We start from the raw sequence: 115,343 nt of genomic DNA, 5'->3' as shown, positions 1-115,343 counted from the left end.
AAGAAAATATTAAAAACTGGCAGTCACCATTAGACTTGGCAAACTTTACAAAAGTTGATACGGGTGAGCCATATCATGATTTGGTACCGGTATCACAGTCAGAGATGTGGCCAGAAATTCAAAGGTTATATAAAGAGCAACAAGCTTAGGAGTCTAGAGCTATGAATAAGCTATATACTAAAGATAATAATCCACTTTTTGAAAAACATCAGTTTATTAAATATAAACCACAAAATAGACGTAATAAAGTGGATGCAAAAAATATTGTAAAAACACTAAAAGAAGAAGGTATACAAATCCTTCCGGGAGAGCCTTTAGAAGATTTGCCAGATAAAGATGCAGCGATATTTTGTGATTTAGTTTATAACCCAGGCCTATGGGCTGCTATATTTAAGAGCTTTAATATAAACAAAACCAATATAAACCTAAAAGATGCTATAGCAAATATAAAACAAGAAAATGGGGGTAATTTAAATAAATATTTTGTAAAATCGAAAGATGCCGATGCCTTTGAATATCTTAGTGATTTATATAACCCTATACTTGAGAAGTACAAGCTAGTAGCTACTAGTGATAGTATTTCAAGTGATGATTTTATAAGGTCAAGTGTAGGAATTGATTTTACTGCCAAATATGATCTAAATTTTAAAAGTATTAACTACTTTGGTATAGCTATTGCTCATTTTAAAGATAGAAAAACACAAGGTATATATATAATTAATCGTGGTACTTCTGCAGATGACGAGGATGGATTTCTTAAAAAAGCAACATTTGGAATCGTTGGCTCTGGTAAAGACATTTTAGCAGATACTACTATGGCACTTACAAAACTTAAAGCCGGTGGCTATGTGATTAAGCATATGCTTGCTGGTGGTTTTTTTGCAGAGTTTCTGCTTAATAGAGATGTGCAAGGGCTTGATGTTATGGAATCAGATATTAAGCATATAGGCTTTAGTGGTCATAGCTTGGGTGGCTCTATTACACAGATTCAAGAGGTGTACTTTGCAGATGTGATGCAGAGAAATGCTGTCAATCTCTCAAGAGCTATTACATTCCAAGCTTTTGGTGTCAAAAATGTAGTCGATGGAATTATTATAGAAAGTTATGGTGCTTGGTATGCTTATACTAAAGGGGATGTGCTTTCATCTGTATATAAAGTTGATAAAAGTGTTGACTCATTTAGTCTTAAAGACATTCCTGCTGGTGTTTATGGTATTGACTTTACAGGTAAAGGCTATTGTAAAGAAGCTCTTCAAAGTAGGTCTGCACTACCTACAGGTAATGATGGTGTTGTATTTTTCTCTGAACATACTGAGGTTATGCAAGATCTAAATAAACTAAGAGCAGAGAATTCATCATTTGAAAATGCTGAAGCTTTGGTTTATAGAAATGGAGGTGTAGTAGCGGTAATCAAGGTCAAAGAAATATCTTCAAGTAATGGTAGATTAAGAGAAGTTAGAATACTCTCTGTTAGCAGTGATACTACTAATCCGATCTCTACTATCCCAATGCCATCAAAGAGTAATAATGAGGCTCAAGAGCTGTTACAAGAGAATCTTTTCTTTGAGAAAATGATAAAAGATATAGCTAAGTATATAAATGAATTCTCTGAATTTTTGGTTGCAGATAAAGATAAAAGTAAGTTCCATGAGCGCCTAGAAGTAAACTATAAAAACTATAAGACAGCATTAAATATTAAAAACTATGCAAGACAACAAGATATAGTAGCAAATATTGCAGAGCCTGTATGTGGTAAGACTGTAATTAAAGTTGATGGTGGCTTCTTTAGACTAAAAGGACGAGTAGCAGCACATTCGATGTCTAACTATAGATTCCAAGGCTATAACGGTGATAATAGCCTAATCGTAGATAAGGTTGATGTAGATTTTAGTGATGCTTATTATGATACTCTTGCAAAACCTGTAGGGTTATTGTTAAACACAGCATCAACTATTAAAGGGTCCGCTTATGACTCTACTACTTCAAGAGATGAAAGCGTAAGTGCATTTAGGAAAGCATGCAAAAATTATAAAATTGTATTTAGCGAGATGTCAAACTATAAACAAACTAAATTCGCTATTGGAGATTCAAAAAGTTAGTTTGCTAAAAGTAGTAACAGCTCAGGATAAAGAAAATTACTGGGGCTTGATAGCTTAAATCAACCCTATATTTTATAAATGCTATGGTACTATATAGTTTATGAAAACAGATTTAAGCAATTTACCAGCATCTAAGCAAAATCACCTATCTCAGATAGTCGCGGTTATACGCGATGAGTTTGAGCAGGTGACAGGCTTTTCGCATGGTAAAAGAAAAAACAGTAAGATCCTCAAAATTATCCTATTCGGTAGCTTTGCTACAGGTAAATGGGTTAATGATCCTGCACATGGTTATATTAGTGACTATGATATTTTGGTTATACTAGACCGTCAAGAGCTTGTAGAAGAGTATAAGATTTGGGATAACGTTGAATCTCGTATGGCTGTTAGAATTCGTCCAGAAGTAAATATAATTGTCCACTCTCTTAAAGAGGTAAATGAAGCTCTTGTAAAAGGGCAGTATTTTTTCTCTGATATAAAACGAGATGGAATAGTGCTATATGAGTCAGATCGTAGAGAGTTAGCTTTAGCTGGAAATCTAACTAAATCTGAATCAAAAGAAATTGCTGAAAAGCACTACGAACAATGGTTTGAGAGTGCTTGCGAGTTTTATGAGATGTATCGAGTAGCGACAAGTAAAGGTTTTCTTAAAACAGCAGCATTTGAGTTGCACCAAGCTACAGAGCGTTTTTATGCTTGTTTACTTTTAGTTTTTACAAACTATAAACCCAATACTCATAATTTGGTTAAACTTAACTCATTAGCAATTGAATTAGATGAGCAGATTGCAGAGATATTCCCACAAACTAGTAAGGTTGAGCGTCGCAGATTTCAGCTTTTAAAGAAAGCATATATCGAGGCTCGCTATTCAAAACATTATAAGATAACTGAAGAAGAGCTAACTTGGCTAGGTGAGAGAGTTAAACAGTTACAGCTTCTAACAGAGAAGCTTTGTAAAGATAAAATTGCGGAGTTTGGAGACTAAAATAATAGTACCAAATTCAGAAGTGTTGGTGCTTATTATTTGTTATAATATCCTCATTCAAATAGTATTTTTCTAATGGAATTTATATCTTGAAACACCAACTTAAATGGATGGCGTGGGAGACAACCAGACGCTGTAATCTCAAATGCGTACATTGTCGCTCATCTTCTGAATGTGAAGTGCTTGGACATCCTGATTTCTCTACCGAGGAAGGCTTTAGAATTATTGATAATATAGTAGAGTTTGCTAATCCTGTATTAGTACTCTCTGGTGGTGAGCCGCTTTTACGAGCAGATATTTTTGAGCTAGCTGAGTATGGTGCTAGCAAAGGTCTACGCATGGCTCTAGCTACTAATGGCTCTCTGGTTACAGATGAGATTTGCCAGAAAATCAAAAACTCCAGTATAAGCATAGTATCTCTAAGCATAGATGGTGCTACAGCTGAGACTCATGATGATTTTCGTAGCCAAAAAGGTGCCTTTGAAGCAACTGTAAATGCTGCAAAATTGTTTAAAAAACATGGTATACCATTCTTGATAAATTCATCATTTACCAAGCGTAATCAACATGAGATCAAAGATGTCTACAAACTAGCCAAATCTCTGGAAGCTACAGCGTGGTATCTGTTTATGATAGTACCAACAGGGCGTGGTGAAGAGCTGATGCAAGAGTTAATAGATGTTGATGATTATCAAGATATTCTAAATTGGCACTATGATATGGAAGCAGATGAGCAAGATATGCTTGTGCGTCCAACATGTGCACCACATTATTATCGTATTCGTTTTGAGCGTAATAAAGAGGATGGAGCAAAAGTTCGCTCACGTGCTCTTAGCTTTGGAACTGGTGGTGGTAAAGGCTGTATCGCTGGTCAAAGTATCTGTCTGCTAGATGTTGATGGTAATGTCTATCCATGTAGCTATCTGCCTGTTAGTGCTGGTAATGTCAAAGAGAAATCCTTTGCAGATATTTGGCAACATAGTGATGTAATGCACGATATGCGTGATTTTAGTGCTTATGAAGGTAAATGTGGTTCATGTGAATTTATCAAAATATGTGGTGGCTGTAGAGCTAGAGCTTATAATATTCACGGTAGCTATCTTGCAGAAGAGCCGTTCTGTAATCACATGCCAATTAGAATGAAACAAAAAGAAAATTAGGGTGTTTTTTGTTGGTCTTAGAGTTTTATCGTACTCCAGTCATTTCTAAAATATAAAGATATATAGCTTTTTGAACTTGTAATGTTGGATGTACTTCATCCCAAAAAAAGTAATGCTGTGGATCATCGCACATTTGTCCAGTATATGAAGCTTTGATAGTCGCCTGCATAACTGATGAATCTATTAGTTGTGCAAGAGTATCGTTATCAATTTCTTCATTAGTATTTGAATTTTGCATTATTAAATCTTTGTAATAATCATTATTTAGAGTTTCTGGTAGGTAGTAACCTCCGTGCCAACATGACTCTTGAGTTGTTCTAATTTCAGTATTATATTTTTTATTAAATTCATCTATATTAGCCATAGCATTATTAAAAATATTTGCTAAATCTATGAATTTAACTTTCTCTTGATTTTGTTCTGCAAACTCTGCAAGTTTTTCATTATATTTCTCAGTCATGTATTTAACAACTCTTTGATTATCGAGTCTTTTTGATTCTAATGTTACTGATAGATCTGGTAAACCAATTATTATATTTTTTTGTGTATCTATCTCTAAAATAGACGATATGATTTTATCAGTAACTTGCTTAATAGCTTCATCCATTTCTATAGTAGTAAGATTGCTATTTGATGTTAGTATATCGTTGGCACCAATTAGAAAGATTCCTAATCTTTTTTCATTTTTATTAAAAGTTAACTTGTCTATATTATAAGATGTTAGTTCAGCTTTTAGATTGTAAGGGAGCTTTACATCTGCCCACTCTGGTTTATATACTACAGTTGCACCACCTACAGCATAGTTGCTAGTTTTTATATTATTTTCTAAAAGCATATTTTTAAGTCTTAAAGACCAAATATCACCATTTGAAAACATACCTTTATCATAAGGAGTTGATTTTGGAAGCAAGCCTTTTGTTACGCTATATAAAGTTCCTGTATCAGTTAAACTATCACCAAAAATTATAACTCTATCTATATCGTTAAATTCACTTTGGCTTAGATCTAGATTATTGTTTATCGAGCAACTAGAGATTGTGAAAGTTGGTATAACATACTTAAGTGTGCTGGAATATGAGTGCCAAGATTTTTTATACTTTTTATGTAAATTATTTTTATCGACAAAAATATTACCAAGTTTTTTTTCAAACATAGCATGGTTTGAATTCCAACTATTACTAAGATGATACTTAACTAGACCCTTATCACTATTGCTTGTATATGATATTTCAAATTCTGAGGTTGTATCGAAAAACACTTTATCATTAATAAATTCACCTGCATTATGATAGCTATGTGGGCTTAGAGTAATATATGCGTCACTATCTAGATTATCACCACTTATTTTAAACTCTACAGGAACATTACACTCATTTTCTAAAACAATATTTGATCTTGCATCAGCATAGGTATTAGTCATATAGCATATAAGTACTATAAATAGAGGTAGTCTAAAAGTCATTATTTTAAATAGGTGGATCATATTCAGATTATTTTATTACAGGTAATACTTTCAATGCTATCATCTTTTTTTTGGGTTATATGTTTCAGATATGTAACGCTATGTAACAATTTTGTTACATAGATCTAATTAAAGAAGTTCGTGGAGAAAATGTATTAACATTTTTATCAAAACTCATGGGTTAAGATTTCTAGTCATAATTCAAAAATTTTATTAAAGTGTATAAAAATAAGTATATTTATAAAATTAGAATTGACTATATTTATCATACCACAGATAAAAGATTTCAAAATTCAGTCAAAACTATACGATAAAAGATTGGGTGAGCTGTAAGAAGATATATAGTAGCTATCTTGCAGAAGAGCCATTTTGTAATCACATGCCAATTAGAATGAAGCAAAAAGAAAATTAAATACGATATTTATCTTTTATTGTCTTTGTAAACCTACAACTTTAGACATCTCAATAATTTGCTTAATATCTTCTTTTGGAGTTGGTTTTTTTCCTCTACCTTGTACTTGTGGCGGAATATCTACAAAATTCATAGCTTTTAGATCATAAGTGACATAGCCTGTATCTACACTCATAGCATATACACCAACAGATCCAGTTCCCTGATATGCAGCATTATCTTTATAAGCGACTGTTAGATTTTTTAGATCTTTGACAGTAGTCCAAAGAGTCATAGATTTTTCATAAGGTGGTACAGAAACATTAGCTATAATAGATGTGGCATGATAAATAGCCTCTCTATTTGATTTTGGTTCAAGCATAAGTTCAGATAAGGTATAGGCTCTCACAAAGCGAGATGTAGAGCTAAAATCTCCTGGCATACCAATTAGTTGAGCAACCTCTGGACGCGAGCTTTTTACAGTTTCATTATAGTTTATAACTTTACCAGCAAAAGTTGGGTTAGAACCATCAAATGGTTTAAGTAGCGATTGATATTCTTTGATATTTTCTAAATGCCAATTATAACTAGGGGCATTGGTCAAGACATTATCAGCATTTTCATATATATGAATTTCACCATTAAGAAATTCAATCACAGCACTATTACCTAGAGAGTCTCTAAGTGAGATATGTAAAGGGATATTTTTGACAAAAACACCAGGCTTAAGTTTGATCGCACTATTAACAAGTTGATGTTTAGATACAAGTTTAAGAGCCTCTGGTACATCTTTAGCCATTGCTAACAAAAAATTACCAATATCATATATAGCAAGGACAGGACGCGTGTCTTTAGGATCATATTTAGGATATTGTGTTATATCAAGGTATAAAACACTAAATGATAATCCTTGTGTATTTAATCCATCAGCAATAGTTCTGTCAAAGCCAAATCTACCAAAATAGCCATATTTATTTTTCCAGTTCGCAAGTTGGCTTGTTGGGATTTTATCAGCATCAATAACTACATTTGTAGTATTCTCAACTCCTACGTAATCCCAACCGTTTTCAAAAGCAATATTAATTGGAAAATCCATAGATCTTGCTTCGATTTTATATTCATTTTTATTTATAAAAACATTTGTACACATAGCCTATCCTTTTTTGTATATGAGTTCATACTTCTAAGTGATATACTTTAGATTATCAAATATACAGTATTCAGAGTTATAAAAAAATGACAAACCAGTTTGATAATATAATTTTATACCGCATGGTAACTCCAGAAAAAACTTGTCCTTATGGTCTAAAAGCGAAAGCATTATTTGAAGAAAAAGGCTGGAATTTTGAAGATAATATTTTAAAAACTAGAGCAGAAACAGATGCTTTTAAAGAAAAATATAGCCTAGAAACAACTCCATTAATCTTTATAGATGGTAAGCAGATTGGTGGTTATAGTGATTTAGTAGAATTTCTAGGTGAAAAATGATGGATCAATTAAAGTATTTCATCTATGAGACAAAAGTTCTACCCAAACATATAGATCCAAATAATCATCTAAATAATATCGTATATTTACAGTGGATGCAGGATATTGCAATTGCTCATGTAAAGGCAAATGGTGTATTTGATGTTACAGAGAAGTATGGGCTTACATGGTTTGCAAAGAAGCATACTATAGAGTACTTAGCACAAGGATTCTTAGGCGATGATATTATTGTAGTAACTTGGGTAGAGAGCATCTCAAAGATCTCAACATTTAGAAAATACCATATCTATAGAAAGTCAGATAAAAAACTCTTATGTAAGGCAGATACTCTTTGGGTAATGGTAAATGCTCAAAAGGGTAGACCTGCAAAAATTCCCACAGAATTAGTTGAGATCTTTGATAAATATAATGATTTTGAGATTGATGATGTAGCTAAATTGATTTAAATTTGAGGAGCCATAAAATATGAGCATAGCAAATCAAATTATAGATCTTTTTTCTCAAGAAGATTATCCAAAAATAAGTAAATTAGAAAATGGTAATCTTATAAAATACTATAGTGATGGTATTGTTGCTATTTTTCCAGCTATTAAAACTTCACAAAAAGCTATGATAGTTTCAGCAGGTATACATGGCGATGAGACCGGAGCTGTAGAATTAGTATATAAACTTTTTAATAGCCTTCTAAATGGTACTGTAATTAGTCGCCCATTGATGATTATATTAGGAAATCTAGATGCGATTAAACAAGGAACTCGTCAGGTGGAAACTAATCTAAATAGATGCTTTGATGATGACGAGCTTAGCTTAAATAGTTCTATGGAGCATAAAAGAGCATTAGATATCATTACTGCTATAGATGAGTTTAAAGAAGAACTTGATGCTAAAGATATTTCAATAGAAATGCTACTTGATTTACATAGTTATGTTTATCCAGATTATTTCAGTCAATATCATGATGATAAGACACAGTTTGCAATTTGTGTTAAAGAACAACCATATAGTTTAAACCATGAGCAGATTTTATCTGCTTGTAATCTTGGTAAAGTTATAACTGATATTGATATGAAAGGGACTTTAGTTTCTTTTATTGTGAAGAGATACCCATATATTACAAGTATGGTATTTGAACTTGGACATGCTCATAAACTAGGTAAAAATAACCCTCTAGATTTAAAGAATATTGCTGATTATATTTATGCTCAAGTATCTGAAACATATAATAAAAATAAACAAATTAACCCTCAACAGATTGAGAGATATAAATTTTGTCCACCAGTAATTAAAAATAATGAAACATTTGAGCTAAATAGTAATATATGTCTAAGAAATTTTACTAAGTATGAGAAAGGAACTGTTCTCGCTTATGAGAATGGGGAAGTTATATATAGAATGCCTTCAAACAATCATACCGTACTTTTCCCATGGCCAACTAGACTGGTGGGAGCTGCAGGCACTTATATTTTAGAAAAAATATAAGAATTTTTTATCTTTTGTTATTTTTAATTACTTCTACAGGACCATGATCATCACAGTGATTGCCATGAGGATGGTGTAATCTACCATCTACAATATAGTCAACATGATCTCCATGTGGTACAGCTTCATGCCCACAATCTGGCCCATGTACATGATCACAACATTCATCTTTTATAGGATTGCAGTTATCAGGATTTTTTTCTGATACTTCTAAACTATGCTCATCATAATGTCCTTCATGTTCATGATGAAGATGTCCATCGTGAAGGTAATCATAATGGTCACCGTGCTTTATTTTTGTATGACCACAACCATCCTGATGTTGGTGATCATGATTCTCATGAGTTTTACACTTGCTCATAGTAATTTCCCCTTTTTACTGCTTTATTAGTTTTTGTCTTAAACCTTCAAATAAATATATAGTCGCTGCTTGAGCTACATTTAATGATTCTATATCACTGAGTGTTGGAATCATAGTTTTTTCACCAACTGAAAAATCCTGTATACCATTAGCTTCTTCACCAAATACCAAGATACTTTTTTCTAACTTAAATGATGAATCATAGCATGATACTCCTTCATGAGGAGTCGTTAGCCATACTTTATGATCTTTTAGTTTAGCAGAATCTTTAAGTTGTTTTAGGTTATCAAAATAATCAAAACTCAGGCTAAATTGAGCTCCCATACCAGCTCTGATTGCTTTTGGATTAAAAGGGTCTACTGTACCATTTATAAGAACTATTTCCTTTAGGCCAACGGCTATAGCAGTACGCAATATTGTACCAATATTACCTGGATCTTGGATTCTATCCAATACAAGCACAAAATCATCGCTAAATTTTAATTTCTCAAAACTTCTTTTTTTAGCAAGTATCAAAACACCTTGCGGATTCTGTGTTTGTGATAGTTCATTTAAATCTTTTTCAGAGATTATATATTTTTTATCAGGGCTGTACTCGTAAGAATCAGATTTTTCTGTAACTAATATTGCAGCTATTTCTGGGCTAGGTAGTCTAGCTAGTGCTTCTTGGCAGCATCTAAGACCTTCAACTATATAATATTGAGACTTTTTTCTTCCTTGAGAGGAGTGAAGTTTTTTTATTTCTTTTTGTAAGTTTTGCGTAAGTAATTTCATTAGTAAAGCTAGGAATATGTATTGCTATATATTTTATGTTTTTTGTATAGCTGTTTAAATAGCTAAAGTGTGTATTTTTGCTATGTTTATTAAGACATGTTAAGTTAAATATATAGTGAAAAATTTTTATAGTTATTATGCAAAGAGAGAAGGGCGCGTATGCACCAGTATTTTATCCAGCGATTATATTAGCCATTATACTTTCATTACTTGGGATTTTGATACCAGTAGCTTTTGCTAATAATATGGAATATATACAAAACTTAATCTTAGAAAAGTTTGGTTGGGCTTATATTTTAGCAATGAGTGTATTTGTATGCTTATGTTTGGTTTTAATGTTTAGTAGATTTGGAGATATTAAATTAGGCCAAGAGCATGATTTGCCAGAGTATAGTAATATGTCATGGTTTGCTATGTTATTTGCTGCAGGAATGGGAATTGGCTTGATGTTTTATGGAGTTGCTGAACCTCTTAAGCATTTTTTAGCACCACCAAACTTTTCTGGTGATCAGATGGAGGCTGCACAGAGAGCACTAAATACAACATTTTTTCATTGGGGTATAGAGGCTTGGTCTGTATATGTTGTGCTAGGACTATCATTAGCATACTTTGCATATAGACATGAGTTACCACTTTTGCCTCGTTCAGTGCTTTATCCTATTTTAGGTAAACATATATATGGACCAATCGGTCATGCTATTGATGTATTTGCAATTTTAGGTACGCTATTTGGAGTTGCAACATCTCTGGGGTTTGGAGCTATGCAAGTTAGCTCAGGAATTAGTTTTTTGACAGGGCTACCAGATACCGTAAATATGCAAGTTGTTTATATCGTATTTATAGTCGCATTAGCAACCATATCTGTAGCTTTAGGTCTTGATAAAGGGATCAAGGCATTGAGTAATTTAAATATTGTATTAGCTGTGTTTCTATTGATTTTTGTACTTTTACTTGGACATACAACAGCTTTAATCAAAGATTACTTTCAAAATATAGGTTATTACTTAAGTAACCTTGTAAATCAAACATTTAATCTGTACGCCTATAATAAAGAAAGCCAAGAGTGGCTAAAAGATTGGACTCTATTTTATTGGGGCTGGTGGATTGCTTGGTCGCCTTTTGTGGGTATGTTTATAGCAAAAGTTTCAAAAGGCAGAACAATTAGGCAGTTTACTACTGGAGTTTTATTTATTCCAGTTGGTTTTACTTTTTTATGGATGACAGTATTTGGTAACTCTGCTATTACAATTGCTATGACAGGTCATGGGCAGGATCTTGTTAATGCTGCGAATAATAATATTCCAGTAGCACTTTTTGAGTTTTTTCAACATTTTCCATTTTCAATTATATTATCTATTGTTGCAGTGTTTTTAATTGTGACTTTCTTTGTAACCTCTGCGGATAGTGGTGCGTTGATAATAGATATCTTAGCAACAGGGAATGCCAGAAAATCTATAACAGTTCAGCGTATAGCATGGTCTGTATTAAGTGGCCTTTTAGCTATTTCTCTTATTTTAGCAGGAGGTCTACAAGCATTACAATCAGCAACAATTATTAGTGCTTTTCCGTTATTATTTATCTTATTCTTGATGTGTGCATCTTTAATTAAATCATTAAGGTTAGATTACTTACGTATCAAAAGTATAGAGACTCACTCTACAGTTGTTCAGTATGTCAAGGCAAATACCTCTTGGCAAGATAGATTAAGATCTATATCTCATAAACCATCAAAAGCTCAGACTGTAGAATTTTTGCAACAAACAGTTGTTACAGCTGTTTCAGAAGTTGTTATTGAAATGAAAAAAAATGATATAAAAACTGAAGTTACTAGAGAGGAAGATCATATACAGATGACTATTATAATAGACGGAGGTGAGGATTTTGTATATAGCGTTATGCTAAGATCATATCAGTCAAAACCAGAAGAGCAAGATTATCATCGTGTAGAAGTATTATTAAGTCATGGTGGGCAGTATTATGACATTATGGGGTATTCAAGAGATCAAGTAATTGCGGATATTGTTACGCAATATGATAAGCATTTACACTATTTGCATTTAGCAGTAGCTGATAAAGATATTGTCAATTGATATTAATTAAGAACTGCATAACTAAAGTTTAGTATCCAAGCAAAGCTAATCCAAGCAAGATATGGCATTAGTAAGTATCCAGCAGTTTTATTAATTTGACTAAATATTCTAATATTCCATGCTAAAAATACCCATAAAACAGACATTTCTAATAATGCTAAATTAATGTCATGCCAACAAAAGAATATAAAGCTCCATAAGAAGTTTAAACCTAACTGTATAGCATATACTATAAATGCTTTTTCCTTTAACTGACCTTGTTTAAAGACTAACCAGCCAGATACTGCAATCATAATGTATAAGATTGACCATACAGGAGCAAATACCCAATTTGGTGGTGCAAAGAAAGGACTTTCTAATTGCATAAACCAGTTTGGGATATTATCAGCTGTAATCATACCTATAAGCATACCAACGCCAAGTATAATAACTATAAATAAAAATAGTGAAATAGTATTTTTAACTTGTTTCATTTTTGACTCCTTAAATTGCTAAAAAAGGGCTTTAAAATTGGTTTAAATATAGTAGATTAGAATATACTTTTTCTAAAGTTTACACCATAATTATTAACAATATTTAATCTATAAGGGAAGGGTAGTAATGCTAAAAAATAAGAGTTTAAACCCTCATGAGTATGCAATTATAATTAATAAAGATACTGAGCATCCATTTACAGGTAGATACAATGATTTAGATCAAAATGGTATTTATATATGCAGGAACTGTGGTACGCCTTTGTTTAAAGCGGACAGTAAATTTATATCAACATGTGGTTGGCCAAGTTATGATATTCATATTGATAATAATGTTAAACAGCTACCAGATGTAGATGGTCGAAGAACAGAAATTCTTTGTAATAATTGTGATGGGCATTTGGGGCATATATTTCATGGAGAAGGCTATACATCATTAAATACTCGCTATTGTGTTAATTCTGCTTCAGTAGATTTTATTCCAGCAGAAGATTTTGGGGATACAGAAGAAATTATTGTAGCAGCAGGGTGCTTCTGGGGAGTTGAGTATTATATGAAAAAGCTTGATGGTGTCTTATTTGCTGAATCTGGATATTGCGGTGGTGATGAACCTTACCCTGATTACAAAAAAGTTTGTCAAGGTGATACAGGTTATCTAGAAGTTGTAAGGATTATTTTTGATAAATCTAAATTATCTTTAGAAGATGTTTTAAAATACTTTTTTGAAATTCATGATTTTGAACAAGTTAATGGACAAGGCCCAGATGTTGGAGAGCAATATAAATCAGCTATTTTTTACTATAATGATAAGCAAAAAAATATAGCACAGAGCCTTAAAAAAACTCTTGAACAGAGGGAGTATAAGGTAGCTACTCAAATTAGAGAGATGAAGCCTTTCTATGTTGCTGAAGATTATCATTTAGATTATTATATGAAGCAAGGTTCTTTACCTTACTGTCATACTCATAAAAAAGTATTCTAATTATCTTTTGGAAAAAGCCTGTTTTTGATTACTAAGAATAGTAATATTGATACAATGATGAAGCCTAACTGTTGAATAGGAATTCCCAGCATTAGCTTTGATATTGATAGGAAGCTTAAGAAAAATCCTGCTAATCCGGCAACTACAAATTTTACTAGTCTAATGATTGCATTACCAGCACCAAAACCTTGTTTGAGAAGATCAATAGCTTTTGATGTTGTTATGATATTTATTAAAGCAAAACTTCCTGTAGCTAAAGAATTTAGTATTATGAAAATATATATATTATCGAGATATATTGAACTAACTATATTTAATAAAATAACTATAATTGCAAAATAATATCCTTTAAAAATAAAAGTTCTATAGTTAGAAGGGTTTACTTTTCTTCTTATAAAATTACTAGCAAAAATAACGCCACAAATATTTAAAGCAAAAAGTATGCAATATTGCATATACCCTAGGTGAAAATGTTCAATAATTAAACTAGAAGATGAGCTTATAAAGCTAAATAATGCTCCAAAACATAATCCACCAGTTAATGACCCTGCTATAAACGGAACATTTATTAGATGGTGAAAATATACTTTAAAACTTTTATAGAGGTTCTTGGATCTTTTATAATCAGGAAGTGTTTCAGGCATTCCTAATGTTATACATAGTAGTATAATTCCATATAGAGTTAAAAAGTGGAAAATATCTTGCCAGCTTCCTGTTGTATAGATAATGATACTACCTATAATGGGAGCAACTATAGGTGCTATCATAAAAACCATGACCATTGTAGCCATCATTTTCATTAATTTTTGTCCTCTATAACAATCTTTGAGAATAGCCATTGCTGCAACAGCTGCGGGAGAGTCACCCAAACCTTGTATAAACCTCATCGAAATTAAAGTATCAAAATTTTGTGTAAATGAGCAAAATATAGTACTAATAATATATATAAGCATTCCTATAGTAAGTATTTTTTTTCTACCATATCTATCAGATAACGCTCCCCAAAAAAACATCCCAATACCAAAACCTACTAGATATGTGGACACAGTAATTGCTACTTTATTAACATCTATATTAAAAAAATCACTAATATTTCCAAATGCTGGTATATAAGTGTCAATAGCAAAAGGAGGTAATGCAACAAATATTACAATAAAAAAAACAAGGTATTTATTACCTTTTCTAATTTGATACATATCAGGAAATAATTTATTGAGTATATAGATCAATTATTTTAACAGATAAAATAACTGTAAAATCAAATAATTATAAACTTAGTAAGATAAGTACTCTAAAGTAATACTAGAGCACTTTTTAAGGATAGATTATTTATCAGGATTAGCTTGCTGAGGTTCTTGATTAGCATCTGCTGCTTGAGCTTCATCTGTAGTTGCACTAGCATTTTCTTGAGCTTGAGCATCACTTGCTTGACTGTCATCAGTCGTAGCTTGTTGTTCATCAGCATCACTCTTACCTTGAGCTTTATCAACAGCTGCTTGAATACCTTTAGAATCAGTATAGCCTCCGATAACAGTTGTATTGCTAGCATCTGCATCTTTAGCTGGAGCTACTACTAAGAATGGAGTTCCTTGAATGCCTAGATCTTCAAAGCCCATCTTCAAAGTAGCTTTTAGATGATCTGCAATTTTATCATCTTTGATAGCTTTCTTAACATCATCCATTTTTGCACCAGCTTGCTCAGCTACTTTATCAACAGTTGAATCTTTAAGCTTGCCTTCATCTTCACCTGTAGCAAATATACCATTATGATACTTAACGTAAGCATCAGCACCATAAAGCTTATATACTGCTGTCCCAACTTCTGCCGCATACTCAGAAGCAGGAGCTCTTTCACCAAAGATAGGGAATTCACCAAATACAACTTGTACATTTGGATCATTTTCTATGATTTTTTCAATTTCAGGTGCAACTTTAGAACAGTACATACATTGATAATCAAAGAACTCATATATAACAACAGAAGGATCTTTAACATCAGATTTAGGAGTTAAGTCAGAGTTATAAATGCTATCTTTTACCTTTAAGAAGCTAGAAACTCTTTCTTCACTCATTTTTTGTTGCATACTTTGACGAAGGTTATTCATGTTTGTAGCAATATCTTCTAGAGGAATAGCTGGCTTAGTACTACTCATAGCATCTTCAAAACCAGCTACAAGTTTATCATTGTTTATGCCAGCTGCTTTGATATTTTTATCAGCACTAACACTAGCGCCCATGCCATAGCCAATAGTATAACTAGCATCAGATTTAACATTATTATCAACTGTAGCAACAGAAGATCCAGAGCTAGCACTTGAAGTAGATTCATCAGAGCTAGTATTTCCACTTGAACAAGCAACTAAACTTGTAGTTACTGCTGCAATAGCTAATGCTTTTAAAAGTTTTTTCTTAGTCATTTTTGTTTACTCCTTTAACTACTTCTTTTGAGCAGCCATCGCTTGCTTTTGGAATTCCATCATAGAGTTTTGCATTTGCTCATCTGTTAGTTTTGATTTTTTCTCATTAATTCCATCTTTAAGACCATTTATCATCTCTGAATTATCTGTAGAAATATTACTTTGATCCATTTGGTTTTTTAGAGTTTGACCCATAGTGTATCCAACTGAGTAACTAACATCATCTTTGCTATCATTAGCTGCGAAAGCTGAACCAATTAAAGCACCAGCTACTAATGGAGCTACAAGTAGAGTTTTTGTTAATTTCATTATTTATTTTCTCCTTTTGTTTGAAAAACCGTATGTGTATCTTTTTTAATTCTAGCAAACGCTACGTAAATCACAATCATTTATACATCTGGTGCTAAAGTTTTTTGCTTAGCGATTGCCCAGTCAATATGTTCTAATATTAGGGCATTATTTAAAAATTCAACTTTTTTAATTTTTAAGACATCTATATTTGCTTTATTATAAGGAGAGTTGCCAAGAGCTATAGCAATATTGCGTATCCATGCGTTATAGCCAATTCTTCTTATAGCTGAACCTTGTGTATTTTTATCAAAATCTCTTTCAGACCAGTTAAAAAGCTCTAGTAATGGTTTATTTACCAAGAAGTCTCTTTGTTTAAAATCTTTTTCTAAACTTATTGGAGCTTCATTATTAAAAGGGCAAACTAGCTGACAGTCATCACAACCATAAATTCGAGTACCTATTTTATCTCTAAATTCTAAAGGTATATTCCCTTTGTTCTCGATAGTTAAATACGATATACATTTTTTTGAGTCAATCATTTTGCCTGGCAGTATAGCACCTGTTGGACAAAGCTTGACACATGCTTGACATTTTCCACACGCATCTTGTATTGTAGGAGAGGTATCAAGCTCAGATAAATCTAAGTTGCTGTATATGACTCCAATGAAAAAGAAAGAGCCTTGAGTTTTATTCATAAGCATAGAGTTTTTACCTTGCCAGCCAAGACCAGCTTTCTCTGCTAATGGTCTCTCTAGCACAGGAGCACTATCTGTAAATACTCTAAATTTATGGCCTCCCGTAAGTTTATCAATATATTCCCCAAGCTTTTGTAGTTTCTTTTTCATAACCTTATGGTAGTCTCGGCCATGTGCATATATTGATATATCAGCAATATCGTTTGAACTGCGTAAACGTTTAACTTCTGTTTTTGTCGAAAGAGGTCTATTAAGATAATTTAATGTAGCTACTATTACACTATTTGTACCTGGAACTAGCTCATTAGGAACAAATCTTTTTGAACCATGCTTAACCATATAGTCAAGATCAGCATGGTAACCATTTTCTATCCATTTGTTATAGTGAGGGATGTATTCAGATAAGTCACAATCTGTTTTTGAGATCGATGAAATGCCTAGTTCATCTAAGGCATAATTTTTGACTTTTTGCCATTGGTCTAAAGAAAGCTTTAGTTTCATTATTAGCTATCTTGGCGTTTGATATCCCATAATTTTTCTAGAGCATATAGATTTCTAGTTTCCTCAAGCATAATATGTGCGACAATGTCACCAGTATCAACAAGAACCCAGTCAGACTTATTATCACCTTCAATACCTAAAATAGATATCCCTTTACTTTTTAGCTCTTGCTCTAAATTTTTTGAAAGAGATTTTGCATGAGTTGTTGATGAAGCTGTACATATTACGATTTTATCCATCATATCCGTAAGGTGCTCCACATCTATAGCTTGAATATCTAAAGCTTTTAGATCATCAAGTGCTTCTGTAATAATGTGTAGTCTTTGATCTGTAGTCATTTTATAAGTTATTAAAGTTTCATAAATTTGGTCTAAGATTATAACATAACTTAATATAAATAATGATATCATTATATAAACAAAAGACTTGGGAGTTACTACAGTGAGAAAAAAGAGTTTATTTGTATTTATATTATTACTGGTTCTAACAATTGTTGCGGCGGTGCTTTTTTATAGATTTGCTGAATGGTACGCTCAAGCAATGGGTGAGATATTTTCATATATAGTAATAATTAGTTTTTCGCTGTTTGTATTTTCACCATTTAAATTTATGAAAGATAAAAAAGCAAATATAAGCATAGTAAGTTATGTGAAGTATTTGGGAATATCTATATTTGCATTAGCGAAAGTTATTGCAAATATCTGTAAAGAAGTTGTTACAACTGTAAACTATATACTTAAAAGATTCTTTATGAAAACTACTCCAAAGAAAAAAGAATTAGATCAAGATAGCCTAAACTCATAGTTATATAAAATTTATACATGCAATATACATCAGAGCAACAGAGTATTATAAATCATCCTGTGAATAGGCATGCTTTAGTTTCTGCCGTTGCAGGAAGTGGTAAAACACAGACACTTATAGCTAGAGTCGAGTATTTATTATCTCAAGGTATTCCACCTAATAAAATTCTAATTTTGATGTATAACAAATCAGCTCAGCTTGATTTTGCTACTAGGCTTAGAAAAGTAATTAAGCCAGATCTTGCCAGATCTATAAATGTTCGTACAATGCATTCATTAGGTAATAGCTTTTTGCAGGCTTTTGCTAAAGCAGGATTTGTTCATATAGATAAGATTCTCAAAGAGTATGAGCTAGATACTATTATTCAAAAGCTGCTAAAAAATTATCAGAAAGAATTAAAGATAACAAAAGATGTTGATAGTGAAAGAATAGAGCTATTTAAAGAATATATTTCACTATTAAAATCAGACCTGTCTTTAGGCAATAAAAAGATCAAAAAGTTAAATTCAAAAGAAAAAGAACTTCTTGATAAAGTTTTTAATGATTTTAATAAAGAATGTGAAAAACAAAAAGCAATAACCTATGATGATATGATTTATCTTCCAGCTAAGCTTTTTGAAAAGAATAATGCAACTGCATCACAAGCTAGTAATTTATATTCACATATTATTATTGATGAGTATCAAGATATAAATCAAGTACAGCAATATTTTTTGAAATGTCTAGTTGGTGAAAATACTTTTGTAATGGCAGTTGGGGATGTTGATCAAACAATATATCAGTGGCGAGGATCAACACCGTACTATATGCTAGAGGGTTTTAAAAAAGATTTTAAAAATGTAAAACAATATACGCTATCGTATACTTTTCGTTATGGTGATCTTGTATCGCTTATGGCAAATAATATTATTACAAATAACAAAAAACGCCATGACAATTTATGTATAACTTATCCTAAGCTCGATAAAACTACAGATATTAGTATTTTAGATAGCAGTGATAAGGTTGTTCTTAAGCTAAAGGCTTTGATTGAGAGTGGTGTAAGTGCAAATGATATTGCTATCTTAGTAAGGAGATATAACTCAACAACTGTTTTTGAGTTGAGCTGTTTATATCATGATCTAGCCTATAGTGTTGTTGCAGATAAAAATATTTTTAGTGAAAACCTCTTCAAAGCTATATATGGCTATTTGATGTTATTTAACAAAGGTGCTGGTTTTGAAAAACATAATATAGACCAAAGAGCTGAGTTTATAAAATCGATGTTAGACTATCCATCTTTATATTTAAAAAAAGATGTTAAGCAAAAGCTAGCTCATGACATAGCAAAAGATGTATCAAAAGCTATGAGTTTGATTTCTGATCTAACAAAAGACGTCGATAAACCATTTAAAGAAAAAAATATTTTAGCTGTTGCTGGTAGTTGGAGAGCTATATTTAATAACTCTAGAATTAAGAAATCAGAAAAAGCTATAGATTTTATATTAGAAACTTTAAATTTAGAAAAACAGATATCAAAATCATCTATAGAGACTCATTCAAGTAAATCTAAGCTGCAGATTATTGAAGGGATGAGCAGTTTTGCAAAAGGAAAGAAATCACGGTTATCTGAATTTATAGAGCTATTGTATGAGCTATATATAAAATCAGCTCAGCAAAATGATAACGACCCCAATCAAATACAAATTATGTCAATGCATAGGGCAAAGGGTTTGGAGTGGGATTATGTCGTGGTACATGATGCTACAGAGGGCGGTTTCTTTGGGGAGAAAAATTCAAAGGTAACCGATGAGGTGGTCGAGGAAGAACGTCGCTTATTTTATGTTGCTGTTACTAGAGTTAAAAAACATTTGTTTATAGTATCTTCTGATGATATATCAAGATTGTCAGCATGGTATCAGGTAAACAAAAATAGCTATCCTAAAGATCTAAAGTGTAAAAATAGTGTTAGATTCTTATATGAAGGTAATTTAGCAGAATGTGAATCTTATTTAGATAAACAAGAATCTCTAAATTTAGAGGATATTAAAAGTAAGCTTTTAAAGAAATATTATAAGAAAGTTAGTTGTTTTGTTTAGATTTATTTTGTGTGTCTTTTCCTGCTTTAGTAGTTGAGGTATGTTCAGCTTCAAATGGTTTATCAGAAAAATGCATTGATGGATGAGCAATAATCTTACCATCTTTTAGTTTGCTATGCCAAATTCCGTCATCATGGTTAATGCTAGCCTTGAAGCCATCTAATATGTGGATATATTTTTTCCAACATTGAGCTTTATAAACAGGCTTTTTGCCGCTGTTGATAATAACAGTATGCCAGTTTTTACCATTATCACTAGATTGCTGATAAGTTATTAAACAATAGTCACTTGGCTTAGGCATGTTTGCCTTTTCTTTAGCTAGTTGTTCTTGTTCTTCAATAACTTCTTCATTATGGTTGTAGTATAAGCCACCAGAAATAGCAACAACCAGTAAAACAATGGAGGCGATAATTAGCTTTTTTTTCATTTTTAAATTTATGAAATACTTAGTTAAACACAATTATATACCTAATTATGGCTAAATGCGATTGGTAGAGTTTATTTTGTTTGTCAAAATGGTTTATAATATTGACTGTTTTATTTAATTTTAAAAGGCCTAGGCTATCTAAGTTTAAAGGTAAACCATGATCACAACTAAAGAATTACGAAATAAGTTTATAAATTATTTTAAAGCGCAGGAACATTCGCACCAGCCAAGCTCATCATTGATTCCATTTGGAGATGATACTTTGCTTTTTACAAATGCTGGAATGGTTCAGTTCAAAGATGTATTTTTAGGAGCTGAGAGAAGAGATTTTTCACGAGCTGTAACAGTTCAAAAATGCTTGAGAGCAGGTGGTAAGCATAATGATTTAGATAACGTTGGTTATACTGCTAGACACCATACTTTTTTTGAAATGCTTGGTAATTTTAGTTTTGGTGATTACTTTAAAAAAGAGGCAATTAGCTTTGCTTGGGATTTTCTAACTAAAGAGATCAAGTTACCAGAGGAGAAGCTTTGGGTAACTATATATGCTACTGATGATGAAGCATTTGATGTTTGGCATAATGATATAGGTTTACCTAAAGAAAGAATTATTCGTATAGATACAGCTGATAACTTTTGGTCAATGGGAGATACCGGACCATGTGGACCGTGTACTGAGATTTTTTATGATCATGGTGAAAATGTCGAAGGTGGTTTGCCAGGCACTCCAGAGGAAGATGGCGATAGATATATCGAGATTTGGAATATTGTATTTATGCAATATAACCGTCATGCTGATGGTAGTACTACAGATCTACCAAAACCATCTGTTGATACAGGTATGGGCCTAGAGAGGATTGCTGCAGTATTACAAGATGTACATAATAATTACGATATAGACTTGTTCCAAGCTCTTATCAGAAAAGCTCAGCAAGTTACTAATACTAAAGATATTCATTCAGCTTCATTGAAAGTGATTGCCGATCATATCCGTTCATGTTCATTTTTGATAGCTGATGGTGTGTTGCCATCTAATGAAGGTAGGGGGTATGTATTACGCAGAATCATCCGCAGAGCTATTCGTCATGGTAATAAGCTTGGTGCTAATGAAATATTTTTCTATAAACTTGTTGACGAGTTAATTAATCAAATGGGAGAAGCTTATCCGCAACTGGTCGAGAAAAAAGATCTGATTGAAAAAACTTTAATTAAAGAGGAAGAACTTTTCTCAAAAACAATTGAAAATGGTATCAAAATTTTTGATGCTGAGATACAGAATCTAAAAAACGATATTATTTCTGGAGATGTTGCGTTTAAGCTTTATGATACTTATGGTTTTCCTATTGATTTAACAGCTGATATGGCAAGAGAAAAGGGTCTAAAAATTGATGAAAAAGCATTTCAAAAACAAATGCAGATTCAAAAGCAAAGATCAAAAGAGGCTGGAAAGTTTAATGTTGATTACAATGCAACTATTAACTCTCAAGCTAAGACAGAATTTAAAGGTTATTCTACGCTTATAGAGGATGCAAAAGTCTTGGAGATTTATCAAGATGGCGATATTGCTGAAAGCTTACAAGTTGGTAATGATGCTGTAATAATACTGGATAAGACGCCATTCTATGCAGAGTCTGGCGGACAGGTTGGTGATAGAGGAATCATTGAAGGCATTGGAGTTAAGTTTGTTGTTTCAGATGTACAAAAATCAGGTGAAGCAATTTTGCATATTGGTAAACTTACAAGTGGTGTCTTGCATATAGAAGATGAAGTTACTGCTCAAGTAAGCGATAGCAAAAGATTAGCAACAGCTGCAAATCATAGTGCTACACATTTGCTTCATAAAGCTTTAAAAATAGTACTTGGCGATCATGCAGAGCAGAAAGGTTCTTTAGTTGATGAAAACAAACTAAGATTTGATTTTACACATGATAAAGCTATTACGCGCAATCAAATCCAAGAAATTGAACTTTTGGTCAACCAACAAATTAGAGCAAACTATGTTGTTAGCACAATTGAGACATCTCAAGAAAAAGCTAAATCTTTGGGAGCACAAGCATTATTTGGTGAAAAATATGGAGATATCGTACGAGTTATATCTATGGGAGATTTCTCTGTAGAGCTTTGTGGTGGAACTCATGTCGCATACACTGGAGATATTGGCTTATTCAAAATTGTGTCAGAAGGTGGTATTGCTTCTGGAATTAGAAGAATAGAAGCAATTACAGCTGAAAAAGCACTTAAATATACATTTGAGATTGAAAATAAGATAGCAACTATAAAAGATGGTTTAAAAGCTAATGATAGCAATATGCTAGATAAGCTTAAATCTTTAGTTGAGCAAGTCAAAAATCAAGAAAAACAAATTGCTAAGCTTAAAAAAGATCTGCTATCAGGCTCTAGTAATGATATTAAAGAGCAAAAGGTAGGTGAGAATACACTTGTTGTGGCTAATATTGAAGGCGTAGATGTAAAAACTTTGCGTGAAAAAATAGATGATTATAAGTCAAAAGATGATAAGGTAGTTGCTGTATTAACTACAGTAAACTCAGACAAGGTGCAGTTCGTGATTGGAGTTGGTAAAACAGCAACAGCACAAATCAAAGCAGGCGATATAGCAAAAGAGCTTAGTAGTCATATTGACGGTAAAGGCGGCGGGCGACCTGATATGGCTCAAGGTGGTGGTAATGATGCTACAAGTATTAACCAAGCCTTATCTAATACAGAACAGTTTATTATTAAAAGTATAAAAGAGTAAGATTTTGAAAACAGTAGTGCTAAGATATTTACTAATCTCGGCTAGTATATTTGGACTAGGAATTAGTGCTGTAGCTAACCCTGTGTCTGATTATACTACTACTGTTAAACAATCTATCAGTAATTCTCCTCAATATAAATATATTGGTTTTCAATTAAATTCTCGTCAAATGGATCCTGCAATACAGCTAGGTAGGTTATTACCTAGTATAGATGTTGGAGGAGATATTCGAGCTACTGATATTGGGGGCGATGGTAAATCTAGTTCTAGTGGAGATATTTCTAAAGCTGGAGGTTTTAGATCTATAAAAGGTATTGTCTCGTTGACTCAACCACTATATGATTACGGAGCATATAAGGATTTGCAATCTGCAGAAGAAACAGCCCAATTCGCTCAGCAGGATTATAGAACAAGTTATCAACAATTTTTATATGATACTAGTTATGCTTATTTTAATTTAGCAAAAGCTATTAAAAATGTTCAATATAATTCATATAATTTAAAGTCAAACAAACAAAGCTTGAATGAACTAGAAAGTAAATATAAGGCTGGAGTCGCTGATATTGCTGATTATGAAACAGTAAAAGCAAACTACTATATAGCAGAAGCTGATTATGCAGCTGCAAAAAGAGAAGAAAAAGTTGCACGGGCGGAACTACGTAAATTTACAAATAATAATGATGATGTAGTTCTTTATAATAATGATTTTAAAGTGAAAGAGCCTTCGCCCAATACAGAAGAAGGCTGGGAAGAGCTGGCTATGAGAAGTAATCCTGCTTATCTTGGCTCTATGCATACTAAAGAAAGTAAATATTATGATTATCAATCAGCAACTAGCCCATTTATGCCAAGGGTTAATTTTGAGGTTAAATATTCGCCTGGTTTTAATGATATTAGCTCTTTAGGTAATCCTGTTTTTGATAGGTTTTTACCATCTAGAGGAGATGTTAGTGCTTTTTATTTTGGTATTAACCTTACTTGGAATATTTTTTCTGGCGGTACAAATTATGCTGAACTTAAGAAGGCTGCTTATGATTATCAGTCATCTGAGTTTGATATGATCCAGACTGGTAGGGTTGCTCAAAATGATGCGATGTATGCTTTTAGATTTGTACAATTAAAGCAAAAAGAAATAACTTCTTTAAGAGAGTCTGTTGCTGCTGCAAAGATTGCATATGAAAAATATAAAGAAAGGTATGATCAAGGGACTACAACTATTACTCAGTACTTCATACTTTTAAATCAATATTATCAATTTCTTATTCAATTAAACAACACAGAATTTGATTATATTATGGGCTTTTTAAGCCTTTATAAAACAGCAGGTATTTTAACAACCAAAACAGTCCAGGATTTCAATAGTTGGTTATTATTAAATCAAGATGTGGAGCTATAAGATGTATGTATCAACACAATTAAAATGCTTTAAACAAGTAAAAAGTGAGAATTCTTTACCTATTTATCTTATTTGTAAGAAAAACTTCGAAGCTTGGTTAATTCAACAAGATAGTTTTTCTCAAAAAATTATAAATCAGGCGGAGCAAAAAAAGACAACTGTTATTATTCCTAACTCCCAAGGAGATATTGAAAAAATAGTATGTCGAGTAACTGATGATATGTTTAGTATTGCTGAACTATCTAATCAATTACCTAAAGGAGATTATCATATAGAATATTGTGATAGTAATGATCTTGCTTCTATGTATATTGGTTTTGCTTTGGGCAGCTATAAGTTTGATAAATATAAATCAAAACCAAAAGAGCAGAATGTAAAACTATACCTACCAAAAGAGTATGAATATATTTTAGCAAACATAGAGGCAAACTTTATAGTTAGAGATATGATTACAACACCTGCAGAAGAGATGGGGCCAGCTGATATTTCTAATATTGTAAAACAATTAGCTAATGAATTTGGTGCTAGCTTTGAAGAAATTGTGGGTGAGGAGCTTGCCAAACAAGGTTATATGGGTATTTATACAGTTGGTAAAGGTAGTCATAGAGAACCAAGACTAGTTAGATTAAGTTGGGGTGATGATAAGCATCCTCTAGTATCTTTAGTTGGTAAAGGGGTTGTTTTTGATACTGGTGGTTTAGATATTAAACCATCATCTGGAATGCTTCTTATGCATAAAGATATGGGAGGATCTGCTAATGCGATAGGTCTTGCTTATATGATTATGAAACATAAATTGCCTATTAGATTAAATCTTGTGATTCCAACAGTTGAGAATGCTATAGATGCAAAATCATATCGTCCTAGTGATATTATTAAAATGAAAAATGGTACAACTGTTCAGGTGGTGAATACAGATGCAGAAGGGCGATTGATCCTAGCCGAACCACTATTTGTAGAGGCGCAAAAGAAACCAAAATATTTGATAGATTTTGCTACTCTCACAGGTGCTGCTAGAGTAGCTGTTGGTCCAGAAATATCTGCCTTTTTCTGTAATGATGATGAAGTTTCTAATGATATAAATAAATATGGGAAGCTTATGAAAGATCAAGTTTGGAGGCTTCCTTTAGCTGATTGTTATAGAAAGAATTTAGAGACAGAATATGCTGATATATCTCATGCAGATTTATCCTCTCCATTTGCAGGGGCTATAAAGGCAGCTTTATTTATGGAGCATTTTGTTGGTTTAGAAGATGCACCAACTTGGATACATTTTGATATGATTGCTTGGAACTTGACTAGTACTCCAGGTAGACCAAAAGGTGGGGAAATGATGGCTGTTAGAGCTATGTTTGAAATGTTGAAGGATAAGTTTACCCATTGATTTGATAATTCTTAAAGTTTTTTCAAAGTTTTATGCCTATAAGCTATATCTATTTAACCAATCAACTTTTGTAAAAATTATTGATATTTCGTTTATCTAATAATACTAAAATTGTATACTCTAACTATAAGTATATAAATTTGGTAATGGATGTATGGAAATGACTGCGTTAGATCAGCTTAGGGAACACTCTAGAGTTGTTGCAGATACAGGCGATTTTGAGTTAATTAAGAAATATAAACCTATCGATGCAACAACAAATCCAAGCCTTATATTAAAAGCAGTAAAAGATAAGAAATATGCAGATTTTGTTAAAGGTATTATAGCTAATGTAAAATCAAATAATCCTAATTTAGCAGAAGCGGATCTTATAAAAGAAATATCTATTGAAATATTGGTTAGCTTTGGTTGTAAAATACTTGATGTCATAGATGGTAAGGTTTCTAGTGAAGTAGATGCTAGAGTTTCTTTTGATACTGAGAAAACTATAAATTATGCAAAAGAAATAATAGAGAAATATAATCAAAAAGGCATTTTTAAAGATAGAGTTTTAATTAAAGTGGCAGCCACATGGGAAGGAATCAAAGCGGCTCAGCAGCTCCAAAAAGAAGGTATAAATTGTAATTTGACGCTTATCTTTGATAAAGCTCAAGCACAAGCTTGTGCAGAAGCTAATGTGTATTTGATTTCTCCATTTGTTGGAAGGATTACTGATTGGCAAATGCAGCAAGAAAATCTTAACGAATTTCCAGAGGTAAGTAGTGATGAGGGAGTTAACTCAGTCAAAGCTATATATGACTTATATAAAGAGCAGGGGTTTAAAACCATAGTTATGGGTGCTAGCTTTAGAAATGCTAAACAAGTATTAGCCTTAGCTGGGTGTGATGCGTTGACAATAGCCCCAGCACTCCTTGAAGAATTAAATAGTATAAATAATAAAATAGAGCCTAAACTAATAAATAGTAATAGTACTATTTCTCAACAAACAAAAATTACAGAAGTTGATTTTCGTTGGCAAATGAATGATAACATTATGGCGACATATAAGTTAGCAGAAGGAATTAAGTCATTTGCTAAAGATACTATAGAGTTAGAGAATATTATTAAAGAGTTTTTATAAGAATATAGGGAGATAAAAAACTAATGAAAAAGATCTTGTTAACATCAATTTTGACTTCAATTTTAGGTGTACCAACAGTAGGCTTTTCAGAGGCTGAAGATACTAGAAAAAATGAATCATACAGTTCTGCAGCTCGAGATATGGGAGGGCTTCAGTCTCATCGTCAAATGTTAAATCAAAGGAAAAGTCAATCTCAGCAAGCTCCAAAGCATCATATAGGTGGAATCTCTGAGGATGATATGAGAGCTCCAAGAGCTAAGCGACCTGATCAAGATTCAAGAAATTCCCATCATGTAAAAGAACATAGTCATAAGGATCATAAAAATAAAAAAGATGATTCTGAAGATGAAAACCCGAATCTAGCAAACCTGACAACACCAGAGCCAGTAAATGCTAGAAATAATCTTAGAATCAGCGATGAAGATAGAGCCTTGAATAGACAAATGATGTTAGATGGCCCTCAGGGAGGCTTTCAAAATAATCAACCAAGAGGCATTGGTGGGACTAGTGCTAACTTCTAGAAAACATTCTTTGCATACTTTTATTAAATATACTAAAATCTACTAGCTGAAATTCTACTAAAACAATTAGGTTTTCCTATGATATTCCAATATGATAATTTTGATATTATTGAAGTAAATGGTGCAGATACTAAGAAGTTTTTGCAAGGGTTAACAACTGCTGATTTAAATCTGTTATCTACAGATAATGATATTTTATTAACTGCTTTTGCAAATCTTAAAGGACGTATTATTTCTTTATGTTTTGTGAAGTTTATTTCAGATGAAAAATTACTTTTATCTGTAGAAAAAACGGTTACAGAAAATTTACTTACATGGCTTAAAAAGTATGGCATGTTCTCAAAAGTGACATTTTTTATAAATGAAGATTTTTCATTATTTTTTACAAAGAATAGTTTTCTAAATCATAATATACTAGCTAAAAATAGCCTAAAATCAGACGTTAGTTTTGAAGAAGTTCAAAAACGAAATATCTTAAATAAACTAGCTGTTATCAATACTGATAATTTTGAGAAATTTTTACCAGCTGAACTTGAGTTAGATAATGTTGAAAATGTAATTTGCTATACGAAAGGCTGCTACATGGGGCAAGAAGTAATAGCTAGAATGCACTATAAAGCAAAATTGAAAAAAGAGTTAGCAGTAGTTAAATCTGACTCAGATATACAAAGTTTTGATCTGAAAAATAGTGAGGGTAAACCTTTAGCAAATGTTGTGAATAAGGTATTAGTTGATAGTAACTGCTATATGTTAGTTGTTTTTCATAAAGAAACAGATTCTGAGGAGTTTACTCTTGATACTGGTGAAGTTATTACTAAATGTTAACAAGGCTTAATCCTCAGCAGCAAGAAGCTGTAAAATATACAAGTTCACCACTGTTGGTACTTGCTGGGGCAGGTAGTGGTAAGACTAGTGTAATTATTGAGAAGATATCATATTTAATTGAAGAATTATTATATCCATCAAAAAGTATTTTAGCTGTTACATTTACTAACAAAGCTGCTAAGGAAATGCAAGAAAGAGTCAAATCTCGACTTAGCCAAGAGCAATCAAAAGGGCTTGTTATATCAACTTTTCATTCTCTCGGATTATCTATTTTAAAAAGACACTTTAAAGAGCTTGGCTATAAGAAAAACTTCACACTCTTTGATAGTCATGATGCACATACTTTGATACATGATATTGCTTACGATCAGTATCAACTACCTAAGCAAAATACAAGTTTTATTCAGTCAAAAATATCCTTTTGGAAATCTGCTTTATTAGATCCAAGTCAAGTTCAGCCAAAAGATGAACTAGAAGAACAAGCAGCTTTTGTTTATAAGGAATATCAAAAGTATCTAAGATCTTATAACTCATTTGATTTTGATGATTTGATATTTCAACCAATTCAATTATTTAAAAATAATCAACAAATTCAAAATCTTTGGTCAGATAAGTTTAGGTATATTCTAATTGATGAATATCAAGATACTAATGAATCGCAATACCAACTTTTAAAATATCTAACACAAGAAAAGCATAAATTTACGGTAGTTGGTGATGATGATCAGTCAATCTATGCTTGGCGAGGTTCTAGACCTGAGAATCTACGCCACTTGCAGGAAGATTTTCCAGATTTAAAAGTAATTAAGCTTGAACAAAACTATCGTTCTACTGGTAGGATTTTGAATATTGCCAATAAACTAATTGAAAATAATAGTCATATCTTTGAAAAAAAACTTTGGTCATCAAAAGATTATGGTGAGCAAATAAAATTAATAAGTTTGGTTAATGATGAAGATGAAGCTCAGTTTATCGCTAGTGATATATTCTTTGATAGAGTCAAAACCAAATCAATGAACTCTGATTATGCTATCTTGATTCGTAGTAATTATCAGGCATTTTTGCTTGAGAGATATATGCAAATGCACAAAATACCATATACGATTAGTGGTGGTAGTTCTTTTTTCTCAAAGTCTGAAATCAAAGATATAATTTCTTATTTACGACTGATTGTAAACCCTGATGATGATAGGGCATTTCTACGCGTAGTAAATACTCCAAAAAGAGAAGTTGGCAGTGCAACTATCCATAAACTTGGTGAATATGCTAGTGAGTATCATTGTAGTTTTTTTCATACCTTATACAATCTTGATGCTATAGACATTCGTGATTTAACAAAGAAAAAGCTATTGAACTTCAAAGATTTGATTATAAATACTCAGCAAAAGATACATACTAGTATTTCATCTGGGGAGTTAAAGAAAATCATTAATGATTTTGTTGATAATATCTCATATAGACAGTGGTTGATAGATTCTAGTTCATCTGAAAAGCAAGCAGAGTTTAGATATGCTAATGTTATAGAGGTTATTAGTTGGATAGCGAAGCAACTTGAAGATGAATCTTATAAAGGTTTAGAGTCCTTATCTGCAGTTTTAAATAAAATGCTTCTTATTGATATTTTAGATCGTGATAATGAAGATAAAAATGATAATCAAGTGCAAATAATAACTATGCATGCATCCAAAGGGCTTGAATTTAAAAAAGTTTATATAATGGGTATGGAAGAAGGCATTTTACCGCACCAACAAAGTATTGAAGAAGAGTCAATCGAAGATGAAAGACGCCTTGCGTATGTAGCTATTACAAGAGCTAAAGAGAATCTTACTATAACAATGACAAAACATCGTAAAAAGTTCGGTGAGAAGCAGATATCAATACCAAGTAGATTTATAGATGAGTTACCTGAAACTGACTTATATTGGGTTGGTACAGAAAAAGAGTGTGCTGAGACTCGTAAAGAAAATTCAAAGCAAAGCTTATCAGCCTTAAAGGAGATGTTTGGGTGATTTCCTCAAAGAATTTTTAACTATTCATTTTTATTATTTTATGTAACAAAAATGTTACACACTGTTACTTATTTGAAACATACTTTTCTTCTTTTGTTAATTATAATCCATCTCCGCAATTAAACATTTGTTGAATAAGAGGAAATTATAAGCATATGAAATTACTTTATAAATTAGCGGCAATAGTAGGAACTTTTTCTTTTTTTTCGTGTGCTGTATCACAAGAATTAAAAAGTTATGATGATATAAATAAGGCAGTGAAATTAGGTAATCAAATTACATTAGTTTTTTCATTAAATAAGTGTGAAGTCTATTCTGGTACTAATGACTATACTGAAATTAATGGATATATAAGACCTACAACAATAATGAATGTAGGAAATAGAATAGTATTTTCTCAGCAATTACTTAATGATCATCATATAGAATCTAGCATCCCTGTTATTGAGAACAATGCATATAGTATTAATAATAATGATGAAGTTGAAATGACATTTAGAGTTTTAGATGCTCAGTCATATAAGGAAATAAATGGTATGACTAAAAAGTTTATCTGCAAGTTAGGAAATGCTGCAAAAGTTTACTCATAAGGTGTTCAAACAAGATTCTTCAATGTTATTTAGAACTTGAATTAGTTATAAGTATTATGTTTTTTAGAAAATATCTAAATTATGAAAATTAAGTAAAAAGTAGGAAATTAAATGATGATAAAAAAAATAAAAATAATTTTATTTATGCTAATTGTAACAGGGAGTACTCTTGCAATAGCAAATGATAATAATTCAAAAAGTGATTTAACTATTGGAGAAGGTGTTAATTCAAAAATTACACTTTTAAAAAAAGGCACTTATCTTGTTGCTATAAATAGAAATAAATGTGAAGATGAAGGAAAATATCCAGAATATGTCCAAACTTTACTTGTTAGTGATAATGGCAATAGCATAAAAGACTTAGGATTATTTAGAGGGTCATCATGTAATACTATTTTATCATTAGCTACTTTAAATAAAGAAGATGGTAAACAAGAAGTGATAGGTACATGTACATCTGATGTAAAACCTAAAATAACTTCAGAACTAAGTTATTTTACAATAGACGTAATAGACATGGAAACAATGGTAGCAACTGAATACGAAAAATATAGTGTCGGCATGGAATCAAATATTTTGGTAGTAGGTGATAAGGTTTATGAAGTGCATATAAGCTATAAAGGATTAGAGTTTGAAATCATCAAACCTTATCCTAGCTTTTATCGCGCTATTGGTGGTAGCTATGAGAAATATAGAATGTTTCAACCTTTATATGTTGAAAATAATCCTTTATATGTTGAAGATAGTAATGTTGCTTTATTAGGTATTTCGAATGATGAAATTAGTATTTATGATTATAACATATATACATATAAAGGTAGTAGTATTGCTAGTGGCTGGTCAAAAGTTGATGCTAACACTTATCTTTCTGCTAAAGTGTTGCCAAATAGTGAACACAATAAATTTGTAACGGTTGCGAGTTACAATAACTACTTATATCTACAAACTTTTGACCCTGTAGAGAAGAAAAAAATAGCTATTAAAAACTTCGGTCCTAAGAAGTCCAGCCACCCTGAACTTATTATTGATGATGATAAGTTAATTATACTTTATACATATGAAGATAGTATTAAATATGTTGAAGAAAATACTCCACCTGCAAATTAACTATATTATTTTTAACAACTTGTATTTAAATTAAGTATAATAGGTACCTTAAATCTGATTATTTTGCTATAAGTGCAAACCATTTTAACATTCTTTTCATTTAAAACGCTATACATACATAAGATACTCGGGGCTTATAAGATTTGAGAAGTTGTTATTTACAGCGATGTTAAACTATATTAAAGAGGTATTGTTGGTATATATACAAAGATAGACGCTTATTTTTTTATTATAAATAGCATACAATATTAATTTTATAGTCTAATGATACAGTTAAGTTAGTCATATGTTTTATTTCTTAGACTAAATTATTAGAATCAATATCCAAAATCACCATTTTATCAGGGATATGAAAAGTTGTACTATATGTAGGGTTAAAAGCTAAGTATGAGCAAGTGTTTATATTACATTTCCAGTTTTTCTCTTCTGAATGATCAGTATAGGACGCGATCCTTAAAAAATTTGCTCTGTAACATTGTGACTTATTAATTAAAGAGTATGGAATAAATAACTCTCCAGAAAAGCTTCCTTTTTGGGAATCTTTGGTTACTTGCCATGCAAGCTTGTTATAAGTTGTATGTTTTGTAGTTTTGTCATTACTTTGTGATGAAGCATCTAAAAAATACGCTTCTTTTCCTGCCTTTTTTATATAAGCATTAAATAAAGCAGCATTTGGATTCAGTTCAAATTCAAAATATTGATTTGAAACTTTATCTCCAGAGTGAATAAATACTTCGAAGACTTCTTGATCGTATAGTTCACTATTGTTAGTTGTATTATCATTTTGATAAACAAATTTACTGCCATCATTTTTAAAATTAATTTTTATACCAGTAGTTTTAGGTGTTATGCTCACCTCTGTTGGGAAATCATAATTTTTTGTACCTGTCTGAATATTATAGAAATTAGATGATATTTTTGTAGTTATATCTTTATTAAGTTTAATAGTTTTGTTTGAGGTATTAGCATATATGGTAGCTTGTAAACATGTATATATAAGTATTAATTTTATGAGGTTCTGTTTCATTTTAAGACCTTATTTATAGTATATAAATGTAGAGTGATAGGTATTAAACTATGTAATAGAAAATATGTAAATAATAAAATTATAAATTTTATTGTAACAAAAATGTTACATATTGTTACTTATTTGAAACATACTTTTTCTTTATGATTAATTAGAATGGTAATTGAAGTTAAACCCTGATTAAGGAAAATGATATGAAACTTTATAAATCACTTTGTCTTTTAGCACCTTTAGCTATCAGTACTTCAGCTTACTCTTATACTCTAGAGTTAGTAAATAACAGTAAAGTTGATTCTAGAATTTATTCTACTCAACCTGTTATTGATGAAAAGGCTGAAGCTGGATCTAGCACTTCAGTATCATCTGTAAGAATAGAAGATGCGACTGAAATAAAAACAGCAGCAAGTGTTCCAAGTCAGCAGTCTTTTGGCTCTCTTGTTAAGTCTTCAAGTAATTTTACATTACAGTTAACTCCACAAACTTATTCAGAGGCGTGGCAAGATGTTAAAGTAGAAGTTAAAGGATCTTTTGGGACAGGTTCATATCAAGCAGTATTAACTCCAGCAGGTAAAGTTACGGCTAGTGGTATATGTAAAGCTGAAACGCATGGTGGTACAGGAGTTACATGTGCATTAGGTTCTAGTGATCCTTCAAATGTAACTATTACATTAACAGGAGGAGATACTCCTTCTCCAGTTACAGATACTGTGAAGATGGAATATGTTGGTGATTGGCATAAAGGTGGTAATGAGTATCATAATGGCGATTGGAGTGGTAAGTCATACGCTTTTGTTTCTTATGAAGGCAAATACTATGCAGCATGCGGAACTACTAATTGGACTGCTGCTCCTGATGAGCAAATAGCGGATACTGGTGAACAAGAGCCTTGGGCAACTTACAATGGTGTAGCTGGAGATATTGATAAAAAAACTTCTCCTTGTAGACGATCTTAATGAATCTTTAGAATCATAAGCAAAATTTTTAGTATTTCTATTAAGCTTTGACAGTGTCAAGGAGCTAAATACATGATTATTCAAATATATAATAGTAGTTTTACTCAGCATCTTTTTAGTGGCATAAGTTATTCTAAGGAGAGACTGTCTAATGTGTACTATACTATAAAGCAAAATCAAGGAACGAGAGTTTTATTATCAATAATAGGATCAAACTATAATTCAGATAATAAAAACTCTATACAAGAAGTAAATCTAGAACATGTTTTAAATAGGATTCCTAATGATGATGTTAAGGTTTTAGTAAAAAATGCTTGGAAAGATTTAGAGCTTATAGTAGGTCAAGAAGTTAGATTATTAGAAAATAACTGTAAGAAAAGTTTTATAAATAGGTTTTTAAAAAAGACTAAAAATATTAGCTTTATTATAAAATCACAATCTAATAAAGATACAACTCTGAATCCTAGTTTTAATAATATCAAGCTTGAGAAGTTATCTATCGAGCTTTAGTTTTCTAATCCAAGATTTATCTTAATATCTTCAATGTAACAAAAATGTTACATATTGTTACGCCTTTGAAACATACTTTTGCTTTTTGATTGGCTATAATTGCACTCCTTAGTAAGTACTCTCTAGAGTGTTGATATAAGAAGTTGATTTAGTAGTTAGTCAATACAAAGAATATTTTCTAATTAGAATACCCAAATTGCCTAGTGGATATATTATATGTTTAAAGCTCCTTTTTAAATAACTCATCGACATATAGAAACTATTAGGCAATCTTTGGATGTTTAAGAATAAGATTAGTAAATGGGCTAAATTTTATTAAACAATGTAAAAGTTTTAAAAAAGTCTGCCAAATAACCAAATTAGAACATTACATATTAAATAAAGAGCACTAAATGAAAATACGGATGCTTTTTTGAATACTTCTAAAAAGTTTCTAATAATATAAGCTATCCATATTGATAGTAGTGATAAACTAAGAGCTCGATCAGCAATTAAGACTCCTCTAAAACTATTATGATTAAATATGTGTTCAGGTATTAATATTATAATTATTAAAGATAGTGATATTGATATTACTGTAAATATTGCAAAGAAAATTAGTTTCAATTTGTTACTATCTATATAACAGAGAGTTATTATAATTATGGTACTAATTGGTAAAGAGATTGCTATATTAGGCATATGAGTCACGTTGACATATACGCTACTAAGTTTGAGCATTTCTATATACACATATAAGCATGTCATAGTTACTAATATAACAGTGTGTAGTAAAAATGTCCTACTATGTTTTACTATAGAAAATATACCTATGAAATAGTACTCAAGAATATTTTTAGACTTACTATTTTTATATATACCAAATTGTATAAGATTAAGTAATATGAAATTTATTAATATCAATGCTACACATCCGTAAAGGATATATTGAATATTAGTATTTACAGGGTATAGGCTTTGATATATTTCTAGAGCAAATGTAAAACCAAAAGCATGTATTAATGCGAGAGCCCATAATTGGTGGCGTCGTTTTGAGATTAGAGAAACTTGCACTACAGCTAATATAATAACTATATTGACTAACGACATAGCAGCAGCAGAAATAAGTAAAGTAAGTAAGCTAGGAGCTAAAATAAAAGCTATAACACCAGATCCTTGAAGTATCAGACAGAGCCTTAAAATTTTGCGATGATCAATAGAGCGAGTAAGTAAATGTAAAAATGGTAAAAAGAAGAAACCTATCGAAAAAAAACCTAGAAATAAGAAATGATACCCTTTAACGTATAAGTGCTGGTTGTAATACACGTCATGAAAAGCATAGAATTTAACTATATAAGAAACATAAATCACAAAAGCTACTTTTGCTATCAAGACAAATGATAAAAGCATTACTAGGTTTAAAAGAGAGGATTTATAATTTGATTGTGACATTTAATCCTCCTTCTACATTATTTTTTAAATATAGCTCGCCTTGATGTGCTTCAATTATTTCTTTACAAACTGTTAGACCTAAACCATTGCCTTTTTTTGCTGAAGAGCCTGTATAGAATGGTTCAAATACTTTTGTTATTTCATCATCTGGAATTCCAGGACCATTATCTTGAATTTGTATAATAAGTTTATAAGCATTGTTATCTATATCATTAATATAAATTTTGACTTGATTTCCATGCTTAAAGCCATTGTTTATAATATTTGATATAGCTCTTTTTAATGCAGGTTTTTTTATTTCTAAATAGAGGTCATCATAAAGCTGATTTATTAGGCGTATATCTTTATCAAGTTCAATATACTCATTAACAATGTCATCTATAAATTCACTAATACTTACTTTTTCTGGTGATATACCAGCTAGCCAATTTTCTTTTGAAAAAAGTACTAAATCATCTAACATTTGATTAATCTCTTCAATATCGTTGAGATCTTTATTGTTCAAAGAATTTTCTAAATCTGTTAGTCTTCTTGCTTGGATTCTTGCTAGAGGAGTTCGAATATCGTGGCATGTCATAGCCAGTAGTTTATTTTGATATTCGATAATATGATTAACTCGATTTTGCATAAAATCAAACGTAGCAACAGTTGAACTAAGCAATTTGCCTTTATGTTTTTTTAATGATTTTGATTGGAAGTACATACCCATCTCAAAAGCAAACTGTTGAAATTCAAGATAAGGAATACGCCAAGCAAGCTGTATAAAAAATATTATAAGTAATATAAAAAAGACTAATGCAATTAATCCAAAAGTAATATTGATAGGATAGGTTAATGCGTATTGTGATTTGTATAAAGTATTAACCCAAACATTGTTTGAAACCTGAATACTTTCACAGCTTTGTACAAGAACTTCATATTTATTTATAAGCTTGCTAAGCTCATGTTTTGTACATACTGGCTGTTTAGAATATATTGTAAAACTACGATATAGATTGTGTAGGGCTTTTTTAAAATCTGTCCTTTCAATATCATTAAGCAGTAAATTATCTTTTGACTGTTTAGATTTTTTTAGTGGGACAACTATACGTTCTGCAGCTACATCAGTACCCGAATTTACTACATAACCAACATACGAAAACTGTATAACAATTAGTCCAGATATAATAGCAATACTAACTAATAAAAGCTTTTTTTGTGAGCGGATAAGTTTACGAAGAGATATATTCATCGTATAAATTCAGGCAGTATCCTGTTCCTTTTATTGTCTGAATATAGCTGCTATCAGCAGTTTGATCTGGATTCGCATCTAATAGTTTACGCAATCTACTTATACGAATATCTATAGTGCGATCAAACTCTTCAAACGGGCGCTTAAGTATATCTTCATAGATCTTCTCACGTGTGATGGTTTTAGATTTATGTCTGTATAAATAATCAAATAGTTTATACAAAGCAGGAGTAAATACTATTTCTTCACCATTATTATATGAAATTTTATGCTGTTGAGTATCAATACTCCAATATGGGGTTTTTATTTGAGATTGTGCAGTTGGCTTTATATCTGTTCTTTTTAGTATTGATTTTATGCGTGCAAGAACTTCACGAGGATTAAATGGTTTTGTGATATAGTCATCAGCACCTGTTTCAATTCCTAATATACGATCAAAAGATTCTCCTGCTGAAGATAAAAATATTACAGGGACTTCAGATATTTTACGAATTTGTCGACAGGTGTCTAATCCATCTATTTCAGGCATCATGACATCTAAAATAACTAAGTCATAAGATCTTTCTGATAACGCATCAAGAAATGATATACCACTATCAAAATCATCAACTAAATAATGATTTTGAACAAGATAGTTAGCTAATCCCTCTCTAATATCTGACTCATCGTCAACTATAGCAATTCTTTTCTGCATTATTCACATTTAATATGAGTATATATTATCCAAATTATAGCATCATAGCTTTTAAAATTACATTTGAATGTAACAAAAGTGTTACATATTGTTACATGTCTGAAACTGTATTTGTTTTATAATGAATTATAATTAGATAACTTCTGTATTAAATTAAAAGACGATTATGAAGTTTATACAGCCTTTCTTTATTTTGTTAGCGATTTTATTTGGTAATTGTTCATTTGCTAACTTAAAAACAATTATTTGCAAAGATGATTATGTTGGTTCAGAGGTTGAACATTATAGCCATAAATATTTAGTTGTTGATAATAATACTCTTAGAGAAAGTTTTAGAGATTTTGCTATTGGAAAAATACATCTTTGTACTTCCCATGTTACAGATATGTCACACTTATCTAATCTATTAAGTAATGAGGCTTTATATAGAAATTTACCAATTGGTATAACAAGCTGGGATACCTCAAATGTCACTACGATGGAGGGCATGTTTGAAAACTTATATAGTTTTAATCAAAATATTGGTGATTGGGATACTTCCAAAGTAAAAGATATGTCTCAGATGTTTAAAAATGCATATAGCTTTAATTATGATATTAATAAATGGAATGTCTCTAGTGTCGATAATATGACAGCAATGTTTTTCAATGCACATGCTTTTAATAAGCCTCTTGATAAATGGGATATATCAAACGTAGTATATACACAAGATATGTTTAATGGTGCATACTCATTTAATCAAGATATCTCTCACTGGGATACATCAAATATAGTTATTATGAACAATATGTTTTATGATGCAAAATCTTTTAATCAGGATATATCAAGCTGGGATGTTAGTATGATCAAATCTAGATTTAGATATAGTTTTGCAAATAAGCAGTATTTAGACGCAGATAACTGGCCAATCTTTAGTAATTAACATTCACTTTAGAAACAATAATAATTCCACGAGGTAAGTTAGATTCAGAATCTTTACCTTGGATAGCTTTAAAGAGATCGGATGTTTTTATCCAAGATGGTTCATATTTATATCTTGCTACATCCAAAAGTAGCCACATATCAGCTTTAGAATTATAAGCAGCTAAAGGAGAGAAGTGTCCACCTCCTTGAGCACCCATATCAGAGCGGCTATAATTGATTATTATATATTTACCATTTTTCATATTATTTAATAGGTTATTTTTAAATTGTTCCTCATTTTTAAACTGATTTGCATGGTAAACTTTAGCAATAGCTTTTGCTCCAATAGTATTTTGATCGTTAATAATTTGAGCTGTCTCATCGATAGGTAAACCATGAGCATAAATTCGATTTGGGTTTATTCCTGCTTTAATAAGTTTTTTGTTATAAAAAATATTAGTTTGATCAAATATGGTATAGGGTTGGTGATCAGGTGACATTGTTGGCTCGATACCAAGAGCATTTAAAACCATAACATCAGAAGCGGGTCCACAAAAACTTGTACCATACTCAGTTGTAAAATATTCAGAAAGCTTCCAGTATTGTTGAGAATATTCTTCAGGAGCTGTTTTTAGTAAATTCTTACCTTCTAAGCTAGAAAAAGCTACTACATTATTAGGTAGCACCAGTTGTTTCGCGTAAATATTTGTTGATATAAGAATTCCTAAAATAGAGACTAAAAAGGCAATTTTTTTCATTTCTTTCACTTAAATTTAGCAAACTATATATGGTATTAAACTATTTGAAAGAATAGTTGTAAAGCAAATTTTGATTATTAATGTTAGTCTAGATTTAACTATGATAATATTCTCTTGTATAAATTTAAAAAGGTGAATGTCTTGATTTCAATAGGTAAATATCATAATTTAAAAGTTCTTGAAGTAAACCATAAAAACTTAGTTTTAGATGCTCTAAATTTAGGTGATGTAGAGTTGGCATTATCAGAGCTTACAGATGTTCCTGAAGTAGGGGAAGAATTAAGTGTATTTTTGTATCAAAATTCTAAATCTGAAGTAGTAGCAACTACAAAGACAGTACCAACAGTTGGAGAAGTTGCATATCTAGAGGTTAAAAACATTACTCAAATTGGAGCATTTTTAGATTGGGGTTTAGATAAAGATCTATTTGTACCATTAGCAGAACAGCATAGACCTTTTGAGCTTGGCAAATCATATATTGTTTATTTATATCTTGATAAAGTAAATGGTCGAATTACAGCATCATCTAAGATTAATAAGTTTATTACAGATTATGCTGGTGATGATCTTAAGCCTAATCAAGAAGTAGATTTACTAATTGCTAATTCAACAAATATTGGCTATAAAGCAATTATCAATAGTAAATATTGGGGTATCCTTTATGGTTCAGAAGTGTTTACAAGACTAAGTTTTGGCCAATCAAAAAAAGGCTATATCAAAAATATTCGTGAAGATGGTCGTATAGATTTATCATTACAACTAGCTCATAAAGATTTGGACAAAAATGCAGAACTTGTTGAAAAGTATTTAATTGCTCACGATGGATCTTCACCTTTCAATGATAAGTCTAGTCCAGATGATATAAAAAGAGAGTTTGGTATTAGTAAAGCAGCATTTAAAAGAGCGATAGGAACTCTTTTAAAACATAAAAAAATAGTAATTAGAGATAATGGTATTTATTTAAATGGCTAGAAACTTAACTATTTTTTAGCTTTCTTACGAGCTTCTTCTTTAGCTTTTTGTTTCTGTTGTTTATTTAACTTTGCTAATCTTTTTGCCTCATCACCAACATGGGAAAAACCTCTTTCAGCTGCTAGTTGAGATTGTTTTTCACGTTCAGCAAAACGAGATTTTTGTTTTTCAGTAGCTTTATCATAACAGTGGTGGCAGCTTATGCCTTTAACATATTCAGGACGCTTCTTATCTTCTTCTGTAATTGGCATACGACATGCAAAGCATTGATCATAATTACCTTTTTCTAGATCGTGGTTTACAGCTACTCTAGAGTCAAATACAAAGCATTCTCCTTGCCACATAGATTCTTCTTTTGGTACTTCTTCAAGGTATTTTAGAATGCCACCTTGTAGATGATAAACTTCATCAAAACCTTTGGCTTTCATAAGAGCTGTAGATTTCTCGCATCTAATTCCACCTGTACAAAACATCGCAACTTTCTTATGTTTTTTAGGGTCTAAATTTTCATCAACATATTCAGGAAACTCACGGAATGTTTCTGTATTTGGATTTACAGCATTTTCAAATGTGCCTATTTCAATTTCATAATCATTACGTGTATCGATTAGTAGAGTTTCAGGATCAGATATTAGAGCATTCCAGTCCTTTGGTTTTACATATTGACCACAAACTTTATTCGGATCTATTTCATCGACCCCAAGAGTTACAATTTCTTTTTTAAGCTTAACTTTTGAACGATAAAAGGGCATTTCTTCATGAAGTGATTCTTTATAGTCAATATCTGCTAAACGAGGATCAGACTTTAGATAATCAAGTAAAGCATCTACACTTTCACGAGTTCCGGCTACAGTTCCATTAATTCCTTCATTTGCCAAAAGCAAGGTGCCTTTAACATTGTTTTTTATCATTGTATCAAGAAGTGGCTGGCGCATTGCTTCAAAGTCTTCAAGAGTTACAAATTTGTACATTGCACAGACAACTATTTGTGACATATTATTCCTAGAAATTTTAATTAGTATAAATAAAGATTTGCTATTATAACAAATATTGAAATTATTGTTAGGATCTTAAAAGATGAGTTCTCAAAAATATAGTATTTGGCTTGTTCCTGCTAAAGAATTTCTTATACCGCTATCAAAATGTGTAGATTATAATTCTTTTATTTCTCAGCAACCGTCCTTTACTCCTCATATGACTTTGTTTACTTCAGAGCAGGAGATCTTTGCTGATTTTGATACTTTTGTAGCTAAATTAGGTTGTGAAAGTATTTCATTAAAAATAGAAAGCCTTGTTAAAAATTTAGATTCTTATTATATGAATTACTATTTGAAGTTATTGAAAACTAAAGAGTTAGATAAACTTTTTAACAAAGTTAAAGAAATTGATTTAGGTAGTGATTATCAGCTGAATCCGCATATTAGTTTAGCTTATGGCGCTAATAATCATGATGGTTTTTTAACATATAATTTCTCAAAAGAAATTGTATTTGATGAGATAGCTATAATGAAATATTCATCAGTAGGGTCTACAAATGCTGTTTTAGATTTTAAAATATTGAAATCTTATAATTTACAAACAAGGAAGCTTATAAAATATTAAAAACCATGTATTTAATAGTTTTACTTTAGCATTAGATGTTTTATTATTTTGAGACGATCTAATACTAATTAGTAACAATTATGTTTTTTAAAAATTTAACAGCTTTTAAAATTACTGAGATTAATATTGATATCTTCGAAGATTCTATAAATAAGCTTGTTTTTATACCTTGTAGTAATTCTCAAAAATCCTCTCGAGGTTTTGTTAATCCTTTTATAAAGGATCAAAACTGTCTTTTTAAGTTTAATCATTTAGCAGCATTTTGCTTATTAACTGAAGAAAAAATTCTGCCAGCTCAGGTAATAAATCAACAAACACAAGAATATATAGAAGAGCTTGAACTAACGAGATATGTGAGTAAAAAAGAAAAAACTCAAATCAAAGAAGATATGGAGCAAAGGCTTCTTCCACAAGCTTTTAGTAAGTTTAAGAAAATATATGGATATCTGGATTTAACAAATAATTATTTAGTTATTGATAGTATATCTGACAAGCAAATTACAGAGGTTCTTGATTTATTACAAAGGTGTGAAGCTAGATTTGAACCAGTAATTGAGGAAGAGACAGATATACTAACAGAGTGGTTGGTTGATAGTGCATATCCAGTAGATGTAGAGATTGCTGAGAAATGTAAACTTACTAGCGCCATTGGAGATAGTATTGCAAATATATCATGTCAGGGTAGTTCGATGCTAAATGATAATATCAAATCATTTATTGATAGCGGAGGATATATTACAGAGCTGGCAATAACTTGGAAAGAGCAGCTAGCAATGACAGCAAATACTAAGCTACAGTTTAAATCTATAAAATTTTTAGAAGGTATAAAAGATCTAAATAAAGAAGAAAATGTTGGGCATGAGGTTGATTTACTTCTTATGGCAGATATGTTCGCTGAGCTGATAACTACTATGCAGGATTGGGTAAAAATCAAAGAAGACTTATAAAACTTATTCTTTTGTAACAACCCTACACCAACTTCTAGTTGTTTTCATTATAGGTCTAGTTTCTATTATTACACTCTGGCTATTATCATGATAGTAATAACAAGAGTCTTTATTAAGATCAAAAAACCTTGATTCTCCTGTGATGTCTATCATAGTTTTATCACCATAATTATTTGTTAAGTAAGGGGCTATATTAAATAATCTATATTTATCTATAGAAATTCTAAAATACTTATGAATAATTTCTTCTGAAGGGGATATATACTTATTTAAAAATAAAGAGGTTATTAAGGTTGTGGAGTCATATACTTTCTCTGCTTTAGTCTTTGGGAAGAAAGTTGTGCTATTAGCAATCGACTGAGATGTACCTAGTATAGGTAGTATGAGCATGAAAGTAATTATTGAAAATTTTATATTTATCCTCATTTGTTACTAACCTTATCTATACTAATAGATTTAATTATATAATAATAAAACAATAAATATTAATAATACTTAGAATAAAGCTATCAACTTTGTCAAAAAATTAACTATTGATATTTAGCTTATCTGTAGTAATGTTGATCTGTTTACTATCTTGAATAGTTACTTTAGCACTTTGTGAGTCTATATCTGTTATATCTACTTTTCTATTTTGAGCTGATATATCTAAAGTTTCTTTACAACTTATATTTTGGCTTACAGATTCTTGGTGAATTGTCTTGGATTTGATTGTCATTCCATCAATCAACCATTTGCCAACCTTTGATAAAGCTGAAAGTGTATGTGATATAAGATTTATTTTACGAGTTTTTAACTCTATTTTCTGGGGGGATATGTTTAAATAACTCTCATCTAAGCCAGCCTTTACTAGTCCCTTTAAATGATATTGTTTTGGTTCTAGGCTATAGCTTTTAATAATAGATGTTATATAGATGTCATCTTTATATGATACTGTTGAGACGATATCACCTTGTTGAGGAATCATGATACATGAGAGTGCTAGTTCAGCATCAAGTTTATTATTTTTTATGTCTTTGAGTATGATTTTCTCACTAGAAACAAAATCAACTTCGTAGATATTATTTTGGTGAACGCTTTGTGTCTTAAAGGTCGTATGCTGGTCAGAAAAATTTTGCTTCTGCGTTGTTTTCATTGAGTTAGTTTAAACTGTCACAAATTTGATTAAGTTAATTTTATGCCTCACTAACGTAAAAGTAAATAAACATACCAGATGATTTTTAAAAAATTATTCTTATTTTTTATTTTTTTGCTAGAAATGTAAAATTAATTTGTCTACAATCACAGTTAGTACTTAAATATATTTTTAAAAAAGTACTAACTAAATATGTAAATATATAAATTAACATTAGGAGATATTAGTATGCCAGTTTTAATAAAAATCGACTCTGATAAATTTGGTACGATTACACAAAAAACAGGATCAAAAGAAGTTGCAGGCCGTAACAGCAATACTACGGCACCTTTATCTGAAGATTATTGTTTAACTTTTGATTGGGGTTATGAATTTAAACAGCCTCATAATGATAGCTTTGGTGCTGCTGATCATTCTCAAGCATCTCTAGAGTCTGAAGTATTTGTTAAGGTTCCTATGTATCACAGTATCTCAGCTTTACTATTAAACGTTATGGCTGGTAAAGATAATATTAAAGAGCTAAGTGTATATGAAGTAGACAGAGCTCCTACAGGTGGTCAAAATAAAGTAAATATGCATGCTTCATTTAAAGATGGTATTGTTACTGATCTTGTTCTTGAGCAAGGAGATCAAAGAGACGCTAAAGAAAAAGGTCGTGGACAACTTGTGATTAGAATGAAATTCCAAACAATTGATATTGATGATAAAGTAATCAATGTTAGTGGTCACTTAGACACAACAAACGCTAGTTAATCTTAATCATTTTAAAATATTCTTTTTGAGTTATTATAGCTATGTAATATTTTGTTATTATTTAGTTGTATAATAGCTCAATTAGTGTTTTTATATGGTTAGATTTTAATACAAAATTATTAGGAATTTTATAATATAGTTATGGCCAAGTCTTTGAAAATAACATCAAATGTTAAAACTCATGTCGGCAATAAAAGATCTGTTAATCAGGATGCATTTTTAGCTCAACCTGAAATGGGAGTTTGGATAGTTGCTGATGGCATGGGAGGGCATCATAATGGTGAATATGCTAGCGGTCTTTTAACTCAAAAAATATCTATACCAGATAATGTAACTGGTTTTAATCAAACAGTAGACTTTATTAAGTCCTTAATAAGATCAAAAAATACAGAGCTTTTTTATTATGCTAAAAAACTAGGGGAGTCCGTAAAATGTGGGACTACATTGGTTGCTTTAGTAATTAGGGGTAATAAGATTGCTATACTTTGGGTTGGTGATAGTCGAGTCTATCGATTTGATCCTGCAGTTAATGCTCTAAGTCAGATTACAGTTGATCATACAGTCTTTAATTCTTTACAACAAAAAGGCCTTGTTGATGATTTTCACCCTATGGCAGAACAATATAAGGGTGCTTTAGCGCGAGTCGTTGGAGGAGAGGAAGATGTCGTTGTAGATGAAATTAGACTAGTATTGAAAGAGAGTGAAAGATTTTTGCTTTGTACTGATGGTATAAATAAAGAGCTTAGTGATGATGAGTTATCCAGTATTTTATCTAAAAATGAAGCTCCAGGTGTTACTTGCGACACTATGATTGCAGAGTCACTAAAAAAAACTGGAAAAGACAATATGACTGCGTGTGTAGTTGATATAATGTTTATTTAGAAATGTATTAAAATTGTAGGGTTGAGTAATATGTTAACTTTCAGGGTTGGTAACTCCCAAGATATTGTAGCTGAGTATGGGAATGTAGAAATCCAAAAAACTTTTTCAGAATTAGGTGGTTATATTGGTAGATCTAAAAATTGTCAATGGCCGTTGAGTGATCATACACGTAAGATCTCTGGAAAACACATACATTTAGAATCTCAGTATGGAGAGTTTTTTATTACAGATATTAGTACTAATGGTACTAAATTAAATGGTTTAAGGCTTGAGCGAAATTTTCCAACAAAAATCAAACAAGGAGATGTACTTGAGCTAGGTTTGTACAAACTCGTTGTAGCAAATATTTCAAAAAATAGTGAGCATTCAGATATTAAGCATATTATTAATAATCAAGAATCACAGAATTCTAATGATAACTTAGCTTTTTTAGAGGAAACTAATCTAGCAGATAATAATCATTTACCTTTTGAAGAGAGTCATGACCATAGCGCACATCAGACAAGAGATGCGTTTGAGCATTTAAGAGTGAATTCTGATTTTGTGATGGATGAATTACCTCAACCTCAAGCTATAGAGCATTCAGCAGGTGCTGAAGAGCAGTTTTTAAATTCAGCTTCTAATGAAGAAGCTTCTTTAGAGGATTTGGCACATATTGTTAATATAAGTGATGCGGAGCAAGAGTTTGACTTTTCTGCGATACAGCAACCTGAAAAGCAACAAGCCCCCGTGTATGAAAAGCCACAAGCACCTCAGCCGCATAGTTATAAAAAAGAAGATTATTCAGCTGAGCAGCAACCATCTTATCATACTGATTTTGAGAGAGCTAAACAAAATACTAATTCTCAAAAGCATGTTCCTCAAGGAACAATACACAATAATGAGTCAATAAATAATAACCTAAGACATGTTGAGCAAGTTGAGCAAAACAGAGCTGAAAATAGTAGATCAGCTGAATCAGATGTTTTTTTAAACATGTTATGTCAAAAAATTGGACTTTCATACAATGTGATTTCACAAGTTGATAAGAATAAAATTTACTCTGATGTCATTGATATATTATCTTATTCTATCGATGGTGTGATTCGTTTGATGATGGAAAGAAATAGTGCTAAAAATAAGTTAGACAGTGATTTAACAATGTTTACGTCTCAGGTAAAAAATCCATTTAAAATGAGTATGTCAGCAAAACAAGCACTAGAGACTATTTTCTTTGATACAAATGGTCAGATAATGCCTCCTAGACAAGCTGTTGGGGAGTCTATTAGTGAAATTACTTCACACTTTAAAAAAGTTGATAATTCAACTCGTGAAGTTGTCGAACTAGTTGTTGATGCTTTTGATCCTGAGAAGATAGAAAGAGAAGTTTCTGAAGCTGGTAGAGTTATTCCAGGGACATTGGCTACTAAATGTTGGACAAAGCATAAAGCTAAATATACACAAATGTTAGGTACAACACAGAAGCAAAAGCAGAAAAATATAAAAGAATATATCTCAGAAAAATATAATCAGAGTAACTAATATAAGTGGGTGAAAAATGATGAATAAGAAATTACATATTTTGATGATGGTTGTATTATCTTTATTATTAGGTTCATGCTCTACTGTTTATGTAGATATGAATGCTAGTAAGGATATAAATCCAAACTTACAAGGAAACCCATCATCGTTAATGATTTATGTTTTCCAGCTTAAGGATAAACTAGCATTTGATTCGGCTAATTTTTCTAAAATAAATAGTGAAGATGGTTTGAAAGGATCTGTTATTTCTAGAGAAACATATATAATTCAGCCAGGCGAAGAAAAAGAAATATATTTCTATACAGATGATGATGCTAAGTATATAGGTGTAGCAGCAGGGTATAGAAACATTAATTTAGATTGGAAACAAGTAGTTCCTGTTACTAAGCATTACTTCTCTAAAACTTATAAATTGAAGCTTACAAATTATGGAATTAAGTTAAAAGAATAATGAAATAAACTAGGATAGTTTGAGTATGAAAAGAGTAGCATGGTTTTCAGGGTTGTCGGTCTCTCAGCACCACTTTCAAGTACAAGATTCTTTTAATGAGTCAGCACAGCTCCAGCTAGTTAGGAATGCTAAGTATTTTTATGGAGTGAAAAATATAGAAATTGATGAGGCTAAACTAGAACAAGGTATAGTTTCTTTTTCAAAGTGTGAAGCTGTTATGCCTGATGGAACACTAATCAATATTCCTAGTGTTGATGCTGATGAGCTATCATTGCAGGTTGATGAATCAGCCTCTGGGAAGACTATATATATAGCAATTGCTCCATTACCTAGCAATGCTAAGTTGGCAGCAGATAGCAAGTTAGATGCTACTACTGAAAGGTATTATACTTATAAGCAGTCAGTTAGTGATGCAATGGTAGGACTTGAACAGTCATTGGAAATTGCTACTTTAAAATTAAATATGTATCTAATTACAGATACCGCAAACTATCAAGACTTCATTATATTACCAGTTGCTAAAATTAATTCAGTAAGTTCTAATAAAACAGTATTGTTAGATAAAGATTTTATTCCGCCTTTATTAAATGTTTTTGCAAACGCTAAGCTAAAAAAGAGTTTGAAAAATATTTTTATGTTAGCTCAACAAAGAAGAAAACAGCTGACTCAAAGGCTATCAAATATCGATGATTATGGGACAGCAGGGATTATGGAAGCTTTATTTATGCAACTATTAAATAGATACATTCCATCGATACAACATATCCATGATAGTGAAAGAGTGCATCCAGAAGAGTTATTCAGAGTGCTACTAACATTCTCATCTGAGTTAAGAACTTTTACTCACCAAGAAAAAGGATATAATCAATATCCTAAATATAAACATGATGATTTGACAACTAGCTTTACAGCACTATCTGAAGATCTTAAAGAAGCATTTGCTTATGTCTTTGAGGAAAGATCAATAAGAGTTCCTCTTGATTATATTGATAAATATGCACTATACACTGCAAATATAGAAAGTGTAGATATGGCAAATATTGCTGAATGGGGCTTTGTAATTGCATGCAAGACAGAGATACCAAAAGAACAATTATCTCTTGCGCTACCTAAGATGATAAAGGTTGCATCAAAAGCACAGATAACAAATGTTGTATCTAAGCAGTTACCAGGTATCAAAGTTTCAGCGATGTCTTCTTCTCCAAAGCAAATACCATTTATGTCTGACTATGTTTATTTTGAGTTGGATAAGAAATCAGAGTTTTGGAAATCTATTTATGATTCAAAAATTATATCAATTTATTTAACTAGAAAATTCGCACAAATTGATATTCAATTATGGGCAATTAAGAGGTAAGTATTATTATGTACGATAACAATGATGACGATAAAACGATATTTATGCCACTAGCTGAAAACGATGAAGTTACTCAGCAAAGTTTTGGTGAAATTAGAGAGCAAGATGCTAGAGAATTAACTAGTGAAAATTTATTTCAAAAAATATCTAAGCTTGAATATATGTTTGGGCCAAATAATCTGATGAAATATGCTAGTGAAATTTTTGCAGTGCATTATCAAGTAGTTAATAAATCGATTGATTTTAGTGTTGATAAGTTAAAAATGACTCTTTCAGATGGATTAACTAAATTTACCATTAGATGTCAGCAAGATGGTGTTGGTGAAAATCTTCTGAAAAGTGCTAAGTATATTTTATGTGCCTTTATAGATGAGGCGATTTTATCTACAGAGTATGGACAAAATATCCATTGGTCTCAACAGTCTATGTTAAGTACAAATTTTAATGAATCTTGGGGTGGTGAAACCTTTTTTAAAATTAGGTTGTATTGTCTAGATAATATATCAGAATATCTTGAACTTTTTGAACTAATTTATATATGTATATGTCTTGGTTTTAAAGGGCAGTTTTCTAATAAATCTAATGGCAAACTTATGCTTGATAGACTTAAGAGAGAGTCGTATGATGCTATTTGTCAATATAGAGAATTACACGATGATGCTTCAGTTGCTAAGCATTGGCAAACAGACTATGAGCCAAAAGCTCCTATTAAATATAAACATACTTTTTCTATATTTTTTGGAGTTATATTTGCTATCTTAACAGTTGTATATATTGGACTGTCTTTTTTCATAAATCAGGCAGAATCCCCAGTTATCAAGGATATTGATAATACAAAACAACAACTTATAACGTCATATGAAAGTTCTCCTTCCACATCTTCAGATGAAAGTGTAATAAATCAAAAATGATGATAAGTTAGGAGCTGAAAATGTCTAATTTCTTTAAAAAGATTTTGCTTATGTTAAACAAAGCTGTCAAAAGTCGATGGTTTCTTATAGCAGTTATCTTTTGTGTAATTTTACTATTAATCTGGGTAGTTATTCCAGGAATATCTATTTTTGGTTTATCTATTTTAAAGTCTAGTACAGCTAAAATTTTAACAACTTTCTTTGTTCTAATTGCTGTTCTAGGAGTATGGCTATATAAGAAAAACTTGTTAAGTTTTTCTAAAGTTGTAGCTTTTTTTGTAGAAAGAAATGAGAAGAAATCTAAAAAACTTAATCTAACGGATGTAAAGGTAAGAGCGGAGTTAAAAAGTTTAGTTTCTTTATTAAAGAAAAGAAAAAAAATAAATAAAAAAGATACACCTATCTATGCCATTTTAGGAGAGAATAAAGAAAGTTTAGAAGCTGTTTTAAGACATTCCTCTAAAAAAAGTAATGCAACAAATGACTCAATATCAGTTGATAAGTTTACTAGTGATGCATTAGCTTGGAATATATCTAGTGATAAGGCTCTGATTTCTCTTTTTGATGTAAAGAATTTTTACGGTCTATTTCGTTGTTTATATGGAATAAATAATCATTATCCTATAAATGGAATTGTTTATAATATTAGTTTAGATAAAATTTTTGAATCAAAATCTTCAATTAGTAACTATCAAAAAGAGATTCAATCTGAAATTTTTGAGTTGAGAAACTATTTAGACAAAATTGCTAAAAAATATAATATTGAAATTCCAATATATATAACATTTAGTGGTATAGAGATTATCTCAGGGTTTGATGAGTATATGTCTGTAGCATCAAATAAAGTTAAATATAATCCCTTAGGAATTACTTTATCTGCTGGTAAACCTGCAAATTTTATGAAAATTAAGGAAAAGTTCCAACAATTTTTTGCAGCCCTGAATGATAATATAATTGTGAAATGTGATAGTACACTAAATGCTGAAAAAGTATTGAAAATAATTACTTTTACTAAGCAAGTTATTTTATCATTAGAAAGTATTGAACCAAGCTTAGATCGCCTATTTGATAATAAAATACAAAAGACAACTGTAGTAAGAGGTTTATATTTCATAAGCTATAAAAACTCTGACTCATGCTTTGATTTAATGAGAATGCAGAAGTTCGATAAAAGTGTCAGCTTTACAGATCAAAGAATTTATTTCCTCGATAACTTATTCAAAGATGTTATTTTGATGGAAGCTTATAATTTTGGTGAAAATAAAAACTATATTAAAAAACTAAAGTATAAAGATTATAGTAGATCTGGAATAGCTGTTGTTGCGGGCTTTGTATTATCGGTTTTGTGGATTAAAAGTTCATTATCATATATTGATTTCTTTAATAAAGTTGATTCTAAGTATAATAAAATTTTACATTCAAATGTTAGCTCTAATAATGCTGCTATTAGTTTTGCAAACTTAATTAATCAGCATAGTAATCTTTCCTTAAATGGTTTGTATTATAACGAATCTCTAGTTGATGACTTATCAGGGATTTATAGAAATATAATACAGATTAATTTTATACCTCAATTAGAAAAAGATATTGCTAATAAGCTGCAGCAAGCTATTGATAATTTACCAAAGGAGAAGGTTCCTACTTCAATGCAAGTCGAGAATTTACATACTTGGCTTGCTGTATATTTAATGTTAGTTGATGAAAAACACTTCGATGAAACGATGTTTGTTAGAAGTATTAAATCAATATGGTCAGAACAAAAAATATCAGCAATTGAGTTTGGTAATAGAGAAGAGCTTTTAGAAGCTACTGTTATATCGGGGATTCCTAAGAATATTAAACTAAATAAAGCCTTAGTATTTAAAGCTAGAGAGATATTAAGATCAGATTCAACGTATGTATTAGCATATCAGATGCTAAAAGATCAAGCATTACAGGATACTGATGACCAATACACTCTGCTTGGTGAAGCAAGTGATGTTAATACTAACTATGTTTTTGACAATAATGTTGTTAAAGTACCAAATTTTTATACTAAAAAAGGATATTATAGTATATACCTAAAAAATCAGGTTGATTTTCTTAAAAAAGCAGCTCAAAGCATGTGGGTTTTATCAGGAGATCAAGGAGGGTTAAGTAATTTAACTTTAGTAAATCTAAAGGCTAATATGGATATTCTGTATTGGAATGATTATTTGAATACTTGGAATGATGCATTAGATAAAATAAATATACAAAATACTAATAGTATTAAAGATTTGATAAGAGTACTTAACAGTTTAACTATAAGTGATAATTCTATTGTAACTGTATTAAAAAGAATTGTGACAAATACAGACTTTATTAGTATGTCAGATGTTACCAGTAAAGTGGGGCTAAATAGTGGCAATAGGAATATTGTAACCTCAAAATACAATGAAGTTATTAAACTACTATCCGAGTATAAAAAATCAAATATCAATAAAGGCGATGAAAACGATTCTAAAGCATCCGGAACGATTCCTGAAATGTCTGATGATATTGGTAAGATAAGAAATTCTCTTGTGAGTATATCTTTATCTAGCCAACCTAATCGCGATGCCTTCACATTAGTTCAAAATAAAAAAGAAGCGGGTATATTCAAAGATTTATCTAACCTTTGGGAAGTGGCTAACAACTCACCAGAACCACTTAAAAAATGGGCATCACAAATAGTTAATGTAACAACCAGAGTCTTAAATAGTATGGCTATTAAAGAGATAAATGCTCGTTGGGAGAAAGAACCTTTAGATTATTTCAATAACTATTTAAAAGATAGGTATCCATTGAAACTTAATGCCTATAAACAAAGCTCAGCTAAATCATTTATAGAGTTTTTCAAGAAAGATGGTGTGATGCAGAAGTTTATAAAAGAAAACTTGGCATCATTAATTGAAAAAAGTTCAAATTCAAGAGGGTATGTTTGGAAGAAATATTATGGTGAGCCTTTTGCTTATGATGAAGATTTCTTAGCAATGATTAATTCTTTGAATACTATAGAAGAGATGTTTTTCTCTGAAGAAGGTATAGGGTTTAAAATATTTTTAGTCCCAGATTATTTAAATAAGAATTTATCTGTATTATCAATAGACTTTAACAATAAATCTTATAGCTATGCAAATGGACCTCAAGAAGATTTTATAATAGAGTGGCCTGCTAAAAATATTAATAAGTCTCCTGTGACAATTAGTTATACATCAAAAGATGGAGATACTAATATGATTAATTTTGATGGCGAATGGGGACTCTTTAAATTCCTTGAAAAGGGTAATATAAAATATAGTGAAGAGAAAGGTGTTAACAGGTTTAGAATTTATAATGATAAAGATATCTTGGCTGAGTATACACTTAAGACGAATAGCTTAGATGATAAGTTTAGCTTTGATGTATTTAAAAATTTAAATGTTATGGATCGAATTAAGAGTTCGAAAGAGGTGAATAAATGAAACAAAATTTAGTCTCAAAAACTGTTATAAGCCATGTTAGTGCTTTGGTAATTATATGGGTTATATTGCCTTTCTTCCAGTTTTCTAGTTATGATTTGTTTGCTAGTGAAATTGTTAAAATATTTTTATCACTTTTATACTTTATTGTTTTTTATCTAATAAAAGCTCATAAAGATTATAAAATAAGCTTTTATAATGCAGATCAAGAGCATGGAGGATATTTATCAAAATTTGCTGAATCAATAAAAGAGCTTGTCTATTCTCAAACAAAAGATTCAAAATTTTTTAGTGGAAGAGGACTTTATAAATCTCCATGGTTCTTGACTCTAGGGTTACCAAATAGTGGTAAAACAACAATTATAAAAAATAGTAATTTACATTTTGATTTTAAGCATAGTCAAACAAGTGCAAATGTAAACAAACCAACACTTGATTGGTATAGCTCTAAAGATGCAACATTTATTGATATGAATGCAAAGTTGGCTAGTGCAGATCGTGTTGAGGAAAATACTTTATTTGATGATGTTTTAGAGATTATTAAGAGAGCTCGTAGACTAAAACCATTAGATGGTTTAATTATTAGCGTAAATGCAGAGCATTTGATAACTGATAATATTCAAGAGTTAGAGAGAGATTTTAATAAATATAAAGTCCTTTTGAAGAAAATATATAATAGTGGTATTAGAGATATTCCAATATATGTTTTTATATCAAACATGGACAAGATTCCTGGCTTTACTCAATACTTTGATTCAAAAACATTTGATGTCACAAATAGTATACTAGGAGTTACATTACCTTCTTCTGGTGTTCATGAGCCTATAGAGTGGTTAGATGAGCAACTAAACGAAATTGTAAATAATATTAATGCAAATATTTTTTCTTCTATTAGAAAGAAAAACTCAAATATTGATAGTCATCAGGCTTTTTATTTTGCTAGGTATTTTTCTTATCTAAATGAAAAAATAAACACATTCTTAAGTGATGTGGTGTATGAAAATAGTTATACAAAAGATATTTATTTAAGAGGAGTATACTTTACTTCGGTTTGTTTAAATAAGGTTCATCATTTTGATAAGAGTACTTCAGATGTTTATTTTTTAAAAAATATTATGAAGGATGTAGTTGTTAGGGAAGCAAGTAAAACAACTATATTTGATAATATTATTCATTTCTTATCTAAGCATAAAAACTACGTATATACTGTTACAGGAATTGGTGCTGTTGGTCTAGTATTTTCTTGGATAACAGGGTATACACAGGCATCTTATTATTTAGCTCAGGTAAAACATACTAACAATACATTACAACCTATTATAGGAGCTCCGCTATATAGTTCTTCCTACTGGCAAAGAATACAAAAATTAGAGTATCTTGCTAAGCTAAGAGATAAAGAATTTGGAAGCTGGCATCATTTTGGCTTTGGTTTTCCTGTAACAACAGATCAAAATCTAGATAAAATTTATGAGTTAGAGCTTCAGAGTGTCTTTAAACCTTATGTACTAAATGAAATTAAAAATAATATGTTGTCTCTTATTGATCGTATTAACAGTCTAGGAAGTGATGAGACTGTAGATAAGGCACAAAAGATGAAGCAGTTATACAACTGGCTAATGGTTTATGTAATGTTTAATAAGACACAACATTTAGATGCCGAATTTATACAAGATACAGTTGATAGTTATTGGGAAAATATATATAAGGCTGATGATGATAGATTAGCTGCATATGAGACTTATTTAAATGATCTTTTATTGTTGCCTACTGATAAGTTACATAGCGAGTTAGATAACTCTATAATTGAAAAAGCTAGAGCTGTGCTAGGTGGAGATATTTATATTTATAGAGCCTATGAACAGTTTAAGCAAAAAAATATGGAGCAAAAGGCTAACTATAGACCAACTATATTAGGATCACTAAAATATGTAAATCTATTTGATAAGCCCGTTAGTATTAATTATATCTATACTATTGATGGTTGGGAGAATTATTCAAAAGAAGCTTTGGTAAAAGAGCTTGAGTTAGCAGAAAAAGACCAATGGGCATTTGCTTCTGCATCTAATCAAACAGATGCTGATATAGGTAAAGCAAAACAGAAAATATTTAACCTATATTGGAGTGATTATGCAAATATTTGGTCGCAAGCATTAAAAGATATTAGATTTAAACATATAACGTTTGAAGAAAAATATAATGCAAGTAAAACTAATGATAGTTACTTAAAAGTTTTCAATGAAATATTCTCTCAGCTGAAGACTAATTTAACAACAGATGTGGTTTCATCTACAGCTGATACTGATAGAAAAATGGTAGCATCAATAACAGGCTTTGTTAATAACGATTATCGTGTTAATCAACTTAATGATAAGATAAAACAGCTTGAAAAATTAGTTACTATTATGAGTAATAATACTCAAACAAGTCAGCAGCAAGCATTTGTCGTATCAAAGTTGATAGCTACTAATAAGCAAGGATCTTTTGTAGGATTAACAGATATGGTTAAAGACTTACCTAGTGCTATGACCTCTCTTATTAATAGTTATCTAAGTAGCTTTACGTATAGTATGTTTAATGCTGGCGCTAGCTACGATATAGCATTGTGGAATAAAGATCTATCAGAATCTTGTGCTAGTAAGTTTGCTTCAAATTATCCTTTCTCAAATTCTAAAGATGAAATTGGCTTAGATGTTTATAAAGAAACTATGTCTAAGACAAGTACCTTAATGGACTATATGAATAATAATATTTATCCATTTATGAATAGAGAAAAAACTGGAGAATTAACATTTAAAGAAATATATGGTGTTAAATTCCCTCTGGATAAGAGTTTATTTAAACAAGTAAATATCTTATCTCAGCTAGATGCGCTTACTAAAAATAATAATAGTGAAGCAAGTGATAAGTTAAATATGGTTGTTGGATTAACTCCTGTACTTTTATCAAGTGATTTATCAGGTGTTGATATTATCTATAATGGTAAAAAATATGGGTACTACAATGGTCCGCAGTACCAGCAAGATTTATACTGGCCAGCGAGCAAATCTCAAAATCAAGGTACTGTCCAAGTTATATGGCATTATAAGAATCATGATGATGATACTAAGTATGTATATACTGGGCCATGGGGATTAATTAAACTACTATCTCAGTTTGAATATAATCCGGAAGATAAATCCTACACAATAAGATTTGGTAAAACTAGCTTTGCTAAGTATAAGATTACTACGAAAGGTAAGGGTAGTATAAATAGCTTAGGAAGTTTAGAAAATCTACAGTGTAAATTCTAAGAGGGACATATGCTAGGTTTTTTAGAAAATTATATTAAAGACTTAACACAAAAAGTTGAGCAACCTCTTAGTCTTGAGGATATTCAATATACTGAAGAGTTTGAAGCAGTTGAAAATGAAATCCAAAAGCTTCAAGGTGTTGTTCCTGAGACACCTGACTGGCAGTTGATTTTGGATATGGGAAAGACTGTCTTAACAACTCAAGGAAAGCATATAAAGATAGTTACTTATGTAGTTGTTGCTTTATATCAAAAGTATAAGATAGCTGGTTTGCTTGCTGGGTTATATATATTTTCAGACCTTTTGAGTTTGGAAAAAGATAATATAATGCCGTATGGCAAGAGAAAAAAATCTCGAATTAATTTAGTTATGTGGATGGTTAAGTTCATTGCTGATTATAGAGAGAAAAATCCCCAAGATTTACAGTTAAAAGATTTAGATAATGTAGAACAGTCAAAGCAAGCTGTTGTTGAGTGGTTTAATGAATTTCATCCTAATGATGATACATTAGCCTTAATGCATATATATGATTGGTTTGTTAATGCAAAAAATGCTATCGAGAATGAAGATAGAATTAAAGAACAAAAACGCATACTAGCTCAAAAAGAGCAGGAGCGTCTTAAAAAAGAACAAGAAGAACAAGCTGAGATAGAAAGACAAAAAGAACAAGAAGAAGCTGAATTAGCAGCACAGCAAGAATTTGAGTCAGAGTTTGAGGAAGAAGAATATGAGCATGGTAGCATAGATTCTTCACATCAAGAATTGAATATTCAGGATATGTCTAGTGTTAGAGAATATATTGTTTCTGAGTTGCTGGATAGATTGGCTTTTTGTAAAGATGATCAACAAGCATTGTTTTCACTGATGACACAATCAAGAAAAGTTTTGTGGAATACTCTATATTATGATTCTTTAGTTGATGAAATTCCTCAGATGGTTATATCGGCAGATTTTGCAGATTTAAATCAGATATTATGTATTGCAGATCCTCTTGCTAGAATTGCAGAGCTTGAAAGATTATTTATAAAAAATCCTTTTTTAATAGATATACAAATGTATATTTTAAAAGCTTTAGATGATCTTCAAATGAGACTTAATGATTTATCATGTATGACATTTAGAAAAGCTATAGTTAGTGATTTAAGTCTGTTGTTAAACGAATGTCAGGATTTATTTGAATTAAGCTATGTTGAAAGACAGTGTATTCCAGAATATATATATGATTGGGTATTTACTCAAATATTTGATGATATAGTAGTGTTTAATCATAGGTTTGATGAGTATATAGAAAACTTTGATATAGAAACACAACATTTAAAAATTCTTGAATATGTTAAAAGTGCAAAATCATTAAACTTAAAAATGAGCTACCTATTACAAATCTGTAATAACAAGAATCTAAGCGTAAGTTCTAAGATTAGTATTATAGAGCAGTCAGTGAATGATGATGCCTTAATTATTGGACTAATTAGGGAGAACAGTAAGTTGAGGCAAGTTTTTAGAAGTTTAACGAGTTTGTATAATGAACATATAAATGAGACTGATAATAAGGCCTTAATTAAAAGAAATGAAGATATAATGAAAAAAATTGATTTATAAGCTTTTAGAAGTATATTAATTAACTTATAATCTAAATTAGGAAGATGCAAATTTAACTTTAAAGGAGTGTGTATATGGCAAAAGGTATATCAAAAGAAGGAAGTGTTGCACCAAAGGAAAGAATTAATATTAAATATCGCAGCCATGGTGATAAAACAGAGGAAAAAGAGTTACCATTAAAGCTTTTAGCAGTTGGTGATTTTACTCAAAGAGAAGATGAAACTTCTGTTGAGGATAGAAAAGCTGTAAATATTAATAAAAACAACTTTGACAGCGTTTTAAAAAGTTACAATGTATCTTTAGATATGGCTGTAAAGAATAAGCTAGATGAAGATCAAGAAGATTCAGATGTTGCAATCAACTTGAAGTTTAACTCTATGAAAGATTTTGATCCTGATGCTATTGTTGATCAGGTAGAAGAGCTTAAAAAATTAAAGCAATTAAGAGAAGCTCTTGTAGCACTTAAAAGCCCTCTAGGCAATGTACCTAAATTTAGAAGAAAGTTACAAAACTTAGTTAAAGATAAAGAATCGTTAGAGAAGTTGTGCCAAGAGTTAGGTATAGATTCAAAAGATATTGAAAAGTAGTTTTTTATTAATTAGGGAGAATTTAAATAATGTCTACACAACAAAATCAAGAAGGTTCTTTGCTAGAGAGCTTACTGGAAGATGTGTCTTATGATAGTAGTGATTCTGAGCAGCGAGATGAGACAAAATTAGGATTAACTGCATTATTAGGTGAAATCGTAAAGCATCAAGATGATGAAGAAAAAGTTGATCGTTCATTGATTGATAAGTTTATTGCTGAGATTGATGATAAGCTTAGTAAGCAGGTTGATGAAATCTTGCATAATGAAAAATTCCAGCAGTTAGAATCTGCATGGAGAGGTTTACATTTTGCAGTAAATCGTACTGATTTTAGAGAAAATACTCGTATAGAAATGATGAATCTATCAAAACAAGATTTGATGGATGATTTTGAAGATGCAGCTGAAATAAGTGAGTCTGGTTTTTATAAAAGAGTGTATACTCAAGAATATGGCCAATTCGGTGGTGAACCGTATGGTGCTGTGATCGCAAACTATGAATTCTCACACTCAACTCCAGATGTTAAGTTACTACAAAATGCTGCAGCTGTTGGCTCTATTTCTCATGCACCATTTATATCAGCAGTATCTCCGAAGATGTTTGGTGTTAATGATGTTACAGAATTATCATCTATTAAAGATTTAACATCTCTATTTGAGCAAAAATCTTACATTAAATGGAATGCATTCAGAGATACAGAAGATGCTAAATATGTAGGTCTTACAATGCCTAAGTTCTTATTAAGAGAACCTTATGATCCTGAAGAAAGACCTATCAAATCATTTAATTATAAAGAAACTGTAAAAGAGCATAATGATTATAGCTGGGGTAATACAGCTTTTGCTTTTGCAACTAGGATTACAGAGAGTTTTGCTAAATATCGTTGGTCACCAAACATTATTGGTCCAACTAGTGGTGGTGCTGTTGAAGATCTGCCTATACACAACTTTGAGTCTATGGGAGATATTGAGACAAAGATTCCTACAGAGACTCTTGTGTCAGATCGTATGGAGTACGAGCTTTCTGAATTTGGTTTTATTCCTCTAGCATATAGAAAAGGTAGTGATAATGCTGCGTTCTTCTCTGCAAACTCTCCTCAAAGAGTCAAGACATTTGGCATTTCTGAGGAAGGTAAAGCAGCTGAGCTTAATCATAGACTTGGTACACAACTACCGTATATGTTTGTAATTTCTAGAATAGCTCACTATATTAAAGTTATGCAGAGGGAACAACTAGGTAGTTGGAAAGATGCTTCTGATCTTGCTAGAGAGTTAAATGATTGGTTATCTCAATATGTTGCTAATCAAGATAATCCAACAGCTGAAATTCGTAGTAGAAAACCTCTAAGAGAAGCTAAAGTTGAAGTTGCAGATGTCCCAGGTAATGCAGGTTGGTACTCAGTTAAGATTCTAGTACGTCCTCACTTCAAATATCAAGGTGCTGATGTGACATTATCTTTGGTTGGTCGCCTAGATGAGCAAAAATAAAAACTTATAAATAGGGGTTTGATATGCATGTTAAAAGTTTGTTTGACCGTATCAAATCTCAAGATTTTTCTTATACTGAAGCAAGTTTTGATGACTTGCTATTTCAAATCTCTAATAATTTAGAACTCTTATTAAACTCTAAGCAAGGATCAACATTACTTGGTTTAGACTATGGATTACCTGATTTTAATGGTGTAACTCATAATGTCTATCAAGAGTTATCAATCTTAGAAAAAGAAATAATAAAAGTTGTAAATAAATATGAAAAAAGAATGCAAGTAAAAGGTATAAAGACAATAGTGGATTCCAAAAAAAATCCTGGTCAAATACTTTTTGCATTAGAGGGTTATGTATATTATCAAAATAAAAAGCACTATATCGAGTATCAGACTGTGATGACTGATACTGGAAGAGTTATGGTAAGGAGGAGTTAGTGAGCTTTCAAGATGTTTATGAAAAAGAGCTAATTCATATAAGGAATACAGCTAAAGAATATGCTAAAAATTTTCCAAATATAGCTCCTTTTTTAGAGAATCATTCTCAAGATCAAGATGTTGAAAGAATGATAGAAGCATTTGCTTTTTTGACTGCAAAGGTGCAAAAACGCATAGATGATGGTATACCAGAACTATCTCAAAACATTTTACAGACAATATGGCCTAAATTTTTGCAGCCATATCCATCTGTATCAATACTCAAATTTGGATTAAATGATAAGCCCAAAGAAGACAAAATGACTATGCCAGCAGGTAAATTAATATCTGGCAAATATAAAGAGGCAAATCTAAGCTTTCGAACTTTCACAGATGTTGATATTTATCCTATCAATTTGGTTGGAGTGAAATCAGATCTATATAATAACAAAGAAATAGTAGATTTAGAGTTTAATACAGATTATCAAATGTCTTTATTTGACTTTGAGGATATTAAGTTGCCTTTATATATTGTAGGGAATCAGTCTACAAGTCTTTTAATTGCTTATTTATTGAAGAAAAAAATCATAAAATTAGATCTTTTAGACTCTAATAACAAAAAGATTAACTCCTTTGATGCTAGTATGACAGAAGGAGATTTGTTAAATATGGTGAGTGTTGAAAATACTCAGCCAGATATCTTTAGATTGATTACGCATTACTTTAGGTATCCTGATTTATTTAATTATGTAAATCTACAAATCACAAGAGATAAAAATTTTAAAATACAAGATATAAGAAAGTTTAAGCTTAGAATAACCATAGAGTTAGATGGTATTGAGTATATACCTATGACGATGAAAAACTTCGAGTTATATACAACACCAATCATAAATATAGAAAAAGCATCAATAGCGCCAATTCATTACAATAGTAAATATAAAAATCATAAGTTGAGATTAGATGATAGTAGTAATAAGGCCATTTGTAGATTAACAAAAGTCAGTAGTCTTAGTAAAAACTCTTCTAGAAGACAACAAATACATTTATGGAATGACTTTGAGAGCGCTTTTAATGATAAACCATTATATAAACAGCTAATTATTAATAATGCTATTAATGGATCTCCTGAGTTTAACCTAAATTTTGAGAGTAATGTTTTAGATGATTCTTATATCTCTATAGAGGGAGAAAGCTTTTGTCTAAACACACATGAGATCGTATCTGAGGGAGATATTTGCTCAACTTCAAATAAGTTATCATATACATATAAGAATATAACTCATGTGACAGCACCAATTATTCCTGATTTTGCAGATAGTAATTTATGGCAGTTACTTAATTATTTCTCAGTGCGGTTGAATAACCTAAATAACGTAGAGGCACTTAGACAACTGATAGTCCTATTTAATGATATTCAGCTGTATAGAAAAAGCCAGCAAAAATCTCTAACTCAAAAAGTTTGTAATGCGATCAAGAGAGTTAATTTAGAAATAGAGCAAGAGTATCATAAGGGCAGGGTAATTCGCGGAAATGTAATTGAGTTGACTATTAATGAGCAGAGCTTCCTTAATGAAGGGGATCTATACCTTTTTGGCTCTATCCTAAATAAAATCTATAGCAGCTTGGCAGATGTTAATAGTTATAATAGGTTAAAAATTGTAGGGATGGAAAAAGGTGCTGTGATGGAGTGGCAAGCATGTCTAAACTAGATAGTTATTTGCTAGATCAGTTAGATCAACTAAAAAACAAATATCTAGATAAGTCTCTAGAAGTGGTTGTCAAAAAGTTACTCCTAATACAGGCACAATCAAATAATAGCCTAAAAATTAATTACAAATGTAGCGCGAGTTTAGCTTTTCCAGCTCGAGAGGTTCAGGATATAACTTGGCAAGAAGAGGATGGCAAAATAAACCTTTTAGTGTCTATTAACTTCTTTGGGTTACAAAGTGTAAATAGTCCTTTACCTCTAAACTTACATGAACAAGTAGTACATGATATAAATAGCGATAGCTTTGAGCTTGATGATTTTTATAATTTCTTTAATAATCGTCTTATAGAGTTATTGGTTGATAGTTTACTTAAAAAGAATGTTTTAGCTAGAAATAACAGTATTATAAAAGATATTTGGCCTAATATTTTAGGTTTAGCGCTTCAGATCTATAGTGATGATAAGCAAGTTTTTTATCGTTTGATGAAAAGCTCTGCTTTACTATTTGGAAGTAAGTTATCAGCTAATAATATTGCTAAATTGATAGAAGTATTTTTTGACTTTGATAAAGTTAACATTGAGAATTTTACCCCTAGAACTATTAGACTGCAGGATAAAAATCTCACTAAACTCTCTGAGAAGAATAGTGGTTTTGATGGAGGTTTTGTTTTAGGTGATCAAACTATAGATATTCAAAATAGTTGTAGGTTCCATATATATTTGCAAAAGGCAGATGATTTCTTACCTAATGGTAATAAAAATGCTGTTTTAAATAAGTTAATACGCTTTTTGTTACCTAAGCATGTTATATATTCTATTTCACTACATTTACCTGAAAATATACCGATGATCTTATCTCAAGATAATGTCTATTTAGGTTGGACTACTATTGCTACAGAAAAAAGACGACCACAGACAATTTACTTAGAAGGAATATAGCCTTATGCAACAATTCATATCAAGCTATGCACATGCACAACCAAATGTTTACTATGATAGTAAGAGTGGTAAATTTAAGCATATTTTAGCAGTTAGTTATGGATTTGAATTAAATAATCCAGAGAGCTTAGTACCTATTAATAAGTTGAGTATGGTACTAAACAAACTTTTAGCAGAGCAAAACACAGGCTATGATGAGGGGTATGATAAACCTCATCCAGAGTATTTAGTATATGCAAATCTCCCACCTGTTAATGAACCGAAAGAGCTTACAGTAACAGTTGGTGGTAAGACTAAAAAGATTATTCAACAACCTAAAAGAGTTTGGCAAAAGAGTGGTATTGGTTATATAGTAGAGCAGGTCGACTCTACAGATGTCGTACCTCTTAGCTATACAAAAGCTTATGGTAGTCCAGAGTATGCAAAAAACCCAACTGGTCAGGGTTATTTTGGTAAAAAGATGAGCTTAGAGTTGCCAATGTTTGAGTATAAATCAAATCAAGTAAGAACTCCGGTGGATAAAAATATTGAACCAGCAGGACTATCAGGTAAGCATGTTTTATGTGGTTCTCGCAAAGTTCACTTAGGCAAATATAGTAAGTCTGAGCAGAAGTCTATGGCAGCCACGCCATGTTTCCCTAAAGCTATGGATCAAAAATATTTTATGATGAGTTCACCAGATCAATGGTTGGATAGCTTAAATGCCAAGACAGAGTATAAGTTGATTGGTTTTGGTAATGGTGAGATAAAAGGTAGACTACCAAAATATAAAGCAAATATCTTTACTAAAGATAACTCTGGTACTCATAAGCAACATGAGGGTAACGTTGATACTCTAGTTTTATTACCTACCCTAGGGGTGGGTGTTGTTGTTACAAGGTTTGTATTTGAGACAAACTCGATAACTATAGCAGATGAATATGATACGGCAATGATTCAACTAAATGATCTTAATGATCCACATTTATATTCTGATAATGTTAAGTCAATGGATGAGAGAGAATTAAGTCCTAGTACTACTGGTCTGAGAGAAAATGATTTGCTACCTATTTCTATGCAGAATGAAGAAGAGAATATTTAGAGGTTTTTGATATGGCAGAAGAGCAAAATACACGTCCATTAGATGAATATGTTGCAAATATACCAACGGTTCAAGAGATAGATCATGAAGGTGAATATGGTCCAGAGCCTGAGTTATATAATGTACCTTTAGGTCCTGATATGGTAGATGAGATATTAGAATATCCTGTAGAGCTATGTAGCATTAACAGTTTTGTATATGATAAGTTATGGACAAAACCTGCTTATGATTCTTTATTAGATAAAGTTAAAAAACTCAATAAAGACTGGCAAGATAAAACTATAGATACAATAGATCATCAAGATACAGATTTTTCTAGTTTAATCGCAGAAGATAGTGCGATTGTTTCAAATAAATATACTAGTGCAGATTTTTCAGATGCAAAATTTGCTAGGGCAAAGATAGTTGGTGGAAAGTACGATAATTGTACTTTTACAAATACTCAGTTTAACGCTACTCAAATTGGACAAAGTGAGTTTAATAATTGTCAGTTTGATAATGTGAACTTTGATAAAGCGACTATAAAAAATGTTGTATTTAAGAACTGTACTTTTACTAAATGTAGTTTTGTAAGTACACAGCTGCATACTACAGATCTATATGATTGTAAGATTATGGAGTCTAAGTTTAATAAAGAGATGTGGTTTAGAGGAGATATAATAAACGCTACTATCTCTCAAACAGAATTTAATAAGAGCCAATTTAGTGGGATGATAATACGTTCATCAACTTTATCAAATAACTCATTTTTAAAAGTTACATTTTTTGCTAGCCAAATTGAAGATAGTAGTTTAAGTAATAACTTATGGCTAAAAGTTGGTTTTGCAAATGGTAATAGTATATATAAGACCACATTATATAACGAAAATATCCAACAATGTAACTTTGGCGATAGTGAATGGAAAGATAGTGAGGTACAAAACTCTCAGTTTCTAAAGAATGATTTTAGTAAAGTAGAAATGCATGATACTGATTTCACAGGAGTTAATGGAATAGGTGATAACTTTGCTACAGGAATATTTGCCAATTGCAAATTTATGGACTGTGATTTAGCACAAGCTAATTGTACAGGTACAGATTTTATAGTTGGTAGTTCTATACAAAATTGTACACTAGATAAGTTAATCTATGCTTATGCAAATTTACCAAAAAACTTTGATGAGAGTCAGCTTAAGAAAACTTCTCAAGCACAAATAAAAGCTTTAACTGATAAAGACCTTATAAAATAAGCTTAGCTTTTATAATTTGGAATACTTATAAATCTCAAATTTTTATTATAGGGTTGAATATAATAATTATCAGTGTTATTCGATTTTTTAATCTGTCCTAAAATATATACATAGAATGTTTCTTTAGTCTGTTTATTTATTAAGTTTTTAAGGGGTGTTAATTTAGAGTCTTTAATTAGATCGTTTCTTGAAATATAAAAACAAATATTTTTTTGTTCTGAAATTTTTTCAGCAACTATTTCTATCCAAGGATTACTATTTGGAGGATTAATTATTTTTGCTTCCCCTTTATATACAAGATATTTTTGGTTTTGTAATTGTTGCTCAAAATATTCATTAGATAAATCTTTAACATCAATAAATAAATCATCAAAGGGTATTTCTTTAGATGATAATTGTTTACAGTTAACATACCGATGATTATTGTTGAACTTTTCATAGGAAGTTACTAGTCTATGAAAGCTATAAATAAACTCATCATCTATACCCAAATTAGAGAAATATTCTCGCTTTATACTATTATGATCTTTTTCTCCAAAACTAATAGTTGCATCTAAATCAAAATATATGGTTTTTCGTTTAGTAAGTTTAGTTTCTTTTTCTTTTTTGAGAGTGCTAAGTTTTGTTTGAATTAGATATACGATGATACCACCAATTACGGTTGCTATAATAGAATAAATAATGTTTGTCATAAACCTACCCAACCTTCACAAAAAATCTATCTTCTTGTTTAGGTATTTTTTTAGAGTTTATAGAATGATCATTAAGGATATCTTCTACCTTTAGATCTTTTATTTCTTTAAAAGTTTTAAAGAAATAAACTTTATCTTTTAATTCTTTATCTATGTTATCTTTTACAGCCTCTAGCATAAAATCATCATAGTCAGTTTTTGCTTGCTCATCAAGTTTATACTTGTGCATAGCTATATCAGGTCTTGTTGACTTAATAGTTATTTCTTCATCACCTTTTTTGACTTTGTTATCAATAATTACATAGGCTAGGGCGTAGAGTTTTACATTTTCTAAATTTCTAGCAATACTTTGAGTATCTTTAGTCCATTTATCAGAAGTTACGTATTTATTTATCTTATCCTGTAAATAGCCTATTACTTTAGTGTATGTAGTTACTAGAGCATCTTTATCTATTACTTTTAATGTTGTTTCACCACTATTACCTAAAGTATCAATAGGTTCTTCTTGTATTGGTATGCGATAGCTAAAGCTAACATTTATAGTTGATGGTTTACCAGTCATTGAAGTATCTGTTATAAAATCAGTACTATCTACAGCATACACATCAAAAATTACCTTAACATTTGCAGGATCCTCTGCAAATTTAGGGCAAACTAGGCTTGCTGTTATAGTGTTATCTTCTGAGACATCTATATCTATATCCAACGGATTAAATATAGTCATACATGTTTCTAATTGTTGTTCTGCATTTTCAAATTTATCCATATTTAAATCCTTATTTATGGATACTACGGTCAAGCCGTAGTATGACTTATGTGTTGCATTAGTCCACATATCAGGGTCGGCACATAGGCACGATCCCTACAGTAAATCATCGTTTTATTTATAATCATTCTCGTGCTTAGCACGGTTATGATTTTGGTTTTATGGATTCTATGGTCAAGCCATAGAATGACCTAATTGTTTTATTTTAACGCACATTAGCGGTTATATTTCATCCACCAACATTGCTTTGGTAGATTCTCCTCTTGAGAGGAGTACCTTGCTTGCAGGGGGAGGTGTGGTTGATAAAGTCCAACATAATCCAAAAGGTATACTTTTAGAGACACACCCCGCGACAAGTCGCACCCCTCTCAAGAGGGGAATTATTACAAACTATCCAATTGCTTCTTAGCACTATCTAAATTCAACTTATCTGCTCCCTCTGGGCAATATTGCAGATTTTCTTTAGTAGGTTCGTTATCCTTATACAAAGCGATAGCATCATTTAGGTACTTCTTAGCTTTAGAAGTATCCTTTGATAAGCCAGCAGAGCCATCTATATATGCTTGGGCTACTAGCTGTTCGCCCATAGCGATGCAGTATGGTGCTTGTTTCGTTACAGTATCTATAACGGACATCAATCCACTTTTGTTAGCTTGAGTATTACCATTAGCAGAAGCTAATGTATACCACTTGTAAGATTTAGCTACATTAAGGCCTGGGAATTTATCATTTGAGTTATAAAAATCACCAAGTTGATTTTCAGCAAAATCATTACCTAAATTAGCTGCTTTAGTTATATATTCTAAGCCTTTAACTTTATCTGCCTTACCAGCTTGACCAAAGTAATAGATGTTGCCTATCGCAGTTATAGAGCCTGTATATATATTTTCTTCATTACTGTTTAAGCTCGATTTGTCTTCATAAAATGTTACTATCCATGTGGCATAATCCAAAGTCTTTTTATAATTCTTTTCTCTTGCTTCATAGCTTGACAATATAGCTGTAGCTTCAGGATTATTTTTATCTTTTAAGTATGGTGTACAGTATTCAACGATATCCTTATCATTTTGATTTGCTGATGCTAAAGCACAATCTTTCATATCAGCAAAAGAGTATGTTGATATTGCAAGTAGAGATGTTATTAATAGTGTTTTTTTCATTTTGTATTTTCCTTTTATGGACACTACGGTCAAGCCGTAGTATGACAATTTGTTTTATTTCCCTTCACACTTCGACTTCGCTCAGTGACCGGAAGGGGTGGCAGTCGTTAGACTGACGGGGTAGTACTTTTAAGGATATAAATTTGATAATTTTACCCATTGTTGGTATATATTGTCTTTATTAGCCTCTTCCCACATTTGCCATAGGGTAGTTGCTATATCAATTACTAGCAATACTTCTCCTAAATATGGAATACTTAAAAAAGCTGCTGCTCTGATCCCAGCTCTCTCTATGATATTTACTACAGCGCTTTTTTCTACTTTATCTAAAATCAGATTAGTACCACCTTTTTGAGCAGCAGAACCAATACCACTAGCACCACTTCCAATACCTTTAGCTGTAGTTTCAACTACTTTTTTAGTAACTTCTTTCTCAGCACCCTTAAGCGTATCAGCAATAGTCTTAGCAGATGATAGGGTAGTAGCACCAGAGTTGATGAAGTTAGCTATATCGGCTCTGATTACATGCTCATCATTTTGGTTCATGCTCTCACTTAGGCTTCTGACACTCTGTATCAACTGTAGTGTGCTTATACCTAATCCAAGTGTACCTACTACTACATCATTTGTCTTCATCAGACTATCTAGAGCTTTTTTCCTAGCTTTGCCAGCTTTTATCTTAGATTCCATACTACCAAAGAGCTCTGTACAAGGTACAGTCTTTAACAGCGAATTGCTTAGTTTGAAGTTATTATACTCATTAATAACTTTGACACAGTTATTCTGTATCTCAAATATCTGCTTAGTAAGACCCAAACAGACTATAGCATTTTCCATGCCTTCGGTTTTTTGAAGCTTCTCTAACTCTTCATTAAGCTCATTAATAGCAGAGTATGCACCATAAGCACTCTCAATAGCTCCAGTTATAGCTTGATATCTTAGACTACCAAGAGATGTTTTTTGATTCTTTAGATCATCGTACATTTCTTTATCTATTAGATTGTTACTCTTTAGCTTATCTAGATGCTGTTGAGTCTCTTCATGTACTTGGTTTTGGAACTCTTTATAAGCATTTTCTTCTAAGAAGAAATGAGTCTGCCCACGATAGTATCTATCTTCTACAGAGATGTTTCTACCTCTAGCAGCTTTTGCAAGTGTAGCACTTACTTCCTGACCACGAACAACATTTACATCAAAATTACTGCTTAGCAATATCTTAGTAACCGAGCCTTCTCCAGAACCAAAGAAATTTGTTAGCTCAAAGCTATTTTCTAACAAATCTGTAAAGTACTTGCGTTGCGGTTTGTAGCTTAACAGACTCTTAGTAAACTCATGATTTACATACCTAATATGCACTTTGTTGACAAAGCTAATAACAGCAGTTTCTACTCTCTTATCTTTTGTAAGAGATATTAGATCACCTGATACTGACTTACCATTTAGCAAATCATCTGCTAACTTATAAGCCTTACCAGTAGTACTATCTGCTTTAGAGATAGCTTTTTGAGCATATTGTTTTGAATACTTTTTAACAGCTTCTTGAAATTGGCTTCTATCAATATCTATAGGCTTAGCTTGCTTGAGAACCAGCTCGATACTATTACTTAGAGCTAGTTTATCTTTGTCATAGGTACCTTTGAGGAAGGTATATAAGTTATGAAAAAATATAATTTGTTGGAAAAATCTTATGTAGTTTGAATAATAACTTTGATTCATAAAAAAATTTTTCACTACAAAATAAAAGTCCTATGGCTCTAATTTATACTTATAAAATTAATTAATCAAATATTTAGAAATAATTTTTTATATTTTTATCTAAAAAATAAACTAAGAGAATTAACTAAATTAGGTTCATGTTTGTACCATTCTAATATTATATTATGGTACAAATCGCCAATAGCATTCTTTAGTTTATCAGTATCATTACCATTTTTTCTAAGGTAAAAATGTACTAGTGCTAATACTGGATTTAGATGTTGATAATAGACAAAGTTTTTAGTTTGGTTATTGATGGTCTCTGTATAGAGTAGGGCAGTTTTAACTTTTTTGATTTCATCAATTATAGTATCTATATCTTTGATACCAACATATTCAAATATACTATCAAGTTCAATAAACAAACTAGTTTGTTTATCTTCTTGGATAATGTAAGTATCTATTGATAAAGCATAGCTGTGATCATCTATTTGACAACTAGCGTAGCTAGTTGATAGGTTGATTTGTTTATATAACATGGTTATATACCTCTTTCTGTTTTTTTGAAATTGGTCGGGCTGTTCAAAACTGGCAGAAAGTCCAGCACTGTACCTTTCCCTATTGCTAGGTATTATATGGGTACAGTCAACCCGATTAAACGAAAGAGTTTAATCAAGGTTATGCTGTCTAGTGCTTATGGATATATAAAATTAGGCTAACTATAGATACAGTTATCCCTATAAACCATCGATGCAGTTTTTAGTTGCATCACACTACTTTCTGCGTGGCTTTTGAAGACCGACACAAATAGAATATGCCTTTTGAGTGAGTTTGTAAAGATTTTGATAGTTAATAGACTTTAGAAATTAATAGAAAATCATTTATTTATATAGAGTTGGTTTTAACTCTATTGTACTAAACTCATTAGTATTATCAGTTTTATAATTAGGGTTATAAACAAGGATATTACCATTGTTTAGTACTTTGATTTTCTCATAATCTCTAATATGATATTTTGAAATATCTTCTATATCTGTGAAGAAAGTAGCAGTCAAAATATTTTTTGACTGAGTAACAGTTATATTAGATACATTATATTCAAATACTAGTCCCAGTAAGAATATACCTGCTATACCACCAGTTATATAAAGATATTTAATTTTTTGTTTTTTTAAAGAAGGAAAATAAACCATTGCTACGAATAGAGCTACCATTGATATAAGAATTATAGGTATTAGTAAAAATTGAATAGTATATAGCAGTATGAATATATCCTTGCCTAATTCAAAATTATCTTTTGTATATCCAGTGATATCGTAAATTAATATATTAGTAACTGCACTAGAAAAGCTTGTAAGAAGCCAGAGAATAATGGTAAAAGCTGTTGATATGAAAAGAGCTAATTTTGGAAGCCTTTTCATGAATAAAAGCATATCAAGTAAAAATATTATAAAAGTAATGATTATATATATTGCGACAATGATATAAATTACTAATACATAAATAGGATCACTTACTAAATTAAAAGCATCTAACGATAGTGAAATGAATCCTAGAAAACCTCCTAATATTAAATACTTTGTTCTTTTATGTATTTCTTTTTTAAAAGAGGATAAGTCATATCTTTTTATGCGACAGTAAAGGGAGGTTGAAATTATTACTATTAGAGTAATTAGCATTAATATAGTTAAGATTACAAAAGGTATAAATAGAGTCATGACAAAGCTATTTTTATGTTTGAGAATGGTACATTTTACACATAAAGCGAAAGAGATAAATAATTATTTTAAAAAGATATATTCACTTTTTTTGATCTTAGCTAGTATTTTTTTATAATTTCTTTTTCTTATAATTTTATCCCCGATATTCATGGCAAGTATTTCAAAAATAAATCCTAGAATTGTTAAAAAGATACCAAAAATGAGCATAAAATAATTTTTATCAAAAAATACAAAGATACTGCCACCAATAAAGAGAAATAATATCATAAAAAAAGCGTATAAAAGTCTAAGCTTTTTTAGATAACTATTGTATTTAGATACTTGTCCTTTTTTAAGAAGAATCTTTTCTTTTTCAAAGTGGAGTATGCTAGATGCACCAAGTATTTTTATCTCATGAGGTTTTAAAACTTCTAAAGCTTTAAATAACAAATTAGTCTTATAGTCATTATATATAGTAATTTTAAAATTTGAGTATAATAGCTGTCCAGAAGAAAGTAATAATTTTAGTTCAATTATTTTTTTGAAAAATGTATTAGGATTATTAGCTATTTTTGTTGATAGCTCATTTAACCTTTCAAGTTTTTTATATACTCTATTTTCTTTTGAAAAAGGGTTTTTAAAGCGCTTATAGAAGAATATTAAAATGGCTATTGCTACTAAAGTAATAATTGACTTTGTTTCCATTTTATTTGTTAAATCAACTAACGAGTTGATTTGAGATATAAGATCACTCATCACCCAACCTTCACAAAAAATCTATCTTCTTGTTTAGGTATTTTTTTAGAGTTTATAGAATGATCATTAAGGATATCTTCTACCTTTAGATCTTTTATTTCTTTAAAAGTTTTAAAGAAATAAACTTTATCTTTTAATTCTTTGTCTATGTTATCTTTTACAGCTTCTAGCATAAAATCATCATAGTCAGTTTTTGTTTGCTCATCAAGTTTATACTTGTGCATAGCTATATTAGGTCTTGTCGACTTAATAGTTATTTCCTTATCACCTTTTTTGACTTTGTTATCAATAATTACATAGGCTAGGGCGTAGAGTTTTACATTTCCTAATTTAAGAGTAATATTATAATCTTCTATATTATCATCACCATTATGGTTATTAATTTCATCTTTTAAATATGACACTAAACGTTTATAACCATTTTTAAGAATGTCTTTATCAACTACTTTTAGTAGAGTTTCACCACCGCCTAAAGTTTCAACTTCTTTTTTAGCTATAGGTAGTCTATAACTAAAAGTAAAGTTCTTTTTATAATAAGATTTAATATCTCCTCTTTGAGATTTTTCGATAGTATGCCCAGCGGTCAATCTTTTATCATCTACAATATATACATCAAAAATTACCTTAACATTTGCAGGATCCTCTGCAAATTTAGGGCAAACTAGGCTTGCTGTTATAGTGTTATCTTCTGAGACATCTATATCTATATCCAACGGATTAAATATAGTCATACATGTTTCTAATTGTTGTTCTGCATTTTCAAATTTATCCATATTTAAATCCTTATTTATGGATACTACGGTCAAGCCGTAGTATGACTTATGTGTTGCATTAGTCCACATATCAGGGTCGGCACATAGGCACGATCCCTACAGTAAATCATCGTTTTATTTATAATCATTCTCGTGCTTAGCACGGTTATGATTTTGGTTTTATGGATTCTATGGTCAAGCCATAGAATGACCTAATTGTTTTATTTTAACGCACATTAGCGGTTATATTTCATCCACCAACATTGCTTTGGTAGATTCTCCTCTTGAGAGGAGTACCTTGCTTGCAGGGGGAGGTGTGGTTGATAAAGTCCAACATAATCCAAAAGGTATACTTTTAGAGACACACCCCGCGACAAGTCGCACCCCTCTCAAGAGGGGAATTATTACAAACTATCCAATTGCTTCTTAGCACTATCTAAATTCAACTTATCTGCTCCCTCTGGGCAATATTGCAGATTTTCTTTAGTTGGTTCGTTATCTTTGTAAAGTGCGATAGCATCATTTAGGTATTTCTTAGCTTTAGAAGTATCTTTTGATAATCCAGCATAACCATTTATATATGCTTGAGCTACTAGCTGTTCGCCCATGGCAATGCAGTATGACATTGGCTTATCTTTTGCAAATTGCATTAGCTGATTTGTATAATTATCGCTTTTACTTTCTTGATTCTTATTTATATCTGAAATCTTAAACCATTCATAAGCTTTTGTTATATTTTGACTTGGATCACTTTCATCAACTACATAGAAAGTACCTAATTGATATTGCGCAAAATCATTACCTAAATTAGCAGCTTTAGTTATATATTCTAAACCTTTAGTTTTATCTGCTTTGCCTGCTTGTCCAAAGTAGTAGATGTTACCTATAGCTCCTAAAATTCCCACGTATCCTTCATAAGTATTTTTATTTGTTGGAAGTCCATTTTTCTCATAAAAACTGGTCATCCATAAGTCATATTCCAGAGCAGTTTTATAATCTTTTTTAGCAAGGTATGCACCAGCCAATATGCCTGTTACTTCAGGATTGTCTTTATCTTTTAAATATGGTGTACAATACTCTATTTTTTTATCATTATTATCTTGAGCTGCATATAGTAGACACTCTTTTATATCTGCAAAAGAGTATGCTGATATTGCAAGTAGTGATGTTATTAATAGTGTTTTTTTCATTTCGTATTTTCCTTTTATGGATACTACGGTCAAGCATCATGGAGTGACATGCTACTTATAAACTATCCAACTGCTTCTTAGCACTCTCAAGGTTCAACTTATCTGCTCCCTCTGGGCAATACTGCAGGTTTTCTTTAGTTGGTTCGTTATCTTTGTAAAGTGCGATAGCATCTTTTAGGTATTTCTTAGCTTTGGATGTATCTTTTGATAAGCCAGCGGAACCATCTATATATGCTTGAGCTACTAGTTGTTCACCCATGGCTACACAATAAGGCTTACTTTTAAAAAAATCATTTAGGGTGTTAATATAACTGCTACTTCCAGTTTCTTCACTTCTGTTTATATCTGCTATTTTGAACCATTTATAAGCAGTCCCAACATTTTCTTTTGGAATATCTCCCTCAGAACCATAGAATCCACCTAATTGTTTCTGGGCAAGAGTATTACCCAAATTAGCTGCTTTAGTTATATACTCTAAGCCTTTAGTTTTATCTACTTTGCCAGATTCTCCAGAATAATACATATTACCAATCATATTTAGGGTATTGGTATAAGTAGCTTTTGCATTATTAGAGTTCAATGTATTCTCGTTTTCATAATAGTTTGTATACCATAAAGCAAAATCTAGAGATTTCTTATTATCACTAGTTGCTACTGCAAGGATTGCAGTAGCCTCAGGATATTCTTTACTTTTTAAGTAAGGAGAACAGTATTCTAATTCTTTTTCTTTATCATGATTCGCTGCTGCAGAAATACAGTCTTTTATATCAGCAAAAGAATAAGTTGATATTGCAAGTAATGATGTTATTAATAGTGTTTTTTTCATTTTGTATTTTCCTTTGAATATTTTAAAGTACTACCCCGTCAGTCTAACGACTGCCACCCCTTCGACACTCGAAGGGGAATTGACTATGGATATAAGTTTGATAACTTCACCCATTGTTGGTAAATATTGTCTTTGTTTGCCTCTTCCCACATTTGCCATAAGGTAGTAGCAATATCTATTACTAGTAGCACTTCGCCTAAGTATGGAATACTTAAAAAAGCTGCTGCTCTTATTCCTAGTCTTTCAACTAATGTAATTGCTGCTTCACGTTCCACAGCTTTTTCAGTAAGTTTTTTACCAGTATTTCTACCTAATAAATCTGCTGCACTTTCACCAATTTTTTCAGCCCCTTTCTTCTCAGCACCTTTAAGCGTATCAGCAATAGTCTTAGCAGATGATAGGGTAGTAGCACCTGAGTTAATGAAGTTAGCGATATCAGCTCTGATTACATGCTCATCATTTTGGTTCATGCTCTCACTTAGGCTTCGCACACTTTGTATCAACTGTAGTGTGCTTATACCTAATCCAAGTGTACCTACTACTACATCATTTGTCTTTATCAGACTATCTAGAGCTTTTTTCCTAGCTTTGCCAGCTTTTATCTTAGATTCCATACTACCAAAGAGCTCTGTACAAGGGACAGTCTTTAACAGCGAATTGCTTAGTTTGAAGTTATTATACTCATTAATAACTTTGACACAGTTATTCTGTATCTCAAATATCTGCTTAGTAATACCCAAACAGACTATAGCATTTTCCATGCCTTCGGTTTTTTGAAGTTTTTCTAGCTCTTCATTAAGCTCATTAATAGCAGAGTATGCACCATAAGCACTCTCAATAGCTCCAGTTATAGCTTGATATCTTAGACTACCAAGAGATGTTTTTTGATTCTTTAGATCATCGTACATTTCTTTATCTATTAGATTGTTACTCTTTAGCTTATCTAGATGCTGTTGAGTCTCTTCATGTACTTGGTTTTGGAACTCTTTATAAGCATTTTCTTCTAAGAAGAAATGAGTCTGCCCACGATAGTATCTATCTTCTACAGAGATGTTTCTACCTCTAGCAGCTTTTGCAAGTGTAGCACTTACTTCTTGGCCTCTAGTTACATTTACATCAAACTTACTGCTTAGCAATATCTTAGTAACAGAGCCTTCTCCAGAACCAAAGAAATTTGTTAGCTCAAAGCTATTTTCTAGTAAATCTGTAAAGTACTTGCGTTGTGGCTTGTAGCTTAACAAACTCTTAGTAAACTCATGATTTACATACCTAATATGCACTTTGTTGACAAAGCTAATAACAGCAGTTTCTACTCTCTTATCTTTTGTAAGAGATATTAGATCACTTGATACTGACTTACCATTTAGCAAATCATCTGCTAACTTATAAGCCTTGCTAGTAGTACTATCTGCTTTTGAGATAGCTTTTTGTGCATATTGTTTTGAATACTTTTTAACAGCTTCTTGAAATTGGCTTCTATCAATATCTATAGGCTTAGCTTGCTTGAGAACCAGCTCGATACTATTACTTAGAGCTAGTTTATCTTTGTCATAGGTACCTTTTGCTTTATCAGCTGCAGCACCACTTGGCACTAGTAGTTCAGATACTTCAGGTTTATTGCCTTGTAAAAATGTCTCTACATCTAGTCCAGTAACTTCTGATAAGCTATTAGCTACCCATGTACGGATAGGATCAGAATCATTGCCACTAGGTTTCAATGCTCTAGTCATATACCTCAAGCCATCTGGTGCATTCTCATGAATATGATCACCTAGCTTATCTTTTGCTATCGGATTTTGATCTTTGTCGATATAGCTAACATCTGTCGATACTAGCTTTTGGTGGGCATCAAATTTTTTTGCAGTACATTTATAATAGTTTATGTGATATTCATAACTGGTTATCGTATAACTATATAGCATTATTCCACGAATACTTTGTATTTCTAGTTTATCTACAGGCCTATCAGATACGATATCATATAGGTTATCTGTAGTTTGTGGATCTATACTTAGATGATTGACAGTATCAAACCATCTTTCAAAGCTACTACCATAACTATGTGCTCCGACACTAAACATATCACGCCAGCATTCTATCAGCTTATCAGTAGGATCTATCCATGCTAAACCTTGTGCTTGAAAAGCCTCCATAAAGCCACGCATAATACTACGAGCATTAGATCTTAGATTGTATTTCAAAAGCTCTAAATCAATAGTATCTTTAGTACGATTTACTTCTTTAAGTTGATTAGCTTTTGCTAACCAGCTATTTATAAGTCCTTTTAATTGAAGTTTATATTCTTCATCGTAGGTTCGAAAAGATGTCCATAGGCTACTTACTTTACCTTCGCTTACATCAAGCATTCCACTCATCTGCGGATTAAAGAGGAAGTTAGCAATTAGAATTGAGCTTTTTCCATAGTTGTCTGCCTGTATGTCAACACAGATTTTACTAAGTTGAGTTTGACACCAAGCAATAGCAAAGTTGTTATGATCCATAACACCAACGGGATCATTTACAAGTAGATTCCACTGTAGAGATTTACAAATATCTAATACTGGGTAGACTTCTAGCTTATTCCAGTCAGCTTGCTTGGCACTATTATCAATATATTTATACTTGATATCGCGAACCTTAGCTTTTGCAAAAGAAATATTCTCACGCAGACTCATATCAAAACTATCTTTAAGGTTTGATATATTTAGGTTTTGAGCATGAGAGCTTTGAAGCTTAGAATCTATTTCAATCTTGTCTAATCTAGCAGATGAAAGTTGCACTTTACTAAACAGTACTACCACTTGCTCTAGCTCATAAGTTTGATTATCTTTGGCATAACAAGAGGGTAGTTGTATCCTAGTGCTAGCACTATCAGCATCAGCACTACGATAGTCGCATTCTGTATATTCTGAGATATCAACTTCTGCAAAGTTTGTAAGGTTATGTTCAATACTTGCCTTATATTCACGATAGAGTTTAAGCTTGCCAAAGCCATCTACATTACTATCTTTGAGGAAGATGTAGAGATATCCCTCACCAATACTTTCTGCATTAGCAGGGCGAAGATCTGTTTTGATTTGCTCTTGAATTTGCTCTTTTATTTTAGATACTTTTTCTTGGTTTTCAGACTTTTCTTTCTCAAGAGATTTTTGTTTATCATTTAGCTTTTTGATTTGTACATCAAGCTTAGCAATTTGACTTTCAATATCAGCAATCTTTTCTTGGCGTATAGCTATATCAGATTCATTAACTCCAGAGCTTTTAAGCATTCCTACAGCATATTGTTCTCTCTTTTTTTGAGTATTAAGCTGTGATTTTTGAGTCTTCAAAGATGTTTTTTTTGTATCTATGGCATCTATGCTAGCTTGCTGTTTCATAAGGTATACATTGACACCTTTGTCTATCACATCATCTAGATCTGAGAAATCTTTTGGAATTTCTATCTGCTTGTCTTGTTCAGCGCAATCTGGAGTATATAACTCAGCTATTTTGTTTAAAACATACTCTTGAGTGCTTGTACTAACTCTTGAAAGTATTGATAAGTGCAATTTATCAGCATTATCTGCTTTTGCATTATTATTAGGGGTGTTTTTGCGCCATTTAGGAATTACTTTGAGGTGTTGGATACCATCCGGAAGATCTGTTTTTTTATATTGACCATCAGCACCTGCTAGAGCATCAGCCATTATATCATTGATAAGATCATCTACTGACTCTAACTTGTCAGCATCACTAGCCTTACTTGAGTCACCATATTGAACATTAGCACAGTAAAAATTTTTGTTACCAAAATCTGTAAAATTATTGTTCATCTTGTTCCTCACCAATTATATATTCTTTGGATTCTATTTTAATCTCTTTGATATTTAGCTCTAGCTCATCGACTTCCCAATTCATGCCCATCAAACCAGTTAAATCATAGTCGCTATAGCTCTTTGTAGCATCGTTTGATTTGATATTAAGATCACCTTTGACATTTATATCAACTTGTTCAGTTAGATCTTCAAGATTGGCTGTTTCGATATGTCGCTCAAGTTTATTATCAACGGTATTTTTGGTTTGATAACTTTCGCTTAGTTTTTTAGTTTCTTTATGCTTAGCATTATGAGTTATATTGAGGTTGCCTCTGTGCTGTTTTGTGTATATTGACATATCAATCTCCTAATCTCTTACCTAGCTTGTGTGGTGCTTTAAGTAGTACTCTTTATACATTTTATATCTATCTTGTCCTACAGAATCACAATATTTTTCAGCTTGTTCAGTATATGGCTGTTTTAATATTTTATTGTTATTATTTACATATCTATAATACTTTGTTAATCCCATACAATATATGCTATTTAATTGATTCTTTTTAAAAGAATCAATTAAACCTTTAATTGATTCTTTTGTATCTCCATCATTAATATAGAAGTTTGTAATAATTATAGGATTATTCATAGCTCTAACTTTAAAAGAATACTGACCATAAGTAACACTAGGATGATTACCTGATACATCCCCATAGTCAGTTTTATATTCATAATTAAATTTTTCTAACTTAAAAGGCTGCTTATAATATTCTTCCAATGATTGCATTACCTCTTTTTTTACTTGCTCTTGAGTATCTTTATTAGCTTTGTCAGATAGTTTAGTAGCACAACTGCCTAAACTTATTAATAATATTAAAACAGTAGCTATTCTAAATATTTTCATTTTAAACCTCTATATAATTACTAGCTAAACTAAAGCAAGCTTTATATTTTTTCTTCTGTTCAGCAGTTCCATCTTTCTGCAAGATTTTTACATTATCTATATTTATTTGGTTTATTTGCAAAGCTCCACTAGCTTTTTCAAAGCCCTGATATCTATAGTTAGATACAGAATGCAATAGCCCTACAGACATGTTTGTTAAACCAGTTTTTAGTGGTGTATTTATGCCTATTGGCTCGGCTATTGTGCCGACTAAATCACCTTCTCTAATATAGTTGACAATCTTTTTATCAATTATATTGCCATCACCAGAATATTTACTTATAAGTACATCTTCAATCTCTTGCCAGCCATCACAATCCCAATCATAACCAAGATTACAAGCCATTGATTTAATAGATTTTTCAGGATTAATAGTCAAATAATATACTGTACCGTTGTTTACAGCTCTAAATGTAGGAGCTACCTCACTTCTTACGCCATAAGGCTCAAAGCATTTGCTTTGACCTATTGGAGCCATACTATCAGAGAAGTACACTGATTGAATCTGTGTAACAGAACCGCCCAAGCTATGTCCTGTAAATGCCATAAATGGATCTTTGTATTTTTCTTTTAAGTGCTTAGCAAAATCTATACCTGCTACACAATGCTTAACTACTCTAGTAACTGGGAAACTCTTAGCTAAAGTCATTTCTAAATCTGATGAGATATCATTTACTGTTATAGTTGTACCTCTATTTATTACATAGATTCCTTTGATTTCTTCATCTTCTACATAAGCAACTGCTATACCATAGTAACCATCTTTATTACCAACTTCGCTACTAGTGGCTACTAGTTTGTAGCTTTCTAGAATTGGTTGATAGTATTCATGATAATCATCCATTGCACTTATAGTCTCTTCTGATTTTGTAGAGATAAGTATATTTTTAATATCTTTATCTAGTTCATTACTAGAATCATAAAATACTTTAGATAAACTTTTTTCTATAAGAGTTGAATCTTTAACAATATACTCAAACACAGCCTCCTCATACACCAACTCACATAGTACAGCAGCATCTCTATCAGGCATATTTTTAAGTACTTTGTCTTCAGTAGGCCTTTTGTTTTGCGATGTTGATATGAAATCTAAACCACCAGTAGCAGCTATTGGCTTAGCTCCAGTTCTACCAGCACTAGCCTCTAGACTTGCTTCATTGTTTTTAGCTTTTTCTAAACTATCATCAAAGTATGTCTTTGGCTTAAGTAGGGCATTAGCCTTATATTGACCAATTAGCTTTGAACTATTTGCGTTACTATATTTCTTCGAGGTATAAGTCTCATGCCAAGTTAGGGTATCTGTCTCAGGATTATCCTCACTAGCTACCATCTTATCTGTATAGACAATATGCTGCTCAAGATTTGACTTATGATAAATCCCTGTATCATCAGCAGTTGTCATCTCATCTGCATCTGGTAGTGGTTGCAAGTCTGACTTGACTGTCTTTATCTCACACAAATTGACTGTTAGAGAACTAGTTTGGTTGTTTATCGTAAAATCTAGTTTAAGTGGCTCAGAATCTTTTAGCTCTACAAAAGCTTTTTGTTGTGTTATACCAACATCGTTACCATTTATTTGCAAAGAGCCATTACCATATACATCCCAACCTACTACCAAACCATAAGTTTTAGCTTTGCTAAGAGGCTGTGCTTCTATACTAATACTTTTGATATTTTCATCAAGGTTACTTGCCTGAGCTGTTAAATTAGTATTGTTATCTAGAGGGATCTTAACTGTATAGTTGCTATCTTCCTTTTCAAAACTGTAGGCTTGTTGATTTAGATTTTCTTGTTTACCATCTAACTCTACTTTGTTTGAGCTTGGTCTTTGTGTATCCCAACTAACTGTAGTTTGGATCTTATCAGCTATCTTTGCGGTACTTAATTTAAAATCAGTGATAAAGTTTGTATCTATATTTTGAGCATCTTGCTTATTTTCACTAAAGCTTTTAATGAAGTATCTATCTATATAGTCATTAGTAGTTGTAGAATGTTTGTAGTGATCTGTTACTTTATCATCATATTCTTTAGTTATATTTACAGACTCAACATCACCATAGTTTAGCTCAATATCACCTGAGGTTATATCAAGAGCACTATTTACACTACGTTTGATGATACCTTCAAGGTTTGGATATTCGCTTGCAAATGTATTACGCGTAAAATCATCTGTATGTTTGGTCGTACTCTGCCCACCTAGGCTTAGCTCACTGATTTTACCAGTAGTTGCCTTACTTTGTAGGCTTACTTTGGAGTAATCTTGTCCAGCTCTAGTACGAGTGAAGTTAAGAGCCACATTACCAGCACTATGAATACCACTATCTTGGATATTTTTATTACTGACATATTCATCAGCAGTCACATCGCTACTAAAACCAATACTTACAAAATCTTGATTATTATCACTAGTGGCTAATACAAGTCGACTATCGCTTTGAGGGCTACTATATACACCACCTGTTTTTGAGCTACTTAGGCTGACATTTCTTGCAAAACTAACTTCAGTAGTTTCATTAAATGGTATATCAGTCTTGATTGGTAAATGACTATATTGTCCCAGTCCTTTTTGACTGTTGTATTTAAAACCTTCTACAATTTTTGCAGTAGGCTTAGGTGCTAGAGGAGGGTACCAAGCGCTATTTGTAAGCTCTATAACTTCTAGTTGGTTCTCAATAGCCCAATGTTTAGATTCCTCTACAGAAGCTTTGATATTACTACTATAAACCCAGTATTTTTTACTTTCGGCACCATTTGTAAGCTCTATAACATCACCTTCACGATGTGTAATATTTTTAAGAGTTAGTTTACTTAGAGTGTTAAGACTATTTAGGCTTAAATTTATTCTTTTAGTAAGCTCAGCGGCATCATTATCTTTGAAAGTATTATCATAAAATACTCGATAGGCGTTATCTTGCGTAACTCCAAATGGAGAATCAGAGATATTAGCATCCTGACCAATATCTATATCATAGCCAAGCACATCTAGGCTTGGTTGAATTTTACCAGTATGGTGGTTGAAACTTCGTACACCGCTAATAGCATCTTTATTGACTGGTTTTGCTATATCATAACTTGCTTTTGAGCCAGTCAGATCACTAGGTTGACTATATACTTTGACAATATCATTATCAGGGTGATTATCATCAACTATATAAAACCCATAATTATTAAATTGATAATTAAAAAATTCAAAGACATTACCGTTAAGCAATTGGTTATTACTTTGTTGTATTTCTAAAGGTTTAAATGGACCTATGAAATTAGCTTGGGTATTACATAAGCTCTCTAATATATTTGAAATGACATCATTGTTTGAAGTATCGCTAAATAGCTTATTAAGATAATAATCCTCCAAAAAGCCCACAACACTTCTACATACAAGTTTGTATCTTTTACGAGCTTGTTCAAAATCATAGCCTAGGATAGCTTCGTTAACAAATCCTCTGATACTACCACCAGAAATATATTCACCAGAATAACTAAAATCAAACCTAGCTCCAATAAAATTTGCTAAGTCATAGTCTGTATACACCAAAAATTCAATACTATAACCGTTATTGATTTTGCCTATATAGTCAAATCTAACTACTTCTAAGTCTAGTTGCTCATCTTGAGAAGATAGTGTTAGATGTCTTTCAATACTCATAGTCTAGACCCTGTTTATGTTAAATTGCTTAGTTATCATGCTTATACCCCATGCCAAACATGTGTTAGAGTTTTTTAACTTTTCTTCTTTGAAATTTGTCTATAAGTGTAGTGTATATCATCTTCACTAAAGTCTTCATTTCTCTAAAATAATGTGGTTCACCAAGCTCACGCTCAACAAAAAATGCCACAACTAAAATAAAATATTGATCTAAATTAAATACCCATAACCAAAGCATACTTAACCAACCAATAATTAAGAAAAATGAGTATGTCTTACCTCCAATTAGACCCGCCAAATATACTATAAGAACAGTTACAAAGATCCATGCAAAATTTAGTAGGGTATATTTTATCAAAGTATTACAATGCGCTTTTACCCATTTTTTCGGTTGTTGTTTTCTCTCTTTATTAGCTATAAATAGCACAACAGCCATCAATGGGACAAAAAATATACTAAGAATATATAGTAAATAAGTAGCTTTAAGCTTTTGTTTTGTTGTCATGATTTACTCCTTAGCTTGCTGGCTTCCAAACAAGTCTTGTAACAATATTATCACCTTTGTAGTCAGATAGAGGTGATGATGTGATATCACAGTCATCATTAACTGATAGTACATCAAAACTACTGCCGCCTTTAATTACAGCCTCACCATAGTCTCTACCCATAAAGTCTAGGCTATCACCTGTAGAAGAGCTAGCATCACACATTTTTTTACCATTATCAGATAGTGAGATTATCTGATTTGGCGTTGCTAATCCAATACTACTATATAGCGATATTGTGCGGATATAGAATGTTTGTAAGCTCTCTTTTGAGAATTTGTGAATAGCAAGTGGATTTGCTTTTTCATCATCGGATAGTCTTTCTCCTAGAGAGGATACCGTTACATTATTCAAAGGATCTTTTGAAATTGCGTAATTACCATTTTCACCAGGGTAAACTAGCATATTTAGTCGATATATACTGCCATCATCTGTCTTAAATGATAATAAACATTTGTTACCATTAACATCTGTTTGATGTATCACGCTTTCACAACCTGGAGTTGTATCTAGTACTTGTCTAGCTTGTGGGCTGCTACTTTGAACTGCTTCTTCTATTTCTTGAGGGTTGGTAATCACATGAGTATCTACTTTAGGCTTAAACCATGTGCTTAGCGCATATAAGTTTGAGATTCCTAGTAGTAGTGAAATAGTTAGAATAAAAGGTTTATTCATGATAATAGAGTTAGAATCTACAGTTGCGTAAGTAGCTGAGCTATCATAGCTACCACCTAAACTAGGAAGATGTTGTTGATTTAGTTTGCTTAGAACATCTGTCATAGATTGTAGACGATTTTGTTTTTTAAGCTCTAGCATCGACATTACCAACTCTTGGATATTATCATCAACGTTTTCAAGCTTATCTGGTACCATCTCATTTTCTAGAGCATCTTTGGCATTTTTACCATGGAAAGGGTGGTGTCCTGAGAGCATCTCATACATAATACAACCAAGTGCATAAACATCATCTGCTGGTGAAGGAGCCTGTCTTGTTAGCATCTCGAAACTTGCATACTTTGGTGTAAATGCTGCAAATGTTGTCGGATCAAAGATAGAAGCATCAGGATCTTTTTGGCTAAAGTTATTGGTCTTGATAGTTCTGGCAATCCCAAAATCAAATACTTTTACATCTTCATTTTCTAAGATGAATATATTAGAAGGCTTAAGATCTGAGTGAACTATACCTTGACTATGAACATACTCTAAACCTTTAGCAGTCTCATTGATGATATGTTCTACTTTTTTGATATATTCCTTGTTGTCTGATTTTGCTTTGCCTGTATTGCGATTATCTTTGAGCCAGTCTTTTAAGTGGATACCTTCAACAAGCTCCATAACCTTATAAACTGCATCATCACATTTGTTAAAATCATAAACCTTAATGACATTTGGATGAGATAACTGCTGTTCTTTATAAGCTTCTCTTTGAAGCGCTAAAAAAGCTTGTTTGTATTTTTTAACATCTTGACTAAGTACCTTGATAGCAACTGAACAGTCATTTGGTTTGACAGTCTGACGGATAGTATCTACAGCTCGATAAACTATCCCCATACCACCTATACCAATGATATCTTCAAGTTTGAAACGATTATTAAGCACTTTCTTCTCTTGTAGCATTTGTTGAGCTAGTTCTTTATCTTTGTTATTTATAGATAGATGAGTACTAGTTCCAGCTGTAACTGTAGCATCATTGTTTGCGCTAATTATTTGCTCTTGTTGAGGAGCTTTTTTAGCAGCTGTTTGTTTAGGTGTTTCTACGATTGTTACAGTTTTATCATCATCTTTTGTAGATGTTGGATCTTTTGCTTGAGGTTTAGCTTTTGTGGTTTTAGCATTTTCTTTAGCTTTAGTATCTTCTGCAGGCTTAGATTTTGCTGCGGGCTTTGCTGAAGTTTTGTTTATGTTAGCAACTTTGCCTGCTGCCTGATTTTTGAGTACATCACTAGCAAGCCCTGTATTTTGTGTATTTTCTGAGTTAGGCTTTTTTGCTGTAGTTGATTTTTTTGCAGGCGCAGTTTTATTTGCTGTTGTTTTTTTAGCAGCTGTAGGACTTTTGCTTGTTGCTTGCTTAGCTTTTGTAGCCTTTGCTGCAGTAGTCGTTGTTTTTGCTTTAGCAGAGCTAGTTTTTTTAGTGGTGTTTTTAGCTGTAGTATTCTGCTTTGTTTGCTTATTTTTATTATTCTCTTCAGCCATCTGTTATATAAACCTTTTATTGATTAAATTTAATTTCATATACAAATTCACTATTATCATCAGTATCTATGTGGATAGACTCTATTTGAGCATCATCACACATAGCAAGTAATAGCTTCTCAGAAAGTTTTGGCATTACATTAGCTTTCAGAATCATATCAATGTTTCTAGCACCAGTTTCAACCTCTTTACATCTGTTTGCGATATTTTCTAAAACATTATCACTATATGTAAGCTCAAGGTTATTTGTCTTTCTAAGCTGCTTAGCAAACTTGTTAAGCTTAAGCATAGCAATTTCTTTGAGAGCTTCTGTAGTCAATATGAAGTAAGGTATAATAGTCGTCCTAGCTAGAAGGGCAGGCTTAAACCAGTTGCTTAGAGTAGGTCTGATTTTAGCTACTAAGTCTTGCATAGAAATTTCTGGATCGACTGTAGTTATCTCTGTGATCTCATGTGTAGCAAGGTTACTTGTTAGAAAAATAACAGTATTACTAAAGTCAATTTCTTTGCCTTCACCATCAGTTAGAGATCCTTTATCAAATACTTGATAGAAAAGATTCATAACATCTAGAGAGGCTTTCTCAACTTCATCTAAAAGAACTACGCTATATGGTCTTTGACGGACGGCTTCTGTCAGAACACCACCTTCACCAAAACCTACATAACCTGGAGGCGAACCAATTAGACGACTAATAGTATGTCTCTCTTGGTACTCTCCCATGTTGATTGTACACATAGAGCTTTCGCCACCAAATATAGTATCAGCTACTGTAAGAGCTGTTTCTGTCTTACCAGCACCACTTGGACCTACTAGTAAGAAGACTCCCATAGGTTGCTCAGGAGCTTTTAAGCCAGCTTTTGACATTTTAAGATGTTGAGCAACTTGGTGCATAGCTTGATTTTGACCTTTTATACGCTTGCATAATGTTTCATCGAGGCTAAGTAGACTTTGAGACTCATCTCTTAGTACTTTACCAAGAGGTACACCTGTCCAATCTGAAACAACTTTTGCAACAGTATCAGGGGATACTTCAAAAAATACCATAGGAGCATCTTCTTGAACTTGTTCTAACTCATCTGTTAGAGCAGATCTTTGCTCTATAAGTTCTACAGATTTTTCTTCATCTGTATTTGCTAAAATTTCATCTTGGACTTTTTGTAGTTTTTCTATAATTTCTTTTTCTTTTAACCATTGCTGTTGATTTACTTTGATTTCATCATTTAGAGCATTGATTTTTGTTTTTAGCTCTTCAATGCAAGTTTCATCAATTTCAACACCACGTGCCTTGTCTTCTGTTAGACCCTCAAGCTCTCTTTCATAAACACCAATATCTTTGATTGCATGGTTTATAACACTTGGGCTAGCGCTCATAGAGACTTTTACTCTAGCTGCACATGTATCAATTAGGTCAATAGCTTTATCTGGTTGATTTTTTCCTGTTATATATTTAGATGATAATCCAACAGCCATTTTTAAAGCATCATCACGGATTACTACGCCATGATTTTGTGTATACTTTGATTTTAGACCTCTAAGGATAGTTACAGTCATATCATCATTTGGAGCATCAAGCTTAACTAGCTGGAATCTACGCGTAAGAGCAGGGTCTTTTTCAAAATACTGTTTGTACTCTTTCCATGTAGTAGCTGCTACAGTTCTTAGCTCACCTCTAGATAGAGCTGGCTTGAGAATATTGGCAGCATCATTACCTGCTTGGCCGCCAGAGCCTACTAAACGATGTGCCTCATCAATAAATACTATAAGAGGTACTTCAGATGCTTTGATTTCATCAATTACAGCTGTTAGACGCTTCTCAAACTCACCTTTGACACTCGCGCCAGCCTCTAGAAGTGTAATATCTAGAGATAAAATTCTTGTATTTTTTAGAACCTCTGGAACATCATCTTCTGCAATTCTAAGAGCTAATCCTTCTACAACTGCTGTTTTACCAACACCTGGTTCACCAACTAGTATAGGGTTGTTTTTGCGACGACGACAGAATATATCTAACATCTGATCTAGCTCTGTCTCTCTACCAAATACTGGATCTATATTGCCATCCAGAGCTTTTTGAGTTAGATCTTCACAGTATTTTGCTATTGCAGATTCTTCATTATCTACTGATTTGTTGCTTGCTTTTGCTTTTTTGGTTTCATTTTTCTCTGAGCTGGCAGCAACGAAGTTATCAAATTCTTCAACTACTTTATTTTTAGAGATTATTTTTAGTGAATCTAAAAGGTTAAGCTGAGATAGTAGGGCTTTTTTATTAAGTAATGCTAGTAGGATATAACCTGAGCGAATACTCTGAGCATCAAACTGAAGTGAGCCTATAGTCCAAGCATCTTGAATTACTTCTAAAAGCAGTGGCGAGAAAAGTGGCTTACCAGAGTTGCCAGTTTCAAAATCTCTAAGATTCATTTGTAGCTCTCTGATTATATCTTGAGTTGATATATCATAGTTGTCTAATATCTCACTAATATCAGTAGCTTGTTCATCAGAAAGTATCTTGATTAACCAGTGCTCTAGTGTAATCTCATAATTTCCTTGAGACATACATAATCCTACAGCGGATTCTAATGATACTGTAAGTTTTTTATTTAATTGCTTAACTAAAGTTTTGAGTTCTACTAAAACTGACATTATTTCTCCTTTCTTATTTGGATATGTAGAATCTAGAATTGTGACTTGTTGATAAAATCATCGGTGCAACAGGGCAGTTACCTATATTTTGAACCTTATAAGTTCCACTATTTGCTACAGCTTGATTGTTTATAGAGAAAATACAACTACTTTCTTTGACCTTTTGTGCTGGCATACAAGTAGTACCTGTTATGATTCCTGGTAAAGCTGGTAGTGAGATTGTAAGTGGGTGGATAGTGTCTGAGGCATCTATAGGGCTACCTTCAAATATAACAGAGGTTTGAGATTGAGCTCCAAGCTGAGTAGCTGTTGATGTGCCGATCCCTGGAAAGATCCAATACCATATTGGTTCTAAGTTAAAGTAGATACCACTACCTACAGTATTAACAACTCCTGACATTACAAAGTTATCCAAAAAAATATCTCGTATAGATACATCTTAGCAAAAAAAGAATAAAAGTGTCATGCCAAATTATTTGATTTTGTATTAAATTTCTATATTTTGTATTAAATTGAGCTTATTTTGAGGTTTTTTTGATATTTTGTAGTTAAGTAACTTTGATTTGTAGAAGATTTATCTTAGATATGTTTTGTGAGTAGCTGCAGAATATTTAGCTATACTGCATACATTATATTTATGAATTTTATGAGAAAAGGCTGCTTAGAGATTTACCTGTTTTGCTGATAGCATCTTTCGTTTGGTTTACATTATCAGCAGTTTCTCGTGTTTTTGATACAGCACCACCTGTGTTTTCATCTAGCTTTTGAGTTGCATATTCTTTAGCTTTTGCGCTTGCATCAAAATCAACATCAGTATCAGCTGTATAGTTATCTGGTAAATTTTTTACTTTATCTATGTTTGCTTGAGCTTGGTTTGACATATCAGCAGTTTTTTTAGCTGAATCAGATACTTTGTTTAAGCTATCGTTAATGCTATCAAAAAATGCAAATGACATCGATGGTGCTAATACGACTAATGCTAGCATGCCTTTGATTATTTTCTTTCTCATGGTTTATTTCTCCTTTTGTTTTTTTAAAACCTTATAGTTGGTTTAGTTTTACAGTATTAATCATACAAGTTCAAAAAATTATATCCAATATCCAATTTGTGCTTTTGGTACACATATAGTATTTATTTCAGTATTTCCTGAGTTGTTAACTGTGTTGTTATGTATAGAGACAATTGAGTTTTGAGTATACACTGTAGTTGCTCTATCATCTGCTATCGTCCATGTGTCGGCTGATTTTGGTCGAGTGGCTTTGGCTACGTAGGTGTCACAGCCTGCGGTAGAAATACATCTTAAGTTTATACTGTCATTATCATCAGGGACTCTTGTTATAAGTTCAGATGGAACCATCGTTGGAGCAGGGCAAGTCCATACTGATGAAGAGGCTGTTGAGTCTAGTGTGATCCCTGAGTTAGGGAAGTTTAAAACAGCATTTTTTAATGATGTATCATCCTTAGGATAGCTAATAGTTTTTGAAATGATATTACCATCACCATCTTTATAAGCAACACATGACGATAGTGATGTCAGAGCGATTATTGATAATATAAGTAGGTTTGTTTTTTTCATTTGTTTCCTGTTTTTAACTTTTTATAACTTTAAGTAGAAATAATCTACTTTGTTAATTTGGGATACTTATTAACTTCAGTTATTAAACTAATTTTTAATTATATATTCAAAAATCTCAGGTGTCATATAGTTAGTTAAAAAAATTAACAAAAGCTAGTTTTAAGCTTGGTGATTGAAATAACTACTTATTTATTCTAATCCTTTATCAAATCTTTACAAAGTTATCTAAAAGGCATATTCTAATAAGTTATCGGGCGTGACAACCCTAGTACCAAGACACCGCTATTAAGGTGTTGATAAAGAGAGCAGCCATAACTGTATCTATAGTTTTTGGCTGTTCGTGTATATCTATGTATATACATGATTTATCAAGTATTCCTTTCTAGCAAACGGCAAAAGCTCTTTTGGTTTTGTCGGGTGGAGTAGGGAATACAATAGCCACTTCGGTGGTAAATACCTACTGCTAGACTTGGTACTAGTTGTCAACCATCTCGATATATTTGACAAGAAAACCAAGAGGAGTATAACCATGTTATACAAGCAAATTCACCTATCAACTAGTTATATAAGTTGTTCCAAAGATGATTTAGATTATGCCTTATCAATAGATATTTATATCATCAAGGATAAATATCAAGATGATATATTTGTCGAGTTAGATAGTATATTTAGTTATGTGGGTATCACAGATATAGATAAAGTAGTCGCAGATATCAAAGCTATAAAAGCAGCAAAGTTATATACAGAAACTATCAATAACCAGACAAAACACTTTATTTACTATAAGCATCTAAATCCAGCATTAGCAATAGGGCATTTTTATATAAAGAAGTTAGGTAAAGATAACTCTAGTCTAAAAGATGCTATAGGTGTCTTGTTTGATACTGTAACTAAGACGTTAAAATAAACAGTAGTTTATATAATTGTAGGAATAATAAAAATATGTGTTTTACTCTAAAGTAAACAGTTTTATTATTCTAATAATTTTTATGATTGAGCTACTAATCGCTAATGTGCGTTAAAAAACAACGAAGTCATACTACTCGGTTACTGAGCGGAGTCGAAGTATGATCGTAGTATCCATGAGAAGATTAAAATAAAACGAAGATTTGTTGTATGGGTTGTGCCTATGTACCTAAAAAGTACAATAAAACCTTTTGATTAACCAGTAACTATTAACTTTAGTAAAAATATAGTCAACTTTGTTGAATTTATGTACAATAAATCTTATAAGTATTTAAAAATTTCAAATTAATATGTTTAATAAAAAATTACTAGCAGCTACGGTTGCAATGAGTTTAACAGCTACAGCGATAGGAGCTACAAATATGGACATCATCAAAAAAGATAATAACCCTCTAGGTAACGAACCTTATGCAGAAGTAGCTATCTCTGCTAATGGTAGTTGTGATTATCAAATACTTATCAATGATGTACCTATCTATGCAGATGAGGGAGCAATCAATACTACGCTACCAGTGAATCCGTATATGATAAATGGTAGTAACAATCTAGCGGTCACAGTTCAAAATAAAGATGAAAGCTGTAAAGTATCAGCAACTCTACAAGTTAGAAAGTCAGATGATTTTAATAGTACTGCTAAGTTAAACACTGTTGTCTTTGATGGAAATCCTAGTGATATAACTGAGAAAGATACAGATGGTTCTACACCAGCAGAGAAGCTAGCTTTTGCAGATGGTAAGTTTGATAAATCTGATGATGGCTATATCACAGTATCAAAAGCTAAATTAGATAGTGGTAATGTCTACTATGGTTATAACTATGATAACCAAAAACGTGAGCTAATGGCTGGAGTTAAAGTATCTCAAGATATAGATTTACCAATAGATTTACCAAAATGGGCATGGTTAGATGGTGAGACTATAGCAAACGATCAAGCTACCAAAGATGCTCTAATAGCTATCTATAAAGAAATATGGGCTGATATCCAAAATAAAGATTGGGATAAATTAAATAAGTTGTTTGCTAGTAGAGATGCTGAGAGAGCAAAAGCATACTATACAGGAGGTAGTAATGGAACCACCGCTGATAGTATTAGAGAAAAAATAGAAGATGCTGGTTCAGTATTTGTCCCAAAAGAAAAAACTATACCCAAAATTAAACTTAATATTTTTGGTAAAGGTAAGTTAGCAACCATGACTTCATGGAATAACGGAGAGTTATTAAGCATTAACAAAAAAGAAGGTGGAAGCTCAAAATATGGTGTAACATTCGCCAAAATAAATGGCAAATTTGTAATAGTTGGTTAATTATTTATCTTTTAACCACATTGAAGAGCCAGTTGAAGCCGCTGAATTCTCAATACTTTCGATATTTACTTCATTTATATCATTATCTTTACCAAATACTAAATCTTGTATAGATGTTGTCTGTTTGTAGTTAACTACATCACTAGCTTTAGCATCATCTTTGGTATCGACAGCCTTTGGTATTTGGAACTTATCTATTAATACAAACGGATCTTCTTTACCAGCACCATATTTATTTTTTGCAGACTTTGATTTAGGCTTTTTCTTTTTATCTTCTCTAGATGAATTAACATCTTTATCATTAAATTCAGCATCATAATAAACAGACCAATATACCACAAGCCCATTGAATAGAAATGCCCAATCTATAAAGGCATTATCAGGATGTACTTTTGCTGATACCCCAAAACCACACTCAGCACCAACTATAGCCCCAGCTGCGATCTTAACTATCCATACTTTAGCATTTACTTCGATTTTACCTTCGACATTTAGCGTTAGTGTGCTTGTGCCTTCACCTTCATTTTTAGATACTTGATTAGGATCTAGATGTAGCTTGGCTTTTGCTTTTACCTCTCCTGTTGCTGTAGCTAGTAAATATAGCTCACCATCTACACTAGCCATAGATTTACTAGTTTTTTGAGCTATTTCTATTTTGATCTATAAAATAAAAAACAACTCCTATACCTGCTACTATTGGAATTAACCATGCTAAAAAACTCATTGCAAACATCTGTAAGTGTCCATTTACCAATCTAACAAAAACTAATTTTAATGAACCTATTATTCCATAATCAGGATTAAAAAAGATAGTAGAAGTAAGCAATATAAATAAACTACTTACAAAAGAAACAAAAATAGCTTTTATGTTTTTCTTATAGAGGAAAAAACATAAAACAAACATAACAATTATATATAAAAAAGCAGAACTTAAAACTGTTCCTATAAATCCATAGAAAGTAAGCATTTTATAAATAGGAGATATACTTAGCATAATTGAAACTATGTATAATGTAATTAATATTTTAGAAATTATTTTTAGTTTTTTAGACATATTTATATCCATTAATTTTAATTTTCTATAGCTATTGCAGTGGCACCCATAGCTCCCATTATAGGTAATAATTCAGGAGCTACAACCGTTGTTATCCCTGTCAGTAGTATTGTAGCCAATTCTTCTGGAGTCATAAAGTACTGCCAATAATAATTTTTTACAAAAGCATATAATGCTGCTTTCGCTAATCTTTCATACCATTTTTGTTGTTTTAAAAATATTTCAAAACCTAAGTTTAACTTACCATCAAATTGATAGCCCTTATAAGTCTTATCTATAGTTTCATTATTAGATGAAATACTACCAGTAATTACAATCGTGCCGTCAGGCAATGTCTCTGACTTATCTATGGTTAAATCATAAACACCTAAGCTAGATTTTAAACTTAAACTACCTGTAGAGCTATCAACATCAAATCCCTCAACATGAATATCAGCTAAACCATTAGCTAGCTCTTGGCTAGCAGAAACTTTAAAATTATTCTTTTTATCTGCTGTAAAATCAACATTTTTCATAATGTTCTTTTCATCAGTATCTGTTACTGAGATATCTCCCTCAAGAGATATCTTACCAGTTACAAGATATGTGGCTACTTGGCTTGGTACTATTACTACATCTTTTTTAAACAGATTAAGCTTAATTGTGGGATGTCCTTTAACTAGCTTTGCTTCCTCTTCTTTTGCTTCCTGTTGTACTTTTTGCTTTTCTTCTTTGTTCAATTTGTAAGTTTTAAATACACTATTTTCTACAGGAACTGCACAATGTAGATTTTCTTGTTTTGGATTTTTTAGCACATCCTCCACCACAGTTTTTGGCTTGATAGATTTATGATGATTAGCTGAGAAGTTTGTATCGTCATCAAAGCCGTAGAAATGTTGATATTCTCCAGTAGCTGTATCACTTCTATTTGAAGTACTTGCAAAGAGCTGATCTAGGTTAAGCTCATTGTCTGAGCCATGATTGCTCTGAGCTACCCAAGCTACACCAGAGTTGTGTGTAGATTTGATATAAATATCGTTAGTACCATTAGCATCCGATGAATAACCCATAGCTGAGCCTTGTTGCCATTCTTTGACATGTCTATTGTGATGATCTTGCATTGACTGCTTAGATGTCCCACCATGTGATAATGCTCCATAGATAATCGGCTTGTTTGGGTTACCATCAATAAAGATGATGTTTAATTCACTTTCTCTATATAACTGGACACTATGGCTTGAGTTTTTATCACCATAGTCAGAAACTCTCGGTACATAGTAGCGATCGTCTTTATCATTATTTGGGCAGACTTCATAATCTAGCGGAAATTTAACACGTACATTACCGATATCATCAGGATCAACAACATCATGAGCAGTACTAGCTTCTGCAAGGTATGGGAATACACCAACTAAGCTGTTAATCTTTGGTTGCTCAGCAGGGTACTCATGGTAGTCAATATGTGTATCTTGGCTAAGTAGTGTAGTTGTGACAATATAGTCTTTCTTTGGTGTAGCTCCTATAACTTTATCAGAAGATTTGCTTGCTTTGATATTAACTATACTAGCAGTTACTAGGTGCTCCCTAGATTTGAGTTTATTATCACCAGAGATATCTAATCTAGCTCCAGCTAATAAGAATATATCATTAATATGAGCAGTAAGCTGTTCAGCATCTAAGCTATTTAATACATTAACATCATTAGCTAGAGCCTCATCAAGCTGAGATTTTGTTAAGGTGTTAAATTTAGATTTAACATCTTTTGTAATACCAAATTTGCTTTCTAAATTAGTACTACTTATCAAATACTCTTCTGGAGTATATGGATTGTGATGAATATAGTTTATTTTTTTGATAAATATTTTCGGATGAATATCTGGCTGTTGATGATTATTGATATAAGCACTATAAAAATCTTGAATATCAGTATTTAGAATATAGCCGTTTTTCTCAGGAACTATATCATAACCAAGAACCACATCATCTTTAGCTTTGATATTTGCATCTAGTTTAAGGTTGTAATGATATAGATCTTCAAATAGATCAGTATCATCACTTTGTACAAAGTTAGAAATATCGTCATTGGTATTATACATAACAAAATCAAAGCCATCTTTGGAAGCGAAGAAGTTATAATTAACACCATGCTCTAGTAAGCTTCGTGTTAAGAAATCCCAATGAGTTTCGTTATATTGTACATATATAGGGTGAGTAGGGTATTTATCTTGATTGTTATCAAAATATAGGTGCTCAGATATTTTTCTATTTAGGCGATTTTTAAATCCATCATAAAAGCTAAGCCAGATATCATTAAGGTTATGCCCATAGAAGATACCTTTGCGTTGTAGTTTTCTAAATTTAGAATATCTATCAGTTAGTACAAGTTCTAATGTTTGGATATCTGTGCTAGGTTGGTACTCAATATCAAAAGATTGTAATTCAAGTTCAAATGTTGGATTACCATAATCGCCATTGATACTAAGAGTAAGATCTGTAAATCCATTAAGTTTCTCAATAAGAGTATCATCAACAACTACACCACATCTTAGTGAAACTTCAAAAGGTTGATTGATAGCTGATTTGAAAGTTAAATCATTGATTTGTAAATCTAAATTGATAGATTCATTAAATAATTCAATTGTTAACGGAGTAGCCATTAAATTTTTTCCAACGTAGAAAACTAGTATTAATAATTTTAGTATAGCAATTATCACACTTTGGCAAAAATGTTTTTTAAAAAACTTTTAACCTAAATGATAATAAGTTAGCGCTTAGATTGGTTTTTAGTTATTATTTTGAGTAGATGTTTTAATAAAAAGTAAATGGAGCTATGGTCAAAGTGTTTGATGAATGTTTGATTTATCTTGCCAATTTAGGAGAGTTGTTAAATTGAATCAGCTTAGAATATTCTTGCTGATAGCTTTCAATCTTTAATTTATCAGACTGCTTGATGTTATCTAATTCACCAGTGTCTAGCTGGTCAAGTGTTTTACTACCTATAAAGCCTATATAATCAGCATCAGTTTTGAAGTTCTTTCTAACTAACCTTTGAATATGATGTTTATAGTACGCAAAATAATAATCCTCTCTAAGATTAATCATCATCGGAGGTTCAAATACATTGATAACTAGATGATTGATAGTAGTTTCAACTGTGTTGATAGTTTCTGTGTTATCTTGCTTATCTTTGATCTTTTGCCAGTTTTCTGGTTTAAGTGATATTGTGTTTTGGTGATGTTTGAAAAGGTGTGAAAGGGTACACAGATAGTATAAACAAACTAGTTGTGAAATGTGTATTTCAAGTTGTTGTTTATATCTGTCTGATTGGGTCAATGGTTAGTCCTTTTTAGTTTCTTTATAGCAATATATGTCTTTCATCCTATTAAAATATTTTGTATTTATACTTACTAGTATTTTTTTCAAATGGGTCATTCTTTTTTTTAAAATATATTTTTAAAGCAGCATTGACTTTTTGAATAATCATTATCCTTTAAACCAGCTTCTTTTTTTATTCTTTTCCATTCGTTTTTGAGCATCTTATGAGTTAAATCAAATAATTTTTTTCTATTATTAACTAGTTCGCTACTGATTTCTATCATTTTGTTAAAACCTTCAGATGATTGGAATTTTCCAATTGATTGTAAATTCTCAGCTTTTTGAGCAACTTCCTCAATTAGCTCATATAATTCAGAATTATCTTTTTTATTTAGCATTAACATCAGTGAATACATTGTTAAACTAAGCTCTTTAAAATTATTTATTTTATCATTATCGCAAGAGTAGCATGACATAACGTCAGCAAGCATAATAAGTTTAGATGTTTTTTTTCGATATTCATTTATCCAAGCTTGTCTATTGTTTAATGCAAGCTCTGATCTTATTTTAAATGAAATATTATTACGTGTCATGAATATTGTAATTATTGATATTATTAATGCTGCAACAGCTACAAATGTAGGCGTTGATGAGCTAGTTCCTGATGTTATTTGAATAATATCCATTTTAAACTCTCTTTTTTTGTATAAATTATTATTTGCTACATTCCCCTTCGAGTGTCGAAGGGGTGGGCTACGCAGTAGCTCGGGGTAGTACTTATAAAAGCAAAGCAAGCTTTGCAATGGATACTACGGTCAAGCCGTAGTATGACAACTTACTACCAAAACCAACCCTTACTCTCAGGCTTAGGCTGGTCAACTACCCAATCAAGCTTTAAGCTTTCATCACTAGGATTATAGTTATAAACCATAATACCATTACCACCATTACCTTTAGGTAATACTAGTTTATGAGCTTCTACAGAAGTAGCCATTCTAGTGTTATAGCCATCTTCAAGAGGTACTGGATCAGTGTTATCTTTATAATCACCTGTAATAAATTTAAGAGGGTCTTTTGTTAGTGGTAAATACTTAATTGATTCAATTGTATCTGTTGTCTTATTTTTCTTTTTATATTTATTGATATCAAATAAAGCAGCCCATAAATATGACTGATTGACACCTGCAAAGGTCATTATTACTTTATCATTATCAATAAACTTAAAGTTAACCACTTTATTAAAGAAATCACCATTATTATAACCTATCTTATGATATGAAACATTATCTATATATTCAGGAGAATAGTACATTTTTTGTACTACTTGATTGGTTGCAATATCATATTTTATACCGCCAAACTGTTTGTCTGCTGTATATATATATTTGCCATCAGGCGATATGGCATTCATAGTCGCACCAGAATTTTTACTTATTTTTATTGGTGTGTATTTATCATCTTTAAATACTTTATCTAAATCAAATATTAAAAGACTATCTTTACTTGTAGTAGCAATGACTTTATTATCATAAAATTTAGGTAATGTATTAAGTTGCATATCCATATATTTATCGCCGTACGAGTAAATATCTTCAAGCTTACCATCAACTACTTTAGCAATATTTATACCACTATCTTTAGAAGTATAAGCATATACAGTCATATCTTTATTTAAGCTTTCATGGAATGTGTCAGGTACACCTTGAAAGCTTTTAATAACTTTTTTAGTATTGGCATTTACTACATAAACTTTATTTTGCTTATCTTGATATATGAAGTTATCTGTTCCATCAATAAAGTTAGGACTGAAATGATTGATTTTTTCACCAACTATTTCAGATGTCTTCTTATTGATGTTATAGAGTGCTACACCTTTATCAAATCCATCTGTAACTACATATTTGCCATCATTAGACATTGATAAAACAGTTACCAATGAAAAAGCTTGTGATGCAAAAGCTAAAGGTAAAACTGTACAAATTACTTTTTTTAAGTTCATAATTATTACCCTATTTTATAATTCCCAAAGTATTTCAAACTACCGTCACCACCACTAAGTAGATAACCTTTATAAACATAATCCATCATTTCCTTTGATGGTATTTTCATGGCTGAATGGTCTACACATAGTAGTGACTTTGATGTAACTTGCAATGCTTCTGGTAACTTTAGTAATTGACTATATGTTACAAGTTGCGGGTCATTGTTTTCATCTATATATAGGCAAGGATATTTATATTTAGCTTTATCATCTAATTTAGCTGTTTCAATCGACTGATCTGTTTGTGATAGCTTACCGCCCATTTCATCAACGATTTTTTTACTAGCTCCATCATACCCCAACGCATCAGCAGGTCTAGCTTCTTTAGTAAGTAATACAGTTAGCATAGTAGTTACCACTAGTTTCTTATGCTTATGTAGCTCATCAATCACAGTCTTATTACCAGCAAAGTAGCTCTTAATACTTGAAGATACTTCTTTAATAACAGGACCAGAAACAATACTACTAGCACTAAAGCCAACACCCAAACTATTCCAAAACGACTCAGTTAGCTGTTTTTGAGCATTTTCAAAGTCAAGTGTAACAGTATCAGCCATTGTTTTGGTTAGATTACTACCAACATTGTAGATACCGTTTACAGTCTCTAAAGTATTATCAAGGATATTCTTTGGCATATCTTTATAAGTATAACCACCGGCAAAAGAGTAGACATAATCAATCAATCTTTCAAAGACTGTATAAATATTATTATTGGTATTACTACCTTTTGCCATCGCATCTATTAAGTTGTCTCTTTGCTCTTCCCAATCAGCAGATATATCCCAATCCTTATTATTATAATAGAAGTTGTCATACTGAGCTGCCCATTGCTTATAGAAATCATTAAATCGCTTCTCAATATTTCCCTCTAAGAAATAGTTAAATGGATAAACAAATCTATTTGCTAATGAGTATATAGAATTAAGTACTTTATAATCTTGTCCCAGAGCATTATCAGCTAAGCTCTCTAGTGCATACACCATAGTACTTATAATACCAAAGGCAGCACCAGCACTTTTATCATTCGTCTTTAAGCTACTGATCTGACGTACGATATCACCACTATTACCCAAAGCTCGAATATCAGTACCTAACTTATCATTGATAGTACCAAGTATACCAACATACATACTGTTAATAACATACGGAGCTAATCTATTTGCAATATCTGCATTAGTTAGTTTAGAGATATCTTCATTCTTATCAAATAGATTCGGCACATACGGAACAGGACCGAGAATATTATCACAGTTACTATATGCTATTGTGAACTTCTCAGCTTTATCTTTAGCTGCTGCATAGTTGTAGCTGATATTGTAGTTTTGGTTATAGCTAACTAATTCAGCGTTTAGGCTATCTTTTCCATTTTTTTCTACATGTTTTATTTCAATGTATTTATTACCAAACTTCTGTACGCGTTTAGTATTACTATCATCATTATCAAAGCAGTTATTAGCAATAGCAGGTTCCCAACAAATAGCTCTATTGATAGGTTGTCCAACATTTTTTAAAGTATTCATAATTACAGCATTACCTAAAGAGTGCGCCATAATATTAACTTCGATACCTTCACCTTGAAGTTTATCTACTAGCTGAGCCAACTGCTCACCAGCAAATTCACTCATAGGCACAGCCGCAATATAATCAGCATCACTAGCAGGGTTACCTTGCCAAGCTACCTGAACAATACGGTTATATTTATTAAGATCTTTCTCATCCCAATCAGCAGCCTTGTTTAAACTAGCCTCCATAATTAGATTCCAGCCACTAGCTCCATCAGTAGGGTTTCTTTCTTCATTATATTGAATACTATCTTCATCAGTAGGCAAGATACTAGCTTTTTGATCTTTCATTTTAAGGATATTATCCTTGTACCAATATCTTGGATCATACCAATCATAGTCATAAATAACTTTATTTGAAGTGACATCGTATTGACTATCGGCATACTCTAAAGCTTGAGGGTAACCAACAAAGCTACCTGCTTTATCTCCCTTTTGTTCAACAGGGACATTATAGCCATGAATAAAGAAAGTCAGGTTAGGTTTAATATCAGTACCTGGCTCTTGTCTTGTAAGTAGCTTATGCTGACTTTTTGCAAGAGCGATAAGATAATCATCCCAAGTAAATTCACTCCAGCCATCATTTAAAGCAGTATAGAATATTTGTGGCTTAAATTCTTTAGGATCATCAAAGAAAGGTAGTAGGGCTTTATATCTTTGAATCAGCTTAGAATATTCTTGCTGATAGCTTTCAATCTTTAATTTATCAGATTGCTTGATGTTATCTAATTCACCAGTGTCTAGCTGGTCAAGTGTTTTACCACCTATAAAGCCTATATAATCAGCATCAGTTTTGAAGTTCTTTCTAACTAACCTTTGAATATGATGTTTATAATATGCAAAATAATAATCCTCTCTAAGATTAATCATCATTGGAGGTTCAAAGACATTGATAACTAAATGATTGATAGTAGTTTCAACAGTATTGATAGTTTCTGTGTTATCTTGCTTATCTTTGATCTTTTGCCAGTTTTCTGGTTTAAGTGATATTGTGTTTTGGTGGTGTTTGAAAAGGTGTGAAAGGGTATACAGATAGTATAAACAAGCTAGTTGTGAAATGTGTATTTCAAGTTGTTGTTTATGGTTATCTGATTGGTTCAATGGTTAGTCCTTTTCCTTTGAGTTTTCTTTTCCGCAATAAGCTTCTTTAACTTCTTTATGGTATTTTGAATCTTTTTTAAATATTTCTAGATCATTATTATTTTTAATAAATGAACAGATAGGTTTTTTAATGTGTTCGGGATATGGTTTTAATATGGTTATAGAATTTTCTAACTCTTCATCAGTAGAAGCTTTTGCTACTATTGGAACTACCGCTATGCTTGCCTTTTTAAGGTCTTGAAAATATAGGAAATTATTATCCCGAAGGATAAATTCGTAGTCGTTATGTGTTTTAATACTTTTTTCTATATCGTTTTTTAGATTCTCATTAATTTTAATTTGTGAATAAGAAATAATACCAATCAAGCATAAAAAGAAAAAGAAATAGATTATAAACTTAAAAGAAAGAGCTCCCCTTTTTGTACTTAATACTACATATGAAGCAGAGAAATAAAAGATGAAGAAAAAAAAGTATCCGACAAGCAATATTATTTTATAATCAATTAGGTTATCGTTATAACTGTAAAAAAACATTTGAGCAAAATATAAAATATAATCTGTTACTGATATATTGATGAAATCATTTATTCCATAGTAGCTAGTAATTATATGTATATATAGTGCACCAGAGATAAATGCAAAAGCTGATATCCCAACAATACTTTTTAGAGTTGTAAAGAAATCTTTCATATTTATAAGTGTTTTTCTAAAAAAAATATGGGCTTTTTTATTTGGGGTTATTACTTTATATATAATTCTGCAGAAATTAGATATTTTGTTATAAAGTAAACGCCTTTTTTCTTCAGGTGTAAGTTTTTTAAAACCCTTTTTTTGTGCTGAATATTTTATTTTGAAATATATATTTATCAAAATGTAGCAAATAATAGTTATAGCTATTATGCCTAAAAGACTATTTAGAATAATTATAATAATCATTTTTTTTATATCCATCAACATTCTATTGGTACATTCTCCTCTCGAGAGGAGTACCTTGCTTGCAAGGGGAGGTGTGGTCTTTTAAAGTACTACCCCGTCAGTCTAACGACTGCCACCCCTTCAACATTTGAAGGGGAATTTTATTGCCCAGACAAGCTGGAAAGTGTTTATTTTGTTTATGTTATACTTCTAACATATAACTCCATAAATAATTAATCAAGAATTTGTGAATGATTTAGTATATTTTTATCTAAAAAATAAACCAAGAGAATCAACTAAATCAGGATCATATTTATGCCATTCTAGTATTATATTGTGATACAAATTACCAATAGCATCCTTGAGTTTGTTGGTATCATTACCATTTTTTCTAAGGTAGAAGTGTACTAATGCTAATACTGGATTTAGATGTTGATAGTAAACAAAGTTTTTAGTTTGGTTACTGATAGTTTCTGTATAGAGTAGGGCAGTTTTAACCTTTTTGATTTCATCAATTACAATATCTACATCTTTGATGCCAACATATTTGAAAATACTATCAAGCTCAATAAACAAACTAGTTTGTTTATCTTCTTGGATAATATAAGTATCTATTGATAAAGCATAGTTGGGATCATCTATCAGACAACTAGCGTAGCTAGTTGATAGATCAATTTGCTTATATAACATGATTATTCCCTCGTCGTTTTTTCTAAAGTAGATCGGGCTGTTAGAAACTGGCCAACGAGTTCCAGCACTGTACCTTTCCCTATTGCTAGGTATTTTATGGGTACAGTCAACCCGATTAAACGAAAGGTTTAACCAAGTTATGCTGTCTGGTGTTTGGGTACGTGAATTCAGGATAGCTATAGATACAGCTATCCCTATACTCAAAAGATGTAGTTTTTACCTACATCGCACCACTCGTTGGACGGCTTTCTAAGACCGACATAAATAGAATATGCCTTTTAAGTGATTTTGTAAAGATTTGATTAAGTTATGAAATTATTTTGAATGAAATTTTATGATTGTTTGCTTATTTAGTTTTACCCACCAACATTGTATTGGCAAATTCCCCTTCGAGTGTCGAAGAGGTGGGCTACGCAGTAGCTCGGGGTAGTACTTTTAAACTACCAAAACCATCCTTTACTTTCTTTTTTTTGCTCTTCTGCTTTTGGTGGTTCACCGACCCAATCAAGTTTTAAGCTCTCATCACTTGGATTATAGTTATAAACCATAATTCCATTACCATTAGCTTGAGCCATAACTAGTTTATGAGCTTCTATAGAAGTATCAAAAGTAGTGTTATAACCAGTAGTGCTAGGGTATGGTTTAGCATCTGCACCAGTTGTGTAGTTACCAATTATATAATCCATTGGGTTATCTACTAGGGGTAGATAATTTTTAGAGAAAAATACAGGTCTTTTCCATTTAGTATTATTACTCCAATCGAGTTTTGTAGTATCGAAAGTAAAAGCCCATAAGTATGGTTGGTTGACACCTTTAAAAGTAACTATGATTTTGTTTTTATCTATAAACTTAAAATTAGTAAGTCCATTATATAAAAATTTCTTTTTAGCATTTTCTGTTGGTTGTATATAAGAAATATTTTTTAAATTATCATCTGGATAGTAAAGAGCTATATTAGATATTTCATTTGTTTCTAAATTATATTTTATACCAGCTAATCCATTGTCAGCTGTATAAACAAACTTACCGTTAGGATCTATGGCACTCATTGTTCTATTTACATTTTTGTTTATAAGCTTCCATTTATGTTCTTTTGCATAATAAATAATCATTATGTTATCAGCTGTCATTATTAATGTATTATTATTAGCAAAGTTAAATTGATTATTTATTACATAACCATTTGGTAATCCACCTTTATATGGGTTTCCTCTCCAGTATGGGCTATGCTCACTTTTTGTATAACTCCAAGAAACATATATTTGTTTCTTTTTACCAGTTATTAAATCATATTGGTAAGAATCTCCCCATGGTAGAGAGCCTACCCAAGTTGTTAAGTTTGAATTTATAGCTTGATTGTCAGCTATAAATTCAGGAGTGAATTTTTTAATAACTTTTTGATTGCTATCAAAAACAGTTACTTCCTTAGTTTTACTATTTTGTAATAAATAGTTATCACTATTTGGCACAAAATAAGCAGATCTCGCATTATAGTTATCACCTAAACTTTTAGATGTGTTATTTTCTAAGTTCCATAAATAAGCACTTCCTGAATCATCAACTGATATAGCATAATTACCATCATCAGAAACTGATAGACTAACTTGTTGAGATACCGCAAAAGAAAAAACTACAAATAAGCTCAAAAAGACTAATACTTTTTTCATTAATAAGTTCCCTCATTATTAGTTGTTGGCTGATCGTTTATAGATACATCAGCATTATCATTTTTAGCTTTTTCTATGTCATACTGACCAAAGAAGTCAAAAGCACCTCCAAAATATTTACCAAATAATAAACCTTTAAATACATGATCCATAAACATTGGTTTAGGGAACAGCATAGCCGAATGATCTACACATAGCATTGATTTGGCAGTTTGCTTTTGTACATTTGTCAATTTATCATAAGTTGTAGTTACTTTATCTTCGCCATCCATATAGTAACAAGGGTAATCACCACGACTAGATTCAGGCAAGCTCATTGTGTCAACTTCTTGCGGTGTTTGGAAAAGTTTATTTTTAAAAGAGTTTCGTTGCTTACTACGTAAGCTATAACGACATACTTTTTTCAATGCAGAAAAAGTATGCAAAACTGCTTGTGACTTTAAAAACTCGCTTTGCTCAGACAGTTTAAAGTCACTTACCATCCAAACCAACCCTTACTTTCTTCTTTTTTCTCTTCAGCCTTTGGCGGCTCTGCTACCCAATCAAGCTTTAAGCTTTCATCACTAGGATTATAGTTATACACCATAATACCATTACCATTAGCTTGTGCCATAACTAGTTTATGAGCTTCTACAGAAGTATCAAATGTTGTGTTATAACCACTAGTGCTAGGATATGGTTTAGCATCTGCACCAGTTATGTAGTTACCATCTAAATAATCCTTGGGATTATCTACTAATGGTAAGCTTGCTATCGGTGTTATATAGTATTGTGTCCAATCAGAATGTCCTTTTGAACTCTCCCATTGTTTAAAGTCACTTATGTTGTATAGACTAAGCCATAAGTATGGTTGCTTAATCCCTTTGTATGTTGCTATGACTTGATTATTATCGATGTATTTAAAGTTGGTTATAGCATTTGTAGTATTTTTAGGAACATTATTCTTGATGTATCTCTTTAGCATTCCATACTTAATATTTGAATTATCTACTAAGTTATATTTAACTCCTTTACCCATTGAGTCAACTGTATAAACAAACTTACCATTCGGATCTATGGCACTCATAACAGAGCCAGAGTTCTTATGGATATCAATTTGATTTTTAGGATTATTTTTGTTAGCTTTTTTAAATATCTCATTGATATTAAATATTAATAATGAGCCATTTCCTGTAGCAGTTACTAGTTTGTTTTTATAAAAAGTAGGTACTAAATTTGAACTCATAGCCATAAACTGATTACCATACGAGTATGTACTTCCTAACTTATTATCTTTTATTTTAGCAATATTCATATTGCCACCTCGTGTGGCAAAAGCATAAGTATTCAAATCTTTATTTACAGTCTGCATGACACTATTTTTTTGTCCTGTAAAAGATTTGATAGTTTTTAGATTATCAGCATCTATGATATGTACAACATTATCATCAAAAGTTTGGTAAATAAAATCGTGAGTATCATTAATAAAGTTAGCACTAAATACATTAACCGTTTTATAATTTATTTTTTTGATAGTTTTTTTATTTAAGTTATATAAATAAACATTACCATCATTATTTGAGCTAACAGCGTATTCGCCATCAGTTGATACTGATAATGCGGTTGGTACAGCAAATACTAAACTTGTAGAGGTAGATAATCCTAATATACAAATTATTTTTTTAAAAATACTCATATTTATCCTTGATTATATTGTTTGTTATTAGCCCTAGCTTTGTCCATATCATAATCGCCAAAGAAACCTAAGCCTAAATCAGGATCACCAAATAGTTGTCCTTTATAAATATAATTCATAAAGTCATCGGTAGGGAACAACATAGCCGAATGATCTACACAAAGCATTGATTTAGCTGTTTGCTTTTGTACATTTGTCAACTTATCATAAGTTGTTGTTACTCTATCTTCACCATCCATATAGTAACAAGGGTAGTTATTTCTAGTTGACTCAGGCAATTCTAGAGTATTAATTTCTTGTGGTGTCTGCAATAGTTTACCACCTTGAACACCTAGTCTTTCTAAAGTATCATCATCAACGCCACTATACCCCATAGCTGGAGCTACTTTTGAATTAGGTTGCATCAATACCGTAAAGACTACAGCTAGTAGCTCTTCTTTGTTATCTTTGATGTTTTTGATTCCAGATCTCATACTAGAGCCAGCTAACCAACTAGCCAAACTCTTAGTAGCATTACCCGGTAAGTTTATAGCTGGACCTACGAAACTCATTCCAGTATCCCAAACTGTAGTGATTGGGTTTTGATTGAAGATATTAGATAAAGACTCCTCTAAGCCATCCCACACTTGTTGCGGTAAGTTTAGATTGCCTCCATGTGTCCAATCATACAATCTATCAATTACATCACTAGCAATATCATACAAAGTATCTTTGTCTGTACTTGAATTTACTTGTTTGTAGTTCTCAGCTAGCTTATGTCTTAAACTTAGGTTTTGATATGTATTTACATCGTATGAATCTAAATCATTAATAGCCAGCTTAGGAGCATTATCAGGATATACCTTTAACCACTTGTTATAAAAGGCCTGATACTTCTTATCAAGATTTCCTTGTACAAAATAACTAGCTGGATAAATAAATTTATTGGCAATCTGATAAATAGACTCAAAGCCACCAGTTGTGTTTGTAGTTGTTGTCTGAGCTACAAAACTATCTAGTGCATACGATATAGCCCCAATAGTCCCAAAGAGTACCCCAGCTGCCTTATCATCTATCTTCTGATGAATAGCTTTAGCCTCTGGGTATTTATCATAATTAACATTTCCAGCCAAGATATTTGGTATTAGTTTATAAGTAGTATCAGCAAAGCTAGTTCCAATCCTACCAGTATTAAAGTAGTAACTACCAATACTAACTATCACATGAGTTAGTATTCTATTTACAGCTTCAGAGTAGCTCATATTAGCTATTTCATCTTTCTTAAATAGACTAGGGATATTTGGAATAGGTCCAAGCATCTCATCAAGGTTACTATATGCTATTGTAAACTTCTTAGCATTGTCAGCTGCTTTGGCATAGTTATAGCTGACGTTATACTGTTGTGTAGTATCCGCTAACTCAATAGTGCCATCAGGTTTGTATTTGATATAAGTGTTAGCAATAGTTTGTACAGCTTCATCTCTATTTGAGTTACTCAAACTATCATTAGCAATAGCAGGCTCCCAACATAGAGCTTGATCTACTGGCTGGCTAACATTTTTTAGGGTATTCATAATTACAGCATTACCTAGAGAGTGTGCCATAATATTAACTTTGACACCATTTTGTTTTAGATAATCAATTACTTCAGCTAATTTCTCCCCAGCAAACTCACTCATAGCAATAGCAGCACTATAGTCATACGGAGCTTTAGGATCACCTTGCCAAGCCACTTGTACTATACGGTTATAGTCTTCTAAAGATTTCTCATCCCAACCAGCAGCTTTGTTTAGGGAATACTCTAAATGTAAGTTCCACTTACAAGCTCCGCCAGCAGTGTTTTCATAATCAGTATTGTATTCGAGAGATTGTTTATCACTATCAAAAGGCAAGATACTGGCTTTTTGGTTAGGCATTTCTTGAATATTGTCTTTAAAATAAGCTCCTAAGTTATACCAGTCAGTATCATTCATTAGTTTATTTTCAGCAACTGAATATTGACTATCCATATATTCTAGAGCTTGAGGATAGCCTAACTCTTTATTTCCTACTTTTTCTTTAACACCAACATTATAGCCATGTATTGCTATTGTAAGGTTTGGCTTGATATCTGTACCTGGTTTTTGTCTTTTAAGTAGTTTGTTTTGGCTTTTTGCTAAGCTTACAAGATGCTTTTGCCAGAAATTATCATCTACTATATGAGATTCATTTTCATACGAAACATCAGCATAGTATTGAGCAAGAGGGGCGTATTTAGCTTTAAGTTTATTGTATCCATCAATACAAGTTTTAAGTTCCTGTTTTTGCCAAGAATATAGCCTATCATAACCAGCTAAATCAATACTTTGAATATAGTCATCATTTACTGATATTTTGGTGAGCTGTTGCATTATTACATAGTAATTTATCTTAGTTTTGTAATAATCAAAATAATAATCCTCTCTAAGATTAATCATCATCGGAGGTTCAAAGACATTGATAACTAAATGATTGATAGTAGTTTCAACTGTGTTGATAGTTTCTGTGTTATCTTGCTTGTCTTTGATCTTTTGCCAGTTTTCTGGTTTCAGTGATATTGTGTTTTGGTGGTGTTTGAAGTCATCTACAACATCTTCAACTTTTTCACCATTTAGCCCAACTATCAAACTTTGGAATTTATTATTTGAAATATTTAAAGTATTTAACTCTAGACAAATAGCTTCAATCTCTACATCCTTTGGTAGCTTCATCTCGAAGTATTTATCATCACGCTTAAACTCCGCAGGGATATACTTACCTTCATCACTACCTTTCTCAAAGTACTTAGCGTCTTTGATATAGTCTATTTCTAACAAGTCAGTTAAAGCAGAATCTTCTTTAACATACTTAACAATCTTAGCTTTATCATTAAGGATCTTGTCATCTTCGTTATCAACTTTTTCATCTGTACAGTATTTATCAACTATATAGATTCTAATAACTTCATTAGATTCCTCATCCTCATCGACATTACCATCACCATTGACTATATTATACATCCCATGTGACATAATCTGCTCAGCATCAAAGATAGATTTTTGCGTTGTGATCTTGATACCATCAGGGACATTATTAACAAGCTTATTAGCTGTAATAACAATCTCACCACCAACTAAATTCATCTCTTGGGCGATATTTTGCTCTAGCTCTACTTCATTGAAATTAACATCACCATCTACATTAATGTTTTTCTGCGTATGGTGTAGGGTGTTTGTAGTTTCATTAGATGTTAGCTTTATCTCTTTAGCTTGAGATTCAGCAGTTATTTGACCTTCTACAGATATATCTTTAGTAACTTCATTGTACTCAAGTTTATGTTCATCATCAGTACTATAATCATGATCTGTATTTAGATAGATATCTTGAGTAATCTTATTAGTATAATCATAGATAAGGTTAGTAGCAGTAGCATCAGTAGCTATTTTATTATTAACTTGAGTAGTCAGACTACTACTATCAGCAACTACTTGCTTATGATATTCATCAGCATTTATTCCCTCTAACCAATGATAAGGATAATCATCAGAATTTAACCTTTGAGTAACTAATGAATATACAGGTGAGATACTTTGATACTTGGCATCGACATTATTTCTATTACCATATAGAGTAGCCTTGTAGTTAGGGTGAAGCTCATAGAAGTTACCTTCAGACTGTAGCGACATACCAGGTTTTTTACCTTTATGAATATCACGATAGCTTTCATCACCTAATCGTAATGCAGCAGATCTATTACTACCACGATACTTTTGAGATTCTAATACAACAGAGCTAGTAGATTTAGGATTAGCGATATTATGCTTAAATGCTCCAGCATGGATAAAGTTAAGCGAGTTATGTTTATTATCAGCTAATCTATAATCTTGTTCATAACCTTTTCTGTTATGTGCTGGTCTAGTTTCGGTATTACGTGTACCTAGTATAGTTGGATCTTGTAGCTCCATAACTAGAGTAGGGGACTCTTGTACTAAAGGGAAGCTATGCTTTTGATCTGGAGTATGGATGAAGTGCAGTTTAGCAACATCATTGATAACTTCATCTTCATCAATCTGTTTGTAATACTCAGGGATAGATAATTGGTATTTACCATTATCATTTAAAGTTGTAGCATCTTCTGTATCATCAGAATATCCTTTGACAGCAAAACCCTCTTTGACAAACTTAGTTTGCTTATATTGATCTAGTATACCTGTAGCTAAGTTTTGGACATCATCAGCTACAGCAATAGCCGAGTACTGACAAGTAGCAAGTTTGTTAAAACCCTCACTATCAGTTGTAATACTTACATTAGACTCAACGATATACCAATCTTTAGTATCAATAGGTAGTTTTTTACTATCAACATGAATCTTATCACCAACAATTAGAATCCCAGCACCATCTAGAGCAAGGATATTTTTATAAGTTTCAAAATGATTAAAAAGACTTTGAGCATAAAACTTAGTTAGATCAGAAGTAGTACCAATAAAGGGCGATTGAATCAAACCATTTTTAGCTGGAACTAATTGTTTATAGCCACCATCCCCTTGATATCTATTAAAGCCTAGTGCTAGTACGTTGTGATTATCATCAGCGACAATGTTTTCAGTTATATATGCTACAGGCTTAGTTTCGATAGTAGCCCTTTGTTTATCAAGGACATCTACATTGATTACATCTTTATCACCAAATGTATTACAGAATTTAAGCTTATTGTCATCTCTGAGATCTCTATAGAAGACGATACCATATTGATTACATAGGCTAATAATCTTATCAAGAGTAGAGTTACCATGCTGTAGGACATTATCAAGAAATACACCATTATCACTTTGAAAGTCTGCAGTTATATCATGGTCTTTAAGAACTTTGTCTAAGACATCATTGATATTACCATCAGGGTATTTAAGTAGAGATTTATCATCAGCTAAGAAGCTTTCTTGGCTAGCAAAAGTAATATAAGTAGGGTTAGTAGCATTTACAGAAGTATTAGGGCTAACTCGAACAGCTGTAACAATAGCTGTAAAAGAGATATCCTCAAGCTTAAACTCCAGCTCATCGCCAGCACTGGCTTGACCATCAATATAAGCACTACCAGAAATGCCCTTATCCAAAGCCTGTGAAAATTTGATATCAAACAGGCGGATTGTTTGATTGTTGAGCGTGAAGTTACAAATAGACAAGAATTTCAAATATTTAAAAAAGGCATACAGATAGTATAAACAAACTAGTTGTGAAATGTGTATTTCAAGTTGTTGTTTATAATCTGATTGGTTCAATTGTTAGTCCTTTTTTTCTATAGCATTTTTAATTTCATCAAGTGATTTAATTAGTTTTTCAAACTTCTTTTTTTCTCTATATATGTAATCTCCAGCACTATTAAAGTCATTAAATAAATAATAATACATACGCAAAGAAAAGAAAGTGCAGACAATAAGTTTTCTATTTTCGTAACAAAAAGAATGAATAGTATTTAAATTAAATTTTTCTATAGATAACCAAAAAAATATTATTTGCAGAAATAGGCATGATACTAAAAAAATAGTAAGTGGTAAGAATATTTTGCTTAGGTATTTATAATGATGAGAAGATAGTTCAATTATAGTAATTTCAGCAACCATTATTATAAAGATCGCTCCAAAAAGCCCTCCTAGAATATCTATATTTAGTTCAAAAAAATCAGGGCTATAAGAAAATATAAGTAAAAGAGAAGCGGATGTATAGAAAAATAATTCCCAATATATAGGATTTTTAAGTAGTTTTTTTGGTACTTCATTAAACAATGTATAATTCCTCTCCAAAACACAACCCCCATTTTGCTACACAATCTACCCCTTGAGAATTCAAAGGGGAATTTGGATATTGCCCAGACAAGCTGGAAAGTATTTATTTTGTTTATGTTATACTTCTAACATATAACTTCATAAATAATTAATCAAGAATTTGTGAATGATTTAGTATATTTTTATCTAAAAAATATACCAAGAGAACTAACTAAATCAGGGTCATATTTATGCCATTCTAATATTATATTTTGGTACAAATCACCAATAGCATCCTTGAGTTTATTGGTATCATTACCATTTTTTCTAAGGTAGAAGTGTACTAGTGCTAATACTAGATTTAAGTATTGATAATAGACAAAGTTTTTAGTCTTGTTATTGATGGTTTCTGTATAGAGTAGGGCAGTTTTAACTTTTTTAATTTCATCAATTATTTTATTTATATCTTTGATACCAACATATTCAAATATACTATCAAGCTCAATAAACAAACTAGTTTGTTTATCTTCTTGGATAATATAAGTATCTATTGATAAAGCATAGTTGGGATCATCTATCAGACAACTAGCGTAGCTAGATGATAGATTGATTTGTTTATATAACATGGTTATGAACCTCGTAGTTTTTTTGAAAAAGTGGATCGGGCTGTTCAAAACTGGCTAACGAGTTCCAGCACTGCACCTTTCCCTATTGCTAGGTATTATATGGGTACAGTCAACCCGATTAAACGAAAGGTTTAACCAAGTTATGCTGTCTAGTGTTAAAAAATATAAGATGTAGGAAAGCTTTAGGTACAACTATCCCTACACTACAAAAATGTAGTTTCTATATTATTTACACTACTCGTTAGACGGTTTTTGAAGACCGACACAAATAGAATATGCCTTTTAAGTAGGTTTGTAAAGATTTGATTAAGTTATGAAATTATTTTTGAATGAAATTTTATGATTGTTTATTTAGTTTTTATAGATTCTATGGTCACACTTCGACTCCGCTCAGTGACCGAGCCATAGAATGACATTTTATCCATCAATAATTTTCCTCTCGAGAGGAGTATCTTGCTTTGCAAAGCGGAAGTGTGGTATTTTAAAGGCTTACTAGAAACATTGATTTTTACTATTTCAAACACACCCCGCGACAAGTCGCACCCCTCTCAAGAAGGGAATTACATCTTACTAAAACTACTCATTACTTTTATCATCATTGGAGGTTCAAATATATTGATAATTAGATGATTTAGAATAGTTTTAACGGTATTGAAAGTTTCTTTGTTATATTGCTTGTCCTTGATCTTCTACTAGTTTTCTGGTTTAAGTGATATTTTTTTGGCGATGTTTGAAAAGGTATGAAAGGGTATACAGATAGTATAAACAAACTAATTGTGAAATGTATATTTCAAATTATTGTTTATAGTTGTATCTGTTATTCAATTGTTAGTACCAATATGGTATTATTCAAAGCTTATTCTAAGGAATTATTCTGTAAAAGCTTACTTGGCTTTACATCGATTTCGAGAGCACTGCATATCTGTTGCCTTTCTAAATATTCAGTTTCAAATTTATATAGGTATTCTGCAACAATAATTCTTAGAATATCAGTAGGTATAAAGTTGTTATCTTTTTTCATAGAGCTATATAAAGATTTAATTATTTTTATATTTTTATTATTCAGACTATTAGGAAATTTTAATAATGCTCCTATTTTGATTAATGACTTTGAATTACTCTCAAAACCAACGTCATCTATAATATGATTAAGATTTTTTGAAGATATATTTGATGATACTTTATCTGTAAAAAACAAGCAAAATATCATTATAAAATCATAAGTTAATTGGTTTATTATTTTTTCGATAATAGAGGGGATAATCTCGCTATCTTCTATGTTTTTTAGTTGCTCTTGGCTTAAACTTTCTTCAATTTTTTTAACTAGTGATACTTTAT

General features: G+C 31.5%; 99 protein-coding genes (2 of these 99 cut by a window edge). 44 read left to right on the top strand and 55 right to left on the bottom strand.

Features of this window, described 5'->3' with window-relative positions; all coding sequences use genetic code 11:
- From QI37_RS01880 to QI37_RS01865, 4 genes are all read left to right on the top strand, one after another.
- Window positions 1-149, top strand: the final stretch of a protein-coding gene (locus QI37_RS01880) for a hypothetical protein (RefSeq protein ID WP_040008052.1). 736 nt of this gene lie to the left of the window's left edge; the window shows 149 of its 885 coding nt (coding positions 737-885); its start codon lies beyond the left edge, outside the window; its stop codon occupies window positions 147-149.
- 12 nt (window positions 150-161) lie between these two features.
- Window positions 162-2,099, top strand: a complete 1,938-nt coding sequence (locus tag QI37_RS01875) for a hypothetical protein (protein WP_040008050.1) — start codon at window positions 162-164, stop codon at window positions 2,097-2,099.
- 100 nt (window positions 2,100-2,199) lie between these two features.
- Window positions 2,200-3,084 (top strand): HEPN domain-containing protein, encoded by an 885-nt coding sequence (locus QI37_RS01870; protein WP_040008048.1) that lies wholly within the window; start codon window positions 2,200-2,202, stop codon window positions 3,082-3,084.
- Between the two features lie 89 nt (window positions 3,085-3,173).
- Window positions 3,174-4,244 (top strand): radical SAM/SPASM domain-containing protein, encoded by a 1,071-nt coding sequence (locus QI37_RS01865; RefSeq protein WP_040008045.1) that lies wholly within the window; start codon window positions 3,174-3,176, stop codon window positions 4,242-4,244.
- A 25-nt stretch (window positions 4,245-4,269) separates the two neighbouring features.
- On the opposite strand, the gene QI37_RS01860 is transcribed toward QI37_RS01865, so the two are convergent.
- The gene (locus QI37_RS01860) at window positions 4,270-5,664 is read right to left on the bottom strand and encodes an SGNH/GDSL hydrolase family protein (protein WP_052399191.1); all 1,395 of its coding nucleotides are present in this window, start codon (window positions 5,662-5,664) and stop codon (window positions 4,270-4,272) included.
- Window positions 5,665-6,134: 470 nt separating this feature from the next.
- Entirely contained in the window at window positions 6,135-7,247 is a 1,113-nt protein-coding gene (locus QI37_RS01855) for a linear amide C-N hydrolase (protein WP_040008042.1), read from the bottom strand.
- Window positions 7,248-7,333: 86 nt separating this feature from the next.
- Here QI37_RS01855 and QI37_RS01850 point away from each other — a divergent pair, with 86 nt between their 5' ends.
- The 3 genes from QI37_RS01850 to QI37_RS01840 are packed head-to-tail and all read left to right on the top strand — an operon-like array spanning window position 7,334 to window position 9,064.
- Entirely contained in the window at window positions 7,334-7,585 is a 252-nt protein-coding gene (locus QI37_RS01850) for a glutaredoxin domain-containing protein (RefSeq protein ID WP_040008039.1), read from the top strand.
- Window positions 7,582-8,031 (top strand): acyl-CoA thioesterase, encoded by a 450-nt coding sequence (locus QI37_RS01845; RefSeq protein ID WP_040008037.1) that lies wholly within the window; start codon window positions 7,582-7,584, stop codon window positions 8,029-8,031. Before QI37_RS01850 ends, QI37_RS01845 begins: the two co-directional genes overlap by 4 nt.
- A gap of 19 nt (window positions 8,032-8,050) precedes the next feature.
- Window positions 8,051-9,064: a succinylglutamate desuccinylase/aspartoacylase domain-containing protein gene (locus tag QI37_RS01840; RefSeq protein ID WP_040008036.1), complete on the top strand. Its 1,014-nt coding sequence runs from the start codon at window positions 8,051-8,053 to the stop codon at window positions 9,062-9,064.
- A 7-nt stretch (window positions 9,065-9,071) separates the two neighbouring features.
- On the opposite strand, the gene QI37_RS01835 is transcribed toward QI37_RS01840, so the two are convergent.
- Window positions 9,072-9,425, bottom strand: coding sequence for a hypothetical protein (locus tag QI37_RS01835; RefSeq protein WP_040008034.1), 354 nt, complete (start codon window positions 9,423-9,425; stop codon window positions 9,072-9,074).
- A gap of 15 nt (window positions 9,426-9,440) precedes the next feature.
- Complete coding sequence (locus QI37_RS01830) at window positions 9,441-10,199, bottom strand: TrmH family RNA methyltransferase (protein WP_040008033.1); 759 nt, start codon at window positions 10,197-10,199, stop codon at window positions 9,441-9,443.
- A gap of 137 nt (window positions 10,200-10,336) precedes the next feature.
- Between QI37_RS01830 and QI37_RS01825 the strand changes: the two genes are divergently transcribed.
- Window positions 10,337-12,289, top strand: coding sequence for a BCCT family transporter (locus QI37_RS01825; protein ID WP_040008031.1), 1,953 nt, complete (start codon window positions 10,337-10,339; stop codon window positions 12,287-12,289).
- Between the two features lie 2 nt (window positions 12,290-12,291).
- On the opposite strand, the gene QI37_RS01820 is transcribed toward QI37_RS01825, so the two are convergent.
- Complete coding sequence (locus QI37_RS01820; RefSeq protein WP_040008030.1) at window positions 12,292-12,762, bottom strand: TspO/MBR family protein; 471 nt, start codon at window positions 12,760-12,762, stop codon at window positions 12,292-12,294.
- Window positions 12,763-12,889: 127 nt separating this feature from the next.
- Here QI37_RS01820 and QI37_RS01815 point away from each other — a divergent pair, with 127 nt between their 5' ends.
- A complete protein-coding gene (locus QI37_RS01815) occupies window positions 12,890-13,744 on the top strand; it encodes a bifunctional methionine sulfoxide reductase B/A protein (RefSeq protein ID WP_040008028.1) in 855 nt (284 codons plus the stop codon).
- On the opposite strand, the gene QI37_RS01810 is transcribed toward QI37_RS01815, so the two are convergent.
- The 5 genes from QI37_RS01810 to rsfS form a co-directional block, all read right to left on the bottom strand.
- Window positions 13,741-14,940, bottom strand: a complete 1,200-nt coding sequence (locus QI37_RS01810; protein WP_040008021.1) for a multidrug effflux MFS transporter — start codon at window positions 14,938-14,940, stop codon at window positions 13,741-13,743. The genes QI37_RS01815 and QI37_RS01810 overlap by 4 nt on opposite strands.
- A gap of 129 nt (window positions 14,941-15,069) precedes the next feature.
- Window positions 15,070-16,161, bottom strand: a complete 1,092-nt coding sequence (locus QI37_RS01805) for a DsbA family protein (protein WP_040008017.1) — start codon at window positions 16,159-16,161, stop codon at window positions 15,070-15,072.
- 18 nt (window positions 16,162-16,179) lie between these two features.
- Window positions 16,180-16,470 (bottom strand): infectivity potentiator lipoprotein FipA, encoded by a 291-nt coding sequence (gene fipA, locus QI37_RS01800; protein ID WP_040008016.1) that lies wholly within the window; start codon window positions 16,468-16,470, stop codon window positions 16,180-16,182.
- A gap of 80 nt (window positions 16,471-16,550) precedes the next feature.
- Complete coding sequence (gene queG / locus QI37_RS01795; RefSeq protein ID WP_040008015.1) at window positions 16,551-17,648, bottom strand: tRNA epoxyqueuosine(34) reductase QueG; 1,098 nt, start codon at window positions 17,646-17,648, stop codon at window positions 16,551-16,553.
- 2 nt (window positions 17,649-17,650) lie between these two features.
- Entirely contained in the window at window positions 17,651-17,986 is a 336-nt protein-coding gene (gene rsfS / locus QI37_RS01790; RefSeq protein WP_040010645.1) for a ribosome silencing factor, read from the bottom strand.
- Between the two features lie 103 nt (window positions 17,987-18,089).
- Between rsfS and QI37_RS01785 the strand changes: the two genes are divergently transcribed.
- Window positions 18,090-18,452, top strand: coding sequence for a hypothetical protein (locus QI37_RS01785; protein WP_040008014.1), 363 nt, complete (start codon window positions 18,090-18,092; stop codon window positions 18,450-18,452).
- Window positions 18,453-18,469: 17 nt separating this feature from the next.
- Complete coding sequence (locus QI37_RS01780) at window positions 18,470-20,530, top strand: ATP-dependent helicase (RefSeq protein ID WP_040008013.1); 2,061 nt, start codon at window positions 18,470-18,472, stop codon at window positions 20,528-20,530.
- Here the strand turns inward: QI37_RS01780 and QI37_RS01775 are convergent.
- Window positions 20,514-20,957 carry a hypothetical protein gene (locus QI37_RS01775; RefSeq protein WP_040008012.1) on the bottom strand — a complete coding sequence of 148 codons (444 nt, stop codon included), beginning with the start codon at window positions 20,955-20,957 and terminating at the stop codon, window positions 20,514-20,516. The genes QI37_RS01780 and QI37_RS01775 overlap by 17 nt on opposite strands.
- A 157-nt stretch (window positions 20,958-21,114) precedes the next feature.
- Between QI37_RS01775 and alaS the strand changes: the two genes are divergently transcribed.
- From alaS to QI37_RS01730, 9 genes are all read left to right on the top strand, one after another.
- Complete coding sequence (gene alaS, locus QI37_RS01770; protein WP_040008010.1) at window positions 21,115-23,712, top strand: alanine--tRNA ligase; 2,598 nt, start codon at window positions 21,115-21,117, stop codon at window positions 23,710-23,712.
- A 4-nt stretch (window positions 23,713-23,716) separates the two neighbouring features.
- On the top strand, window positions 23,717-25,108 hold the full coding sequence (locus QI37_RS01765) for a TolC family protein (RefSeq protein ID WP_040008008.1): 1,392 nt from the start codon (window positions 23,717-23,719) through the stop codon (window positions 25,106-25,108).
- Between the two features lies 1 nt (window position 25,109).
- Window positions 25,110-26,492 (top strand): M17 family metallopeptidase, encoded by a 1,383-nt coding sequence (locus tag QI37_RS01760; protein ID WP_040008007.1) that lies wholly within the window; start codon window positions 25,110-25,112, stop codon window positions 26,490-26,492.
- A gap of 160 nt (window positions 26,493-26,652) precedes the next feature.
- Complete coding sequence (locus tag QI37_RS01755) at window positions 26,653-27,612, top strand: transaldolase (protein ID WP_434061679.1); 960 nt, start codon at window positions 26,653-26,655, stop codon at window positions 27,610-27,612.
- A 23-nt stretch (window positions 27,613-27,635) separates the two neighbouring features.
- The gene (locus QI37_RS01750) at window positions 27,636-28,133 is read left to right on the top strand and encodes a hypothetical protein (protein WP_040008002.1); all 498 of its coding nucleotides are present in this window, start codon (window positions 27,636-27,638) and stop codon (window positions 28,131-28,133) included.
- Window positions 28,134-28,211: 78 nt separating this feature from the next.
- A complete protein-coding gene (ygfZ, locus tag QI37_RS01745) occupies window positions 28,212-28,958 on the top strand; it encodes a CAF17-like 4Fe-4S cluster assembly/insertion protein YgfZ (protein ID WP_040007999.1) in 747 nt (248 codons plus the stop codon).
- Window positions 28,952-30,967 carry a UvrD-helicase domain-containing protein gene (locus tag QI37_RS01740; protein ID WP_040007997.1) on the top strand — a complete coding sequence of 672 codons (2,016 nt, stop codon included), beginning with the start codon at window positions 28,952-28,954 and terminating at the stop codon, window positions 30,965-30,967. The genes ygfZ and QI37_RS01740 overlap by 7 nt, the downstream gene beginning before the upstream one ends.
- 155 nt (window positions 30,968-31,122) lie before the next feature.
- Window positions 31,123-31,557 (top strand): VirK family protein, encoded by a 435-nt coding sequence (locus tag QI37_RS01735; protein WP_040007994.1) that lies wholly within the window; start codon window positions 31,123-31,125, stop codon window positions 31,555-31,557.
- A gap of 111 nt (window positions 31,558-31,668) precedes the next feature.
- Window positions 31,669-32,664: a hypothetical protein gene (locus QI37_RS01730; protein ID WP_040007991.1), complete on the top strand. Its 996-nt coding sequence runs from the start codon at window positions 31,669-31,671 to the stop codon at window positions 32,662-32,664.
- A gap of 298 nt (window positions 32,665-32,962) precedes the next feature.
- On the opposite strand, the gene QI37_RS01725 is transcribed toward QI37_RS01730, so the two are convergent.
- Window positions 32,963-33,691, bottom strand: coding sequence for a carbohydrate-binding family 9-like protein (locus QI37_RS01725; protein WP_040007989.1), 729 nt, complete (start codon window positions 33,689-33,691; stop codon window positions 32,963-32,965).
- Window positions 33,692-33,885: 194 nt separating this feature from the next.
- Here QI37_RS01725 and QI37_RS01720 point away from each other — a divergent pair, with 194 nt between their 5' ends.
- Window positions 33,886-34,644: a hypothetical protein gene (locus tag QI37_RS01720; RefSeq protein WP_040007986.1), complete on the top strand. Its 759-nt coding sequence runs from the start codon at window positions 33,886-33,888 to the stop codon at window positions 34,642-34,644.
- A gap of 72 nt (window positions 34,645-34,716) precedes the next feature.
- The gene (locus QI37_RS01715; RefSeq protein WP_235261389.1) at window positions 34,717-35,154 is read left to right on the top strand and encodes a normocyte binding protein 2b; all 438 of its coding nucleotides are present in this window, start codon (window positions 34,717-34,719) and stop codon (window positions 35,152-35,154) included.
- Between the two features lie 333 nt (window positions 35,155-35,487).
- On the opposite strand, the gene QI37_RS01710 is transcribed toward QI37_RS01715, so the two are convergent.
- The 3 genes from QI37_RS01710 to QI37_RS01700 are packed head-to-tail and all read right to left on the bottom strand — an operon-like array spanning window position 35,488 to window position 38,510.
- Window positions 35,488-36,585, bottom strand: coding sequence for a hypothetical protein (locus tag QI37_RS01710; protein WP_040007983.1), 1,098 nt, complete (start codon window positions 36,583-36,585; stop codon window positions 35,488-35,490).
- The gene (locus QI37_RS01705; RefSeq protein ID WP_040007981.1) at window positions 36,566-37,816 is read right to left on the bottom strand and encodes a sensor histidine kinase; all 1,251 of its coding nucleotides are present in this window, start codon (window positions 37,814-37,816) and stop codon (window positions 36,566-36,568) included. Before QI37_RS01705 ends, QI37_RS01710 begins: the two co-directional genes overlap by 20 nt.
- Complete coding sequence (locus QI37_RS01700; RefSeq protein ID WP_040007978.1) at window positions 37,797-38,510, bottom strand: response regulator transcription factor; 714 nt, start codon at window positions 38,508-38,510, stop codon at window positions 37,797-37,799. Before QI37_RS01700 ends, QI37_RS01705 begins: the two co-directional genes overlap by 20 nt.
- 166 nt (window positions 38,511-38,676) lie before the next feature.
- Between QI37_RS01700 and QI37_RS01695 the strand changes: the two genes are divergently transcribed.
- Entirely contained in the window at window positions 38,677-39,432 is a 756-nt protein-coding gene (locus QI37_RS01695; protein ID WP_052399119.1) for a BspA family leucine-rich repeat surface protein, read from the top strand.
- On the opposite strand, the gene QI37_RS01690 is transcribed toward QI37_RS01695, so the two are convergent.
- A complete protein-coding gene (locus QI37_RS01690) occupies window positions 39,422-40,171 on the bottom strand; it encodes a phytochelatin synthase family protein (protein ID WP_040007977.1) in 750 nt (249 codons plus the stop codon). The two genes, QI37_RS01695 and QI37_RS01690, sit on opposite strands and share 11 nt — an antisense overlap.
- Before the next feature lie 141 nt (window positions 40,172-40,312).
- Between QI37_RS01690 and QI37_RS01685 the strand changes: the two genes are divergently transcribed.
- Window positions 40,313-41,143, top strand: coding sequence for a CvfB family protein (locus tag QI37_RS01685; protein ID WP_040007974.1), 831 nt, complete (start codon window positions 40,313-40,315; stop codon window positions 41,141-41,143).
- An 8-nt stretch (window positions 41,144-41,151) separates the two neighbouring features.
- Here QI37_RS01685 and trhO read toward each other — a convergent pair whose 3' ends face one another.
- Complete coding sequence (gene trhO / locus QI37_RS01680; protein ID WP_040007972.1) at window positions 41,152-42,138, bottom strand: oxygen-dependent tRNA uridine(34) hydroxylase TrhO; 987 nt, start codon at window positions 42,136-42,138, stop codon at window positions 41,152-41,154.
- 82 nt (window positions 42,139-42,220) lie between these two features.
- On the opposite strand from trhO, the gene QI37_RS01675 reads away from it, so the two are divergent.
- Window positions 42,221-42,745 (top strand): hypothetical protein, encoded by a 525-nt coding sequence (locus QI37_RS01675; protein WP_040007970.1) that lies wholly within the window; start codon window positions 42,221-42,223, stop codon window positions 42,743-42,745.
- An 80-nt stretch (window positions 42,746-42,825) separates the two neighbouring features.
- Window positions 42,826-43,692, top strand: a complete 867-nt coding sequence (gene rdgC, locus QI37_RS01670) for a recombination-associated protein RdgC (RefSeq protein ID WP_040007968.1) — start codon at window positions 42,826-42,828, stop codon at window positions 43,690-43,692.
- A gap of 3 nt (window positions 43,693-43,695) precedes the next feature.
- Here the strand turns inward: rdgC and QI37_RS01665 are convergent, their stop codons facing one another.
- A complete protein-coding gene (locus QI37_RS01665) occupies window positions 43,696-44,118 on the bottom strand; it encodes a hypothetical protein (protein WP_144242689.1) in 423 nt (140 codons plus the stop codon).
- Window positions 44,119-44,218: 100 nt separating this feature from the next.
- Window positions 44,219-44,827 carry a DUF3540 domain-containing protein gene (locus QI37_RS01660; RefSeq protein ID WP_040007965.1) on the bottom strand — a complete coding sequence of 203 codons (609 nt, stop codon included), beginning with the start codon at window positions 44,825-44,827 and terminating at the stop codon, window positions 44,219-44,221.
- A 228-nt stretch (window positions 44,828-45,055) separates the two neighbouring features.
- Between QI37_RS01660 and QI37_RS01655 the strand changes: the two genes are divergently transcribed.
- From QI37_RS01655 to QI37_RS01580, 16 genes are all read left to right on the top strand, one after another.
- Window positions 45,056-45,580 carry a hypothetical protein gene (locus tag QI37_RS01655; protein ID WP_040007964.1) on the top strand — a complete coding sequence of 175 codons (525 nt, stop codon included), beginning with the start codon at window positions 45,056-45,058 and terminating at the stop codon, window positions 45,578-45,580.
- A 141-nt stretch (window positions 45,581-45,721) separates the two neighbouring features.
- Window positions 45,722-46,462, top strand: a complete 741-nt coding sequence (locus tag QI37_RS01650) for a PP2C family protein-serine/threonine phosphatase (protein ID WP_040007961.1) — start codon at window positions 45,722-45,724, stop codon at window positions 46,460-46,462.
- 30 nt (window positions 46,463-46,492) lie between these two features.
- On the top strand, window positions 46,493-47,983 hold the full coding sequence (gene tagH / locus QI37_RS01645) for a type VI secretion system-associated FHA domain protein TagH (RefSeq protein WP_040007960.1): 1,491 nt from the start codon (window positions 46,493-46,495) through the stop codon (window positions 47,981-47,983).
- 16 nt (window positions 47,984-47,999) lie between these two features.
- Window positions 48,000-48,434 carry a type VI secretion system lipoprotein TssJ gene (gene tssJ, locus QI37_RS01640; RefSeq protein WP_040007957.1) on the top strand — a complete coding sequence of 145 codons (435 nt, stop codon included), beginning with the start codon at window positions 48,000-48,002 and terminating at the stop codon, window positions 48,432-48,434.
- Window positions 48,435-48,459: 25 nt separating this feature from the next.
- Window positions 48,460-49,791, top strand: coding sequence for a type VI secretion system baseplate subunit TssK (tssK, locus tag QI37_RS01635; protein WP_040007956.1), 1,332 nt, complete (start codon window positions 48,460-48,462; stop codon window positions 49,789-49,791).
- Between the two features lie 8 nt (window positions 49,792-49,799).
- Complete coding sequence (icmH, locus tag QI37_RS01630; RefSeq protein WP_040007953.1) at window positions 49,800-50,702, top strand: type IVB secretion system protein IcmH/DotU; 903 nt, start codon at window positions 49,800-49,802, stop codon at window positions 50,700-50,702.
- 20 nt (window positions 50,703-50,722) lie between these two features.
- A complete protein-coding gene (locus QI37_RS01625) occupies window positions 50,723-54,166 on the top strand; it encodes an ImcF-related family protein (RefSeq protein ID WP_040007951.1) in 3,444 nt (1,147 codons plus the stop codon).
- A complete protein-coding gene (locus tag QI37_RS01620; protein WP_040007949.1) occupies window positions 54,163-57,453 on the top strand; it encodes a type VI secretion protein IcmF/TssM N-terminal domain-containing protein in 3,291 nt (1,096 codons plus the stop codon). Before QI37_RS01625 ends, QI37_RS01620 begins: the two co-directional genes overlap by 4 nt.
- A 9-nt stretch (window positions 57,454-57,462) precedes the next feature.
- Window positions 57,463-59,052, top strand: a complete 1,590-nt coding sequence (locus QI37_RS01615) for a type VI secretion system ImpA family N-terminal domain-containing protein (RefSeq protein ID WP_040007948.1) — start codon at window positions 57,463-57,465, stop codon at window positions 59,050-59,052.
- Between the two features lie 74 nt (window positions 59,053-59,126).
- Window positions 59,127-59,639, top strand: coding sequence for a type VI secretion system contractile sheath small subunit (gene tssB / locus QI37_RS01610; protein ID WP_200883202.1), 513 nt, complete (start codon window positions 59,127-59,129; stop codon window positions 59,637-59,639).
- A gap of 29 nt (window positions 59,640-59,668) precedes the next feature.
- On the top strand, window positions 59,669-61,126 hold the full coding sequence (tssC, locus tag QI37_RS01605; RefSeq protein ID WP_040007946.1) for a type VI secretion system contractile sheath large subunit: 1,458 nt from the start codon (window positions 59,669-59,671) through the stop codon (window positions 61,124-61,126).
- Between the two features lie 23 nt (window positions 61,127-61,149).
- Window positions 61,150-61,560 (top strand): type VI secretion system baseplate subunit TssE, encoded by a 411-nt coding sequence (gene tssE, locus QI37_RS01600; protein WP_040007945.1) that lies wholly within the window; start codon window positions 61,150-61,152, stop codon window positions 61,558-61,560.
- Entirely contained in the window at window positions 61,560-63,251 is a 1,692-nt protein-coding gene (tssF, locus tag QI37_RS01595) for a type VI secretion system baseplate subunit TssF (RefSeq protein ID WP_040007943.1), read from the top strand. Before tssE ends, tssF begins: the two co-directional genes overlap by 1 nt.
- Entirely contained in the window at window positions 63,239-64,189 is a 951-nt protein-coding gene (locus QI37_RS01590; RefSeq protein WP_040007941.1) for a type VI secretion system baseplate subunit TssG, read from the top strand. The genes tssF and QI37_RS01590 overlap by 13 nt, the downstream gene beginning before the upstream one ends.
- A 4-nt stretch (window positions 64,190-64,193) precedes the next feature.
- Window positions 64,194-65,270 carry a DUF2169 domain-containing protein gene (locus tag QI37_RS01585; RefSeq protein WP_040007940.1) on the top strand — a complete coding sequence of 359 codons (1,077 nt, stop codon included), beginning with the start codon at window positions 64,194-64,196 and terminating at the stop codon, window positions 65,268-65,270.
- Window positions 65,271-65,281: 11 nt separating this feature from the next.
- Window positions 65,282-66,499, top strand: coding sequence for a pentapeptide repeat-containing protein (locus QI37_RS01580; protein ID WP_040007938.1), 1,218 nt, complete (start codon window positions 65,282-65,284; stop codon window positions 66,497-66,499).
- A 2-nt stretch (window positions 66,500-66,501) separates the two neighbouring features.
- Here QI37_RS01580 and QI37_RS01575 read toward each other — a convergent pair whose 3' ends face one another.
- The 20 genes from QI37_RS01575 to QI37_RS01480 form a co-directional block, all read right to left on the bottom strand.
- Window positions 66,502-67,191, bottom strand: coding sequence for a hypothetical protein (locus tag QI37_RS01575; protein ID WP_040007936.1), 690 nt, complete (start codon window positions 67,189-67,191; stop codon window positions 66,502-66,504).
- 4 nt (window positions 67,192-67,195) lie between these two features.
- Entirely contained in the window at window positions 67,196-67,957 is a 762-nt protein-coding gene (locus tag QI37_RS01570) for a hypothetical protein (RefSeq protein WP_040007934.1), read from the bottom strand.
- Window positions 67,958-68,340: 383 nt separating this feature from the next.
- Complete coding sequence (locus QI37_RS01565) at window positions 68,341-69,117, bottom strand: SEL1-like repeat protein (protein WP_052399118.1); 777 nt, start codon at window positions 69,115-69,117, stop codon at window positions 68,341-68,343.
- A gap of 129 nt (window positions 69,118-69,246) precedes the next feature.
- The gene (locus QI37_RS01560; RefSeq protein ID WP_144242688.1) at window positions 69,247-70,848 is read right to left on the bottom strand and encodes a hypothetical protein; all 1,602 of its coding nucleotides are present in this window, start codon (window positions 70,846-70,848) and stop codon (window positions 69,247-69,249) included.
- An 80-nt stretch (window positions 70,849-70,928) separates the two neighbouring features.
- A complete protein-coding gene (locus tag QI37_RS01555) occupies window positions 70,929-71,351 on the bottom strand; it encodes a hypothetical protein (protein ID WP_040007931.1) in 423 nt (140 codons plus the stop codon).
- Window positions 71,352-71,693: 342 nt separating this feature from the next.
- Entirely contained in the window at window positions 71,694-72,233 is a 540-nt protein-coding gene (locus QI37_RS10200) for a hypothetical protein (RefSeq protein ID WP_144242687.1), read from the bottom strand.
- 360 nt (window positions 72,234-72,593) lie between these two features.
- Window positions 72,594-73,268, bottom strand: coding sequence for a hypothetical protein (locus QI37_RS01545; protein ID WP_040007928.1), 675 nt, complete (start codon window positions 73,266-73,268; stop codon window positions 72,594-72,596).
- On the bottom strand, window positions 73,268-74,041 hold the full coding sequence (locus tag QI37_RS01540; RefSeq protein WP_040007927.1) for a hypothetical protein: 774 nt from the start codon (window positions 74,039-74,041) through the stop codon (window positions 73,268-73,270). Before QI37_RS01540 ends, QI37_RS01545 begins: the two co-directional genes overlap by 1 nt.
- Before the next feature lie 383 nt (window positions 74,042-74,424).
- Window positions 74,425-75,210 carry an SEL1-like repeat protein gene (locus tag QI37_RS01535; RefSeq protein WP_052399117.1) on the bottom strand — a complete coding sequence of 262 codons (786 nt, stop codon included), beginning with the start codon at window positions 75,208-75,210 and terminating at the stop codon, window positions 74,425-74,427.
- Between the two features lie 55 nt (window positions 75,211-75,265).
- Window positions 75,266-76,036 carry an SEL1-like repeat protein gene (locus QI37_RS01530; protein WP_040007926.1) on the bottom strand — a complete coding sequence of 257 codons (771 nt, stop codon included), beginning with the start codon at window positions 76,034-76,036 and terminating at the stop codon, window positions 75,266-75,268.
- An 83-nt stretch (window positions 76,037-76,119) separates the two neighbouring features.
- Window positions 76,120-79,848: a hypothetical protein gene (locus QI37_RS01525; protein WP_040007925.1), complete on the bottom strand. Its 3,729-nt coding sequence runs from the start codon at window positions 79,846-79,848 to the stop codon at window positions 76,120-76,122.
- Window positions 79,838-80,188 (bottom strand): hypothetical protein, encoded by a 351-nt coding sequence (locus tag QI37_RS01520; protein ID WP_040007923.1) that lies wholly within the window; start codon window positions 80,186-80,188, stop codon window positions 79,838-79,840. Before QI37_RS01520 ends, QI37_RS01525 begins: the two co-directional genes overlap by 11 nt.
- A 21-nt stretch (window positions 80,189-80,209) precedes the next feature.
- Window positions 80,210-80,731, bottom strand: a complete 522-nt coding sequence (locus QI37_RS01515; protein ID WP_040007921.1) for a hypothetical protein — start codon at window positions 80,729-80,731, stop codon at window positions 80,210-80,212.
- Window position 80,732: 1 nt separating this feature from the next.
- Entirely contained in the window at window positions 80,733-84,416 is a 3,684-nt protein-coding gene (locus QI37_RS01510) for a hypothetical protein (protein WP_040007920.1), read from the bottom strand.
- 64 nt (window positions 84,417-84,480) lie between these two features.
- Entirely contained in the window at window positions 84,481-84,921 is a 441-nt protein-coding gene (locus QI37_RS01505; RefSeq protein WP_040007918.1) for a hypothetical protein, read from the bottom strand.
- A 10-nt stretch (window positions 84,922-84,931) separates the two neighbouring features.
- Window positions 84,932-87,154, bottom strand: a complete 2,223-nt coding sequence (locus QI37_RS09845) for a protein kinase domain-containing protein (RefSeq protein WP_052399116.1) — start codon at window positions 87,152-87,154, stop codon at window positions 84,932-84,934.
- A gap of 16 nt (window positions 87,155-87,170) precedes the next feature.
- Window positions 87,171-89,795 (bottom strand): type VI secretion system ATPase TssH, encoded by a 2,625-nt coding sequence (tssH, locus tag QI37_RS01495; RefSeq protein ID WP_040007916.1) that lies wholly within the window; start codon window positions 89,793-89,795, stop codon window positions 87,171-87,173.
- A 13-nt stretch (window positions 89,796-89,808) separates the two neighbouring features.
- Entirely contained in the window at window positions 89,809-90,195 is a 387-nt protein-coding gene (locus QI37_RS01490) for a hypothetical protein (protein ID WP_040007914.1), read from the bottom strand.
- Between the two features lie 244 nt (window positions 90,196-90,439).
- Window positions 90,440-90,805 (bottom strand): hypothetical protein, encoded by a 366-nt coding sequence (locus QI37_RS01485; protein WP_040007912.1) that lies wholly within the window; start codon window positions 90,803-90,805, stop codon window positions 90,440-90,442.
- 78 nt (window positions 90,806-90,883) lie between these two features.
- The gene (locus tag QI37_RS01480) at window positions 90,884-91,372 is read right to left on the bottom strand and encodes a hypothetical protein (protein ID WP_040007911.1); all 489 of its coding nucleotides are present in this window, start codon (window positions 91,370-91,372) and stop codon (window positions 90,884-90,886) included.
- Between the two features lie 529 nt (window positions 91,373-91,901).
- Here QI37_RS01480 and QI37_RS01475 point away from each other — a divergent pair.
- Entirely contained in the window at window positions 91,902-92,279 is a 378-nt protein-coding gene (locus tag QI37_RS01475) for a hypothetical protein (RefSeq protein WP_040007910.1), read from the top strand.
- A gap of 349 nt (window positions 92,280-92,628) precedes the next feature.
- Complete coding sequence (locus QI37_RS01470; RefSeq protein ID WP_040007908.1) at window positions 92,629-93,642, top strand: hypothetical protein; 1,014 nt, start codon at window positions 92,629-92,631, stop codon at window positions 93,640-93,642.
- Here QI37_RS01470 and QI37_RS01465 read toward each other — a convergent pair whose 3' ends face one another.
- From QI37_RS01465 to QI37_RS01390, 16 genes are all read right to left on the bottom strand, one after another.
- A complete protein-coding gene (locus tag QI37_RS01465) occupies window positions 93,643-94,266 on the bottom strand; it encodes a hypothetical protein (RefSeq protein ID WP_040007907.1) in 624 nt (207 codons plus the stop codon).
- Window positions 94,267-94,273: 7 nt separating this feature from the next.
- Window positions 94,274-94,696 carry a hypothetical protein gene (locus tag QI37_RS01460; protein WP_040007905.1) on the bottom strand — a complete coding sequence of 141 codons (423 nt, stop codon included), beginning with the start codon at window positions 94,694-94,696 and terminating at the stop codon, window positions 94,274-94,276.
- A 17-nt stretch (window positions 94,697-94,713) separates the two neighbouring features.
- Complete coding sequence (locus QI37_RS01455; protein ID WP_040007903.1) at window positions 94,714-97,332, bottom strand: hypothetical protein; 2,619 nt, start codon at window positions 97,330-97,332, stop codon at window positions 94,714-94,716.
- A gap of 202 nt (window positions 97,333-97,534) precedes the next feature.
- The gene (locus QI37_RS01450) at window positions 97,535-98,008 is read right to left on the bottom strand and encodes a hypothetical protein (RefSeq protein ID WP_040007902.1); all 474 of its coding nucleotides are present in this window, start codon (window positions 98,006-98,008) and stop codon (window positions 97,535-97,537) included.
- 107 nt (window positions 98,009-98,115) lie between these two features.
- Window positions 98,116-98,676 carry a hypothetical protein gene (locus tag QI37_RS01445; RefSeq protein WP_040007901.1) on the bottom strand — a complete coding sequence of 187 codons (561 nt, stop codon included), beginning with the start codon at window positions 98,674-98,676 and terminating at the stop codon, window positions 98,116-98,118.
- Window positions 98,677-98,828: 152 nt separating this feature from the next.
- Window positions 98,829-99,989, bottom strand: coding sequence for a WD40 repeat domain-containing protein (locus tag QI37_RS01440; RefSeq protein ID WP_040007898.1), 1,161 nt, complete (start codon window positions 99,987-99,989; stop codon window positions 98,829-98,831).
- Window positions 99,990-99,994: 5 nt separating this feature from the next.
- Window positions 99,995-102,694 (bottom strand): alpha/beta hydrolase family protein, encoded by a 2,700-nt coding sequence (locus tag QI37_RS01435; RefSeq protein WP_040007894.1) that lies wholly within the window; start codon window positions 102,692-102,694, stop codon window positions 99,995-99,997.
- Window positions 102,695-102,697: 3 nt separating this feature from the next.
- Complete coding sequence (locus QI37_RS01430; RefSeq protein WP_144242686.1) at window positions 102,698-103,384, bottom strand: hypothetical protein; 687 nt, start codon at window positions 103,382-103,384, stop codon at window positions 102,698-102,700.
- A 492-nt stretch (window positions 103,385-103,876) separates the two neighbouring features.
- Window positions 103,877-104,299, bottom strand: a complete 423-nt coding sequence (locus QI37_RS01425; RefSeq protein ID WP_040007889.1) for a hypothetical protein — start codon at window positions 104,297-104,299, stop codon at window positions 103,877-103,879.
- Window positions 104,300-104,739: 440 nt separating this feature from the next.
- Window positions 104,740-105,966, bottom strand: a complete 1,227-nt coding sequence (locus tag QI37_RS01420) for a hypothetical protein (protein ID WP_040007886.1) — start codon at window positions 105,964-105,966, stop codon at window positions 104,740-104,742.
- Window positions 105,966-106,448, bottom strand: a complete 483-nt coding sequence (locus QI37_RS01415; protein WP_040007884.1) for a hypothetical protein — start codon at window positions 106,446-106,448, stop codon at window positions 105,966-105,968. Before QI37_RS01415 ends, QI37_RS01420 begins: the two co-directional genes overlap by 1 nt.
- The gene (locus QI37_RS01410; RefSeq protein ID WP_040007882.1) at window positions 106,442-107,641 is read right to left on the bottom strand and encodes a WD40 repeat domain-containing protein; all 1,200 of its coding nucleotides are present in this window, start codon (window positions 107,639-107,641) and stop codon (window positions 106,442-106,444) included. The genes QI37_RS01415 and QI37_RS01410 overlap by 7 nt, the downstream gene beginning before the upstream one ends.
- A 2-nt stretch (window positions 107,642-107,643) precedes the next feature.
- Window positions 107,644-112,896, bottom strand: coding sequence for an alpha/beta hydrolase (locus QI37_RS01405; RefSeq protein WP_144242685.1), 5,253 nt, complete (start codon window positions 112,894-112,896; stop codon window positions 107,644-107,646).
- 3 nt (window positions 112,897-112,899) lie between these two features.
- Window positions 112,900-113,400, bottom strand: coding sequence for a hypothetical protein (locus QI37_RS01400; protein WP_040007876.1), 501 nt, complete (start codon window positions 113,398-113,400; stop codon window positions 112,900-112,902).
- A gap of 182 nt (window positions 113,401-113,582) precedes the next feature.
- Window positions 113,583-114,005 carry a hypothetical protein gene (locus tag QI37_RS01395; protein WP_040007873.1) on the bottom strand — a complete coding sequence of 141 codons (423 nt, stop codon included), beginning with the start codon at window positions 114,003-114,005 and terminating at the stop codon, window positions 113,583-113,585.
- An 856-nt stretch (window positions 114,006-114,861) separates the two neighbouring features.
- Window positions 114,862-115,343, bottom strand: partial view of a restriction endonuclease gene (locus QI37_RS01390; RefSeq protein WP_040007871.1) — the final stretch only. The gene runs 2,395 nt beyond the window's last position; only the last 482 of its 2,877 coding nucleotides appear in the window; its start codon lies off the right edge, out of view; its stop codon occupies window positions 114,862-114,864.

Source organism: Candidatus Francisella endociliophora (assembly GCF_000764555.1).
Lineage (GTDB): Bacteria > Pseudomonadota > Gammaproteobacteria > Francisellales > Francisellaceae > Francisella > Francisella endociliophora.
Note: the sequence above shows the minus strand (reverse complement) of the source record. Positions and strands in the feature narration are given on the sequence as shown.

Coding starts and splice junctions, on each gene's coding strand:
- QI37_RS09845 (WP_052399116.1), bottom strand. CDS start 87,154: ATGGCTGAAGAGAATAATAAAAATAAGCAAACAAAGCAGAATACTACA.
- trhO (WP_040007972.1), bottom strand. CDS start 42,138: ATGTCACAAATAGTTGTCTGTGCAATGTACAAATTTGTAACTCTTGAA.
- QI37_RS01520 (WP_040007923.1), bottom strand. CDS start 80,188: ATGTCAATATACACAAAACAGCACAGAGGCAACCTCAATATAACTCAT.
- fipA (WP_040008016.1), bottom strand. CDS start 16,470: ATGAAATTAACAAAAACTCTACTTGTAGCTCCATTAGTAGCTGGTGCT.
- QI37_RS01455 (WP_040007903.1), bottom strand. CDS start 97,332: ATGGCTACTCCGTTAACAATTGAATTATTTAATGAATCTATCAATTTA.
- QI37_RS01805 (WP_040008017.1), bottom strand. CDS start 16,161: ATGACTAAGAAAAAACTTTTAAAAGCATTAGCTATTGCAGCAGTAACT.
- QI37_RS01590 (WP_040007941.1), top strand. CDS start 63,239: ATGTCTAAACTAGATAGTTATTTGCTAGATCAGTTAGATCAACTAAAA.
- QI37_RS01555 (WP_040007931.1), bottom strand. CDS start 71,351: ATGTTATATAAACAAATCAACCTATCAACTAGCTACGCTAGTTGTCAA.
- QI37_RS01530 (WP_040007926.1), bottom strand. CDS start 76,036: ATGAAAAAAACACTATTAATAACATCATTACTTGCAATATCAACTTAT.
- QI37_RS10200 (WP_144242687.1), bottom strand. CDS start 72,233: ATGAAAAGGCTTCCAAAATTAGCTCTTTTCATATCAACAGCTTTTACC.
- QI37_RS01585 (WP_040007940.1), top strand. CDS start 64,194: ATGCAACAATTCATATCAAGCTATGCACATGCACAACCAAATGTTTAC.
- rsfS (WP_040010645.1), bottom strand. CDS start 17,986: ATGACTACAGATCAAAGACTACACATTATTACAGAAGCACTTGATGAT.
- QI37_RS01460 (WP_040007905.1), bottom strand. CDS start 94,696: ATGTCTAAAAAACTAAAAATAATTTCTAAAATATTAATTACATTATAC.
- QI37_RS01675 (WP_040007970.1), top strand. CDS start 42,221: ATGAGTTCTCAAAAATATAGTATTTGGCTTGTTCCTGCTAAAGAATTT.
- QI37_RS01835 (WP_040008034.1), bottom strand. CDS start 9,425: ATGAGCAAGTGTAAAACTCATGAGAATCATGATCACCAACATCAGGAT.
- QI37_RS01875 (WP_040008050.1), top strand. CDS start 162: ATGAATAAGCTATATACTAAAGATAATAATCCACTTTTTGAAAAACAT.
- queG (WP_040008015.1), bottom strand. CDS start 17,648: ATGAAACTAAAGCTTTCTTTAGACCAATGGCAAAAAGTCAAAAATTAT.
- ygfZ (WP_040007999.1), top strand. CDS start 28,212: ATGATATTCCAATATGATAATTTTGATATTATTGAAGTAAATGGTGCA.
- QI37_RS01415 (WP_040007884.1), bottom strand. CDS start 106,448: ATGGTAAGTGACTTTAAACTGTCTGAGCAAAGCGAGTTTTTAAAGTCA.
- QI37_RS01410 (WP_040007882.1), bottom strand. CDS start 107,641: ATGAGTATTTTTAAAAAAATAATTTGTATATTAGGATTATCTACCTCT.
- QI37_RS01775 (WP_040008012.1), bottom strand. CDS start 20,957: ATGAAAAAAAAGCTAATTATCGCCTCCATTGTTTTACTGGTTGTTGCT.
- alaS (WP_040008010.1), top strand. CDS start 21,115: ATGATCACAACTAAAGAATTACGAAATAAGTTTATAAATTATTTTAAA.
- QI37_RS01750 (WP_040008002.1), top strand. CDS start 27,636: ATGAAAAAGATCTTGTTAACATCAATTTTGACTTCAATTTTAGGTGTA.
- QI37_RS01810 (WP_040008021.1), bottom strand. CDS start 14,940: ATGTATCAAATTAGAAAAGGTAATAAATACCTTGTTTTTTTTATTGTA.
- QI37_RS01430 (WP_144242686.1), bottom strand. CDS start 103,384: ATGAAAGATTTCTTTACAACTCTAAAAAGTATTGTTGGGATATCAGCT.
- QI37_RS01845 (WP_040008037.1), top strand. CDS start 7,582: ATGATGGATCAATTAAAGTATTTCATCTATGAGACAAAAGTTCTACCC.
- QI37_RS01720 (WP_040007986.1), top strand. CDS start 33,886: ATGAAACTTTATAAATCACTTTGTCTTTTAGCACCTTTAGCTATCAGT.
- QI37_RS01665 (WP_144242689.1), bottom strand. CDS start 44,118: ATGAGGATAAATATAAAATTTTCAATAATTACTTTCATGCTCATACTA.
- QI37_RS01615 (WP_040007948.1), top strand. CDS start 57,463: ATGCTAGGTTTTTTAGAAAATTATATTAAAGACTTAACACAAAAAGTT.
- QI37_RS01655 (WP_040007964.1), top strand. CDS start 45,056: ATGCCAGTTTTAATAAAAATCGACTCTGATAAATTTGGTACGATTACA.
- QI37_RS01440 (WP_040007898.1), bottom strand. CDS start 99,989: ATGAACTTAAAAAAAGTAATTTGTACAGTTTTACCTTTAGCTTTTGCA.
- QI37_RS01620 (WP_040007949.1), top strand. CDS start 54,163: ATGAAACAAAATTTAGTCTCAAAAACTGTTATAAGCCATGTTAGTGCT.
- QI37_RS01735 (WP_040007994.1), top strand. CDS start 31,123: ATGAAATTACTTTATAAATTAGCGGCAATAGTAGGAACTTTTTCTTTT.
- QI37_RS01870 (WP_040008048.1), top strand. CDS start 2,200: ATGAAAACAGATTTAAGCAATTTACCAGCATCTAAGCAAAATCACCTA.
- tagH (WP_040007960.1), top strand. CDS start 46,493: ATGTTAACTTTCAGGGTTGGTAACTCCCAAGATATTGTAGCTGAGTAT.
- tssH (WP_040007916.1), bottom strand. CDS start 89,795: ATGTCAGTTTTAGTAGAACTCAAAACTTTAGTTAAGCAATTAAATAAA.
- QI37_RS01395 (WP_040007873.1), bottom strand. CDS start 114,005: ATGTTATATAAACAAATCAATCTATCATCTAGCTACGCTAGTTGTCTG.
- QI37_RS01820 (WP_040008030.1), bottom strand. CDS start 12,762: ATGAAACAAGTTAAAAATACTATTTCACTATTTTTATTTATAGTTATT.
- QI37_RS01445 (WP_040007901.1), bottom strand. CDS start 98,676: ATGGATATTATTCAAATAACATCAGGAACTAGCTCATCAACGCCTACA.
- QI37_RS01740 (WP_040007997.1), top strand. CDS start 28,952: ATGTTAACAAGGCTTAATCCTCAGCAGCAAGAAGCTGTAAAATATACA.
- QI37_RS01580 (WP_040007938.1), top strand. CDS start 65,282: ATGGCAGAAGAGCAAAATACACGTCCATTAGATGAATATGTTGCAAAT.
- QI37_RS01700 (WP_040007978.1), bottom strand. CDS start 38,510: ATGCAGAAAAGAATTGCTATAGTTGACGATGAGTCAGATATTAGAGAG.
- QI37_RS01545 (WP_040007928.1), bottom strand. CDS start 73,268: ATGAGTGATCTTATATCTCAAATCAACTCGTTAGTTGATTTAACAAAT.
- QI37_RS01850 (WP_040008039.1), top strand. CDS start 7,334: ATGACAAACCAGTTTGATAATATAATTTTATACCGCATGGTAACTCCA.
- QI37_RS01525 (WP_040007925.1), bottom strand. CDS start 79,848: ATGAACAATAATTTTACAGATTTTGGTAACAAAAATTTTTACTGTGCT.
- QI37_RS01815 (WP_040008028.1), top strand. CDS start 12,890: ATGCTAAAAAATAAGAGTTTAAACCCTCATGAGTATGCAATTATAATT.
- QI37_RS01860 (WP_052399191.1), bottom strand. CDS start 5,664: ATGACTAATACCTATGCTGATGCAAGATCAAATATTGTTTTAGAAAAT.
- tssB (WP_200883202.1), top strand. CDS start 59,127: ATGGCAAAAGGTATATCAAAAGAAGGAAGTGTTGCACCAAAGGAAAGA.
- QI37_RS01730 (WP_040007991.1), top strand. CDS start 31,669: ATGATGATAAAAAAAATAAAAATAATTTTATTTATGCTAATTGTAACA.
- QI37_RS01660 (WP_040007965.1), bottom strand. CDS start 44,827: ATGAAAACAACGCAGAAGCAAAATTTTTCTGACCAGCATACGACCTTT.
- QI37_RS01540 (WP_040007927.1), bottom strand. CDS start 74,041: ATGGATAAATTTGAAAATGCAGAACAACAATTAGAAACATGTATGACT.
- tssK (WP_040007956.1), top strand. CDS start 48,460: ATGAAAAGAGTAGCATGGTTTTCAGGGTTGTCGGTCTCTCAGCACCAC.
- QI37_RS01760 (WP_040008007.1), top strand. CDS start 25,110: ATGTATGTATCAACACAATTAAAATGCTTTAAACAAGTAAAAAGTGAG.
- QI37_RS01505 (WP_040007918.1), bottom strand. CDS start 84,921: ATGACAACAAAACAAAAGCTTAAAGCTACTTATTTACTATATATTCTT.
- rdgC (WP_040007968.1), top strand. CDS start 42,826: ATGTTTTTTAAAAATTTAACAGCTTTTAAAATTACTGAGATTAATATT.
- QI37_RS01695 (WP_052399119.1), top strand. CDS start 38,677: ATGAAGTTTATACAGCCTTTCTTTATTTTGTTAGCGATTTTATTTGGT.
- QI37_RS01625 (WP_040007951.1), top strand. CDS start 50,723: ATGTCTAATTTCTTTAAAAAGATTTTGCTTATGTTAAACAAAGCTGTC.
- QI37_RS01565 (WP_052399118.1), bottom strand. CDS start 69,117: ATGAAAAAAACACTATTAATAACATCTCTACTTGCAATATCAACATAC.
- QI37_RS01425 (WP_040007889.1), bottom strand. CDS start 104,299: ATGTTATATAAGCAAATTGATCTATCAACTAGCTACGCTAGTTGTCTG.
- QI37_RS01420 (WP_040007886.1), bottom strand. CDS start 105,966: ATGAAAAAAGTATTAGTCTTTTTGAGCTTATTTGTAGTTTTTTCTTTT.
- QI37_RS01510 (WP_040007920.1), bottom strand. CDS start 84,416: ATGAGTATTGAAAGACATCTAACACTATCTTCTCAAGATGAGCAACTA.
- QI37_RS01480 (WP_040007911.1), bottom strand. CDS start 91,372: ATGAAAAAAACAAACCTACTTATATTATCAATAATCGCTCTGACATCA.
- QI37_RS01710 (WP_040007983.1), bottom strand. CDS start 36,585: ATGTCACAATCAAATTATAAATCCTCTCTTTTAAACCTAGTAATGCTT.
- QI37_RS01830 (WP_040008033.1), bottom strand. CDS start 10,199: ATGAAATTACTTACGCAAAACTTACAAAAAGAAATAAAAAAACTTCAC.
- QI37_RS01515 (WP_040007921.1), bottom strand. CDS start 80,731: ATGAAAATATTTAGAATAGCTACTGTTTTAATATTATTAATAAGTTTA.
- QI37_RS01535 (WP_052399117.1), bottom strand. CDS start 75,210: ATGAAAAAAACACTATTAATAACATCACTACTTGCAATATCAGCATAC.
- QI37_RS01475 (WP_040007910.1), top strand. CDS start 91,902: ATGTTATACAAGCAAATTCACCTATCAACTAGTTATATAAGTTGTTCC.
- icmH (WP_040007953.1), top strand. CDS start 49,800: ATGTACGATAACAATGATGACGATAAAACGATATTTATGCCACTAGCT.
- tssC (WP_040007946.1), top strand. CDS start 59,669: ATGTCTACACAACAAAATCAAGAAGGTTCTTTGCTAGAGAGCTTACTG.
- QI37_RS01755 (WP_434061679.1), top strand. CDS start 26,653: ATGACTGCGTTAGATCAGCTTAGGGAACACTCTAGAGTTGTTGCAGAT.
- QI37_RS01725 (WP_040007989.1), bottom strand. CDS start 33,691: ATGAAACAGAACCTCATAAAATTAATACTTATATATACATGTTTACAA.
- QI37_RS01780 (WP_040008013.1), top strand. CDS start 18,470: ATGCAATATACATCAGAGCAACAGAGTATTATAAATCATCCTGTGAAT.
- QI37_RS01490 (WP_040007914.1), bottom strand. CDS start 90,195: ATGTCAGGAGTTGTTAATACTGTAGGTAGTGGTATCTACTTTAACTTA.
- QI37_RS01840 (WP_040008036.1), top strand. CDS start 8,051: ATGAGCATAGCAAATCAAATTATAGATCTTTTTTCTCAAGAAGATTAT.
- QI37_RS01485 (WP_040007912.1), bottom strand. CDS start 90,805: ATGAGAAAGAAAATAATCAAAGGCATGCTAGCATTAGTCGTATTAGCA.
- QI37_RS01705 (WP_040007981.1), bottom strand. CDS start 37,816: ATGAATATATCTCTTCGTAAACTTATCCGCTCACAAAAAAAGCTTTTA.
- QI37_RS01650 (WP_040007961.1), top strand. CDS start 45,722: ATGGCCAAGTCTTTGAAAATAACATCAAATGTTAAAACTCATGTCGGC.
- QI37_RS01575 (WP_040007936.1), bottom strand. CDS start 67,191: ATGACAAACATTATTTATTCTATTATAGCAACCGTAATTGGTGGTATC.
- tssJ (WP_040007957.1), top strand. CDS start 48,000: ATGATGAATAAGAAATTACATATTTTGATGATGGTTGTATTATCTTTA.
- QI37_RS01465 (WP_040007907.1), bottom strand. CDS start 94,266: ATGGCTAGTGTAGATGGTGAGCTATATTTACTAGCTACAGCAACAGGA.
- QI37_RS01825 (WP_040008031.1), top strand. CDS start 10,337: ATGCAAAGAGAGAAGGGCGCGTATGCACCAGTATTTTATCCAGCGATT.
- QI37_RS01855 (WP_040008042.1), bottom strand. CDS start 7,247: ATGTGTACAAATGTTTTTATAAATAAAAATGAATATAAAATCGAAGCA.
- QI37_RS01570 (WP_040007934.1), bottom strand. CDS start 67,957: ATGGATAAATTTGAAAATGCAGAACAACAATTAGAAACATGTATGACT.
- QI37_RS01690 (WP_040007977.1), bottom strand. CDS start 40,171: ATGAAAAAAATTGCCTTTTTAGTCTCTATTTTAGGAATTCTTATATCA.
- QI37_RS01715 (WP_235261389.1), top strand. CDS start 34,717: ATGATTATTCAAATATATAATAGTAGTTTTACTCAGCATCTTTTTAGT.
- tssE (WP_040007945.1), top strand. CDS start 61,150: ATGCATGTTAAAAGTTTGTTTGACCGTATCAAATCTCAAGATTTTTCT.
- QI37_RS01470 (WP_040007908.1), top strand. CDS start 92,629: ATGTTTAATAAAAAATTACTAGCAGCTACGGTTGCAATGAGTTTAACA.